Below are 115343 nucleotides of genomic sequence, written 5' to 3'. Positions count from 1 at the left end.
TATGTGAAAAATATTGTGAAAGTATTGACATTCTACGGGTTTATGATATAATAAGCAATGCCTATATGAAAATGATAATCATTTTCATATTGTAGATATCAATACATCTAAAAACCAATATTCTAATTCGGAGGTTTAAAAATATGTTTAAGAAAAAAATGCTGACAGCAATGGTTGGCGTTGCTATGGCAGCTGTGAGCTTTACAGCATGCAGCTCTGAAAATAACAGCTCATCAAATAATGATGCCATCAAGGCTACGGTCGCTTCACCAGAAGCTTCCAAGTCCTACAGCGTAGTATGCACTATCTTTCCCGAGTATGACTGGGCAAAAGAAATAGTGGGCAGTAATTCCGAAAATGCGGAACTGTCATACCTGCTTGACAGCGGTGTTGATCTTCACAACTATCAGCCTACAGCAAGTGATATTATGAAGATATCTACCTGCGATCTGTTCATATACGTTGGCGGAGAGTCCGACGAATGGGTGGAAGATGCTCTTGAAAACGCTCAGAATAAAGATATGAAAGTTATAAACCTCATGGACGTTCTCGGCGATTTCGCAAAGGTCGAGGAGCTCAAAGAGGGCATGCAGGAAAGCGAACATGAGCATGACGATGATGAGCACGAAGAAAGTGAAGAACATGAGCATGAGCATGAACACGAAGAGGACGAAGTTGAATACGACGAGCACGTATGGCTGTCCCTCAAGTACGCAAAGGTGTTCTGCGCCGAGATAGAGCGCAAAGTCGCAGAGATCGATCCTGCCAACGCTGATGCCTACAAGAGCAACTATGACGAATACATCAAGAAGCTGAACGACCTTGATTCCAAATTTGAGACTCTCTTTGCCGTTGCTCCCGAAAAAACTCTTGTATTCGGTGACAGATTCCCGTTCCGCTACTTTGTTGACGATTACGGTCTTGATTATTATGCTGCATTTATCGGCTGCTCCGCCGAGTCTGAGGCAAGCTTCAACACTATCAAGTTCCTTTCGGACAAAGTCAAGGAGCTTGACAGCAAGACCGTCTTTACTCTTGAAAACTCAAAAAAGGATATAGCTGAATCAATTATTACAAATTCAGGCAAAAAGGACGTAAAGATAGCTGAGCTCAATTCCCTCCAGTCTGTATCAAAAGACGATATAAACGACGGCGCAAGCTATATCTCACTCATGCGAAAGAACTACGACGTTCTCAGCAGTGTTCTTATGTGAGGTGCGCCATGTCAGATAAGAAAATACCCGTTATACTCATCACTGGCTATCTCGGCTCGGGAAAGACAACTCTCATGCAGAATCTGCTGAAGCAGGAGCAGCGCAAGATAGCACTTATCGTAAATGATATGGGCAGCGTCAATATAGACGCCGCCCTCCTCAATAAAAATCGTGACCGAATATCCTCAGTTGAAATGGTAGAGCTCCAGAACGGCTGTATCTGCTGTACTCTCAGAGATGAGTTTATCGCCGAGATAGAGCGTATCTCTCAGCTTCCCGATATCGAAGCTGTTTTCGTTGAAGCCTCGGGGATAAGCGAGCCGTCAAATATCGCCGCTTCATTCGTTGTCTACACAGAGGATAATCCCGATACCAATGTGTACCTCAGCTCTGTTGTGTCAGTCGTTGACGCAGACCGTATCTACCGCGAGTTTCTCCGTGAGCTAAGCATGGAAAACGACACCGAAGAGGGCGACATAATCAATCTTATCATCGACCAGATAGAGTTCTGCAGCCTTGTTATCCTCAACAAGACAGACCTGCTCAGTGACGAACAGATCGAAGAGGTCAAAAAGGCTATCAGCGATATACAGTCCGAAGCCGAGATAATCCCCTGCATAAACAGCGAAGTCGATACCGACAAGATAATGCACGGAAAAGAGTTCGATTATCACGCAGTCCTTGCTTCATCATCGGTACAGCGTGCCCTCAATACCAACGAGCCCACAGACAAGGAAGCCTGCATGGACGAGTACGGTATAACCTCATTTGTCTTTGAGGAAGCTCGTCCCTTTGACCGTGACAAATTCATGGACTTAGTCGATGAATACCCCAAGGAGCTTATCCGCACCAAGGGCTATGTGTGGTTCGCAGACGATGATGTACATATACAGCTCTTTGAACAGGCAGGCAGGAACGCCAGCGTTACTGAGCTGAACGAATGGCTTGCGGCTTGCCCACAGGAGGAGCTTGACGCCATGTTCGAGAATTATCCCGATCTGAAAGACGACTGGGACGACAGATACGGCGACCGTATCAATCAGCTGGTATTCATAGGAAAAGGCTATAAAAAGGCTGATATCCTTGCCAAGCTGGAAAGCTGTCTGGCAGTATGAGCAGCAAGGCGATACCTGTATATCTGTTTCTCGGTTTTCTTGAAGCAGGAAAAAACACAGTTCATACAGAAGACTATCTCCGATAAGCGCTTCGGCAAAGACGAAAACATTCTCCTTAGAAAATTTTGTATTCTCCTGAAGCATTGGCCATTTTCCATATCACAGCACAGATACTCAAAAAAGTCAATCCGCATCACAGCGCAATGCACTGGGGAAAATCCACATTTTGCTGCGCCTTTCACAAGAATTATTACAATCATTCCACATCGCTGGACTCGGGTGGTTTTATCGGCTATAATGAAGTCACAATAAAACTTTTGGAGGTACGAAGCTATGTTAAAAACACCCGAAATGGCAATGCCGAGAACACACAAGGTCACAACAGTCTGCAACAGCAGGCGTAAGGCTTGGAATGATCGTGAAGAAGCAAAGGCATATTTCCTTGAACTTATGATGTCAACTGATGATGAGGAACATGAACGTGCAGAGTGCATGTCCCAGTCGGGAGGAAGTGAAAGGATCAGAGCCTGAAGTCCTTTTGCTTTCAGGGAGAGTCTTTTGTCTCTCATCAATTCATTGGATATTACGGTAAAACCACATTTTAGCTCGACTTTACAGTACGCCATCAGCTGCCACCAGCTTCTATTTTTGAAAAATCAAAAGAAATTTTCAAAATACTATTGACAACTGATTCATTTTGTGCTTGGGGGAGACAAAAATATTTTTCAAAAAACCTCTTGACAAACTCCTTGTTTTGTGCATTGTATCCCTCAAAAGAAATTTCAGGAAAAGTATTGACAACTCCTGAATTTTGTGATATGGGAGAACTTCTGCATCTTATTGTGGTGAGCATAACTTGATATCTTCCTTTCGTTTTTTATCATAACAACAAAAAAAGCCCCGTACCAGCAGTGTATTGAACACCGCAGATACGAGGCTTTAATTATTTTTTCAGTGTTTATCCTACTTCAAGACAGAACACCATTTTGATATCTCGCCACTGATTTTTCCGTAAATAGCTTCCATGAGCCTTTTTATAGGCTTTCGCCATTTCAAAGGTTATCGGAAACTCCCATGAAATCGTGACTTTAGAACTACTACTTAGAAGCGATAGCAGCCTGAGCAGCAGCCAGACGAGCGATTGGAACACGGAAAGGTGAGCAAGATACATAGTCGAGACCGATCTTGTGGCAGAACTCAACAGATGTAGGATCACCGCCGTGCTCACCGCAGATACCGCAGTGGAGCTTAGGATTAACAGGCTTACCGAGCTTGATAGCCATTTCCATGAGCTTACCAACGCCAGCCTGATCGAGCTTAGCGAAAGGATCGTTCTCGAAGATCTTCTTGTCGTAGTAAGCGCCGAGGAACTTGCCGGCGTCGTCACGTGAGAAGCCGTATGTCATCTGTGTAAGGTCATTAGTACCGAAGCAGAAGAAGTCAGCGTTAGCAGCGATCTCGTCAGCTGTAAGAGCAGCTCTTGGGATCTCGATCATTGTACCAACTTCGTACTCAAGGTTAGCACCAGCCTCAGCGATAACAGCGTCAGCAGTCTCAACAACGACCTTCTTAACGTACTTGAGCTCCTTAACATCGCCAACGAGTGGGATCATGATCTCAGGCTTAACGTTCCAGTCTGGGTGATTCTTCTTAACATTGATAGCAGCCTTGATAACAGCCTTTGTCTGCATAGCAGCGATCTCAGGATATGTTACAGCAAGACGGCAGCCTCTGTGACCCATCATTGGGTTGAACTCGTGGAGTGAAGCGATGATGTTCTTGATGTCAGCAACTGACTTGCCCTGAGCCTTAGCGAGAGCAGCGATATCATCTTCCTCAGTAGGAACGAATTCGTGGAGAGGTGGATCCAGGAAACGGATAGTAACAGGGTTGCCCTCGAGAGCCTCATAGAGAGCCTCGAAGTCGCTCTGCTGCATTGGCTCGATCTTAGCGAGAGCAGCTTCTCTACCCTCAACTGTATCTGAGCAGATCATCTCACGGAAAGCAGCGATTCTGTCTGCCTCGAAGAACATGTGCTCTGTACGGCAGAGACCGATACCCTCAGCGCCGAGCTCTCTTGCCTTCTTAGCGTCAGCAGGAGTATCAGCGTTTGTACGAACCTTGAGAGTTCTGTACTTATCAGCCCAAGCCATGATTCTACCGAACTCACCAGCGATCTGAGCATCAACTGTAGCGATGATACCGTCGTAGATGTTACCTGTTGTACCGTCGATAGAGATGTAGTCGCCTTCCTTGAAAGTCTTGCCGCCGAGCTCGAACTTCTTGTTAGCTTCGTCCATCTTGATGTCGCCGCAGCCTGAAACGCAGCACTCACCCATACCACGAGCAACAACAGCAGCGTGTGATGTCATACCACCACGAACTGTAAGGATACCCTGTGCAGCCTTCATACCTGTGATGTCCTCAGGTGATGTCTCAAGACGTACAAGAACGACCTTCTCGCCCTTAGCAGCCCACTCTACAGCGTCGTCAGCTGTGAATACGATCTTACCGCAAGCAGCTCCGGGTGAAGCACCGAGACCCTTGCCGATAGGAGTAGCAGCCTTGAGAGCCTTTGTATCGAACTGTGGGTGGAGAAGTGTATCGAGGTTTCTTGGGTCGATCATTGCAACAGCTTCCTGCTCTGTCTTCATGCCCTCATCAACGAGGTCGCAAGCGATCTTGAGAGCAGCCTGTGCAGTTCTCTTACCGTTTCTTGTCTGGAGCATATAGAGCTTCTTGTTCTCAACAGTGAACTCCATATCCTGCATATCGTGATAGTGATTTTCGAGAGTCTGGCAAACTTCCTTGAACTGAGCGAAAGCCTCAGGGAATGTCTCAGCCATCTGCTGGATAGGCATAGGAGTACGAACGCCTGCAACAACGTCCTCGCCCTGTGCGTTTGTGAGGAACTCACCCATGAGCTTCTTCTCACCTGTAGCAGGGTCACGAGTAAATGCAACACCTGTACCGCAGTCGTCGCCCATGTTACCGAATGCCATTGACTGTACGTTTACAGCAGTACCCCAAGAGAATGGGATATCGTTATCTCTTCTGTATACGTTAGCTCTTGGGTTGTCCCATGAACGGAATACAGCCTTGATAGCGCCGATGAGCTGCTCCTTGGGATCGTCAGGGAAGTCTGTGCCGATCTTAGCCTTGTACTCAGCCTTGAACTGGCCAGCGAGCTCCTTGAGGTCGTCAGCGTTGAGCTCTACGTCCTGTGTAACGCCCTTCTTAGCCTTCATCTCGTCGATAAGCTCTTCAAAGTACTTCTTACCAACTTCCATAACTACGTCAGAATACATCTGGATGAATCTTCTGTAGCAGTCCCAAGCCCATCTTGGGTTATTTGACTTTTCAGCGATTGTGTTAACAACTGTCTCATTGAGACCGAGGTTAAGGATTGTATCCATCATACCGGGCATTGATGCTCTTGCACCTGAACGAACGGAAACGAGGAGAGGATTCTCCTTATCGCCGAACTTCTTGCCTGTGATTCCTTCCATTTTAACGATATACTCGTTGATCTCAGCCATGATCTCATCAGAGATTCCGCCGTCCTCGTAGTACTGAGTACAAGCCTCTGTTGTGATTGTGAAGCCCTGAGGAACAGGGAGACCGATGTTTGTCATCTCAGCCAGGTTTGCGCCCTTGCCGCCGAGAAGCTCTCTCATGTTGGCATTACCCTCAGAGAAAAGGTAACAATACTTATTTGCCATTGGTGTATACCTCCATTTTTAACATTACCGAATACTTCCCCCAAAGGGTACAATATCCGAGTTATACATATTATAACACATCTTAGAAAAAAATACCATATATGTGATGACAAAAAATAGCCGTTTAAAACGCTGCACTTTGTACAAAAATCAACAAAGAAGTTGGTTTTCTGCAAAAAAGGCTTGCATTTAAAGTTAAAGTATGTAAAATTAATAATATAACGTATATTATAAGGAGAACAAAACATGAAAAAATTTTCAGCACTTATTCTTGGCAGCATGCTTGCCCTTTCACTGGCTTCCTGTACGGACAACAATGATACTCCCCTGTCCTCTGCTGAGGTCACAACAGCAGAGACCACAACAGAAGCCGTGACTGAACCCACAACGGAAAAGGCGACCAAGCCCACAGTTGAATACTATGACGGGCTTATCTGCTCGGACAATATGACCGACAAGGAAAAGGAGCGGTCAAGCTTCCGCGAATTCACCCTCCTTGACCCCGACAAGGCTTTCACTATCGGCAAATGCGGACTTAACTCCTATTACCTCTACGACTCGGACAAATCCAAGCTAAAGAAGACTAAGGACAATTTCCGCGAGCTGACCATATACGACGAACAGCTGGACCAGCAGTTCCTTGTGCATATAACACTTCCGCCCAACTACGACAAAAACAAGGAGTACCCCGTGGTATTCATTACTGACTCGGCATATCACCTCAAAAAAGTTCCCGACCTATGGAAACTCATCGACGAGGGCGAAGCTTCTCCCGTTATATTTGTAACTCTCGGTTACGATTATGATACCCGTGAGGAAGAGGAGCGCTTCAATAAATTTGTTTTGCAGGAGAAAGAATTCCTCGATTTCATAACCGATGATCTTATGAAAACTATCTCCCTCAATTACAAGATAGACGAATCACGCTCCGTATTCTTCGGACATTCATTCGGCGGTCTTTTCTCGCACTACGCTCTCTGCAATTCCGACAAGTACGAATATCAGCCATTTAAGGACTACATAATCGGAAGTCCTTCGTTCTTCATATACTTCTATCCCGACTCAGAGTATTACGATAACAGCAGTATCGAAGACCCCTACGCTTATCAGAGGGAGTTCGACTACTTCGACCGCAACGAAACTATGGATAAAAACGTGTTCATATGCGCAGGCGGCAGAGAAGCCTATAACGACCTTAAAGACGCCGGCGACCTCAAACTTATCCCCGAGGAAGCAAAGGATCTGTACGAAAGACTTATATCTCACAGCGTAAATGCGGAGCTGAAAATATATGAGGACTGCTATCATAACAATTATCTGGCAGATATGCTGAAAGACTACATAAAGCAGAATTTTCCACCCGAAGCATAAATACAAAGGAGAAAACAGTAACATGAAAAAATTTTCAGCACTTATTCTTGGCAGCATGCTTGCCCTTTCACTGTCTTCCTGCACAGAAAGCCAGCCCGATCCTACACCGTCCATTGAGCAGACACCGATCGAAACAACAGCGGAACCGACTACAGAGGATCCCGCAGTATTCGACAAAATCGCTGAGGACACCGCAAAAAGCTACATAAAAACCGTGGTCGACGAGCACAGTGCTCTGTCTGCCGCAAAGCTCATGTTTCCCAAAGACATAGCCTTGAAGTCCTTTACCACGGAAGATATAGCCCGCGAAAAGCTGTTTGACGGCATGGAAATGGACACAGGCGCAAAAACAGGCGATTTCCGCACCGATAAATGCGTCCCCCTCTCCGAATCTCAGCTGAAAGACGCAGAGGCATTCTATGAGAAATACGCCAATGTCATAAGCGGACTTCCGAAAATGGATTACACCGTCGTAAACGGACGCGAGATAACCTTTACCGTTGCCCTTGAAAGCGGTGATGACTCACAGGACTACACGGCCACCTATGTTATCGTGGACATGGGCGACGAGGGGTACAAGGTAATAAATACAACAGCAAGCAAGCTCGAAGGACTTGCAGACTGAGGATCATAAAATACAGGAGGAAAATGATATGAACAAAGCAGTAATTTTAGCAGGCGGACAGGGCAAGCGCATGAAAGCGGATATGCCCAAGCCTCTTTTCAAGGTTCTCGGCGAGCCTATGCTCCGCTGGGTAATATCAGCCTGCGAGGAAGCAGAAGTAAATGACATCTGCGTGGTAAAGGGCTTCAAGGGCGAGATGATAGACGAGTATCTCGGCGGCAAGTACACCACAGTATTACAGGCTGAGCGTCTCGGCACAGGTCATGCTGTACAGCAGGCTATCCCATTCCTTGAAAACGACAAGAGCGGCAATACTCTGGTACTCTGCGGTGACGCTCCTTTCATCGACGCCGAGACTATCCGCAGCTCCCTTGAAATGCACGAGAAGCAGAACAACGCAGTTACCGTTATCACCGCGGAGCTTGACCAGCCCTTCGGCTACGGCAGGATAATCCGCACTGAAAACGGTATCAGCGGCATTGTTGAGCAGAAGGACGCAACCGAGGAGCAGAGAGCTATCAAGGAAGTAAACTCAGGCGCATACTGGTTCAGGACAGCCGACCTTGCAGACCTGCTGGGCAAGCTCAAAAATGACAACGTTCAGGGCGAATACTACCTTACAGATACTATTTCCATTGCTATTTCCGAGGGCAAGAACGCAGGCGCTTACAAGTCCGACAACGCTGACATCATCAAGGGTGCCAACGACCGCAAGGATTTACTGGAGCTCAACACCTACGCACGTATGGCAGTTATCGAGAAGCACCTTGCAAACGGCGTTGAATTCACCTGCACAGACGGCGTAGTCATCGAGCGCGGCGTCACTATCGGCGCAGGCACGGAGATACTCCCCAATACAATAATCCGCAAGAATACAACTATCGGCGCTAACTGCAAGATAGGTCCCAACACAGTAGTTGAGAACTGCAAGCTTGGCGACGACGTAAATCTCCACACCGTACAGGCATATGAAGCTGAAATTGAATCAGGCGTAAAGATAGGACCCTACGTACATATCCGTCCCGACAGCGTTATCCGCTCGGGCGCTAAGATTGGCGACTTCGTTGAGATAAAGAACTCCGTGATCGGTGAAAAGACCGCTATCGCACATCTTGCATACGTAGGCGACAGCGACATCGGAAAGCGTGTAAATATCGGCTGCGGAACAGTTACCGTAAACTACGACGGTATCGAGAAGAGCCGCTGCATTATCGGAGATAACTGTTTCGTAGGCTGCAACACCAACCTGATCGCCCCCGTAAAGCTGGGCAAGGCAGTATACACCGCCGCAGGAACCACCGTAACAAGGGACGTTCCCGACTATGCACTGGCTATCGACAGAGGCGTCATGAAGATAAATGAGGGCTATACTCTCCGCAAGCTCAAGAGCAAGCTTTCTAAGTGAGTAAAAATCCCGAAAGCGATCGCTTTCGGGATTTTTCAGCCATTAGCCATTAGCCTTTAGCTGTTAGCCATGTAGGGGCGCCGTTTCGGCGCCCGTTCTAATATCATCGAAACTCGCGGGCGCCCAAAGGGCGCCCCTACACTACTCTCTACTTTCTACTCACTAATCACTGAAAAAGCGTGATGAACACAGTTCATCACGCTTTTTGTTACAGTGACTTTATCCTCTCGGCAGAGTCGCTTATCTCAGCCCATGAGTAGTCTATCATATACTCGCCGTGGTAGGACTTGAACGCCTCCGTATCGCCCGAGAACAGGTCGTAGAGGTCGCAGTCCACAGCTTCCTTGTTTATCTGTATCTGTCGGTTCTGCTTGATAATGACGTTCTGGAAGCCTGCCGCTTCGATATCCTTTATCAGGTCGGAAACGTACTGTGACACCTTTTTCGAGGTAGGTCTGTCGAAGTCCTCGACTTCAAGCACGTCCGCAGCTATCTCCTTGCTTGTGACGGGATATCCGCACTGGTCGATAAGATAGGCGAATATTTCCTTGGAAATAGTACGGGAAAACTTCAGCGGCACATCGTCCTTGCCGAAAACGCGGAAATTACCGAATGTGCGTATCTTCAGCTTGCCGCTGTCCTTATCCTCTGCGGGTGAGGAGTATCTGAAATTCTCAAACTCGTTGCGTATATCCTCTTCGGTATAGGGCTTCATTATGTATCCGCTGGGACGCATCTGTATGGCGGCAAAGGCGTATTCGGAATAGCTTGTAACGAATACTATATTGCACATGGGCGAATGCTTTTTCAGCTCTATCGCCACCTGTATGCCTGACATCTTTCCTATGCGTATATCGAGAAATGCAGCGTCAAAGGGTTCCTTGTTGTCGTACTCCAGAAACTGGGACGGTCTGCGGAACGAGACTACCTCTGCGTCGGGACGCACCTTATGTATGGTATCAACAAGAAGCTGTAATGCATAACGTTCATCATCAATTGCCAGGATCTTCATCGCTTAACTCCTTTGGAATAATTATAGTGCATTCTGTTCCCTCATCGGGAGCACTTTTTATAATAAGCTCGCCGCCGCACTCATCGGCGAGTCGCTTTCGTACATTGGAAATGCCTATATGACTTTCATCAAGGTCTTTCAGAGACTCTATCTCGAAGCCTGCTCCGTTGTCCTTTATAACTACCTTGTGGCTGTCCTCGGTCTCCTCGGTGGATATCCACACTGTACCGCAGCCGCTTTCCGACCTGTTTATGCCGTGCTTTACGGCGTTTTCCACTATGGGCTGTATAGTCAGCACGGGAAGTGTGAAGTCTGTGTCCTTTATGTCGAACTCCACATCAAGCTCGTCCTCAAATCTGAGCTTTTCCAGTGAAAGATATACCTTTGTATGCTCCAGCTCCTCCTTTATGGTAACAAGTCTCTTCTGTCCCATTGCTTCAAGGTTCTTTCTGAGGAACTTCGAGAAATCTATGAGAGCACCCTTGGTCTTCTGAGTATCCTTGTCGCAGAGGTAAATTATGGACGTAAGGGAATTGTACATGAAATGGGGCTGTATCTGGGAAATAGTCAGCTGACGCTTGCTTCGCTCAAGCTCAAGCTCGTTGGTCTGGAGCTTCAGCTTTATCTCGCTCTGATAAATGGCTACAAGGTAGAAATAGTAGATTATGATATCAAGACCTACTATCTCGTCCATAAGGTCAACGACTATATATGTGGCTTCAAGATAACATTCAAGGAGCGTGAGGAACACTATGAATATGACCGTAAAGCCCTTGCTCATCTGCTTTTCCTTGATAAATCCTATGGAATATCGGATAAGCAGCAGAAGATACATCATACCCACCATATACGGCAGCAGGAACAGTATATCATCACCATAGATCAGATGCTTGTCGTAGTGGAATATTATCTTTGGACCGATAAGATTCACAAGCTCCGCGATAATAAGAATGATCTCGGGTATCAGGATTATATACTTTTTCTTTACGGGAGCCACCAGAAGTATGAGCACATAGGCTATCATGGGAAAGAGTATATGCTCTATAGCCGACCGCAGGTACATCAGCGTCTTTACGCTGTCGCCGTTATAGTTCTCATGAACATCATAAGCTGATTGCATGTACCAGTCCTTCATGGCGGTATTGAACACAATAACGGACAGAAGCACCATTATAACGGCAATATGGTCGGTTCCGTGAGGATTCTCCTTGCGGTTTTCCATTATCATGATAGCTACACCGATTATCATTGCGATAGAAATGAAATTATTGTTAAGTATCTCTCGGATAGTATCCACTCGGAGTACCTCCCTGCTATTGCAAAAAATATATACAAATGCATTATATCACATTCTGCACTGTTTGTAAAGAAATGGCAGACCAATTTTTGTAAACTTTTTTTGTCCGCAAAAAATTTTTCAGCTAAAAAAACGCCGAAAAATCCGCTTTTATCAGATTTCTCAAAAAAAAATTTCCGCAAACCGCCAAAAACAGGCGTTTTTTGTTGAACCATGTGGAACAGGTTATGATACAATAATTACGGGATATGATATGTATATATCGTGATAGCAGAAAGGACACAGGCACTGCGGCTTTAGGAACTGGGGGGAAACAGTGCCGTTCGGTCGCTGACCGTGCGGGATGTGCTGCGGTGTCTCCTTCTCTGCAAGAAGCGGATCCCCGCTCCGTACAGGGGGCAAAGAGAGATTAAAGAGGTTTTATGATCTTCATTGTTATTTCATTATAACGGCGGCGCAGCTTTTTACAGCTGCGCTTTTATTTTTGCCGTAAAATGTTATCATTCTGTTAATTGGATTTAAGCTGACGCAGCTTAAAAGAAAGTTCATTTTTAGGCTCTGCAAAATAATATCATCATTATGTCCGATAGTGTCATAAACGCCTGATTTCCTTGACACTATTGTATATAGATGTTAGAATTAAATCGTAAAATAAACATGAAAAATGTTCGGCTAAAAATAAAAAACCAAACAGAAAGGAAAAAATTACAATGAACAGAATGAAAAAGACTATGGCAGGTCTTTGCGCACTCTGCATCAGCTTCGGTACCTCGTCCGTATTAAGCACATCGGACAAGGTAAGTACCGTTTCCGCAGCGTCCAAGGACATCTCCTCAACTATGGAATGGGACACCCTCAAAATAGGCGGCGCAGGCTTCGTTTCGGGCATAGTTACAGGACAGAAGGAAATGTACCTCCGTACAGACGTTGGCGGCGCGTACAGATACGACTACGATCAGAAGAGATGGGTGCAGCTTTTCGGCTTCATCAACGAGGACGACAGAGGTCTCCTCAGCTGTAAGGGCATCGCTATCGACCCCACAGACGATATGACAGCCTACTTCCTCTGCGGCTGCGCATACTTCTCTGACGCAAAGACAGTCATCTACAAGACCACCGACGGCGGCAAGACCTTTACGGGAGTTGACGTTACCGAGCAGATACAGGTGCACGGAAACGGCGACGGACGTGAGTGTATCGAGCCTATCGCAGTTGACCCCGACAACCCCGACACTATCTACGCAGGCGGCGACGTAACAGGCGGCAAGTCCGCACTTATCAAGTCAACTGACGGCGGTAAGTCATGGAAGCCTGTTGAGGGCTATGATGCTCTGGGACTTTTCACAGGCGAGATCAAATATCCCTCATGGACAGAGCATATCGTAAGAGGCACAGAGCCCAGCAAGCTCTACAACCAGCAGAACGGTATCGGCTGTATCCACATCGAGGGCGGCAAGGTTTACGTGGGCACTTCCGTTACAGGACAGGCTAATGTCCACGTTGCAAGCGTCAAGGACGACAAGTTCGAGCCCATCAAGGCTCTCCCCAACGCAAACTATCCCCTCTCAATAACAAGCGACCGCAACGGAAATCTTTTCTTCACATATATTGCAGGTCTCGCATTCTCAGGTGCAGCAGGCGGCGCATACAAGTACAATATCGCAACAGGAACAGCTGAAAAGCTTTCAGTATCCGACAATTCCATCGGTATGATCGATGTTGACAAAAAGGACCCCAACAAGATGTTCGCACGTACCTGCGGAGTTTTCTCCGATCAGTGGTGCGGCGATGAATGGGTACAGGACGACCCCAGCACTCCCGAAAACGAGGGCACTATCGCATGGGGCGACCACTTCTTCCGCTCTTCTGACGGCGGCAAGACATGGGAGGACATCACTCCCGGTCAGGGACCTACAGACTACTCAACAGGCGTAGGCGTAAAGCAGTTCATCTCACTCCCACTTGCTCTCAACGGCTATGACTGGATCTACGGCAAGGCTTGTCACTGGGGCAGCGGTATCCTCATCGACCCCAGAGACGAGGAAGGTGACCGTATCCTCCTCACATCAGGAAACGGCGTATTTGCCTGCGACAATGCATGGGCTGAAAAGGATATCCAGTTCTACTTCCAGCCCGACGGCGTTGAGGAGTGCGTAAGCCTTGATTTCTACAGCACAGCTGACGGTCTCGACCTCTCGGCTATCGGCGACTACGACGGCTTCGTTCACGAGACCGTTGACGGCATACCTCAGCAGTACAACCCCAATATGGGCTCTACCTCCGCTATTACAGTATGCCCCCAGAATACAGACGTATGGGCAAGAACTGCCAACGGTGACGGAAACAACACAGGCAGCGGCTTCTATACTCTCGACCGCGGCAAAACATGGAAGACTTTCAAGCCTGCCTGCACAGGCGGCAAGCTCTCCATAACCGAGCTTTCCAAGGGCAAGTACAGAGTTATAAACACAAGCGCAAAGGGCGCAGCATCCTACTCCGACGACTGGGGCGCAACATGGAAGACCTGCGAGGGAATAAAGGCTACAAAGGGCGTTTACTCACTGGTTGATCCCGAGGATCCCAAGACAGTTTACGCTGTAGGCGCTCAGTACAACGAGTACTGGTCATCTGATATGTCCAAGAAGGAGCCCACCTACGACGAGGCGCACTACTCCTTCTTCATCAGCGAGGACTACGGCGCAACATTCACAGAGACACGTATCTGCCCATATAACTGGCAGCTCACATGGAAGTTCGAGGAAACAGGCGACCCTGCATACCTTACCAAGGGCACTATCGCTTTCGCAGGTGCAGAGGAGGGCGTGTACATCATCTCCGACAAGGGCAAGACCATTGAGAAGCTGAATAACGTATCCTACGCCAAGTGTATCGGCTACGGCGCTCCCGAAAAGGCAGGCGGCGTGAATACCCTTTACATCTACGGAAAGCCCGAAAAGGACGACAAGGAGGGCATTTACCGCTCCACAGACGCAGGAAAGACATGGGTATGCATCAATACCGACCACCTCTACGGCGGTACAGGAAACGGCAACTACCTTGTTGGCGACATGGACGAATTCGGCAAGGTATATATGTCCACAGTAGGCTGCGGAATCGTTTACGGTCAGATCGCAGGGAGTAGTCCCTCAACACCCAAAACGACCACAACTACAACAAAGCCAGTCACAACAACCACAACAAAGCCCACAGTCACAACTACTGCTGCTACAACTCCCGCTGCAGCTGACAAGGATTATAAAGCAGGCGACGCAAACTGCGACGGAACAGTTGACCTCTCAGACGTGGTAATGATAATGCAGGCTCTTGCAAATCCCAATAAGTTCGGCACAACAGGTACAGACGCTCACCACATCACAGCTCAGGGCGTTAAGAACGCCGATGTTACAGGCGGCAGCAACGGCATGACCACCGAGGACGCAGGTGCGATACAGCGTTATCTCTTAAAGCTTATATCTGCACTTCCCGAGACTAAATAAAACACCAAAGCCCGTGAACAGAAGTTCACGGGCTTTTTCATAGCTAACGGCTAATGGCTAAAGGCTAATGGCTCAATGCGGAAACTTATCCCTGTACACGCTTACCTCGGTAAAAATTCCCCTGCTGCTGCCGTTTATGGACACAGCGCCGATGCGCTCCGCAGTAATACTGCCGAAGCTGACAATGTCGCCGATATCCTCTCCCTGATAGCCGCTGTAGTAGCAGTACACTCTCTCCTCGCCGCGGAAATCATACTTATCACGGTAGATAAGAGCCTGCGGCGGCGAATAGAGGAACCGCATATCAAGGTCGAAGTACTTGTGCCGAACTATTTTCAGCGCAGTAACGTCGCTGTCCGTAAGGTCGAAGGTGCCGTAATCGCCGTTGATGTCAGCCATATGATAGTCGCTGGCAAGACGGCTGTACATCAGCTCCGAGCCCGAAGCAATGAGCTTTTCGCCGCTCAGGTCGAAGCTCTCGGGGGTGGGATACTGACTTATCATAACCATATTCGCTCCCCTTACATAGGGATAAGTGCCGAGGAGCTTGTATGCCAGATTCGCAGCCGCGTCCCACATGGAGGTATTTGGCTTCACGTAGATATAGCTGCTGTCATCGGCATTGTTCTCATGAGTTACATAGGGCAGGGTGTAGAAGTTGTCCATAAGAGCATTGAAGGACATATTCAGTTTAAGTCCGGGCTCTATCTGGTTCTGAGTCAGAAGCGAGGTGAAGCCCCTCGACTTTATCACAAGGAAGTCCGCACCGCCCCTTTTCTCCCATTTAAGGCTGTCCACCAGTCCGTGGTGAACTATATCCCCGTTGATTATAAGGGAGACCTCCGCCCCATCGGTGTAGGAGCTTCTTTTCGCCCTTATCCTTGCACTGAGGGAGGTATATGGAGTATAAATGTCCTTATGGAAGCTGAAGCTCATCACATTCTCCTCGGCGTACTGAACGCCGTTTTTTGTGGTAACTGTTATTCTCACACTCATACCGCACTTCTCCTTGTGACGGGCTCTGCTGTCATAAGCACCACCGTTGCGTCTGCCCAGTCGTCGCCCTTATCGTCAAAAGTATAGGACAGCATTCGGCAGTCCGCAAAGACAAGTCCCATGTGCTCCACATTGAAAGGAGCCGATGAGTTTACCAGCCCATTGAAGCTGTATACTGCGTCTTCGGAAGCTCCCTCAGTGCTTACTCTCCCCGAAAATGTCAGCCTTGTGCTTCGTGAAGCGTTATTTGTGACCACAGTACCGCCGTCCGTAGTGGATTCCTCGGTGATACTGCGTACTGCGGAAGCCTTGAAGCTCTCACAGAAGAATGTTACTCCGCCTATAACTACAGCCGCCGGCTTTCGCTCATTGATAGCAGTTACGGTACTCATGGGCTGCTCCTTTCAAACTTGGTGACGCCGCTTATGCGAAGCTTCACCGACAGCACAAGGCGCTGTATATTGCTGTCGAATTTAAGGCTCATCTTGCCGAGACTGCATGTAAGTCCCGACATATCAAATATAACGGGAGCAATATTGCTGTCATAGTATCCGTAGAGCTCCTCCGCGGAGCTTGTATCGGGAGCTGTAACTGTCAGCTCTATCTCCGACTTAAAGGGCAGATACACGATGTACTGGGAATAAATAGGAGTCGATGACTCAAAGGCGCTTATGCCCACCACCGTGAAAAAGCTCCTACCCTTGCGGTCGATAGCTCTTGCGTCAAAGGCGCTGTAAACTGGCGAAACATTATGAGCCGCCAGTCTTTCGATAATATCGTCGATAATGTCTCTCAGCATGATATCAGCTCCTCTCCGCCTGCAAAGCTGCTGAATGTGAAGTTCTGTGCTTTCAGCAGGTCGCTGCATATCTGTACGTAGTCCCTGAGAAGCTCCTTTGCGAAGCTGTAGGCAGTATTCTGTGACTCTTTCAGCACCTTGCCTGCATAGGTGACTGCTGCTCTTTCTCTTGCGGCGAGGATCTGCTGCAATCTGTAAAATGCCAGCGCACCACAGAGAAAGCTGACTCTCAGCTCGGTCTTGTCCGCATCGGGAAGCATAAGGCGCTCCACCTCATCTGCCGCAAGGAGTATGAGCTGATAGTATTCGTCGCCGTTCTCCTCTCCCGTAAAGAGCTCAAAGGCGCTTACGATAGTCTGTATATCCATTGTGTCCCTCCTATCTCATGGAGAAATCAGAAGTTGACTCCTCACTTTTGTCTGTACTTTCCAGCTGCACCTCTGCCCTGCCCTTTCCGCATTTAGCCTCAAAGGACTTGCGCATGGCAATGAGCTGCTGAGTATTCAGATTCGCAGCCGATAATGAAGCTATGTCCGCAGCCTCCCTGCCGCCTGCAAAATAAGCGAGCCTGCGTATATCGCGGCGGAGCTCCTCATCGGCAGCCTTAACGTCTGCGGCAGCCTGAGCCCTTACGGTATCGGCTTCGCTGTACTTCTTGGTGACGCCTGCGTTTACCTGTGCAGGCACTGCAACGAAGCTCCACTCATAGGCGTCGGTGATGTCGTCGAGAACGGTGTGGCAGAGCTTTCCGCCGTAGGTCTTGCCCTTGACATGGTCACATGAGGTCACAGCCTTGTCGTTTCCGCATACTGAGCAGATACGCTTAGCTGCCGAGCAGGAAATGCTGACCTCTTTCTTTATGCCGCCGTCTATCTCCGCAATGAGATCCTTGTTGTTTTCGGTGCGGACCATGTAGGCACTTGCTTTCAGGTACTTGTACGGCTCGCCGTTTTTTGTGCTGCGGGAGCTGTCTGTGATAAGCTCCGCGTCAAAGATACGGGCGTTCTGATTTGCAGCTGCGGCGTCGTGGTCGAAGATACCAGTCTTGCCGATAAAGCTATCTTTCAGCGTTTCCAGAGCCCCGTCGGAGAAGCGCTCGCAGTCGCGGTCGATGTCGTTGTCGCAGAGCACGATGTCAAAGACGTAGACCTCGTCCTCACCGAGCTTTCTGCGTGTGAATCTGTTTATTTTATCAAGAATAGACTTGTCCATGTTTTCTCCTTTCGGAATAATTAAATTGAACCCATGAACGGGATTCCAAAGGGACTGTGTTCCTTTGGTCAGGTCAAGGGCTGACAGCCCTTGTGGGGCGTGGGGCAAAGCCCCACAGTTACAAAGCGCTCCGCAAGGGGTGAATTCCCAAACAGTCCAGTGGACTGTTTGGGAAGAGGGGACGCCCTGAAAGAGAGGGCGTCCCCTGAATCGGGGCGATATTACTCGTTTGAATTGACAGTAAGCACCTTTACTGCATCGGGAGTTATCTTTCTGAAGCCGCAGGTGATGGACACTGTTATCTGGTCCAGCTGACGGTCGATGAGCTTGTCTGTCTCCATCACAAGGTCGGTGCTGGTGATGAACTCCAGCGCGAAATCGCGGTCGATACCGATGATAGTATCATCGTCCGCAGCCGAGGTCTTGATAAGCTCAGAGCCGAATGGGAGCACAAGCTTGCCCTCGGAATTGGCATTGCAGTCCTTGACCTGCTCCATAGCTGCTATCTTTGAAGCAAGCTCGGGCGATGTAATGACCGTTGTCATGTCGAAGCAGTCGAACTCGCCATAGAGAGCCGCAAGGTCGTCATAGGTAAGAGATGCTGTAGTGATAGGTGTCACGCCGTCAACGAGAACGTCAACAGCCTCCTTGACTACTGTCACAGCAAGTCTTACGCCGACGCTTCTCAGCATGACGCCGAAAACGTCAAGTCTCTGCTGGCGGATAGCCTCATATGAAGCGCTGATAAGTCTGCCGAACTTGGAGAGCACGGTAGCTGTGGAGCCCTCTCTTACTGTAGCCTCGGGGAGCTGTTCAGCATGATCCGTTGTTCCGTATGCAACTGTATCATCGTCGATGACGCAGCCCAGATACTGACTGCTTGCGCATACTGTCTTAGCCGCACACACAGAGCGGAGCACTGTCTCGTCAAACCCCTTTCTGATACATCTTGTAACGAACTCGGGGAAGAGGATAGCTGTTTCCGTTGTGGAGAAGAACTTCTCAACACGGTCGCAGTCCTGACCGCTTATCCTGATGTTGAAGCGCTTGAGCTGTCTCTCGAAAGCGTCCAGCTTTTCAAGAGCTGTGCCTGCGTATGACGAGGATGGGTCAAGCTCCTCGAGAGCAGCTGTGAAAGACTTGCCGCTGAGATTGTAAAGACCCTTTTCAAGCTTGATATCGTTATACATATTCATATCCTCCGTTATCATTCATTGTTTTCAAGGCGCATTTCTATCTCACGCGCCTGTGCGTTTTTCAGCCTTGCCTCTGCAAGGGCTGTTTCGTCCTGTAGATTGATGTTGTCCCACTCAACAGAGCAGGTCGCCTCCGCTCCTATAGAAGCCAGATATGCGTCGCCCACGTCCCGTATCACAGGAGTGAGCAGCCTGCGGTAGTACTCCAGCTCAGAGGTGAGTATATCAGCCTGCTGAGAGGACATTCGCTCCGTTGAGCTCCATGAGAGCCCAAGCAGAAACGGCGGTATCGAGAGCTTTGCGACGAGCTGTTCAAGGAGCTGCCTTACGGGCACATTGGTATCGAAAAGCTGATTTTCGGCTCCGATGACCTTTATATCAACGTCACCCACCGCAACAAAGTCCTTGACCTGTCCGTATTTTGCCGAGTTCATGCCGTCTGCCCATTCACGGGCTATCTGCTGAGCCCTTTCCCTCGAGTACATCATGTCACCTGCTTCTCCTGCAGGCTTGTAGGTCACTGCATAGCGGACATTTCCAACACGGTCGAAGTTCTGACCGATACATTCGTATATCCTCATAAGGATACCGCTGAGTGACGGGAGCCCTCGCAGCAGGGAGTGTCCCCCTGTGAGCTCGGCATAGAGTATGCGCTCGGGGTGAGCTATTTTTCGGGAGCTGCCGTCCTCGGTGCGGACGGTATAGCTTCTGCTGAACGGGTCTGCTCCCGACGTTATGCGGACACGGGATATATCCCCGTTCCACAGCCCTGCGATGCACTGCTGCTCGCTGTCTGTGACTATCTCTCCCACAGCGCTGCCGTAGGTGAGCAGGCTGTCGAGAAAGTTATCCGCAAAGCAGCCCACAGACCGCCCCGTAAGTCCTACGGGAACACTGCCGAGAAAGCTGTCCAGCTCCTGCTGGTACTCCCCGTCGGAGCAGACTACATGAAAGCCGCCTGTTAGTCTGATTATCTTCATAATGGCGGCGTCTATGATAGGTACTGCACAGCGAAGCCTGTCGTAGAGCTCTTTTTCAAAGGGCTGCACTGACGCAGGGAGCGCAAAGCTCTCGCAGCTGCCCCTCTGGGTACCGATAAGCCCCACAGCAGCCTTTGGCGTTTTCTTCTGAAAAAGCTTCATATTTCCTCCTGTCTTATGATCTGTGAACGGTGGTTTTTATCTGGATACAGACAGGGCAATAAATTCGCTGCCGCTGTGTTGATCGACCATATCCGCCACAAAATAGCGCATATCGTCCATTGCGTGATCGTTTTCCTTTATTGGAGCGTCAGCCCCTGCCTTTTCGTTCCAGCTGTAAAGTGCGAACTCCCGCAGTATATCCCTGCATGATTCGTGGAATCTGAGCTTTCCCTGCTTCAGTGCGGAGCTCACCTGACGGATACCCGATATAACATCGTTTTCCGCCTTTACCACACGGAATCTTCCGTGTCGGCGTATACACTCGATGAAGCTTGCCGCCGATGGGTCTACTATGACCTTTTCGATGTGCCTGCTGCCTGCAAGCTCCTCAAGAGCTTCGTAGTGCTCCTCGTCGGTGCGGCATGCTCCCTCTCGTTTTGAGGAGTAGTAGTACTCCGCCAGTCTGTACCAGACTCCGTCATGAAGTCCCCACAGACCGAATGAGGCGGGATTTACCGTGCCGTAATCGCAGGAGATGACAAATCTCTCGCAGTCCACATCACCGCTGAAAACATGCTGCTTTTCGCTGAACATGGGATATACCACGCCCTGTGAGGCAGTCCATTTTCCCAGCACGAAGCGGTCGTAGAACGTTCCCGAATACATACGCTTGTAGCGCTCCCTCACCTTCTCGGAAAGAGAGGGATTGTCGTCCATGGTGAAGTGGAGATACAGGGCGTTTTTCTCCCGTATCTTCTTTATCCACTCATTGTAGAACCAGTGGGACGGATTGTCGGGATTGCAGTTGAACCACATCTTTGAGCCGCTGACCGAACAGCGTGCCAGTGCCTGCTCGACAAATGAGCGGGGCATGAGTGCAACCTCGTCGAAGAATACTCCCGAAAGAGTCATTCCCTGTATCAGCGCCGCGGAGCTCTCGTCCCTGCCGCCGAAGAGGTACACCCTGTTGGTCCTGCCGAGGAAGGTCATATCGAAATAGTTGCTGCTGACCTTTTCGCGGACGGTAAAGCCGTAGTCTGCCAGCAAAGGAAGCATGGGAGTTATGACATTTCTGCGCAGGGACGTTATGGTCTTGCCGCACATGGCAAAAGCCCCTCCGTCGAAGCACCTGCCTGCCCAGAATATGAATCCCAGCGACATGGAAAGAGTCTTGCCGCTTCGCACAGCTCCGTCACATATAATGGCGTCGCGGTCGCCGTAGCTCCGCATATTCCACCATTTCATGGCAAGGCGCTGCTTAGGTGAGAATTCAATTATCGTCAAGGCTCTCACTCTCCTCCTCCGCAGTAAGGGCTTTTATAAGGCTTTCCGCCCTGCCGCGGTCATTGAAAGCATTTTCCAGCTCGAACAGCTTCTCCAGCGCCTTCATTCTGTCAAAGAGCTTTACCTCAACTCCGCCGCCCTTTACCCGCTTTATCTCGGAAACGTTGAACAGGTCAAGCTTTCCGATGACCTCCGCAGGGGGAAGCTCGTCCGCAAACACCAGATACACCGCGTCGGTGCAGCTGCCGAATGCAAGCCTTTTGAGTCCTGCGGCTACGCTTCCGCTGTCGGTGAGCACCTCCCGAAGCTGCGCTATCAGCTGTCGGCACTCCTCTGTTTTAAGAAGCTCTATCCCCTCCGAGAGAGCAGTCTCACGGGGAAAGCCTGCGCGTACCGCCGCCTCCTCAGCACTGCCGAGGACAACGTAATTGCAGCAGAATGAGTTAAGCTTTGCTTTAGTGTTTCTGTTCAAAAAAATATGACCTCCTTTCGTTCGCTTACGAACCACCGTTCATATAAGCGTCGGAAAGAGGTCTTTTTCAATGCAAAGATATTGAATTTCAGAAAAATAATTTTCAGCTTTGTATGAATAGACAAAACGCAGCTGATATTTTAGTGCATTTTGCACATTCATCATACTGTAGGGGCTGCCTTTGGCAGCCCGTGTTAATATCATCGAAATCTGCGGACGCCCATTGGGCGTCCCTACAATTGGTCATTTGAAATTTTACGGTTATTGGCGGGACGTCGAGTGACTCCCTACAGTGTAGGGAGATGTCAGCGTAGCTGACAGAGGGTACGTGCAGCTGTTAGCTGCGCCGTCCCCTACATTCTCAATTTTCAATTCTCCATTCTCAATTCACGGGCGCGCGGAACGCGCCCCTACAAAATATATCATGTTAATTTCAATGTTAGTGCCAGCGAGCGAAAGCAGAATAACGTTATACAACATAGTAAGCGAGTTTACGAGCGACACCGTGGCAAGGGTGCAGCGTCACGCTGCAAAAAGGACGGCATAAGCCGTCCTTTACATGAATAATCCTACTATAAACGCCGCTGCCGAAGCCGCAAGGGCTACCACTATCAGCGGCATCTCCAAAAATGCAAGCAGCAATGCTACTGCCGTGCCTGCAACTGCCGTCCATATATTATGTGTTGTATAAAATATAGCGGGTATGGTCATGGCGCTCAGTACCGCATAGGGTATGTAGTACAGGAAGCTCCTGAAAAACCGCGACTTTATCTTCTTTCTGAAAAAGGCAAAGGGCAGCATGCGTATCAGGTAGGTGACTACTGCCATTACCGCTATGTATATCAATATGCTCATGCAGCCGCCTCCTCTTCTTCCTTAATTGGAAAGATAAGCGCTGCCATCAGTGCGGATACAACTGCCGCGATGATCATGGCAAAGCCCTCGCTGAGTGCGGGGACTGCAAACTTGAACATAACGCTGAGAGCTGCCGCTATGACTGCCGCAAAAAGTACGCCGTGCTGCTTCTTCGCAGGGGGTATGACTATGGCTATGAACATTCCGTAGAGCACTATCTCCATTGCCGTGCTCACCGCCGCAGGAAGAAGCTCTCCTGCCGCTGCTCCGAGAGCTGTACCAACTATCCAGCCCAGACCCGCAATGAATATCATTCCGTACATATAAGCGGGAGTTATAGGCTCTTTCTGTGCCGAGCACACCGCGAATATCTCGTCGGTTATACCGTATGAAGCCAAAAACCTGTGTGGTGTGGTGAAGCTCTTGTCCAGCTTCTGTGAAAGTGAAAGCGCCATGAGGGAGTACCTGATATTGACAGTGAGCTGTAAAAGCACCATCTCTATGAGGGCTCCGCCTGCCGCTATTACGTCAAGTCCTGCCTTTTGTCCTGCCGATGTAAGGTTGGTGGCAGAGATAAGTGACGCCTGAAACACGGAAAGTCCCGCTTTGACCGCTAATATGCCAAAACCAAAGGATACCGATAAGTACCCGAGACATATCGGTATCCCATGTGACATTCCGCGCAAAAATCTGCTTTTCAATTCATATTCTCCGATTACTTAACAAATTTTGCCTTTACAATAGTATAATCATAGGGCAGAACGGTTATTGCGTCATCCATAAATTCACCGTAGAATGGCTGTATATCGGTGAAGCGGCTGAGTATTCCGCTCATATTCTCCAGCTTTACCACGTCGCCGCTCCTGTTGACGAAGATGATGTAATCCTGCTTCTGACCCTGTCTTGTAAAGCCGATAAGTCGGCTGTCGTGAGTTTCCTTTTCGTTGATGACGAAGTATATCCTTCCGTCCTTCATGTTTGGTATGGACTTTCTCACGCGGCTGAGCTCCGAAACATACTCGATGAGCTCGGTATCCTCTTCTCCCCACGGGAAGCAGCGGCGGTTGAATGGGTCCTTGTAGCCCTGTAGTCCTGCTTCGTCGCCGTAGTATATGCTTGGTATGCCGGGCAGGAAGTACATCAGCGCCATTGCCGCCTTGAGAAGCTCCTTACCGTGAGCATACTGCTCGGGAGTCAGGTATCTCTCCGCCATCCATTCCTTGCTCTTGCCCTCGCAGTCGTCGCCGCCCAGACGGTTTATGGCTCTTTCGATATCATGGGTGGATACAAAGTTCATAAGCACGTCTATGGTGGGCTTGGGGTAGTTTTCAACAATGTTCATGACAGAGTTGATAAAGTCTATGGGCTTGCCGCCTTTCAGGAAGTTCATTATGGCTTCGCGGAAAGGATAGTTCATTACTGAGTCAAGCTCGTCGCCCAGAAGATAGCGGCGCTTCACGCCGTAGCTGAGCTTGTTGGTAGCGTCCTCCCAGACCTCGCCTATGACTACCTTTTCCTTGTCATATCCCTTTACGCATTTTCTCAGGTTTACAAGGAACTGCTCGGGGAGCTCGTCGGCTACGTCAAGTCTGTAGCCTGCCGCGCCCTTGTCAAGCCAGTAGCGGAGCACGCCCTCCTCGCCGCAGATGAACTCGGTATAGTCCTCGTTGTTCTCGTTAACGTTGGGGAGAGTATCGATCCCCCACCATGCCTCGTACACATTGGGGTACTCGATGAAGCTGTACCAGTCGTAGTACTTGCTGTCCTTGGACTGGTATGCGCCAAGCTCGTCCTTATAGCGTCCGAACTTGTTGAAGTAAACGCTGTCGGCGCCTGTATGTGAGAATACGCCGTCAAGTATTACCGATATATCGTACTTTTCGGCTTCGCGACAGAGCTCCTCAAACTCGTCATTGGTTCCGAGAAGCGGGTCTGCTCTCATGTAATTGGCTGTATTGTAGCGGTGATTTTCGTGAGACTCGAATATGGGATTTAAGTAGATACAGGTAACGCCAAGGCTTTTCAGATAGGGAAGCTTGGACTGTATGCCTGCAAAGTCTCCGCCGAAATAGTCGTTGTTCCATACGTGACCGTGCTCGTCGGGCTTATAAAGCGGAGTTCCGCCCCAGTCATCACGGAGTATGCGTCCCTCGGGGATATTCTCCTTGGACTTGCCGCTTTTGCAGAAGCGGTCGGGAAATATCTGATACATAATTCCGCCCTTGAGATGATCGGGAGTCTCATAGTCGCTCCCGTAGACAGTGAGCTGGAACATCTCGCCGTGGTCAAGTCCGCCCTCATGGAGATTCACTTTCTTGACATAGTGACGTGTGCCGCCCTCTGTATATGAGAAGTAATAGTAGTGTACGTCGGTATACCTTGCGTCGTATGAAGCCGTATACGCAAAGCAGTCCTCCTCCTCGACTACCTCGTTCATGCTGATGAAACGCTCCTTGAAGCCCGTTCTGAAAAGCACCAGTACAGGCGAAAAATCAGGATTTACGTCCTTGGGGAGCCTTATGGTGAAACGACAGGTCTCGAACTGCCTTACTGCTCCGAATATTGATTTATAGCCTAAATTCCATGTATCATAGATAGGTCTCATGTCAAAAACACTCCGTTAATCATCATTCAAAAAGGGGACGAAGAAGCCAACGTCCCCTTATAAATTGTCATCAAAGATGCCAGATATTGTGTGCGTACTCGGTCACTGCGCGGTCTGCGGAGAAGATTCCTGCGCCTGCGATATTGTTCAGGGACATCTTTGCCCATTTCATCTTGTCGTTATAGCATTCTGTGATGTACTGCTGTGCCCTGCGGTAGCTGTCAAAGTCTGCAAGCACCATGTAAGGATCTCTGTCCTTCAGTGAGTTTGCAACATCGTTGAAGGTACAGCCGTTTATGCCGTGGTACATGCGGTCGATAGCTTCCTTGATGCGCTGGTCGCCGTTGTAGTAATCACAGGGATTGTAGCCTCTGCAGCGGAGGTCGTTTACCTCAGGAGTTGTCATGCCGAAGATAACGATGTTGTCGTCGCCGCAGGCTTCCTTTATCTCAATGTTAGCTCCGTCAAGAGTACCCAGTGTAACTGCGCCGTTGAGCATGAGCTTCATATTACCCGTACCCGAAGCCTCTGTACCTGCAAGTGATATCTGCTCGGAAACGTCCGAAGCAGGCATGAGATGCTCGGAAAGAGTTACGCAGTAGTTCTCAAGGAATACTACCGAGAGCTTCCGGCTTATCTTGGGGTTCTTTCTTATCTCCTCGGAGATAGCCCATATCATCTTGATTATCTGCTTTGCAAGATAGTAGCCCGGAGCTGCCTTTGCCGCAAAGATGTAGGTCTTTGGTGTGAAGGGTGCGTCGGGGTCATTGAGAAGATATGCGTAATCCGCAAGGATATTCATTACGTTGAGGTGCTGTCTCTTGTACTCATGGAGACGCTTTACCTGTACGTCGAAGATACTGTCGGTATTGAGCTCAATGCCGGATTCGTTCCTTACATACTTTGCAAAAGCTTCCTTGTTCTCCTTCTTTACTGCCATGAGCTTCTGAAGGACTTCCTTGTCATTCTCGAACTTCCTGAAGTTTTCAAGCTCAGCGCCGTCCTTGATGAACTTGGGACCGATAGTCTCGGTGAGGAGCTCTGTAAGGGCGGGATTTGACTGATACAGCCATCTTCTGTATGCGATGCCGTTTGTGACGTTCTTGAACTTCTCGGGAGTGTTCTCGTACTCGTCATGGAAAACGGACTGCTTGATTATCTCCGAGTGGAGCTTTGATACGCCGTTTACGCTGTGTGAAGCCGCAACGCAGAGTGAAGCCATGTGTATCTGATTGTCCTTGATTATGGACATGCGAGTGGTCTTTGCGCTGTCGCCGCCGTTTCTCTCCATGAGAGACTGGCAGTAGCGGTTGTTTATCTCAACTATAAGGGAGAATATTCTCGGGATAACGGTCTTTACAAGGTTTACGTCCCATTTCTCCAGAGCCTCTGCCATTACAGTGTGGTTTGTGTAGGCAAATGTGCGTGTTACGATGTCCCATGACTTTTCCCAGCTGTAGCCGCAGTCATCAAGAAGTATCCTCATGAGCTCGGGGATAGCGAGAGTCGGGTGGGTATCGTTGATGTGGATAGCCACCTTGTCGGCAAGATTTTCAAGTGTGCCGTAAACGTTCATATGTGAGTTTACGATGTCACCGATAGAAGCTGCGCAGAGGAAGTACTGCTGACGCAGACGGAGGCTCTTGCCCTCGAGGTGGTTATCGTTAGGATAGAGCACCTTTGAGATAGCGTTTGCGATAGAGTTCTGTGCAAGGGCTTCATCGTATCTGCCCTTGTTGAACATTTCCATATTGAAGTTAGGAGCCTTTGCAGACCACAGACGAAGCACTGATACTCCGTCGCTGCCGTAGCCCGAAACATAGAGGTCGTAAGGTGTTGCAACTACGGTATTGTAGTTGACATGTGAGATGTAGTGGTACTGATTGTCCCAGTACTCGTTGAGGTCGCCCTCAAAGTGAACATCAATGGAGAGCTCGGGCTTTGGCACCAGCCATACCGAACCGCCGGGGAGCCAGTTATCGGGAAGCTCTGTCTGCCAGCCGTCCTCCAGCTTCTGCTGGAAAATGCCGTACTCATAGCATATTGAATGACCCATTGCAGGGAAGCCTGTTGTAGCAAGGCCGTCAAGATAGCAGGCTGCAAGTCTGCCCAGACCACCGTTGCCCAGACCTGCGTCGGGCTCGTTTTCGTATATCTTATCAAGGTTTATGTCGTACTGCTTGAGCATATCCCTTACGCCGTCTGCCAGCTCAAGGTTGTAGATGCTGGTCTTCAGTGAACGTCCCATAAGGAACTCCATTGAAAGGTAGTATATCTGCTTGCCGCCAACAGAGTTGGTATGATTTATGAAGCTCTGCCTCTTCGCACCGAGTATCTCTACGATTATCGACGAGAGAACATGGTAAACCTGCTTGTCAGAAGCTTCCTCTGGAGAAACGCTGTATAAAAGCTGGAGCTTCCTCGGGAATTCTTCTCTTATCCTGTCCATAAGAGGGTTTGCTTTTTTTGTAGCCATATCTTATCTCCATTCTGCCGCTAAGCGACGTTTTTACTGCTTGTATAATATCGGCGTGATATACCGCCATTTATAGTGATTTAAGCCTGTATCCATACAAACAATATACATTAAAATTATACTATGATTTATCTGATTTTTCAAGTGGTTATTTCAACAAATATTTATCCACTGATTTTATATATTGCAGTTTTTCACCAAACCGAGCCTGATATGCTCCCGAACAGATAGGGTCTATATTGTGCATTTTGACTACAGAACAGGATTTCAGCAGTCTGATTTGTGCATATTTCATATTAAATTTCAGTTCTGAAATATTTACTATATTTTTAAAAGATAAAACTTAGAAAATGTTTGAAATTTGTATTATTATGTGATATAATAAGTTTATCCGTGAAATCTGCCGTAAGGCAGTAAGCGCCCCGAACTTTTTTCGGGACGGACTGCGGCACAAAAAAATAAAGAAAAAGACAACAAAAGAATTAAAAAAAGGTGATGTATTATGGAAAAGAAAAAACGCTTCTCGGTACTTAAATTCGTTCTTATCGTACTTTGTATACTCCTGATCGTTGTTTCGATCATTGTAAATATCGGTTTTTCGGGCGGCAAGACTCCCAAGCTCTTCGGCAGATACTTTTACATCGTTAAGGAAGCCGACAACATGGGCGACAACGTCACAAAGGGCGCTTGTCTTATCTCTCCCGACGCAAAGGACGCTGCCATCGCAAAGGGCGATATAGTCCTCTGCTATCCCGCAAACGACCCCAACACACTTAAAGTCCTCAGCATCTACGATGTTGTGACCGCCGAGGACGGCTCAACCAAATATATCACTGCCGACGCTACAAATGTGGGCAGCGAGGATTCTATCTCAAAGGAAAATATCGCGGCTATCTGCACAGGTCACACCGAAAGTGCAGAGCTTGGCGCTCTCATAAGATTCGCTTCAAGCATCAAGGGCATCATCTGTCTCTTAGTGCTCCCGTGTGTGCTCCTCGTTATCTTCCTCATCGCTAAGCTTGCTTCAAGCAAGGGCGACGACGACTTCGACGACGAGTTCGACTTCTACGAGTACGACGAAAAGGAGAAGCAGAGAGCTATCTCCGAGAGCAAGAAGAATCTCCACGACAAGTCCGCAAATCCTCTCTTTGAGCCATCTCAGGAGATACAGCCAAGCAATGAGTTTGAGCGCAAGAAGATGTCTATCGCAGAGAACTTCAGCCAGAAGAAGGTAAATCCCGATTCTCCTTACCAGAAGGAAAGAGAGCGCACTATGCAGTTCAAGGCTCAGAGAAGCGCCGAAAGCACCTTCGCAGCAAGAAACGTTGGCGGCTCTTCTTCTACAGCTCCCACAGCAGACGCCCTCAGAGAGGAAATGCTCCGCAAGACTGCCGAGGCTGAGCGCACAGGCACCTTTAATATCAAGAACGCAAATACAAATACTTCTCAGCAGCCTGCTGCTCCCGCAGAGCCTATCACCGATAATACAGGTATCCTCTCCAAGAGCCAGCTTGCCGAGATGTCAAGGAACGACGTTCCAAAGACAACTCCTCTGAGAAGCCAGTCTGCTCCTTCCACAGCAGCTCCGAAGCCTGCAAAGAAGAGCAGCACTCCTGATATCTCCGATATAATCAGCAAGAGCGAGCAGGAAGAAAAAAAGAAGTCTCCGTCAAATATGTCGGTAGACGACCTCATCAAGATGATAGAGGCTGAAAAGAAAAAGCTCTGATAAAAATATGGCAGACCCAATAAACGGGTACCCCTTTACCGAAACGTGTCTTACCGAGTCTGAAATTACAGGCTCGGTAATTTTTTGCCACGATCTCGGCGGAGGGGGCTCCCCTCGGTCTGCCTTTAGTTTTGCGCATAATCATGCACTGTATTCACTTTTTCAAAAATATCCCTTTACGGATTTATGAGCAGGAAATAAGCTGCCAGCCCCGACAAAGCTAATGGCAGGGCTATCAGGAATATGGCTGTAGCGACCATGCCTCCCACACCGGCATCCACTGAGGTCGGGTCGTATATCTCCTTTGGCTTGTCGGGATTTACCAGTATTTCGTAGTCGTCCCCGATAATACGGTCTTCGGGAGTCTTGAACGCCGTAGATGTGTATTCCTTGTCACCGTACTCATATTCATAGGTGGGAGCGAATTTATATGTAGTCCGTCCGTTTATGGTGGTGGAAAAAACGGCTTTGTCCACGCATTTCGCGGTTATAAGCTCAGTACAGACTTTCTTTGTATGAAGTCTTGCTTTCAATGAGCTGTAAAGGCTGAAAACGCCTATGGCTGCAAAAATCAGAGGAAACAGAACCGCAAGCAGCTTCAATATAAACTCACGTCTTTCGCCCTCGCTGTAGTGTATCAGAAGTGTGACGATACAGCCGCCTGCTCCTATTGCCACAGGCAGAAGAAGCGCTCTCTGAAATCTTTGATTTTTTATGAGTTCCGACACTATACCGCCTACTCCGAATACCACAAAAAGCTGAAAAAACAGTATCAATATCAGCCAACTTTTGCTATTACTGGTTTTTGACAGAATTAACATAAGTATTACTGTGACAGCAAACCATATCAGCAGCATAATGCCGATTATCTTGTTAAATGTTTCCGCAAGCCCATTTTCTGCACTGTTGTCGGACTCGCCGCTGTAGTAGCCGTTTTCGTCGTAGTTCATGGTGTCCTTGTCGTGTTTTTTCATGATATAAGCCCCCCTTTGCGGAAATTATAACACAAAGGGGGGCTTTTGTCAATTATTTCTCTTTATTTGGGAAGAGTATAAGCACCACAGGTGTGAGTATGCCTGCTATGGGCCATATGAGCCATGTTATGTCCCACCTGTTGGTGAGGAAGCTCAGAGCTAAATACAGGGCTGTTACTGAACACCAGTATACTGTCATCGCAGGAGAAGGTCTGTGACTGTGGGACTTCTTCTCACGGGTGAAGCTGTCCTCCTCAAGGAGCTTGTTATAGCCGCCCATGATTATTGAGGAGCGGACTATCAGAGCTACGCCAATGGCTATCATAGTGAAGAATACTGCTGCACCAATCACGTCGGAAAAGTCACCGTCTTTCAGAACAGTCTCAAATACTATGAACGGAATAACGGACAGTATGAACAGGACTACGCCGATAACTATGCTGAGAGTGTGCTTGGGCGCGAACTTTGATTTCTTGTCGCTGACCATGCCCGATATGCCGTACTCTGTGTCTATGCCCTCTTTTTCAAGATACTCGTAGGGCTTCATACCTTGTCCAGATATGATGAACAGTGCCACTCCTGCGGATATGAGCATAAACATCAGTGCCACGCCTATCACGTCCCCTGTATCGCCCAGTGTTTCCAGCAGTATCATAGGCAGTACGCAGAGTATGCAAAGGACTACGCCGATAGCTGTGCGTATGGAATGTTTTTCGTTCTTTTCAAGGAAGCTGTTTGCCTCCTCCATTGATACCTTGCGGAGAGGCGGCTCTGTCTCAACCGTCTCCTGTACTGAAGCTGATTCCGCTGAGAGCTCCTCGGTGTCCTTCAATAATGTATCTGTGCTTACGCCGAATATCTCCGACAGCTGTAATATACGGTTAAGGTCGGGGGTGGACTGTGCGCCCTCCCATTTTGAAATGGACTGTCTGCTCACACCAAGCTTTTCGGCAAGCTCCTCCTGTGACATTCCTGATTTTTTTCTGAGTTCGATTATCTTGTCTGCAAGTATCATATATGTTACCTCCATATGTTTTTTCCTCGGGCAATATCCCGTGGTCTATGGTCTTATTTTATCATTTCGGGCAGTTACACACAAGCAACTGCGCTTTACAATTTGTCAATCGGTGGTTGCAATCGCCGATTTTTCGCGCACTTTTCAGAAATACAGCAAAAAAGCACCGTGAAGTATTGCAATTGCGAAAAAAGTGTGCTACAATGTAATTACAATATTTTACGAAAGAAGGTATCCCCCTATGGAGATCAAAAAAGCAGTAGAAGCAGTAGAGAAAAAAACAGGCATCGACCTCCCCGATGAAAAGATCGAGAAGCTCGCTTCCAAAGAAAACATCGATAAGGCTAAGGACATGATCAGCAAAGTCGCTACCAAGGAAAACATTGCAAAGGTCAAGGACAAGGTAGAGGATATCGTTGACAAGATCAAGAAGTGATCGCAAAGGGGCGTTTCCGTCAGGGAAATGCCCCCTTTTTCAAATCCTATACAGATAAGGAGCAAATATGAAAAAACTACTCCATATGCTAAAGAATATCGGAGCCTTCAAGCTCCTCATGCTGACAATGGCTGGCATTATAAACGCTTTCGGCATAACTGTTTTTCTTACGCCTGTAAAGCTCTATGACAGCGGTATTTCGGGAACGTCAATGCTGCTCTCACAGATAACTCCCGACGCACTGTCCCTGTCCGTATTCCTCATAGCGCTGAATATCCCCCTTTTCCTATACGGACTTAAAGCTTCACATTCTGCGCTATATTCACAGTTGCGGTATACTCTGTTACGGCGTGGCTCATAACGGACGTACTGCCCATAGATGTGAGCATAGCCTCTCCCCTTGCAGGCACTGACCTGCTTCTCTGCGCCCTTTTCGGCGGCGTTATATCGGGAATAGGCAGCGGTCTCGCCATACGCTTCGGCGGCGCTATGGACGGCATAGAGGTCATGGCGGTAATATTCGCAAAGCGGCTCGGGCTGTCCGTGGGCTCTTTCGTTATGGTCTACAATATCGTTCTGTACATCATATGCGGAGCTGTCATTCACAGCTGGATACTGCCCCTGTACTCCATAGTGACCTATGCAGCGGCACTGAAGACCGTGGACTACATCGTGGACGGCTTGCAGCGTGAAAAAGCCGCTATGATAATAACCGCAAAGCCCGACGATATCAAAGAGCAGCTCATGGCGGAGTTTGGCTGCGGCATGACCCTCATCAGCGCTGTTGGCGGCTACTCGGGAACCGAGCGCACTGTGCTGTATTTTGTGGTGAACCGCTTTCAGGTCATGAAAATGAAGGACATAGTCCAGAAGCTCGACCCTCTCGCCTATATCACCCTGACCGAGGTGGCGGATATTTTCTCCGTAAATCAAGACAAAACCTGAATGTAGTTGAGAGTGTAGAGTTGAGAGTTAATGTGTTCGCTTCGCTCACGTTATTTAAATAATGTCGCCGCAGGCGACACCATAACTTTCAACTCTCAACTCTCAACTTAACCTTGCGCCTGTGCGCAAGGTTTTAAAGCGGCTTACGCTCGAACATCAGCACGGGATAGCCCTCGTAGTAGGGCTTCACTATCTCGGGATGCTCGTCTGCATAGGCAAATATCACGTCCGCAAGACCCTCTTTCAGAAGTCCCACCAGCTGGGACAGCGGTCGGTGGTAGAGCTCCTCGCATATGGAAGCAAAGGTTATGGCACGTCTGCCGCCAACTTCCATTATACGATAGGGCCAGATACGGCAGTCAAAGGGCTTCTCGTCGCCTAACATGCAGCCTGTCTCCGTAAGTGCGGGACACGAAAAGAGCTCGTCACCCCTGAGCTCCCCTACTCTGAATATGTAGCCCCCGTCCTTGGTGACAAACTGCACATCGGGACGGGCGGCTTTTATTTTTTCGCAGAGCTCCGCCGTAAATACGGGAGTCTCCCACACGTCGTAGCGGTCGAATATACAGCAGAGCTGACATTTCGCACAGGCTTCGCCGCTGAGTATCTTTTTCAGCATGGTTTTCACCCTCTCGTTATTGTTAAGCTATTATACCATATTATGTATTAAAATTCAAGTATGTAGGGGCTGGCGTCCCCTACAGCCCGTTTAATTTTAATTCAATTTCGGGACGTCGAGGACGCCGTCCCCTACATATAAAAAAGGACGGCTTTGCCGTCCTTTTACGCTTATATCCGCTTTTTAAGTCCAGATTTGTCCAGAGCCGCTCCTGCCGCAATGAACAGTACCGCGCTTGCTGCTACCTGTATGGAATAGAACGGAGTCTGTCCGAATGCTGCTATAATAGCTGCCTTGTTGAAGCCGCCTGCCATGAATACTCCCTCATAAAGACTGTAGCCCACTATGCAGACTGCAAGGGACGGGAGAATTCCAAGTATATTGCGGAGATTGATTATCTTCTCCTTTTTGCTTGTGAAAAACAGCGCTGTTATTGCTTTTATAACTATTGTAGCAGGAATCCATACAGGGAAGCCTGTAAGTCCGTCAGCAAGAGCTCCGCCTATCATGCCTGCCGCAACCGCATAAGGTGTAGGCAGTATACAAGCTGCAAGATAGATAAATCCGTCACCTGCGTGTGTGTAGCCTGCTCCCGTAGGTACGTGAATATAGGCTGTGAAAACGAAGATGAGCGCCGAAAAAAGCCCCGTCAGCACTAATCTTCTTACCTTTGTGTCCTGAGCGGTTCGCGTCATGGTGATCTGCTCCTTTATATACTAAATTCCTATGTTTTAGGTTGTTTTTATTATATCACCTGATATGGCGTTTTTCAAGTGGTATCCTGCACAAACATAGCAAAGGTCAACTACGGTTTTGTAGTGCGGTTGACGTATAGTTCAGAGCTATTGTAAGTTATAGTTTTTTCTGCGAAATCCGCGGCTTTTCCGCTGTTATTGACATTTAAACGAATATATGCTACAATTACATCAATATATTCATCGGAAAGGAGACCTGCTATGTATTGTAAAAACTGTGGCAGCAAAATGGACGATCTCGCCGTTATATGCGTCAAATGCGGTGTTCCAAAGGGACAGGGAGTAAAGTACTGCCGTGAATGCGGAAGCGAGATATCCCCGCTTAAAGATGCGTGTGACAACTGCGGATGTTCCATAGTATATAACACATTGAACCGTGCATCTTCAAATGACAACGCCCTTTCTATCATTGGTCTGGTACTTGGAATAGCTTCGCTTGTATTATTATTTGTTATTCCGTTTTTGGGACTTGCCTGCGGCATTGCTGCTATAATTGTCGGAAAGATCGCCTCCGAGCAGAGCTACGACGATAAAATGGCAAAGGCAGCTGTAATACTCGGTATCGCTTCTATCGTGGTATTTATCCTGCGCTTGATCGCAGCTTATGCGCTCTTATCTCTTCTCGCCGATATTTTCTGACGACAACGCGCTGAGCGTATTTTTCGGGCGGATAATATCCGCCCCTACACGGATTTACGGTCATTTAAGGTAAATACGGTACTTGCGGGACGTCGAGAACGCCGTCCCCTACACATTTACGGCAATATAACAGGATTTGCGGACGCCCAAAGGGCGCCCCTACAGGTCGTACATTACAAAAGGGCGGATAATATCCGCCCTTAAATGCGCCGTAAGCGATGTACAAGTTGCAGTTTTTATAAAAGTGAGCGCGTGAAACAAGCGACAACGTGGCAAGGGTGCAGCGTCACGCTGCAAAAAGGGCAGGCGTGAAGCCTGCCCTTTTTATTAACCCATTACGATCTCAACTTCGTGTGTGCCGCCATTGCATACAGGAATTACGCATCCCTCTACTGCCTTGCCGTCAACTGTCATAGTCTTTACGCCCTTGCATACGTGTGCAGGGTTCTTAACTGTGATGTTGAAGGTCGCTCCGCGGAACTGACGAACTGCTGTGAAGCCGTCCCACTCATGAGGAATTGAAGGATCTACCTTGAGTCCATCAAATACAGGCTGTACGCCCAGAATGTACTGGGAAATAGCTACCATGTTCCATGCAGCTGTACCTGTAAGCCATGAGTTCTTGCCCTGACCGAAGTTCTTAGCGTCCTTACCGCCGATCATCTGACCGTATACGTAAGGCTCTGTCTTGTGGATATCAGATGTCTCCTCAGTGAAAGCAGGAGCTATCTTGCTGTAGTACTCAAATGCCTTGTCACCGCGTCCTACGTAAGCCTCGGCACAGATTATCCATGCATTGTTGTGTGTGAAGATACCTGCGTTCTCCTTGTATCCGCCCGGATATGTGGAGATCTCACCGTACTGGATATAGTACTTTGTGAATGCAGGGTTGTTGAGAACAAGACCGAACTCGCAGTTGAGGTACTTGTCAATGGAGTTGAGTGTCTTGATGTCTGCGCCCTGATCCTTACCGATCTCTGACATAACTGCGAAGCCCTGTGGCTCGATGAAGATCTTGCCCTCTTCGCACTCCTTGGAGCCCATCTTCTCGCCGTTAGCGTCGTAAGCTCTGATGAACCAGTCGCCGTCGAAAGCGGATTCCATAACGTTCTTCTTCATCTTGTCGATCTCAGCCTGAGCCTTTGCAGCCTCGTCCTTCTTGCCGAGATGCTCGAGGATACCTACATAAGCAGGACCTGTGTATGTGAAGAGTGCTGCAACGAATGCAGACTCAGCTATCTTGGAGTAACCGCCCTCTGCCTTGAACTTGGGGTTGGTGTAGGTCTGGAAGGACTCACCGGGAGTATCGGAGAAGCATGAGAGGTTGATACAGTCATTCCAGTCAGCTCTCATTGCAAGTGGCAGACCGTGAGGTCCGAGGTTGTTTACAATGTGGTAGAATGAAACGTTGAGGTGCTCAAGCATTGTGTGCTTGCCGTTGGGATCGTCATCGAAAGGAACGTTAGCGTCGAGAATGCCCCAGTCGCCTGTCTCCTTGATATAAGCAGCAACAGAAAGTATCATCCAGAGCGGATCGTCTGAGAAGTCGCCGCCGATATCAGCGTTGCCCTTCTTTGTAAGAGGCTGGTACTGGTGGTAGCAGCCGCCGTCTGAAAGCTGTGTTGAAGCGATGTCGATAAGTCTCTCTCTTGCACGCTCGGGTATCTGGTGAACGAATCCGAGGATATCCTGGTTGGAGTCACGGAAGCCCATACCACGGCCGATACCGCTCTCGAAGTAAGAAGCGGAACGTGAAAGGTTGAATGTTACCATACACTGATACTGGTTCCAGATATTTACCATTCTGTTTACCTTGTCATCAGGTGTGTTTACCTTGAAGATAGAAAGGAGACTGTTCCATGTATTGCGGAGCTCTTCAAGACCTGCTGCTACCTTCTCGGGAGTATTGTACTTCTCGATCATTGCATAAGCCTTTTCCTTGTTGAGGACCCATGTCTCTCTTGTAAGGAGGTTAGCAGGCTTTTCAGCAGCGAACTTCTTGTCCTGTGGGTTCTCAGCATAGCCGAGGATATAGATAAGGGTCTTGGACTCGCCGGGAGCAAGAGTTACCTTCTTGTAGTGTGAAGCAACAGGTGACCAGCCGTCTGCAAAGGAGTTTGAGGGCTTGTCAGCCTTTACTGTTGCAGGGTTGTCCCAGCCGTTGTAGATGCTTCCGAGGAATGAATCACGGTCTGTATCGTAGCCGTCGATATCATCGTTTACAGTATAGAAAGCGTAGTGGTTACGTCTGTCTCTGTACTCTGTTACGTGGTAGATAGTGGAGCCCTCGATCTCAACACGACCTGTGGAGAAGTTTCTCTGGAAGTTTGTGCAGTCGTCCTGAGCGTCCCAGAGACACCATTCAGCGATAGAGAAGATAGAGAAGCTCTTTGCTTCCTTGCCCTCGTTTGTGAGGACTACCTGCTGAACTTCGCCGTCGTAGTTCTGAGGAACGAAGAATGTCACCTCAGCCTTGAGGTCGTTCTTCTTGCCTGTGATAACGGTATAGCCCATACCGTGGCGGCACTCGTATGAATCAAGCTCTGTTTTTACAGGAGACCAGCCGGGGTTCCATACAGTTCCGTTGTCGTTGATATAGAAATAACGTCCGCCCATATCGATAGGCACGTTGTTGTAGCGATAACGAGTAATGCGTCTGAGGCGTGCGTCCTTATAGAAACAGTAGCCGCCTGCTGTATTGGAAATAAGTGAGAAAAATCCCTGATTGCCGAGGTAGTTTATCCACGGATAGGGAGTCTTTGGGGAATTGATAACATATTCCTTTTTAGCGTCGTCAAAAAATCCGAACTTCATAATTATACTCCTTTATTTTTGGTGACAAAAGCGGTTCAACGAACCGCATTTGTATTATTATACCATACATTTGCATATAATACAATAGGATATGCAAAAATTGCGTTGTATTTTTTTCAAGTCCTTTTTTGTGCACATTGTCCTACATTTCACCATCAAAGGAGAAAAGTTCCTCAACCGTCGTGTGGAACACCTTGGCAATATCCATTGCAAGCTTTAGGGACGGGTTGTAAAGTCCCTTTTCAAGGCGGATTATGGTCTCGCGGCGGACTCCCACAAGGTCGGCGAGCTCTCCCTGCTTCATGTCGTACTTTGCACGGTATTCTTTAAGTTTTGTTTTGAGCTCGGGCATTATTCGTCCTCCTCAGCCTTGGGAGTTCTGTCAAGCCATAGGAAAGTAATGTTCTTGGCTGCTAAGAATACTCCGCACAAAAAGACAGCGAATATACACACGTCACTGCCCTCGATGCTGTAATATTCAAAATGCCTGTGGTTTCCGTGCAGGTGCATGAAAATACCAACGAGCAATGCTGCGCAAAGCTCAACTCTTACTGCGATATCTGTGGCTTTCAGCATGAGTTCACGGGAAAGCTCGTCACTTGGCTGCTTTTTGTACTTTGTTGACATAGCACAAAAAAATACGATCCCAATGAGGATAAGCGGAGACAGCACATTGATAATATAATGAAATACTCTGGTGTGGTATATCTTTTCAAGCATTCCACAGATAAACAGTATTATCATCACCATAGATGATACGAATTCCGATAAAGCCTGTGCTTTCTGGCTCAATACTCTTTTTTTCATAATGATTACCCCTTTCATGTGATGTATTCATCACTTTCTGTGACAATTATATCACCTAAATATGAGCTTGTCAACAGAAAAAGTGACAAATCTATCACTTTTGGCGCATTTCACAATCAGCAAGTATGATTTTTGTGTTATGTGATATATTTATCACAAATCAGAGTATGAAAACGGGCGGATAATATCCGCCCTTACATATTATTCGGGTTTTGTATAAGTGCCTGTCAGATGACCGTAGGATATGATATTATCCTCGTTTTCACCGTCCATTTCCTTTGCAAATTCAAGCAGCTTGGGGTTTGAATTGTCAAAGGAGCCCTTTATCCTCTCGGGCTGCTCCCTGAGAGCCATTACAAATATCTCATAGTCATGGGTATAGCCCTTTGGCGGATAGGGTCCTACGTACTCACTTTCGGGAGCCCAGCCTGCGGGGAGATCTGTCTCGCTCTCGGTGACGGACTTCCAGTGTATCCAGTTGGAAGCGGTGGTATCCACCATGAATATGGCATAACAGCCTGCTCCGTCAACAGGCTCCCACGAAAGCTGAGGTGAACGGTTGGAGCCGTTAAGGGTATTGGTGATATCCTCGTCCCATACTCCGTCGTGAAGATCCTCGGAGCTCAGCTCAAAGGTGCTCAGCTTGCTCAGATCAAGCTCCTTGGACTCTGCGGCTGTAGCAGCCTCTGTTGCAGCGTCGGCGGAGGCTTCTGTTTCGGGAGCTGCAGTAGTTACTGCCGCCTTAGTACTATCCTCGGCAGATGAGGACGGCGACTCCTGAGTACAGCCGATATTAAAGAGAAAAGCAAGTAATGCGAGTAAAATTGCAATTATTCTTGAATAACTCATAGTATGTTCCTTTCCGTATCTGATAAAATCATGAGGGCGGACAATATCCGCCCTACAGGTATTATAATTTTGTGAAGAATCTTTCGTGAGCCTCGAATACGTCTCCGGGCTTTACCTCGCGGTAGCCTGTAACGTCAGCAGGCAGGCTCAGGTTTGGTGCGTCTATCATTGCTGTCATTGGCTCGGGACAGAAGTAGTGATTGAAGCCGCGGTCGTTCCAGATTATCCAGAAGCCGTACTCCTCGGATACCTCATAACAGAGCTTCTTGCCGCTGGCAGTATCCTCTGCGATGACGCCGTGGAACTTCTCACCGTCCATATCCAAGTACTCACCGAAATACATCTCGTTGTCAACTACCTGCAATACAGGCTTCTTTCCGCCGTTTCTGTATTCAAGGTCGTGCATGGTGGGCACCTTCAGCTGCTCTGTGGGCAGGCAGCGTTCGTTGAGCTCACAGCGCTTTCCTATGGGCACTAAAAGGCGGATATCCTCCTCCTTTGCGCCGTCCACGAAAGGCGAATTGATAGTTGTATGTGAAGCCAGCGACATAGGCAGCACCTTTTCGCCGTCTGTGTTGATAAAGCGGATATTCTGCTCAAGTCCCTGCTCCGAAAGAGTAAAGGTGTACTCTGCTGTGAAGCGTACAGGGAGATACTTGAAGAACTCGTCCTTTTCGTCGTAAATATAGCGGGTCTTTACCCATGCGCAGTTGTCGTCAGCCTTGCACTCCACCACCTCATGGGCTCTCTTGTGGAGGAAGCCGTGGATATGATTGTTATAGGGAGCAGGCTCGTTCACGGGAAGCTGATATACTGCGTCGGAGGTCTTCAATACTCCGTCTGCGAAACGGTTTGGCAGATAAAGTGTGGGAAGTCCCCATACCTCTGCGGACTGCTTTATGGTATCAGGCACGTTGTTCTCATTGAAGCGGAAGAACTCCAGACCGTTAACGTTGTCGCGAAGTCGGATAACATTCGAGCCTATCTCGTTTGCCACCCATGCTTCATAGCCGCCTGCGCTGAGTTTTACGCAGGTCATGCCTTTCCAGTCAAATAATTCTGCTTTGTTGTTCATTTATAAAACATTCCTTTCGGTTTTAATAATCCATTTTAAACCAGTTTATCACTGCTCTGATGCCTCTGTATATCAATAGCCATATTATCCCGAGACACATCAGGAAAAACGTGAATAAGCGGGTCGCTCCCACGGCTCTCACCTCAGACGGATTGGTCATGGACGAAGTATCTATACGCATAAAGCCTATCCATAACAGATAAATAAATACTCCTGCGGCACAGCCTGAAAAGGCGAGCCAGAAAAACAATGCTCCCCTGCCCTTTTCCCCCTGTGCGAAGGCTTTCTCCGCAGGATACAGAAAAAACGGCAGTGCAAAATATGCTCCCATCTGGAGCAAAACTATGCTGCTCGAGTCAAATAAACGATTGATCAGCGAGATATAGTCTGTCAGTACGGCTGTACATGCATACAGCAGACAGCATACGATACTGCATATTATCAGCGGAAGCGCTGTCTTTTTCATACAGCTCACGTTCATTTCTGTCTCAGGACAAGTGAATGTGTTCGATATCAGCTCTTTTTCTTCTCCTGCGCACTGCTTATGCATTTTACGATGAGGGCTCCTATGCGGAACAGCAATGCCCAGACAAAGCCGCCTGCCAGTATAATATACATAATAACAAGTCCGATACCGCCGAGAATCTTATGAGCAAATAACTTATCCATATCCAGCGAATCGGTAATATATATCATAACAAGGGTTATGACCGCATAACCGAATAAATAAACAGGCGCTGTCAGCTTCGTGGGAAACTGCTGCTCCAGTTCCTTTTCACGTATGAGAAAAAATACAGGCAATATAAACAGAAGCACTCCCTCTATAAACATTACGACCAGAGAAGCATTGCTTTCCTGTGTTATAACATCAAAGACTGCTGCGGCAATATATATGATCGCAGGACATATCATGCCCATAAGCAGCGACTTTACAAGGACCTTACCTTTCATAGCCTGCCTCAGTCCATTCTGTTTTCCATGTCGGTGTACTCGCGCATAGGCGATATTGCCTTATACGCAGGACGTATTATCTTGTTGGAGTTGATAAGCTCCTCAATTCTGTGAGCAGACCAGCCTGCTATTCTTGCTGTTGCAAAAAGAGGCGTGAAGAGCTCGTCGGGTATGCCCAGCATACGGTATACAAAGCCGCTGTAGAAGTCAACGTTTGCACAGACGCCCTTGTATATGCGGCGCTCCTCGGCTATGACCTCGGGAGCAAGACGCTCCACCAGCGAATACAGTGCAAATTCCTCATGTCTGCCCTTTTCGGAGCTGAGAGACTCCACAAAGCCCTTGAACACCTTGGCTCTGGGGTCTGACTGTGAGTACACAGCGTGTCCCATGCCGTAGATAAGGCCTGCCTTATCGAAGGTCTCCTTGTGGAGAAGCTTTCTGAGGTAGTTCTTGACCTCCTCCTCGTCTGTCCAGTCCTTTACGTTCTGCTTCATATCGTCGAACATCATGGCTACCTTGATATTTGCGCCGCCGTGTTTGGGTCCTTTCAGTGAGCCCAGTGCCGCCGCTATGGCAGAATAGGTATCGGTGCCCGATGAGGAGACTACATGGACAGTGAATGTGGAGTTGTTTCCGCCGCCGTGCTCTGCGTGGAGTACCAGTGCAAGGTCAAGTATGCGTGCTTCAAGCTCGGTGTACTTCCCGTCCTCGCGGAGCATATAAAGTATATTCTCGGCTATGGACAGCTCTGGCTTGGGACTGTGTATGAACAGGTCTCCCCCAAGTCTTGCGTACCTGTAGGCGTGGTATGCGTATACCGCAAGTACAGGGAACAGGGTTATGAGCTCTATGCTCTGTCTCAGCACGTTTGGCACTGATATATTGTTTGCTTTATCATCATATGAATACAGCGCAAGAACGCTCTTTGCGAGAGTATTCATCATATTGTCCGTGGGAGCCTTCATTATCACGTCACGCATAAAGTTTGAGGGAAGCTCGCGGAAATCCGCAAGTATCTTCTTGAACTCCGCCAGCTCGTGCTCCGAGGGCATCTTTCCGAAAAGAAGAAGGTAAACAGTCTCCTCAAAGCCGAAGCGCTTTTCCTTTATGAAGCCCGCGACGATATCTTCTACGTCAATTCCTCTGTAGTACAGCTTGCCGTCGCCGTGATTTGGCATTCCGTCGCCGCTGTCTATCACTTTTATGGTACTGATATTGGTAAGTCCTGCTACAACGCCGTTTCCGTTGATATCACGGAGTCCGCGCTTTACATCGTACTGTGTGTAGAGCTCGGGGTCTATTTTGTAGCCCTCAAGAGACATATCAGCAAGTTTTGTGATCTCTGGTGTGATGTCTGAAAATTTGTATCTCATGTATCGTCATCCCTTTCTTTTTACGATTAGTACTAATGATTATGCATATTACAATTATATTTGATTTCCGTAATTTTGTCAAGGCTAAACAAAAAGTTATTTTCCTTGTCAAAGAAAAGTTGTAAATTTTTAGCATTTCTATTGAAAAAATCTGTGCTTTATGATAAAATATATCTGTCGGCTTTTGCCGTTCTTTGTCAAAGGGAGATGATCTGAATTGGAATCAGTTGAATATAAATGCCCCAATTGCATGGCGGATCTGAAGTTCAATCCGACCTCACAGAAGCTGGAATGTGAATACTGCCTCAGCGCATTTACTGTGGAGGAAATAAAGGAGCTCTGTGCAGGCACCGAAAACAGTATCCCTCAGGAGGCTGTACAGGTGCAGGAGGACTTCGCAAACCACACGCACCTTTACCGCTGCAAGAGCTGCGGCGCCGAGATAATGGCTGACGATCAGCAGACGGCTACATTCTGCTATTACTGCCATAACCCTGTTATACTGGCAGGCAAAATGGGCGGCGAATTCAAGCCCGATAAGGTCATAGGCTTCAAGCTCACAAGAGATGATGCTATAAGCTGCTTCAAAAAATGGATAGGCAAGCGCTGGTTCACGCCAAAGGACTTCAAGTCACAGCAGCAGCTTGAAAAGCTGACGGGACTCTATGTTCCGTTCTGGGTGGCTGACTGCAACATAAATGTTGACTATCAGGGCACAGGCAAAAAGGTAAGGAGCTGGACCTCGGGCAGCTACATGATAACCGAAACTCAGGAGTACAGGGTAGTGCGCTGCGGCACACTTACCACAAAAGGTATCCCTGCCGACGGCGAGACTAAAATAGACGACCTGCTCATGGAAGCTATAGAGCCCTACGACTACCGCGAGCTGAAGGACTTCTCCATGTCCTACCTCAGCGGCTTCTATGCGGATAAGTACGACGTGGACAAAGCGTCGGTATTTCCCCGTATCCGCGTCCGCGCAACTCAGGCGTGCGCTTCGCTTATCAAGAGCTCCATTCAGGGCTACAGCAGCGTCAGCGCAAATGTAGAAGACTACAGCATCAAGCAGACTCAGTGGAGCTATATGCTGCTCCCTGTGTGGTTCATGTCATACAAATACAAGGATAAGGTCTACGAGTTCGCTATAAACGGACAGACGGGCAAGCTTGCAGGAACTCCTCCCCTTTCAAAGGGCAGGCTCTGGCTGGCTTGTCTCGGTGTGGGCGCAGCTGTCTCGGCTGTCTGCGCTCTGATAGGAGGTGCTATCTGCTGATGAAACGCCTTTTATCACTTATTCTGACAGCCGTTACCTGTATGTGTATGCTCACGATGCTGACAGGCTGCTCAGAGCCTGAAAACGACTACGCAGGCTGGAACGGGAACTGGCAAGTATCAACTATTTACGATGGCGAATACAACGAAAAAGGATTGTTCTCAGAACAGCAAATAAGAGAACTTGAAGCACAAATACAGCAAAAAGCTCAAGAACTCGAAATGAATATCCTCATCTATATCGGCGGCTCATACCGCACCAACGAGGATACAAAGCCTTTCTGCGACAGTACTTATGACTCATGGTTCGGGAACGATACAGACGGATTGATATATTATCTCGACTTATCGGGAAAGAAACCCGCTTACGATTATATCTCCACATCAGGAAAGGCTATCCTGATGTATGAGGATTGCAGGGAAGCTATCTTCGACCACTTGGACAATTACCTCCCTGCTTCCGGACAAGAGATAATACCTGACGAGATATATGACGCTGTTGTGGAATTCCTCGATCAGCTCACGGTATACTCAAAAAGCGGCTCACACCGCTCATATTACCACGACAAGAGAAAGGGCACATATATCTACTACAAGGGCGACAAGCTCTTCATAACCCACAAAAAGCCCCTTATCCTCTGGGTGCGCATATGGATAGTTTCAGCTATCATAGGTCTGCTGACGGCTCTTATCTCTTTCCTTGCATCAAAGGGAAACTACAAATTCAAGGCAAAGACCAATCCCAGCGTTTACCTGTCAAAGGACAACGTGAACTATACTCAGAAGTCTGATACTCATATCCGCACATATCAGACCAGACGAAAGATCGAATCCAGCAGCGGCGGCGGAGGTTCCCGCGGCGGCGGCGGTGGAGGCGGCGGCGGAAGCCACGGCGGCGGAGGTCACAGCAGATAACACCTCTTTAAACATCGGCAAAAAGCCCGAGAGCAAGCGCTCTCGGGTTTTTCTGATATAAACAAGTTTATCGGGCGGATAATATCCGCCCCTACTATTTGCTGCACCGTCCACTACAGCGCGGACTGCCAAAGGCAACCCCTACATATTGTCATTCATAATTCGTTGTTTACCGGCGGGCGGCGGAACGCCGCCCCTACAATTCTACTCTCTACTTTCTACTCACTACTCACTCGCGGACGCGCAATGCGCGTCCCTACAAGCTAATAGCTAAAAAAGCTCCTGACCGAAGTCAGGAGCTTTTGCTGTCTTATGCGTTCATTCCGAGGTCGATAGCCTTGAAGTTGTTAGGGATAAGTGCTGCCTTCTTAGGTGGTACGACCTTCTCGATAGCCTTCTGCATTGTCTCAAGTGAGCAGATGTTTGTCTCCTTGAGGAGCTTGCCGAGAAGTATGATGTTTGAGCCGCCCTTGAGGTCGTTGTCGTCAGCCATCTGCTGTGAGGGGATACCAAACAGGTCGATGTCTGTTCTGTCTGTAGCAGGCTCGATCATTGAGCTGTCGAAGAATACCTTGCCGCCGGGGCGGACACAGCTTACGAACTTGTCAAATGAGGGCTGGTTCATAGCGATAAGGAGGTGTGGTGTTACAACGAGAGGTGAACCGATAGGATCATCGGAGATAGTAACTGAACAGTTACATGTACCGCCTCTCATCTCGGGACCGTATGAAGGGAGCCATGAGAGCTCCTTGTTGTCCATAAGTCCGCAGTATGCAAGTATCTTTCCGGCGAAGAGGATACCCTGTCCGCCGAAGCCTGCGAGAAGGATCTCTGTAGTAGCCATTACTCGTTACCTCCTTCTGTCTTAGGGAATACTCCCTCTTCAACGTCCTTGTATACGCCGAGAGGATAGTATGGGATCATTTCGTCCTGAAGTCTCTTGATAGCGTCAAGAGGAGCAAGTCCCCAGTTTGTAGGACAAGTTGAAAGAACCTCTACGATAGAGAAGCCCTTGCCTGCCTTCTGGTTCTCAAATGCCTTGCGGATAGCCTTCTTAGCAGCCTTGATGTGAGGAACGCTGTCAACTGCAACACGCTCAGCATAAGCTGTACCTGTAAGTGTTGAGAGCATCTCGCATACCTTTACAGGATAGCCTGCAAGCTCGGGGCTTCTTCCGAAAGGTGTTGTCTGTGTAACCTGTCCGGGGAGTGTTGTAGGAGCCATCTGACCGCCTGTCATTCCGTAGATAGTGTTGTTGATGAAGATAACGACGATATTCTCGCCTCTTGTAGCAACGTGAACTGTCTCGGCAGTACCGATAGCAGCAAGGTCGCCGTCGCCCTGATATGTAAATACGAACTTATCTGGGTTTGTACGCTTAACGCCTGTTGCAACAGCAGGTGCACGTCCGTGAGCAGCCTCTATCATATCGCAGTTGAAGTAATCATATGCCATAACAGAGCAGCCAACAGGACATACTCCGATAGTATCGCCCTCGATACCCATTTCGTCGATGACCTCACAGAGTATTCTGTGAACTATACCGTGTGTGCAGCCCGGGCAGTAATGTGTAGGAACGTCAATAAGTGACTTTGGTCTTTCAAATACTACAGCCATCAGAGAGCACCTCCTATTTTCTTGATCTGATCCAGTACCTCAGCAGGTGTCGGGATAACGCCGCCTGTTCTTCCGTAGAACTCTACAGGCTTTGAGCAGTTGATAGCAAGCTTGATGTCCTCTATCATCTGTCCCATTGACATCTCAACGCTGAGAAGCTTCTTAGCGCTCTTAGCAGCCTCGTTGATCTCCTTTACAGGGAATGGCCACAGTGTCTTGGGACGGAAGAGACCTGCCTTGATGCCCTGTGCTCTTGCATCGTTTACAGCAGACTTTGCAACTCTTGCTGTTGCGCCGAATGCGCATACAAGTACGTCGCAGTCCTCGGTGAGATAAAGCTCAGCCTCGGTCTCAGTCTCCTTGATTATCTCGTATCTCTTGTAACGGTCGAGGATAGAGTTCTCAAGCTCATCGGGCTTGAGGTAGAGAGAGTTGATGATGTGGTGCTCTCTCTGCATCTTGTGACCGTTTGCAGCCCAGCCGCTCTTATCGTAAGCGTTGGGATTGATCTCAGGGAATGTAACAGGCTCCATCATCTGTCCGAGAAGTCCGTCTGCGAGGATCATTGCAGGCATACGGTACTTGTCAGCGCGGTCGAAAGCCTTTACAACGTAGTCTACCATTTCCTGTACTGATGCAGGTGCGTATACCAGAAGCTGGAAGTCGCCGTGACCGAGAGCCTTTGTAGCCTGCCAGTAGTCAGCCTGTGATGGCTGGATACCGCCGAGACCGGGGCCGCCTCTTTCAACGTTGATGATTACAGCGGGAAGGTCTGAACCTGCTATGTATGAAACGCCCTCGCTCTTCAGTGAGATTCCGGGTGAGGACGATGATGTCATTGCACGGACGCCTGTTGAAGCAGCGCCGAGTACCATGTTGATAGCAGCGATCTCGGACTCTGCCTGTAAGAATACGCCGCCTGCCTTATGCATACGCTTTGCCATATAAGCGGCAAGCTCTGTCTGAGGAGTTATAGGATAACCGAAGAAGCATTTACAGCCTGCTCTGATAGCAGCCTCTGCCAGCGCTTCGTTGCCCTTCATAAGATTTCTTTCCAAAGCTAAACAGCTCCTTTCGATAAATAATTATTTTTGAATAACGATAGCGCAGTCAGGACACATTGTTGCACACATTGCGCAGCTGATACATGCCGACTGGTCGGTACACTCTGCGTAGAAATATCCCTTCTTGTTGCGCTTCTCCTTCTGGAGAACGACTATCTTCTTGGGACAGGCAGCTGTACAGAGTCCGCAGCCCTTGCAGCGCTCAGTAATAACTGTCATCTTTTCCATACACCTTTCGCTCCTTTCAGATTGATTAATTCTATGGTCTAATCAGGAATTCGGGGTTCGGAATCCGAGATCAAGCTTTCACACTCAATTCCGCATTCCGAATTCCGCATTCCGAATTATCAGCATCAGCCCCAGACGGGCTTAACATATATCTTCGCCGAAAATACATCGGGCTTATCAGCAAGCTCCGCGATGTCCTCGGGATATACCGTATACTTTATTGGGAGCCCTGTTATGCGTGAGGTCTCCTCGGCAAATGGTCGGGACTGCTCGATGATATCGAGAGTAGTCTCGCAGCCCAAGTTGGTATTGTTGACGATAGCCGTATGCTTCATACGTGCTGCCGCCTCTATCTCATACATCAGCTTTGTGACTTCCTCGGCAGTATTTGTGAGGTAGCGGCGCTGATTTATGACGCAGTACATCTCGATACTGTCCTTGAACTGCTCCAGATCGTCGGCATAGCGTCCCAGCGCAACAGCGCCTGCGTCGTCGCCGCCCACGTCGATTATGAGGCAGTCCTCGTCCATAGCCAGCTCCACAACGTCGAACTGTATAGACGGGATATCGAGGTTGCTCCTTGCAAAATCGGGAGCTATAAGTCTTATGCCCTTTTCCTCGAACAGGTCACGGAAATCGGCTGTTCGGAAGTAGGGGTTTACTATATCAAGGTCTACGATAGCTGCGGACTTGCCCTCCTCAGCGGCTTTCACTGCAAGATTGACGGCAAAATTGGTCTTGCCGCTGCCATAGTGTCCTGTGATTATCTTAATATTCTTCATAAATATCCTCTTTAAACACTTGTGAAAAATCCTACAAATTATATTATACCACTTTAAAACATTAATTGCAAGGGGTATTTTTTGCCGCAGGCAAAGTTGTACACGTGTTAAGCTTATCCGCTCGATAAGCCGTTAGCCGTTAGCTTGTAGGGGCGGATATTATCCGCCCGAAATGTAGGGGACGGCGTCCTCGACGTCCCGCAAATAATCCGCGAAAAATTTAAATAGCCATGTGTAGGGGCGCCGTTTCGGCGCCCGCGGGCTTTGATGAAATTAACACGGACGGATAATATCCGCCCCTACTCTCAACTCTACACTCTCAACTCTCAACTAAAAAAATCCCCCGACTTTTGGTCGGGGGGGTATATACGCTTATTACTCAGCGTCTGTGTTCTTTTCGATGTAGTTTACGATGTCTCCAACTGTTTTGATCTCTTCTACAGCCTCATCGGGGATAGAGATGTCGAACTCGTCCTCGATAGTTGTGATGAGGTCAACAACGTCAAGTGAATCAGCACCAAGATCGTCCTGGATATTTGAATCCATGTTTACTTCGTCTGCCTCCACACTGAGCTGTTCTGCAATAATATCTTTGAGTTTTTCAAAAATCATTATTTGGTCCTCCATTTTTTCTTTATTTTTTTGTCAAAATCGGTTCATTCAATGAACGCTCCGATTTTTCTAAATTTAGTATAGCGTTCTTTAAGCAAAACGTCAATATCTTTTTTACATTTTTCGGGAATTTTTTGTGACAAATATTCGTGTATATTTTCTGAAATTTTGTCTAAATCGTTATGTGCACCGCCGAGGGGCTCCTCGATTATGGCTTCTGCAACGCCGAGACGCACCATATCCTCTGCGGTTATCTTCATTATCTCACTGGCTTCCTGCTCTCTTGAAGCGTCCTTCCAGAGTATGCTTGCAAAGCCTCTTGGCGATAATACGGAGTACTCAGCGTTCTCAAGCATTGCAAGCTCGTCGCATACGCCCAGAGCAAGAGCTCCGCCGCTTCCGCCCTCACCGAGGACGATAGATATTATAGGTGTGCGGAGAGTCATGAACTCCGCGATATTCTTTGCGATAGCCTCACCCTGTCCGCGCTCCTCGGCAGCAACTCCGCAGAATGCTCCCGGAGTGTCGATAAAGCATATGATAGGACGGTGGAACTTCTCCGCCTGCCTTGCCAGTCTGAGAGCCTTTCTGTAGCCCTCGGGGTGAGGCATTGCGAAGTTGCAGTTCTTGTTCTCGTTGATATCCCTGCCCTTTACCTCTGCGATAATGGTAACAGGCTCGCCGTCCAGTCTTGCAAGACCGCAGATGATAGCCCTGTCGTCGCCGAAGAGTCTGTCGCCGTGCATCTCGTACCAGTCGGTGAATATCTGAGGTATATAATCTTTAATAGTAGGTCTGCCCTTAGTGTGTATGAGCTGAAGGCGTTCCCACGCTGTTCTCTTGTCGTCCATGCTCACGCCTCCTTAGGGTAAAATCCGTGGAGCTTCAGAAGATGAGAGAGCACGCTTCTCAGCTTTCTGCGCTCGACTATCATATCCACAAAGCCCTTGGTGTACATAAACTCGGCAAGCTGGAAATCATCGGGGAGCTTCTGCTTGATAGTTCCCTCGATAACACGTCTGCCTGCAAAGCCAATGAGCACCTTTGGCTCGGCTATGATTATATCGCCCAGTGACGCAAAGCTGGCTGTTACGCCGCCTGTGGTGGGGTCGGTCATTACGGATATATAGAGTCCGCCTGCCTCGCTGTGGAGCTTTACTGCGCCCGATGTCTTAGCCATCTGCATAAGAGACACTATGCCCTCCTGCATACGAGCTCCGCCCGAAGCGGTAAACATTACCACGGGGAGCTTTTTCTCGGTGGCATACTCAAATGCACGGGTTATCTTTTCGCCTACGACGCTTCCCATAGAGCCCATCATAAAGCGCGAGTCCATGATGCCGATAACTACAGGCGAGCCCTTGATAGTAGCCGTACCTGTGATAACAGCCTCATTAAGTCCAGTAGCGGCGCGGAGCTCCGCCTGCTTTTCGCTGTAATCGGGAAAATCCAGCGGATTGGCGCTCTTCATTCTGCCGTTGAGCTCTCTGAAGCTTCCCTTGTCCACAGTTATAGCGATACGCTCGGTGGAGGAAAGTCTGCCGTGATAGTTGCACTTGGGGCAGACTCTGTGGAGCTCTTCATATTTATAAAGAGGGCTCGTTCCCTGACAGCGGGGGCATTTGAACATGGGGGGCTTATATTCCTCCTCACCGTCATTGAAGCGCTTTTTTACAACGTTGAAAAAATCTTCAAACAATTCTTTTCTCCCCTATCGGTTATTTCTTCTTTTCTTCCATGTATCTTCCAAGGAAGCCTATATCATATTTACCTGCCTTGAAATCGGCATTTTTGATTATCTCCAGCTGGAAGTCGATATTTGTATCAACGCCCTCCACGATGAACTCCGAAAGCGCCCATTTCATCTTGTTTATGGCGTCATCTCGGTCTGAGCCGTGAGCAATGAGCTTGCTTATCATAGAGTCATAGTAAGGTGTGATGGTGTAGCCCTGATATACGGCGCCGTCAATTCTTATTCCGGGACCTCCGGGCATATAGAGCGCGGTGATAGTACCGGGCGAGGGACGGAAGCCCTTGTCGGGGTTCTCCGCATTTATTCTGCACTCGATAGCGTGACCGCGTATGGTGATGTCCTCCTGCTTTAATTCAAGAGGCTTGCCGTCTGCTATCTCTATCTGAGCCTTTACAAGGTCGAAGCCCGTTACCTCCTCGGTAATAGGGTGCTCGACCTGTATTCTGGTATTCATCTCCATGAAGTAGAAGTCGCGGTTCTCGTCAACGAGGAACTCGATAGTACCTGCGTTGTAGTAGCCGCACTCCTTGGCAGCGGTAACTGCCGCAGCTCCCATTTTTGCGCGAAGCTCGGGGCTTACGATAGGGCTGGGACACTCCTCCAGCATCTTCTGGTTGCGGCGCTGCATTGAGCAGTCACGCTCGCAGAGGTGGAGGTAGTTGCCGTGCTTGTCTGCAATTATCTGTATCTCAACATGGTGCGGATTTATGAGGAACTTCTCGATATATACGGCGTCGTCACCGAAGAAGTTCTTTGCCTCCTGCTGAGCGGCTGTCATCTGAGCTTCAAGCTCGTCTGCACTGTCAACACGGCGTATGCCGCGTCCGCCGCCGCCTGCGGAAGCCTTTACCAGTACGGGGTAGCCTGCCTTTTCGGCTATCTCGCGGGCTTCCTCAAGGGACTTGACTGCGCCCTTTGAGCCCGGGATAACAGGTACTCCCGCTGCTGCCATAGTTTCCTTTGCAGCTGCCTTGTCGCCAAGCATCTCTATTGACTTATATGACGGACCGATGAAAACTATTCCGTTAGCCTCGCAGAGCTTTGCGAACTCGGCGTTCTCGGAAAGGAAGCCGAAGCCTGGATGTATGGCTTCTGCGCCTGTATTCAGTGCCGCCTGTATGATAGCGTTCATGTTAAGGTAGCTGTCCTTTGTTGCCGCAGGTCCGATGCATACAGCCTCGTCGGCTATCTGTGCATGGAGCGAATTGCGGTCGGCAGTTGAATATACTGCAACACAGCGTATATTCAGCTCTCGGCACGCTCTGATGATTCGTACAGCTATCTCGCCTCTGTTGGCGATAAGTACTTTTCTGAACATTTATCTTATCTCCTGTATGAGTTATTTATTATCTGTCACAACGAAGGTTATCTCGCAGGATACAGCCTTTTCGCCGCCTACTGAGGCAAGCGCCTGACCTGTTCCCACAGGTCCTCTCTGACGGATTATCTCCACTTCAAGGTCGAGTACGTCCCCCGGGACTACCTGTCTGCGGAACTTAGCCTTGTCGATGCCGCCGAAAAGTCCTATCTTGCCCTTGAATTCAGGCTTTGATAGCATGCAGACAGCTCCTGCCTGAGCCAGCATCTCAACCATAAGAACGCCCGGAGTCACGGGATATCCCGGGAAGTGACCCTTGAACCAGAAGTCCTCTTCCTTGATGTACTTTCTTGCGTGTACCTTTACGCCGATTTCCATATCAACTATCTCGTCAATGAGAAGAAAGGGGTCGCGGTGGGGGATTATTTCCATTATCTGTTCTTTATTCATAAGTATATCAGCCATGATCGTTACTCCTTATTGTTATTAATATCGTTGTCGGCAAGCATACCCATATCGTCCTCGGGGCGTATCCTGTACTTTGCAAAGGGATCCTCGGGGACTACATAGTCTGCCTTTATATCCGTGCCGTATACGCTCTCGCCCTCTATGCCGAAGACCTCGCCGTCCTTGACGAAGCTCTTATAGGAGCCTCTCAGCTGCACGAAATGGGGATAGCCTGTCTCGTCCCTGATGCTGTCGTCTATCCTGCCCATGACATAAATTATCACGGCATTTGCCACGGCAAGCATTACATAGCACAGATTCGCGGGCAGCATAAGCAAAGTCACAAGAAATCCAATGATCCAGCTGTACATCTTCCTTATGCCCACAAGGTATACCAGAAGCGCCTCGCTTATGAGCACCACTGCAAGACACAGCCCTGTACTGCCGCCGTACCATATAATAGGTGAGAGCACTCTGAAATACGTTAAGATGAATATAAAGGGGACGATTATGGCGTTCATTATCCACATTCCCCAGAAATCACGGAGAAATCTCCAGCGTATCTTGCTCATGTCAAGCATTTTCTGGTTGTATTTCTTGAATTCCCCATACATCTCCGCAGAGGTGATGTTTATATGGGAATCATCTATATTTTCCTGTGTAATGTATTTCAGTTCCATTATCAAAGAAATGTCCCGTCGTGGGGGTGGTCTCTGTTTATCTTTTCACGTATGCTGTCGTAGGTCATATTTGCAATGTTGTCTGCGCTGCTGTTTATGGTGGTGACATTCAGTCTCGGGAACGATGGGTAGCCAAGCTCCTTTGAGAGCTCTTCCTCCACAACATTATAGTATATGCAGGCAAGAAAATTTCCTACGGGAAAGATAACGAACACAAGTGATATCAGCACCGCAGGCATTGAAACGAGCGCCAGCGTGAACTTATCGCGGCTGTGCTTTACAAAGGCGAACCATGTCACAAGTATCAGATATGCAAAATATCCGACAGCACCTATGGCAAAGCGCCAGTTGAACGCCTTTGTGCTCACGTCGGGCATATGGACGCCCTCCAGACTTGCCAGATACAGGAACACCATGAAGAACAGTATGACGTACTGAGCTATTATCCATACATTGAATATGGCATGGGTACGGTGACGCCTGCTGTAGTTCTTTACCGCTTCCATGTTATAGGTGCGGGCTTCCGCAAAGGCTTCGGGAGAGGTTATGTTCTTACCGCCCGAATCTATAGTACTCTGATCGATGTACCTGTAGGTCATCACTTTATGACCATTATGGGCTGGTCGAATTCCACTGCCTGTCCGTCGGATACAAGTATCTGCTCAACAACGCCGTCGAACTCGGACTGTATCTCGTTCATGAGCTTCATGGACTCGATTATCATTATAACGTCGCCCTTCTTGACCTCGTCGCCTGTCTTTACGAAAGGCGGCTTGTCAGGTGAGGGGGCAGAGTAGAATGTACCTACGATAGGCGACTTTACTATCTTGCCGCTTACCTCCTCAGCCATTGAAGCCTCGCTTGCCGAGAGTGCGCTCTCTGCCGGGAGCTGAGCCTGCTGGGGAGCTGCCGCAGCTACAGGTACAGGCATGGGCATAGGCATAGCCTTCTTGCCCTTTAATGTGATAGTATTCTCGCCGCTTGCAATAGTAAGCTCGGAGAGCTCCTTCTTATTGATTATGTCTGCAAGCTTCTCTATTGTCTCAAGGTCTATCTGACCGTAAATTTTCTCCATTTAATGTCCTCCTCAGTCTTTTACCCTTTTGAAGCAAAGTGTCGCATTATGTCCGCCGAAGCCAAGTGAATTGGACAGAGCGGCATTGACCTCCTGCTCTATATTACCGCTTCCGCAGTAATCGAGGTCACATTCCTCATCGGGCACCTTATATCCCACTGTTGCGTGAATGAAGCCCTCCTGTATGGACTTTGCACATACTACCGCTTCAACAGCGCCTGCTGCGCCGAGAAGATGTCCTGTCATGGACTTGGTAGAGCTTATCTTTACTGTTTTCGCACAGTCGCCCAGAGCCAGCTTTATAGCGGCTGTCTCATACTTGTCGTTGAGACCTGTCGATGTGCCGTGTGCGTTGATATAATCTATATCAGCAGGCTTTAATCCTGCTTCCTCCATTGCAAGCTCCATGCCCTTTGCAGCAGCCTCGCCGCCGGGCATAGGTGAAGTCATATGGTAGCCGTCGCAGGTAGCGCCGTAGCCTGCCACCTCTGCGTATATCTTAGCGCCTCTTGCCTTTGCGTGCTCGTATTCCTCAAGCACGAGGACTGCGCTTCCCTCGCCAAGTACAAAGCCGCTTCTCTCCTTGTCGAAGGGAATGGAGGCTCTTGTGAGGTCGCCCGACTTTGTAAGGGCTTTCATATTTGAGAATCCGCCGAATGTGAACTCTTCTGCCGTTGACTCTGTACCGCCTGCAAGACAAGCGTCAAGGTAGCCGTCCTTTATCTTGCGGAAGGCTTCGCCTATGCAGTGAGTACCTGTTGCGCATGCTGTGGTGATATCGAAATTAGCACCTCTGAAGCCTGTTTTCATGGATATGGTCCCTGCTGCCATATTGCTTATCATCATAGGAATGTAGAACGCCGACATTCTTCCGGGGCCCTTTTCAAGGTACTTTGTGTACTCGGAAAGAGTAAGGTCGATGCCGCCGATGCCCGAGCCCACAAGTACGCCCACTTTGTACGGGTCCATGTCCTTGAAGCTTGTACCTGCGTCTGTAAGGGCTTCATGTGCGGCTACTACCGCATACTTGGTGAATCTGTCCATGTGGCGTGCCTCTTTCTTTTCAAAGCAGCCCTCCACACCGTAATAATCCTCTTCATTGAAGTCCCTGACGATACCTGCTATCTTAACGCCTGTACGCTCGGTATCGAACATATCTATAAAGGATATTCCAAGTCTGTTTTCCCTTATGCCCTTCCAGAACTTCTCAACACCTGTTCCAAGCGGGGTTATTGCACCCATTCCTGTGATAACGACTCTTCTGCTCATATATTTTCCTCTCTTACCAATTATATAAAACCTTTAGTGTATATGGAGCTTTCGCTCCGTGCTGCATTTATTGTTACATTTCGAGACCGCCTGAGATCTCGATGACCTGTCCCGTAACGTAGGACGCATTTTCGGAAACGAGGAAGGATACTACAGACGCGATCTCCTCGGGTTCGCCGTAGCGTCTGAGAGCTACTGCATTTATCATTCTCTCCTTCAGCTCTTCGGAAAGCCCGTCTGTCATAGGAGTGTGTATAAATCCCGGAGCTACAGCATTGCATGTGATGTTTCGTGAACCGAACTCCTTGGCTGTTGTCTTTGTCATTCCGATTATGGCAGCCTTTGAAGCTGAATAATTCATCTGACCCGGGTTTCCGTAAAGTCCTGCAACAGAGGATACATTTACTATCCTGCCGTGTCTCTGCTTCATCATTACAGCAGTAACGTGCTTGGTCATATTGAACACGCTCTTCTGGTTTACTGCGATAACAGCGTCGTACTCGTCCTCGCTCATTCTCGCAAGGAGCTTATCCTTTGTGATGCCTGCATTGTTTACAAGAGCGTCGATAGTGCCGAAGTCAGCCTTGACCTGCTTCACCATAGCCTCGCACTGGTCGAATTTTGAAACGTCTGCCGCATAGCACTCAGCCTTTACGCCGAATGCGCGGCATTCCTCTGCTACTGCGAGAGCCTTTTCCTTATCTCCGTCACTGGGATAATGATTTATAACTACATCAAAGCCGTCCTTTGCCAGTCTCTTTGCGATACAGGCGCCTATGCCCTGTGAAGCGCCTGTGATTATTGCTGTTGCCATTTTTGTTACCTCCGTTACAAGTATAATCTGTATTCTTATTTTAACACATATTCACACACATTTTAAAGTGAGAAATGTCACTTTTTCGGTTACAAATGTCACTGTTTGCCGCATTCCTCAAATATCATGTCGTACTCTTCCAGTGCGCCGTTGTCACCGATATAAACGGGAACGTGACCTACGTACCTGTAGCCCTGCCCTGCCATTTTGTCTATTACCTCGCGGGGTCTGAGCTCTCCGTCGCGGCTTTTTATATAAAAGCTGCCGCTGAGCTTTCTTCTGGCTTTAACATAAATGTACTTCATATCTTTAAAAGCTTCTCCGCGCCGTCGTTTATTTCCTTGACTATGTCTGCACAGGTCTTTATGTCGTTGACCATGCCTGAGATAGCTCCGCAGAGGAATGAACCGCTGTCCACGTCGCCGTCAACTACAGCTCTGCGGAGAGCGCCCACTGTGAGCTGCTCGAACTCCTCGGGAGAGAGTGTTCCCTCCTTTTCGCCTGCAGCAAGCTTCTTGGCGAACTTGGTCTTGATATTTCTGCACGGATGACCTGTATAGCGTCCCGTTACGATATTGTCAGTATCCTTAGCCTTGATGACAAGGTCCTTGAATGTGGGGTGTATCTGACACTCCTCGGAAGCGAGGAAGCGTGTGCCTATCTGAACGCCCTCGGCGCCCAGCATGAATGCAGCTGCCATACCTCTGCCATCAGCGATGCCGCCTGCGGCGATAACGGGTATCTCAACAGCGTCAACTACCTGAGGCACGAGACACATTGTTGTGTTTTCACCGATATGTCCGCCCGACTCTGTACCCTCAGCGATAACAGCGTCAGCACCTGACTTCTCCATTCTCTTTGCAAGAGCTACCGACGGAACTACAGGCATCACCTTTATGCCTGCTTCCTTCCATGCAGCCATGTACTTGCCGGGGTTGCCCGCACCTGTGGTGATGACCTTAACGCCCTCATCGATACAGAGCTGTGCCAGATCGTCGGCATTGGGGCTCATAAGCATTATGTTTACGCCGAAAGGCTTGTTTGTCTTTTCCTTGCACAGACGAATCTGCTCACGAAGATAGTCTATGGGAGCACTGCCGCCTGCGATAAGTCCTATTCCGCCTGCGTTGGATACTGCGGAAGCAAGTGTATGCTCGGCTACCCATGCCATACCGCCCTGAATTATGGGGTATTCGCAGCCGAGAAGCTCAGTGATGCGTGTTTTCATAGTAGTTCTCCTTTTTCTCATATCCTTGTAGGGGACGGCGTCCCGACGTCCCGCGATACGTTCAAAACTCACGGGCTGTCGGGGACGCCAGCCCCTACATCTTAGTTATTAGCTCTTAATACTCACAAATAATTCCGCCGTAGGTAAGACCTGCTCCGAAGCCTATGAGGGCTATCTTCTGTCCGCGCTTGATAAGTCCCTTTTCTATGCCCTCGCAGAGAGCAAGAGGAATTGAAGCGCTGGAGGTATTTCCGTAGTGATCGAGAGTCACGATGAACTTCTCCATAGGTGCGCCCAGCTTCTTGGCAGCTGTCTCGATAATTCTTATATTAGCCTGATGAGGTACGAACCAGTCGATATCGTCCTTGGTGATGCCCACCTTTGCGGCTGCAAGCTCGAAGGACTTTGGCAGGGCCGCTACTGCGAACTTGTATACCTCTTTTCCGTTCTGCTGAAGCTTGTGTATGGGAACATCGGGGAACGGATCCTCAAAATCGCTTTTCTCAACTGCAACCTCGGGAGCTACGTTCAGAGATCTTGCACAGAGCAGTCCCGCGCCGCTGCCGTCAGAGCACAGCGCCGATGAATAAAGCTTGTCGCTCTTTTCCAGTATGACTGCGGCAGCACCGTCGCCGAAAAGTATGCATGACGATCTGTCGGTGAAGTCAAGGAAGCGTGAAAGCGCCTCATTGGCAACAACAAGAACGTATTTCAGTGAATCATCTGTCTCAAGGAAGCGCCTTGCCACGTCTGTGGCGTATACGAAGCCCGAACAGGCTGCGTTCATATCAAAGGCAGCAGCATTGACAGCGCCCACTTCATGCTGGATAACGCTCGCCATGCTGGGGGTGAGGAAGTCCGATGTAGCAGTACAGGATATGATAAGCCCGATGTCCGCAGGGTCGATGCCCGACGCCTTTACAGCTTTCAGAGAAGCCTGTGCGCCCATATACCATGTGGGCTCCCAGCCTGCCATACGGCGCTGCGATATGCCCGTTCTTGTGCGTATCCACTCGTCGTCAGTCTCAACAAATCGGGTAAAATCGTCGTTTGTCATTATCTGGTCAGGCACATAGCTGCCCGTTCCCAAAATGCTTATACCCATTAATTAGCTCCTTAGAATCAACAAAATTATAAAACATGGTTGTAAAAACCAAAAAATTATGTTATAGTAGTAATGTCGGTATCCCGTTTGCAGGGGAATATTTATGAGCAGACAGAATACCACACATAATATATTGTAAATCATTTTGAGTTTTTTTGCAACGATATTTCAGCACTTTGACAAGCTAAAGACAAAATATCGGCATTTCTCACAAATTTACAATAATACATAAGTGAATTTTCACCATTACTTTGTATATAACATACAGAAAGGAAGTTTAATATTATGACAATTTCACTATTTTCGGGACAGGGCTCTCAGTATGAGGGAATGGGCAAGGACATCGCAGAAGCAATGCCCGAGCTTCTCTCCGTTTACGAGACAGGCTCCGAAATACTGGGCACAGACCTGAAAGAGATATGCTTCAATGCTCCCCTTGATGAATTATCGAGGACTATCAACTCTCAGCCCGCTATCATGGCAACTTCCATCGTGTGCCTGAAAGCTGCTCAGTCAAAGGGCTTCACATTCGACGGAGTTGCAGGTCACTCCCTCGGAGAGTACGCTGCAATGTACGCTTCGGGAATGATATCCCTTGAGGACGCATTCCGCCTTATAAAGGCAAGAGCTGCCGCTATGGAGGAGGCTACAGCTTCTTCAAAGGGCGCTATGGCAGCTATCATGAAGATAGCTCCCGAGGAAGTTGAGAGAGTGTGCGGCGAGGCTAAGGAATATGTCACAGCCGTAAACTACAACTCACCTGTTCAGACCGTTATCGCAGGCACTCCCGAGGGTATCGCCGAGGTAAGCGAGATATTCGCAGAAATGAAGGCAAGAGTTATCCCGCTCAACGTTGCAGGCGCTTTCCATTCAAAGCTCATGCAGCCTGCTGCGGACAAGTTCTACGAAACAGCAAAGACTATCGAGTTCAAGGCTCCCCAAGTGAAGTACTACTCAAATCTCACAGGCGGCGAGCTGACAGACTTCTCGGATATGGCTTCCATGCTTGCAAAGCACATCGTATCACCTGTGCGCTTCACATCTGAGCTTGCAGCTATGCAGGAGGCAGGCGCTGACAAGTTCGTTGAGTTCGGTCCCGGAAGAACTCTCACCGGTCTGGTAAAGAAGACACTCAAGGACGTGACAGCAGTAAACGTTGAAAATATGGAAACACTTGAAGGAGCATTATCATGAATAAATTTGCACTTATAGGACACCCCCTGGGACACTCAATGTCCCCTCTTATCCACGAAAAGCTGTTCGCTCTCAGCGGACTTGCAGATACATCATACGAGCTCATCGACATAGCTCCCGAGGATATGGCAGGCAGCCGCAGCACTCTTGAAGCGCTCCGCGGTCTCAATGTCACTATCCCCCACAAGCAGGCTGTTATCTCACTGGTGGACGAGCTTGCTGAAAGCGCTCAGCGCTACAACTCCGTGAACTGCATCAACAACGACAACGGTCATCTTGTTGGCTACAACACCGACTGCGACGGCTTCCTGCGCTCAGCAGAGCAGCTCCCTATCGGCGGCAATGTGGCTATACTTGGCTGCGGCGGCGTCGGCAGAATGATAGCTATCGAGGTAGCCCGTCACGGCGGAAACATCACCCTTGCAGTTATCCCGCAGGACGTAAAGAATGCCCAGATACTCATGGCTGAGATACTGGCAAAGTGCAGCGGTGCTTCCGTGAGGATCGCCGATATATCCACACTTGACGGCAGCTACGACCTGCTCATAAACGCTACTCCCGTAGGTATGTACCCAAAGGTGGATGCCTGCGCAGTAAGCGATACCATAATCGAAAACAGCGGCAGCGTATTCGACGTTATCTACAATCCCAAGGAGACCCTCCTCATGAAGAAAGCCCGTGCCCTCGGCAAAATAGCCGTAGGCGGCGCTTCGATGCTGGTATATCAGGCTGTAAAGGCTCATGAGATATGGTACGGCGGAAGCTTCAGAACTGAGGATATCGCAAGGATAATCTCCGACGTGGAGAACGCTGTTGACAGCATGAACAAGTGATATGATACGCCCCGCAAAGGCAGGCGACGCTTCACGCATCGCCGAGATGATCATAACCAACTACCGCGTGAACTTCTACCCCTTTTTCCGCAACGATGAGTTCTATTTCTCTGAGCTGAACGTTGTGGATATGGCGGCGGAGTACACCGAGGGCTCGGAGGAGCTGACAAACACCTATGTCTACGACGACGGCGGCGTTATCAAGGGCATTATCCGCGTAAACGGCACGGAGGTGGTCAAGCTCTACGTTGAGCCTCAGTTCCAGAACAGCGGCATAGGCGCAGAGCTTCTCGGCTTTGCCGTTGAGAAATTCGGTGCGGACAACCTCTGGGCGCTGGAATACAATGAACGCGGCATCGCCTTTTACAAGCGTCACGGCTTCGAGCTCACAGGCGAGAAGATGATGGAGGACGAATGGGTGCCGCTGGTTAAGCTTGTTCGCATCAAGCAGAAATAAGGAGAATTATATGACTGTATTTTTATGCGGCTTTATGGGCTGCGGAAAATCAACTATAGGAAAGCTTGCGGCAAAGAAACTGGGCTGCGGCTTCTGCGACACGGACGACCTCATCGTCCGCACTCTTGAAATGACTATCCCCGAGATATTTGAGAAAAAGGGCGAGCCCTTCTTCCGTCAGACCGAGGCCGAGATAGTCAAGTCCCTCTGCGGCAAGACCACTGTTGCTGCCTGCGGCGGCGGTGCCATGCTCAATCCCGATACCGCAAAGGCTGCAAAGGACGCAGGTGCGGCTGTGGTATTCCTCGATGTTCCCTTTGAGGTATGCTACGAGCGCATAAAGGACGACACAAACCGTCCTATCGTTGTAAAATCCACAAAGGAGGAGCTGGAGACTCTCTACAACTCACGCAGAGACGTTTATCTTGCACACTCCACCATAAGACTGGAATGTAACGGCAGCCCCGTTGAAAATGCGGAAAAGATAGCTGCTATCCTGAGAAAGTGAGCCTGTATGCTTATTTATAACGCTGAGATCCATACCATGGGTCCCTTAGGAGTAATAAAAGACGGCTGGATAGATATCCAAAACGGCAAAATAAAAAACGTGGGCAGCGGTTTTCTGCCCCGTGACGATAAGGACAGCATAGACGCAAAGGGCGGTATGCTCCTCCCCGGATTCATCGACGCCCACAATCACCTTGGCATAATCGAGGACGGTCTGGACTTTGAGGGCGATGACTGCAACGAGTCCACAGACCCCTTCACTCCGCAGATGAGAGCCGTTGACGGTATCAATCCCTTTGACCGCTGCTTTGAGGAAGCCCGTATGCGCGGGATCACCGCGGCGGCTTCAAGTCCCGGAAGCGCCAATGCCTGCGGCGGTGAGATAGCCGCTGTAAAAACATATGGCAGACGCGTGGACGATATGCTCATAAGAAGCTGCGGCATCAAATTCGCTCTGGGCGAGAACCCCAAGAACGTCTACAACGGACGCGAGGAGACTCCCATAACCCGTATGGCGATAACCGCTCTCATACGCGAGGGACTTTACAAAGCCCGCCGCTATGTTCACGATATGGACAGCTATTACTCCGACAGCGAGAACTACGACCCGCCTGAGTATGATATCAAGTGCGAAGCCCTCATGCCCCTGCTTGAGCGCAAGGAAAAGGCTTTCTTCCACTGCCACCGTGCCGACGATATCTGCACGGCTATGCGCATTGCCAAGGAGTTCAGCCTTGACGCCGTAATTATCCACGGAACAGAGGGTCACAAGATAGCCGACATCATCGCCGAGGAGAATATCCCCGTCATATGCGGTCCCGTTATCTGCGACCGCTGCAAGCCCGAAATGCGCGGACTTGAACTGAAAAACGCCTCAGTCCTCCACGACAGCGGCGTAAAGATAGCTATCTGCACAGACCATACCGTTATCCCAATACAGTACCTCCCCCTCTCCGCACAGGCTGCGGTAAAGGGCGGACTTGACTTTGACGAGGCGCTGAAAACTCTCACTGTTTATCCTGCCGAGATACTCGGCATAGACGATACCACAGGCTCTCTCACAGAGGGAAAGGACGCGGATTTACAGCTCTACAGAAAGGGCGACAATCCACTCGACCTCATGTCCGAGCCCGTACTCGTTATGGTAAACGGCAATATCTGCCGCAGGGAGGTTTAAATGAAAAGGCTGATATCCTTTGCCGCAGCTGCCCTGCTTTTCTTTGCAGCAGCTCCCGCAGTTACTTCATATGCCGAAAAAAAGGATGAAAGCAAGGATTTCTATTACCAAAAAACCGATAATAATGAGATATGCGTAACAGACTGCGTAAACACTGACATCAAGGAACTGATGATCCCCGAGACCATAGACGGACTGCCTGTTACCTCTATCGGCAAAAATGCATTTTTTCACCTTGAGGAGATGACCTCATGTGTTATTCCCGACAGTGTTACGTCAATAAACAAGCAGACATTCGTAGGCTGTCCCAAGCTGACCACCGTAAGCATTGGCAGCGGTGTCTCTTCCATAGGAGAGTACTCATTTGCCGATTCTCTTAATCTCACATCATTCACCGTCAGCAAGGATAATCCCACATATTCTTCCGTTGACGGCTGCCTTTTCAATAAGAGCGGTGATACTCTTATTCTCTATGCAGGCAGCAGCAAGGCGGTGGTGCCCGACAAAACAAAAACCATCGCCGATTTCGCTTTCTTTGAAAGAGCGGATATCACTTCGGTAACTATCCCCGACTCGGTGAAGACTATTGGTGAAAATGCCTTTTCGGGCTGCCTTGAACTGAGATCAGTGGATATCCCCGACTCGGTAACTACACTCAGCGCAAGGTGTTTCATGAGCTGCACATCACTTTCAAAGGTGCGCATAGGAAGCGGAGTGACTGCCATTCCCGACAAATGCTTCCTCTCCTGTACAGCTCTCAACAACATCATTATCCCCGACAATATCACAAGCATCGGCTATGAAGCCTTTTACAGCTGCGCAGGTCTCAGCGGTATAAAGCTACCCAAAAGCGTGACTTCCATCGGCGAAAACGCATTGGGAAGAAGATACAATACCTACACGGGTTCCACACAGAATATCCCGAATTTCGTAATAAAGGGCGAAAAGGGCTCTGCTGCCGAAAAGTACGCATCGGACTGCGGTATCATCTTCGGCACGAGGATATGTCAGAAGGGCGACGTCACAGGCGACGGCATTATCGACGCGGTGGACGCTTCTGCTGTACTCACCGAGTACGCTCTTATCTCCACGGGCAGTCCCCTGTCGTTCAATGCTGAGCAGAACATTGCCGCCGACTATGACGACAACGGCACGGCAAACGCAGTTGACGCTTCGCTGATACTTGAAAAATACGCGGAAAACGCCGTAAAGCACTGATATTACTGCTTTAACACTGAATTACTTTAATATAACAAACTGCTTTTTCGCCAAAAACCGACCTTTTTTGAAAACAAAATTCTATGCTCCCCATGCTCCTCAAACTATTGACAGAAGCCGCAAAAAATAGTATTATTAAAGTTAATATTAATAAATGCAAGGAGGAATTTTTTATGCTGACCGACATGAACAGCAAATTTCAGAAGGAAGGTCTTACCTTCGACGATGTGCTGCTTATACCCGCTGAATCAAACGTTACGCCCAACATGATCCAGATCGGTACTCAGCTCACAAAAACCGTTCACCTCAACACCCCCATTATGACAGCCGCTATGGACACAGTTACCGATTCCCGTATGGCTATTGCCATTGCCCGTGAAGGCGGTATCGGTATTATCCACAAGAATATGTCCATTGAGCAGCAGGCTGAAGAGGTGGACAAGGTAAAGAGAAGTGAGAACGGCGTTATCGTGAATCCTTTCTCCCTCACCGAAGACCACATCGTTGCCGATGCGGACGAGCTTATGGGCAAGTACAAGATATCAGGCGTTCCGATAGTTGACGGAAACGGCAAGCTCATGGGTATCATCACCAACAGAGATATGCGCTTCCTCACAGACTTCAATGCCAAGATCTCAGAGGTAATGACTAAGGACAACCTTATCACTGCTCCCGTTGGTACTACTCTCGCTCAGGCTCAGGAGATCCTCCGTGCACACAAGATCGAAAAGCTCCCTCTCGTTGATGAGAACGGCATTCTCAAGGGACTTATCACAATAAAGGATATCGAAAAATCCGTTCAGTATCCTAACTCCGCCCGTGACAGCAAGGGCAGACTCCTCTGCGGTGCTGCTATCGGCGTTACAGCCAACGTTCTCGACAGAGCAAAGGCTCTTATCGACGCTCAGGCTGACGTACTTGTACTTGACTCAGCTCACGGTCACAGCGCAAACATCATCAAGTGCCTGAAAATGGTCAAGGAAGCATTCCCCGAGATACCTGTTATCGCAGGAAATATCGCTACAGCAGAGGCTGCCGAGGCTCTTATCGCAGCAGGTGCTGACTGCCTCAAGGTAGGTATCGGACCCGGTTCTATCTGTACTACCCGTGTAGTTGCAGGTATCGGTGTACCTCAGATCACTGCTGTTTATGACGTTGCATGTGTTGCTCAGAAGTACGGTATCCCCGTTATCGCTGACGGCGGTATCAAGTACTCGGGCGATATCGTAAAGGCTCTTGCAGCAGGCGCAAATGTAGTTATGCTCGGCTCGCTCCTTGCAGGCTGTGCAGAAGCTCCAGGTGAAACTGAGATATATCAGGGTCGTCAGTTCAAGGTATACAGAGGCATGGGCAGTCTCGGTGCTATGGCTAACGGCTCCAAGGACAGATATTTCCAGGAGGGCGCCAAGAAGCTGGTTCCCGAGGGCGTTGAGGGACGTGTTCCTTTCAAGGGTCCTGTTGCGGACACTATCTTCCAGCTTGTGGGCGGTATCCGTTCGGGTATGGGATACTGCGGCTGCGTAGACATTCCTACGCTCCACGAGAAGGCTAAGTTCATACGCATCACAGGTGCAGGACTTAAAGAGAGCCACCCGCATGATATCTATATCACCAAGGAAGCTCCTAACTATTCAACACAGATATGAGCGCGGAGCCCGCGCCGGCTGACCACGTTGTCACTCGTAAACTCGTTTACTATCATCAAAACCGTTGATCGTACATCGCTTACGGCACAATATGTAAAGGCGGACATAAAGTCCGCCTTTTATATTTATCAGAATATGATATACGGCTTGCCGTCTATGGTATAGACTGCCACCTGCAGCTCGTCCATATTGTTCTCCTGAAGTCTGTTTGCCAGTGAAAGCTGTCCCGATTCGCCTTTTTTATTATACAGGCAATTTACCTTGAACACCTTTTTGCTTGTGGGCTTTACGTCAGGCGCAGCCTTTGCAAGCAGCGAGTCATACTGATAGATAGTATCGTCGTTGGTGTTGTCATCATCAATAGCTGCTGCCGAGAACTCAAAATCTGCTCCTATGAGGGTATCCTTTATAAAATCATATTCGCTGTTGAGATAATCCTGAGCCGATGAACCGTCAAGCATATATTTGAGCACATCTGGCTGAACGCTTTTTTCAAGGTACTCAGCGTTCTTCTCGGATATAGCATAATAGAATTCGGATATCTTCTTTGCCTCTTCGTCTGTGGCAAATGTGGCGCGGAAAGTTATCATCAGCGGTACATCCGAGGTATCGGGCTTCAGCTCTCTCTCGGCATAATCAGAGTAGTCTCCGTCGGGAGCGTCTATTTTCGCAAGATTATTATCCTGATGTATACCTGCGTTTTCGCTGTTCTTCTTTTCGCCGCAGGCTGCCGCAGAAGCAGCTATTAGCATTGCAGCAAGCAGAGCTGCCGCTTTTCTGATATGACCATTCATCTTATAGGTTCACCTCATCCAAATGTATAGTATTTGCCGTCCTTGGCAACAAAGACTATCTCACAGTCGCTGACAAGGAGCTGCTCCTGACCGTATGGGTCTTCCGCCATGATGTAGAAATTCGCGTCGATGACCTCGTCATTCTCTTCCTTTACAAGGCTGTAGTAGTCCTTTCCGAACAGCTCGTCAAGTGAGGAGAAAAAGGTCTCCAGATTATCCTTGCCCTCTGTATACACAGGAGCGGGTTCAAGCTTTATGCGTGTTATCCTGTAGTCGCCCTTCATCTGCTGTGCCAATGTGGAGCACTGATTCGCAAATGAAGTTTTAAGGTCGTAGCCGTATTTCTCGTCAAGGAATTTCTCCATTTCTTCGATATAGCTTGGACACACGCAGCGTATATAGGTGGCATAATCCGCCGACGACAATGCAATGAAGTACTTTTCGAGAGTGAGCAGCAGTTCTTCGGAGAACTCTGTCTCATCATAGTACAGCTTTATACCGCAGCTGCTCACGCGGTACGAGCCCAGTCCCACGTCCACAGCGTCGTCCTCGGGGACTATGACGTCCTTTCCGATACTGCCCAGCACAAGGGGCTCGTCAGTGACCTCCGCAGCGTTTACGTGCTCGGTGATCTTAGCCATATAAGCCTCGCTGTCGAAATTGTCTCCCGAGATATCAGCTCCGCCGACAGGAGGCTCTGTGGTGGTCTCAACGGGAGTTTCAGCATAGCTGGGCATGCTGTCATTTTTCTTTTTGCCGCAGCCTGCAAGACACTGAAGCGATACAGCTGCAAGCGCCAGTGCCGTAAGCCTTTTTTTATCCATCATCCTTTTTCCTCTCACTTTGTCGTTTACAGGCTTTTTCTGTATTATTGCCTGCTCATGACCATAAATACAGATCAGGGAGCACAGATAGAGATTTTTATCTATCATAGCTCCCAAATCTGCAAACTGTATGTTTTGTATGTGTTTATTTGATGAAAATCAAGCCTTTTTGCTTCTGTCCTTAGCTCTCTGAGTATTGCTGAGGACTCTCTTTCTGATACGGAGAGACTCGGGAGTTACCTCAAGGAGCTCGTCATCTGCAAGGAATTCAAGGCAGTCCTCAAGGCTGAGTATTCTCGGAGGAACAAGACGGAGAGCGTCGTCGCTTCCGCTGGCACGGGTATTTGTAAGGTGCTTCTTCTTGCAGACATTAACAACAAGGTCCTCTGTCTTTGGTGAAGCTCCTACGATCATGCCCTCATATACGGGAGTACCAGATGTGATGAAGAGCTGTCCGCGCTCCTGAGCGTTGTAAAGACCGTATGTTACAGCCTCGCCTGTCTCGAATGAAACGAGAGAGCCTGTGTTTCTGCGCTCAATATCGCCCTTGTAAGGCTGATAGCCGTCGAATACGTGGCTCATGATGCCCTCGCCCTTTGTATCTGTAAGGAACTCGCTCTTATAGCCGAAAAGTCCTCTTGCAGGGATAAGGAACTCGATACGCATGCGGCTTCCCTGTGGGTGCATATCCACCATATCGCCCTTGCGTGCGCCTATCTTTTCCATTACGGAGCCTACGCAGTCCTCGGGAACGTCGATAACAAGGCGCTCGATAGGCTCGAGCTTTCTGCCGTTCTCATCCTGCTTGAAGAGAACGCGGGGAGTTGATACGCCCAGCTCATAGCCCTCACGGCGCATATTTTCAATGAGGATAGAAAGGTGCATCTCACCTCTGCCTGCTACACGGAATGAGTCTGTGGAGTCTGTCTCCTCAACGCGGAGAGAAACGTCCTTTAAGAGCTCCCTGAAAAGTCTCTCGCGGAGCTGACGTGATGTTACGAACTTACCCTCGCGTCCTGCGAATGGGCTGTCGTTTACGGAGAATGTCATCTCAACGGTAGGCTCGCTTATCTTTACGAACGGGAGCGGGTCGGGAGCGTCAGTTGCGCAGATAGTATCGCCGATAGTGATGTTCTCGATACCCGATATCCACACGATATCGCCCATCTGAGCCTCCTGAACGGGAACACGGTTGAGTCCCTGTATCTGGAGAAGTGAAACTATCTTGGCGTTGTAGTTCTTCTTTGAGCCTGTGTAATCACAGACTGTTACCTGCTGGTTTACGGCTATCTTGCCTCTTACGATACGGCCGATACCGATACGTCCAACGTACTCGTTGTAATCGATAGAGGAAATGAGCATCTGGAGCGGGTCGTTCTCCTCGCCCTTAGGAGGCTCGATGTAGTTGATGATAGTGTCGAAAAGGGGCTTCAGGTCTGTGCCTGCCTCATACTGGCTGAGAGAAGCTGTACCGCTTCTGCCCGAGCAGAAAAGCAGGGGGCTCTCAAGCTGCTCCTCGTTTGCGTCAAGGTCAAGGAGAAGCTCGAGAACTTCGTCGCCGATCTCGTCAAGACGGGCGTCGGGACGGTCTATCTTGTTAACTACTACGATTATCTTGTGTCCCATTTCCAGAGCCTTTGAGAGCACGAAACGTGTCTGCGGCATAGGACCCTCAGCTGCGTCAACAAGGAGGAGAACGCCGTCAACCATTTCCAGTACACGCTCTACCTCGCCGCCGAAGTCAGCATGGCCGGGGGTGTCGATGATATTTATCTTTGTGCCGTTGTACATTACCGAGGTATTCTTTGCAAGGATAGTGATACCTCTTTCCCTCTCGATGTCGTTTGAGTCCATTACACGCTCTGCAACAGCCTGATTCTCACGGAACACGCCGCCCTGCTTGAGCATCTCGTCAACGAGAGTGGTCTTGCCGTGGTCAACGTGAGCGATAATGGCGATGTTTCTTAAATCTTCTCTTATCATATTTTCTTTCCTCCAGATAGTCTTTGACTTTCTTGTGTTTATATATGTAAGCGGCTTCCGCCGATCTTTCCCTGCATTATATATACATTTCTGAACATATGGACTATGTTTCCGTGCAAATCCTCTTTTTTTCCGGGCATAAAAAAGCCCTTGCAGGGAATTTGCAAGGTTTACGGCGAATGAAACAAAAACAGCCCCGAAAGTTTTTCGGGGCGTTTCTGGTGGGAGAGGATGGATTCGGACCATCGAAGCTGAAAAGCAACAGATTTACAGTCTGCCCCCTTTGGCCACTCGGGAACTCTCCCAATAAGAGTTGTTGTATTTTGTCTCAGGACAAAATAATGGAGCTGGTGGACGGACTCGAACCCCCGACCTGCTGATTACAAATCAGCTGCTCTACCAACTGAGCTACACCAGCGTTTAACGCTTAATTATTATATCATAGTTTGCTGCGATTGTCAAGTACTTTTTTGAAGTTTTTTCAAAAAAAATCTGGTCGAGGCGACAGGACTTGAACCTGCGGCATCTTGCTCCCAAAGCAAGCACTCTACCAAACTGAGTTACGCCTCGGTGATCATGGTAACTGACACGTCTGTGACAGACAGCTTTTATATTATATCAGAACAAATCCTGCTTGTCAAGCACTGATATCGCATTTTGTAAGATTTCACAATATCATCTTATGTTTTCGGTGTTTTTTGCCGAAAGCAGATAAAATAAAAAGGGAGCCGCAGCTCCCTTATAAAAAACATTAGTCCTTGATATCCTCTGCGATATCCTCAGCAGCGTCCTTGATATCCTCAGCAACGTCCTCTGCCTTGTCCTTTATCTCATCAGCAGCGTCCTCGCTGATCTCAAAATCGATGCTTTCGTCTGTATCGAAATTATCGAAATCATCGTAATCGTCGTCATCATAGTCTGAATCCGAACCCTTGTCCTTGAGAGCCTGTGCTGCGACATATCCAACGGCAGCTGCTGCACCAGCAGCTAAAATAGCTACTAAAAACTTATTCATTTTATTTTCCTCTTTTCTCCGCAAGAATTAGTACTTACCGAACCGCTTGCGAACGGATTACGATAATCTATAAATATTATATCATACTATTTCTGAAATTTCAACTCTTTACATATTATTTGTTAAAAACATCAAAATTGAAAGGGCAGTTATTGGTGCAGTTTCACAACGCAGTATCCTCTTGCCCAGCCAGACCTGTTTTGCGCCTGAATTCACCGCCATTTCCGCTTCTTCCCTGTCGAATCCGCCCTCGCTGCCGATAAAGAGCCCAACTGTCCTGACTCCCGAAAGCTCCACGTCTCCGAAGGAGCAGCCTCCCTCCTCCTCATAGAGGAGCACGGTGCGGTCAAGCTGCTTCATCATCTCAATTGCTTCCCTGAGATCCACCATAGGAGTCACTTCGGGGATCAGTCCCCTGCCCGACTGCTTTGCGGCTTCCTCGGCTATCTTGTTAAGTCGGGGCAGCTTCTTTTTGGCGAAGTCCTTCTCATCGGGACGTGAAATACAGCGCCTTGTAAGTACGGGAACTATCCGCGACACACCAAGCTCTACGCTTTTCTGTATGATGTACTCCAGCTTGTCAAGCTTGGGGACAGCCTGAAACAGTGTCACTTCCACATTGGGCTCTGCCGCGCATCTGTGCTTCTCCACAAGGTCGAGATATACGGAATCTGCGGTTATGCTGCCGATAGTACAGCAGTAGTCCACGCCGCTGCAGCACACCGTCACAGCCTCTCCCACTCTCATGCGGAGGGAGCGCCCTATGTGATTGGCGTCGCTTCCCGTGAGAACTATATTATTCTCGTCTATCTCATTAGTAAAGAATCTTGGCATAGCCTTCAGCCCTTCCTGTTCATATGTAAAAATCCGTTTACTATTGCCGTAAGCGAAAGCAAAGTTAACCTTCTGCAAAAAGTGAGCGAGCCCGTGAACGTCAACGTGGTCGGGAGCGCAGGCTCTGCGCTCATGAAGATTTATATTCGGATTTGATGTTCAGATATTCCTCAAGGCACTGTCCGCTCTTGTGGAGCTTTGTTGCCAGCTTTGAGCCCACATATCTGATATGCCACGGCTCGTACTTGTAGCCTGTATACTCCTCCTTGCCCTGCGGGTAGCGGATTATGAAGCCGTACTCGTGGGCATGCTCCGCAAGCCATGCAGCTTCGGGAGTATAGCCGAAAGCGTCGTCAATGGTATTGCAGTCTATGACAAGTCCTGTCTGGTGCTCGGAGTACCCGGGACGTGCGGAATAGGTATCAGCCGCATCCTTGCCGTCCTCTTTTACGTAGTTGTCGTAGATTATCTCCTGATCGTGATAGGAGCGGTAGCCCGAGCCTATCCAAATGCTAAGCCCTTCCTTGGCTGCCGCACCGGAAAGGGCTTGAAACTGGGTATAACAGAGAGGTTCAAGCCCCGGAGCAAAGCTCGCAGGCAGACTGTAGGACTTGTTCGCTATCAATACCCCTTCTATATAAGTAAGCCCCTCTGTATCGTACACAGGGGGCTCTGGAGCCTCAGCCTTGTTGGACTGAGGCGTTGATGTATCGTCAGTATCGTCGCCGCGGACAGTTACCTTTATCATAACTTCCTGCTTCGGGTCAGCCGCTGATCTGAGAGTTACGTAGCATACTCCCTTGGAGATACCCTTGATATGTCCGTAGCTGTCAACTGTAGCAATGCTCGGATCGCCTGATGACCAGCGCTCGTCGGATTCGTAGGTTCCCTCGGGATAAGCCTGTACCATAGGTGTATCCTGCTCGCCCACCGCAATGTAAACGCTTGTCTTGTCAAGCTTGAAGTCGCTCTTGTTTACAGGATCTGCCAGCGTTGTGGTAGTCGGAGCTGTTGTGGTGATAGCGGGATCCGTAGTGGTCGATGTAGTTGTAATGGTAGTATTTGAAGTTACCTTGCTTGATTTGCTTTTCTTGTCGCTCTTGGAGCAGCCTTTCGCAATAAGTATCACGAAAATAAGTACGATCAGTGCTATGATGAAAAGAGCTGCAAGACGTCTGTTTCTCAGTGTCTTGCGGGATACTCTCTTGCGGGGACGGTGGGATTCATATCTATCATATCTGTTGTTGTCCATGGTGATAAAGCCCTTTCTATGATTTTCGGCAGGACATGATTACTGCCTGTTAAATACCTTATTAATATTATATCACAGGTAAAATGAAATGTCACGCAATTTTATGTCAATTCCGCATTTTTTGAACACTTTGACATATAACACGCACCTTTTTTGGCGTTTTTCAACAAAGGCTCGCTGTTTTGGTTACAATGCGGTTAAAATCACAGCGTCCTTGACACGCCTATCCGAAACGAGTATAATAATATATGCTCATACTGTGCATGTACTGTACAGTGTCCGAAAGGAGTAGTTCTATGTCAGATATGAAAAGGATATTTGCTGCCGTTCTCGCAGTGGGAACCGTCTTCTCCGCAGCTTCGTGCAGCAAAAAGAAAAATGATACATCTTCCGACAGTTCTCCCGAATCTGTTGTTTCTACAGGCAAAAAGGAGAGCAGCTCCCATACTGTCACCGAAAGCGGCAGCATGGATATAGTATGGCTGTCGGATTTCGACCTCAATCCCGAGGAGGGCGCAAAGTCCACGGCTCTGTCCATATTTGAGGACGTCTACGGCGGCAGCATTACCTTTGTGCCCGTTTCCCCCGAGGAGAAGTTCACAAAGCTCGACCAGATGATACAGGCAGGCGAAGAAGTGGACATGTTCCCCTACGATATGAGCGTGTTCCCCGAGGGCGTTATCAAGGACAGGTTCCAGCCCCTTGACTCCTATTTCAAGGATATGGGCGTGGACGACGGAATGTGGGAGGATATGTCTCCTGTCATAGATATGTTCGCATACAAGGGCAAGCACTATGTGGTCCCGTTTTCTGTTTCGGAGCCCCAGATACTGACCTACAGCAGAAAGCTTATGAAGGACTCGGGCATCGACGACCCGTATACTCTCTACAAGGACGGCAAATGGGACTGGAACGTCTTCCATAATATGATAAATACATTCGCATTAAAGGAGTCCTCGCTCCACCACTTCGGCATAAGCGGCTTCTACGGCAGAGCTATGCTGGCTTCAAGCGGCACCTCCGTTGTAAGCCTTGAGGGTGACAGCTTCAAGAACAACATCGCAGACCCCAAGATAGCCAGAGCAGAGGTGATAATGCAGGATATCCAGTCGCGCTGGCTGTACAACAAGAGTCTCAAAGGCTCATTCCAGACAGATTACAGCACTCTGTTCTACGCTTCGAGCGACAGCACTCTGGCTACATCAAACAGGATATTCTCCGAGGCAGACCTTATGATAGTTCCTTTCCCGAGGTGTCCCGAGACCGACAAGTACCACGTTGCCTGCGACTACGACGCAAGAATGCTGGTGAAGAATTCCTCAAAGGGCAGAGCTGTTGCAACATATCTCAAATGCGAGCGCATTGCGGCTTCCGACGAGAAGTTCACAGCCAAGGCAAAGGAACAGGCTCTCAAGACCATGACCGAGGAGCAGTACAACGCACTTCAGGAGTATAAAAACATCGCAAAGTCCCAGCCTGTCTTTGATTTCGGCTACGGCATGGGTGAGACTATGCTGAAGGACGGCGACTGCAATTTCGACACAAGAGGCGCTATGGACAATATATCCACAGCCTTTTTGGAGGGCAGCTCTCCCGTAGGCTCATGGGAGGAGCTCCGCGACAGAATGTCTCCCATTATCGACGAGGAGATAAAGAAGTATAACTAAGAACTAAGTAGGGGGGCGATGCCCACATCGCCCCGTCAATAGCATTGGCGGATTTTATCCGCCCCTATAGCTAAAGGCTAACGGCTAATGGCTAAAGGCTGACAAAGGACGGCGCAAGCCGTCCTTTTTGTTCTCTGATAGTAAAATGCAACAAATTGCTGTAAAGGTTTTTGATACATTCTCCAAAGTTTAGTTGTATTGTGCAAATATACATAAAACGTTCACAAAAACCGCCCTCAATATGTTATAATGTTAGTATAGAAGCTATGCTTCTGTGACAAAACATGAGAGGGGTTTTTACAATGAAGAATTTAGCAAAGCTTTCGAGAAAGCTTACTGCTGCCGCCGCATCAGCCGTTATGGCGCTGACTTCAACGGCGTCGTTACAGCCTGTAACAACGGTCGCTGCGGACGCAGACAACAACTACTATGAAGCACTTGCAATGTCGCTCTATATGTACGACGCAAATGCCTGCGGAAGCGGTATCACCGACGGTCCGCTCACATGGCGCGGAGACTGCCACACCTACGACGCACAGGCGTCTGTGGGAAGTCTTGACGGCTCGGCAAAGTCCGCAGTCGATCCCGACGGCGACGGGAAAGTCGATGTTTCGGGGGGCTTCCACGACGCAGGCGACCACATCAAATTCAACCTCACTATCGGCTTCGGCATAAACAGTCTGGCACTCTCCGAGTACCTCAACGAGGGCATCTACGAGAAGGCAGGCTGCAAGGATCACCTTATATACGAGCTGAAATGGGGCGCTGACTACCTTATGAAGACTACCTTCCTCGACAGCTCGGGCAATGTGGCTGCTGTAGCTCACGTTGTTGCAAACGGCGGCGAGGATCACGCTATATGGTCATCTCCAGAGACTCAGACCTATGCAAGACCTATATACTGGCTCACAGCAGGCAAGAACAATTCCGCGGTATGCTGCGAAATGGCAGCAGGTCTGGCAGGTACGGCTTATATAGTGAAGGACTCAGATCCCGAATACTCCGCAAAGTGTATCAAATACGCCAAGGCGCTCCTTGAATTCGGTCAGAAGCACACAGGCAACGAGGGCGGCGGTCTTGCCGACTTCTACGGCACTGAGGCTCAGTATCAGGACGAGGAAGCTATGGCTCAGGCTTGGCTCTGGCTCTGCGGCGAGGGCAGCAAGCCCACACCCGTCCCAAAGAACGGTGACTACGGCAATCAGCAGTATGACGGCTGGGTATACTGCTGGAACAAGGTTTGGCAGGGCTATGCAGCTCTGATGTACAAGGCTACAGAGGATCAGGTCTTTGCTGATGAGCTCAAGGCTGAGCTCCAGAAGCAGGGCGACCTTGTAGTAGGCACATACAACGCTGACGGCTGGGGCGCTTCACGCTACAACTGCGCTAAGCAGATGGACGCTATCGCTCTTGCAAAGGGCGACAAGGACGCTGCCTACGCAAAGGCTGCAAAGTATCAGATGGATCATATCCTTGGAAACAACAGTCTCGGCTACAGCTTCCTGCTGGGCTACGGCGACAAGTGGCCCGTACATATCCACCACCGCGCAGCAAACCCGGGCAACGACGCAAACGGTGCTTCGTCCAATCCTTCCGCTAAGTACACAGCTTACGGTCTCCTCGTAGGCGGCGACGACAAGAGCGGCTATCAGGATCAGACAGACAAATACCAGTACACCGAGGGTGCGCTGGACTACAACGGCTGCTTCGCAATTGCCTGCGCAGGTATCGCCAACCTCTACGGCGGCGACGCGGCTGCAATGCCCGCACTTGCAAAGAAAGCAGACGAAATAAATGCAGATTTCAAGTTCGGCGACAGCTCGTCTATCGTTACAACTGAGACTACGACCACAACTACCGTTTCAAATACTGAGCCAACAACTACAACTACTACGACCACATCACCGGCACCTAAAGAAACAATTACTTTCAGACCTGAATACTATGTGGAGGAGGTAGTCTCATATCCCACAAAAACAGTTTATACTGTAGGTGAAGATCTCGATTTTACAGGCGTTTCCTTAAAGATACACTCTGAGACACGCTGGGTAGAAGCAAACGGAAACAGGTCAGGTATATTCTACGGCACACCTCGCACAGTAGACAATATCGCTATCTCTGCAAGAGACGTATCTATAGGCGGCGAAAACGGCGCTATATGGAAAGGCGAAATGGCAAATACTCTGCCCGCAGGCGAATATTTTGTCACAGCCAATACAACGATATATCCCGACAATTACCCCGAAGGCGTTCATTTGCTGAACTACAAACAGAAGATCACATACAAGGACGCTTCGGAACCTACTACAAACCTTGACGGCTCAGACTTTGAGATAAGCATCAGCCGCGAAAGGATAGCTGTAGGCGACAAGGCGATACTGAAATTTGAAAAGGGCGCAAACCTCATTCCATTCGGTACTCTGAACTACGATGAAGACCTTATCTCCTTGACAAAGAGCGGTGAGAATACCTATGAGATCATCGGACTGAAAGAGGGCTCGGCACGCATAAGCTTCACAGGTCCCGCAGGTCAGACAAAGTCTGTTACTATCTCAGTAGGCACAGGCGTTGACTTCGGCGACGCAAACTGCGACGGCGGCGTTGACCTTGCAGACGTTGTGCTTATCATGCAGTCCCTTGCAAATCCAAACAAGTATGGTCTCAACGGCACGGAGAAGTCACATATCACAGAATTCGGACTTTCAAACGCTGATGTAAACATGCAGAGCGGTGTTACCACAGAGGACGCTCTCTGCATACAGCAGTACCTGCTGAAGATCATCAAAACATTACCAGTAAGATCATAACTCATCACCTCCAAAATGTCCGTGCAGAATATTTTATCTGCGCGGACATTTTTTGTCCACCTGTTGCCTAATAATTTCATCGTGATTATGCACAATGTGTAAGGCTTCTGATTGCACACTATGCCGAAAATATAAGCAAAAAGCCTTATTTAACCGTATTGTAATATTTTAGTTACCGATTTGTAACCAAATTTCAATGCAAAACCTGTATAATAGATTTTGAGACATATTATAGGCGAAAAAATTTAGAAAGTAGTGTGATAACATGAACAAATTAAACAGGCTGAAATCAGCCATCATCAGCGGCGCTGTCGCTGTTTCCGCTCTTGCAGCACCTCTCTCAGCGGTGTCTCCCTCTCTCACAGCAACTGCGGCTGACGGCGATAACTATGCAAAGCTCCTTCAGTACTCCCTCTATTTCTATGACGCAAATATGTGCGGCAACAACTCCGACTGTGCTCTCACATGGAGAGGCAACTGCCACATGAACGATGTAGTTCCGGGCGGTTTCCACGACGCAGGCGACCACGTAATGTTCGGTCAGCCACAGGGCTATGCAGCTTCTACACTTGGCTGGTCCTACTACGAGTTCAAGGACGCTTACGAGGCTACAGGTCAGGGCGCACATCTCAAGGTAATAACTGACAAATTCTGTAAATTCTTCCGTGACGCTACAAAGCTCAACGGCAATACAGTTTCTGAGGTACTTATCGAAAAGGGCGAAGGAAACACAGACCACGCTTACTGGGGCGCTCCCGAAACACAGGGCGACAGAGGCCGTATGCTCTGGTCCTCAGGCGGTGCAGCAAACGTTACAGCCGAGTACGCAGCAGCTCTCGCAGCTAACTACGTAAACTTCGGCAACGCTGACGACCTCAAGTACGCTAAGGCTCTTTACGAATTCTCAAAGAAGGATAAAGGCTTCTATTCAGCAGGCACCTTCTACGATGCACACTGGACAGGCTCTGAGGACGAAATAGCTTGGGCAGCAGGCTGGCTGTACCTTGCTACCAAGGAAGATACATACCTCAATGACCTGAAGAACTGTCCTATCGCTTACTCAGTTCACTCATGGGAGAGCGTACAGCTCGGTGCTGCTATCCTCAAGGGTGAGATCACAGGCGACTGGGGCAACGCAAGCGAGCTCGGCAAGTTCAACGGCGACGGCTACTACTTCGCTAACGAATGGGGCTCTGCAAGACATAACGCTACTGCTCAGCTCTGCTCACTGGTCGCAGCTAAGTACAACAAGGCTAATTCCTCATGGGCTAAGGGTCAGATGCAGTACCTCACAGGTGACAAGGCATTCGCAAACGGACAGTCACACTGTCTCGTTGTAGGCTTCAAGTCCAATTCATCTAAGAATCCTCACCACAGAGCAGCTTCTCCCGATGTTGACGCAAGCAAGGGCAACGACGGACAGAACAACAAGTACCTCCTTGTAGGTGCTCTCTGCGGCGGTCCTCTTGATGCTAACGGAACATATCAGGACGTTCGTTCAGACTATCAGGGCAACGAGGTCGCTGTTGACTATAACGCAGGCTTCGTTGGTGCAGCAGCAGGTCTTTACCACTTCTACAAGACAGGCTCTACTGTATCAACTATCGAGGGCGTTAAGAAGATCTACAGCGGTTCTTCTTCAAGCACTCCCGACCCTGTAACAACTCCTACAACCACAACAACCAAGCCCGACAACGGCAACAACAATAATAATACAACAACCACAACAAAGCCAAACACTTCATCAGGCAGCGGCAAGACTCTTCTCCCTGCTGACATGAAGGTAGGCGTTGAAGAGGGTGACGACGGCGAGATGAACAACTACGCTGAGTTCAGCCCCGACGGTGCTAAGAAGGCTACACTTTACCTCAAGGTAAACACAAACGACACTGAGGTATCAGGCGGCTTCGGTACATGGACAGGTACATGGGATCAGGTAGAGTTCTCAGGCGTTAAGGTTAACTCTGACAAGACAGTTGCTATCGACTACGATATCCCATCAAAGGTCGGTTCAACTATCAAGGCTATGGTTTGGTGGCCTCACGGCAACGGCGTTACTATCGAGAAGATAGTTCTCGACGGCGACGGCAGCAACAACAGCGCAAGCGCAAAGACAACAACAAAGCCAAACAACGGCAACAATACCACAACAACTACAAAGCCAGACAACAGCTCTTCATCAAGCAGCGGAAACGACAAGGTCCTCACTGCTTCTGACATGAAGGTCGATACAGAGGAAGGCGACGACGGCAAGATCAACAACTATGCTGAGTTCGCACCGGACGGAGCTAAGTCATGCACACTTTACCTCAAGGTAAACTCCAGCGACACAGAGGTTTCAGGTGCTTTCGGCACATGGACAGGCGAGTGGGAGCAGGAAGACTTCAAGGGCGTAAAGGTAGGCTCTGACAAGACTGTAGCTATCGACTACACATTCCCGTCAAAGGTTGGCTCAACTATAAAGGCTATGGTATTCTGGCCTCACGGTGACGATGTTACTATCGAAAAGGTAGTTCTCCACACAAGCGGCTCTTCAAGCAACGTAACAACAACAAGAGTTACAACAACTACTACAAGAACAACTACAAAGGAAACAACCACAACCACAAGAACTACAACTACTACAGCTCCTAACAAGGAACTCGACGCTAAGCTCCTCGGTGACGCAAACTGCGATAATCAGGTAGACCTTTCAGACGTAGTTCTTATCATGCAGTCACTTGCTAACCCCAACAAGTACGGTCTCAACGGTTCTGACAGAACACACTTGACTGAGCAGGGTCAGGCTAACGCAGACGTTCACAGAAGAGGTAACGGTGTTACTTCAAACGACGCTCTCGCTATCCAGATGAAGCTCCTCAACCTTATAAGCTCACTTCCTGTAGATCAGGTTTGATGACACAAAGCAGCTCCCCATTAGTCATCTTACATTAACAGAAAAATTAGATTACCGAGCCTGAAATTATGGGCTCGGTAATTTTTTGCCACAATTTTGCCAGAGGGGGCTCCCCTCGGAGCTGCTTTTTTATGCTTTCACGCAAACTTGTACGATTTCCACAATTTTGCTGCATTTTTTTGTCTTGCTTTTTCGCCGAAAGCCCTTGCAAATCCGCCGCTTCTGTGATATAATAGTAAAGCTAATTGAAATGTTTCGGCTTTTGCCGTAAATCATAACTGTATATTTCGGAGGTAGTTTTTATGTCAACTTTAGAGATCGCCGGCGGTATCGCTATACTCGTCATCAGCCTTATCACCATTATCCTCTGCCTTTCACAGGAGCAGAAATCACAGGACAGCATGACTGCTGCTCTTACAGGTGCAAGCGCTGATTCTTTCTACGGCAAGAACGAGGGCAGAACTAAGGAAGCTATTCTTGCTAAGATCACAAGATTCCTTTCAATCCTTCTTTTCATTGTTGTACTTGCGGTAAATATCATACCGATCTTCACAAAGTAAAAAAGCTGCCCTGTGACTTTAGGTCATGGGGCTTATATTTTTTGATACCTCAGCAAGGAGAGTTTATGTCAGAAAAACCAAAAAAGAAACAATCAGCCAAAAAAGTCAGCTCTCCCCTTTCCGTGGAAAGCTATAAAAATAAAATAGTCACATTCCTGAAAGCATACGGCAAGAAGTCCATGCCCCTCAGCGAGCTGGAGTCCAAGTGCAGGACGAAAAAATCAGGCAGGGAGAACTTCACCGCAGCCTTTGCGGAACTCCGCACCGAGGGCGTTGTCATGATGAAAAAGGGCATGAAAGCAGCTCTGTGCTCACGTATGAACGTGTACCCCGGTACTGTCACAAGGCTCAGCAGAACATTCGGCTTTGCTGTTACCGACGAGGGCATTGAGTACTTTATCCCGGGAAAATGTATGCTTGGCGCTATGCCCAACGACAGGGTGCTCATCTCCGCTATCCCCTCACGCTCAGGTGAGCCCGAGGGCGAGGTGCTGGATATACTGGAGTTCGGCAGCTCACAGCTGACGGGACGTATCGAATTCGAGGACGGCAAGCCTTATCTCGTCCCCGATACTGCTTCCCGAAACCACGTCATCATAGTAAAAGAGGAGAGCGTCCCTTTTGAAAACGGCGACAAGGTGCTGGCGGAGATAGTCTACCGCGGCAGACGCCACGCCGAGCATAAGGTAAAGATAACTCTCGTTTTCGGCAGCTCGGAGTACGCGGCTTCATCGGCGGCTTCAATACTTGTGATTCACGGCGCTCCCACAGCCTTCCCCGAGGAGGTGCTGAGAGAAGCCCGCAAGATAGCCGAGGGCGGCGTGCAGGAGTACTCCTTCAACAACCGTGAGGATCTCCGCGATATGGATATATTCACCATTGACAGCGCCGAGTCCAAGGACCTGGACGACGCGGTATCCGTTACAAAGACGAGAAAGGGCTACTGCCTCGGCGTTCACATCGCCGATGTCTCCCACTATGTCAAGGGCAACAGCGCTCTTGACAAGGAAGCCCTCATGCGCGGTACAAGTATATACTACGCCGACAAGGTCATTCCCATGCTCCCCAAAGAGCTGTCAAACGGTATCTGCTCCCTCAATCCCGACGAGGACAGGCTTACGCTGTCGGCTTTCATGGAGCTTGACAAAGAGGGAAATATGCTCTCCTACCGCTTCTGCAAGAGCGTTATCCGCTCCCGCGTAAAGGGCGTATATTCGGAGATAAACCGCATACTTGACGGCACAGCAACAGATGAGATAAACGCAAAATACGCCATGGTCCGCAAGAGCATAGACCTTATGAACGAGCTGGCTGACAAGCTCATAGAGAAGAAAAAGCTGCGCCGTGCTCCAGAAATAGAGACCACCGAAAGCAAGCTCATAATCAATGAGGACGGCATATGCTGCGACGTACAGCCCCGCGAGCGAGGCAAGTCCGAGCGCATCATCGAGGAGTTCATGCTCACAGCCAACGAAGCGGCAGCAAAGCTTGCCAAGGATAAGAAAGTCCCCTTCGTGTACCGTATACATGAAGCTCCCCCCGAAGCAAAGACAGAGGCGCTCCACGAGATACTGCCGAAATACGGCTTTGAGTGTCCCCATTTCAGCGAGTTCAAGCCCGTTCACGCGGCTAAGATACTTGAAGAAGCCAAGGGCACGGACAAGTTCGAGGCAGTCAATATGCTGGTGCTCCGCTCAATGGCAAAGGCAAAGTACTCCCACGAACCGCTGGGACATTTCGGACTGGTGCTGGAGGACTACGCACACTTCACCTCGCCTATACGCCGCTATCCCGACCTTGCTATACACCGCATAATCACCGATATACTGGCTGGCTACAACAACGACTGGCTCAGCAAGCGCTACGAGGGCTTTGCAGTCAATGCTGCGGAGCGTTCATCGGCGGCGGAGATACGCGCCGTAACTATCGAGCGCGAGTGCGAGGACTGCTACAAGGCGGAATACATGAAGGCTCACCTTGGTGAGAGCTTCACAGCTAAGATATCGGGCGTTACGGAGTTCGGCTTCTATGCTGAGCTCCCCAACACCGTGGAGGGACTTGTCCATATAAGGACGCTCCCCGAGGGCGAATACGATTACTCCGAGCCTGTCTCTCTTACAGAGAGGTTCAGCGGAGTGTCATATACACTGGGTCAGACCGTTCAGGTGGTCTGCGCCGCAGTAAACGTCAGCGACGGAACGATAGATTTCGTCCTTGACGACGATGAACAGGAGGAAGAACAATGAAAAAGATATTAGCATTAATGGCAGCAGCTGCTCTCACAGCAGCAGCAGTATCCTGCGGCAAAAAGGCGGGCACAGCTTCTCAGCCGACAAAGCCCGAGACTACTGAGGCTGCAACGACGACAAGTGCAGACAGCGCAGAGACCACAACTGTCTCCACAACTACCGCAAATGTCACAACGACTACAGCTGTAACTACTCAGACAACTACCGCACAGCCCGACCCTCTCGGCGGCGGAGCCTTTGAATACAATGCTGACGGAGCTGTTGTTTTCAGCGAGGACAGCTCAAAGGCTGACGATAAGACTCTTCTGGCAGCTGCACAGGCGCTTTACGAGTCTGCCTGCCGCACAGAAATGCAGTTCACAGTGGGCTGTCCCTTTGATGTGGACTACAACGACTACGTTGAAAACAGCTTATCATGGCGTTTTTACCGCATAACCGACAGCAGCATCAAGTCATTCAGCGACGTTGAGAACGCCTACCACAAGGTATTCAGCGACCGCTACCCACATCAGCTCGACTCCCTCTATATGGAGAGCAGCGGCTCGGTCTACGCGCTCTGCGGCAACCGCGGTTCTGATATCTACTATTCGTCCTCTAAGGTAACGGAGATAAAGTCCAAGACTGATGACGAGATATTCTTCACAGTTGAGGATTACTACGACGGCAGCGACTTCGGCGAGGAAGCTTACACCGAAAAGCGTGATTTCTCCGCAGTTATCGATGCCGACGGCGTATGGAAAGCAGGACAGTTCACGCTGCCTTATTAAAGCCGTTATTGTAGGGGCGGATATTATCCGCCCGTCAATACCCCACGAATTATAAATGACCCTGTGTAGGGGGCGATGCCTACATCGCCCCGTGCCTTTTCTAAAATTTGACAGGCTGTCGGGGACGCCAGCCCCTACAGCGTATTCATGTTAATCTCATTGCAAGGCACGGGCGGCGAAACGCCGCCCCTACAGGATAACAAAAGCGGCTGAGTTTATCAGCCGCTTACTTTTATTATGACGCCTTTACGCTGTCACCGCTGAGCCTGCGGAAGTACTCCTCTGCATACTCGCGGTATTCATTTCTGAATGTCTCGTCGTTCTCCTTGACGTCATGGAGATACGCATGGAGAGTTTTCTTCTCGTCTGTCTCGATAAGACAGCCTGCTATATTTGAGCAGTGGTCGGATACACGCTCCAGATTGGTGAGCACGTCCTGGAAGATATATCCCAGCTCAACTGTACATTCGTCGTTCTGAAGTCTGCGGATATGGCGGTTTTTGAGCTCTGTGCTCAGGTTGTCCACCACTTCTTCAAGAGGCTCTACCTTATGTGCTGTAGCAAGGTCGCTGTTCACATATGAGTCGAAAGCCTTGTTTATATTCTCCGCAATAGCGTCGGTGATGACTGTTATCTCGTTGATACATTCATCAGAGAACATTATGCCCTTTTCGTGCATTTCCTGAACCGATTCCACAAGATTTACCGCATGGTCGGATATTCTCTCGAAGTTTCCTACGCAGTGCATCATCTTGGAAACGCTTCGGCTGTCTGCACCTGTGATACTGGACTTTGAAAGCTTTATAAGATAGCTGTTTATCTTGTCCTCATAGCCGTCGATTATGTCCTCGTTTTCGATTATCAGGTCACAGGCTTCCTCGTCGTAGCCCTTTAATAGCTCCAGCGCCTTGAGGATAGTCTCTCTTGTGAGTTCAGCCATCTGATTTGTAGCTGAGATACAGGTGTGTACAGCTACAGCAGGAGTTTTGAGGAGTATAGTGTCCAGACCTGTAATTGTCTTTTTCGAGCTTTCCTCCTCGGCAGCATCGTCCTTGATTATTATCTTTGAAAGGTTTACGATATGCTTTGAGAACGGCAAGAGAATGATTGTCGTTGCTATATTGAATATAGAGTGCATGACCGCAATTCCGACATAGCCAACAGTCTGATCGAATATACTAAGATGGATCACGCTTTCAAGTATCATTGATATAGGAAGCAGTATAAGCGTTCCGAGTATCTTTATCAGTATGTGTATACAAGCCACGCGCTTGGCGTTTTTGTTTACTCCGATACTAGAAATGAGAGCTGTTACGCAAGTACCGATATTAAGTCCCATGATTATAGGAAGCGCCATACCATATGTCAGCGCACCTGTCTGTGAAAACGCCTGTAATATTCCGACAGAGGCAGCGGAGCTCTGGATTATGCCTGTAAAGCCTGCTCCTACAAGAACGCCGAGGATAGGATTCTGGAATGCGGTAAGTACATTCTGGAACTTAGGCGAATCAGCAAGAGGTGATACCGCATCTGACATAAGAGTCATACCTGTCATTATAATGGCAAAGCCTACAAGGATACGTCCTATGTCCTTTTTCTTGTTTTTCTTTGCTGCCATTATCATTATAACACCTATAAGTGCAACTAACGGTGCAAATGATGAAGGCTTGAGCATCTTTATAAACGGATTCTTTCCGTCAACACCTGCAAGGCTGAGTATCCACGCAGTAAGTGTTGTTCCGATGTCAGAGCCAAAGCACACGCCGATAGTCTGCTCAAGTGACATAATGCCCGAGTTTACAAAACCTACCAGCATAACAGTCATTGCTGACGACGACTGTATCGCAATAGTTATGCCCATTCCGAGCAGCAGTGCTTTGATTTGGTTAGAGGTCATTTTTTTAAGTGCCAGCTCCAGCTTGCCGCCTGTGAGCTTTTCAAGTCCCGTGGACATTACCTTCATACCGTATAAGAAAAAGGCAAGTCCGCCGAGGAGAGTAAAGATGTTAAAAATAGAAAATTCTTCCATGATTTTCTCCTGATAAAAAATATTTTCCCACTTCTAATTATTATTATATCAGGATAAAAATCCAAGTCAAGGATTTGCGCCATTCTTTAACGTGGATTTAACATAACAAAAGGGACTATCACAAGATAGTCCCTTAATTGCTTTTTACTTTTTCTTGTTCTTTTTATTGTTTACAGCCTTTTTGGCTTTTTCTGCCTTTTCCTTAACTGCGTCAACGATCTCTTCAAAGTCATCATCATCGTCGTCGTCAGCGCCTGCCTTTGCAGCCTTTCTGCCGCAGGCTGCCTTAACAGCACCGATAAATGCAGCAGCAAGGTAAACAGCAAGGATAAAGAACTCAACTATAACGATAGTCTTTATGGAATCGTTTACAGCCTGCTTAATGCCTGCGCCTACTGAATTTGCTGCGGGAACAAGTATATTGTAAGCGTTTGCGAACTGTACATTCTCATAGTAGTCGCTTGCTGTCTTTTTTGTGAGATCAACAAGATCATTTACCTTATTGCTGAGGGCTGCGATGTCAGCCTCTACCTTGTCAACGTTAGCCTTTGAGCTGTTCTTGTTGTTCTGGAGAGCATCGCGTCTCGAGATATAGTAGTCTATATCCTGCTTTGTCTGTGCAAGGCTTGCTTCAACGCTTGTCTTCTGCTTGAACAACGAGTCGTACTGCTCGGAATGAAGTGTGGATTCGGTATTTGTATTGTCTGTACCGTTGCCGAATACCTGAATAACGTCCTTCTGATACTGAGCGATAGATGTGTCAAGAGCAGCAAGGCGCTCTGTGTATTCGTCCTTATCGCGGTTGAGGTTCTCTATTCTGTAATTGTAGTAAGCAAGAGCGGAATCCTTATCCTTTGTTACGTTGTTTACAGAAACATAAGATGAGATCCTGTCAAGGTCGATGCTTGTGATAGTCTTTGCATAATCCGAAAGATCATTGAATGTATAGCCTGTAACGCTTGAACGGAATGTTGTATTGTCGTCCTTTGCAAGGCTGTCGAGGTAATTCTTGACTGTTTTCAGTGAGTTTCTGAAAAGGTCAACCTGCTGAGCATAGTCATAGTCCTTGTATTCAAGACTTGTGACAGCTGTACCGAGGGGCTCGTTGTAGCCGTACTCCTCATAGAAGTGCTCGCCGTACTTTTTGAGCAGAGCATTAAGGAAGTCAGCGCCCTCCTGTCTGCTGAGCCCTGCCTTGCCCAGGTCAAGCTTTACAGTGAACTGTGTGGGATAGTACTTTGTATCAAGCATAGCCTGTGCAGCCGAGAGACTTCCGTTGGAGGCCTGATCCATTACACTGCTGTGAGCTGTGAGCTGATCGTAAGCCGACTGGGGTATCTTGTAATCAAAGCTGATGCCTGTTCTTATATCCTCGATCTTATCAGTTCCGAGTCCGACTTCTTTAAGAGCATTTTCAACTACCTTGGTATTCTTCATGCTTTCGATCTCGAACTTGCGTCCCTTGGGGTCAAGACCCTTTTCAATGCCCGTATATGTAAAGCTTACAAGAGCGCTTACGGGAGTTCTTGCGGAAAAAGTCTTGTATGCCGAATAGCAGAATGTGAGAAGACCCGCGATGATAGCGATCACCAGCCATGCTGCAAGATGCCTTTTGAGCTGCTTGATTATTGCGGGACCCGAAATGACAGCTTCATCTTTTTTATCCTGATTTCTGAGCGCAGCGCCGAGACCGCGCCTGTTGTTCTTAGCCATTTTACCCTCCGTTTTATTGTTCGTTCCTTATATAACGGCATAACACGCCGTACTGTTCATTATATCACTAAAAAGGCACATCGTCAATAGCTTGACAGAAATTTCCGATATTTCGCTGAAATTGTCCCATAAGCCCTCTGTATTATTCTACATATCGTACCAATAATACAGAATGGCTCCCCGCAGCCTTTGCCGCGGAGAGCTGATTTGCTTTATATATAATTATTATAATGTATGCCCCTTCTGCTTGATAACATTTACCACTCTGTCAACGCAGCTGCGGCATACAGACTCGTCCCGAGCCTCTACCATAACTCTTACAAGAGGCTCTGTACCGCTCTCACGGACGAGTATTCTTCCTGCGTCGCCAAGCTCTGCTGCTACCTTGTCGACCTCTGCGCGTACATCGGGATCAGCCTGTGCGGCAGCCTTGTCCTTGACCTTTACGTTCTCAAGGACCTGAGGATATACTACGAATGGAGCTGCAAGCTCGCTGAGCTTCTTCTGACGGGACATGATGACCTGCATTATCTTCAGGCTGGTGAGGATACCGTCGCCTGTTGAAGCGTACTTGGAGAAGATAATGTGTCCCGACTGTTCGCCGCCGATGCAGCAGCCGTGCTCCTTCATGTATTCGTAAACGTACTTGTCGCCTACTGCTGTCTTTGCGTATTCGATGCCTATCTCGTCAAAGGCTCTGTAAAGACCGAAGTTGGACATTACTGTGGTAACAACTGTATTGTTGAGGAGTCTGCCGCCCTCTTTCATGTATCTGCCGTAGATATAAAGGATATGGTCGCCTGTAATGACATTTCCCTTTTCGTCAACACACAGGCAGCGGTCAGCGTCACCATCGTAGGCAAAGCCCACGTCAAGACCGTTCTCAACTACGAACTTCTGAAGTCCCTCGATATGTGTGGAGCCTGCATTGTTGTTGATGTTTATGCCTGTAGGAGCTGCATTTATAACGTGAGTCTCTGCGCCGAGAGCCTCAAATACAGACTTTGCAATGTTCCATGCGGAGCCGTTTGCGCAGTCAAGACCTATCTTCATGCCTCTGAATGAATACATGCCAAGAGAGATGAGATAGCCGAGATAGCGGTTTCTGCCCGAAACATAGTCCACGCTCTTGCCTATCTTCTCGCCGTGTGCAAAGGGTACCTCGTCCCACTTCTGTCCGAAAGCTTCAAGGTTCCCGTCAAGGTATGCCTCAACAAGGTCAATCACCTCGTCCTCCATTTTCTCGCCCTGTCCGTTTATGAGCTTGATGCCGTTATCGTGGTAAGGGTTGTGGCTTGCGGATATCATTATACCGCAGTCAAAGCTGTCAACTCTTGATATGTATGCCACAGAGGGGGTCGTTGTAACATGGAGCAGATATGCGTCTGCGCCCGATGCGGTAAGTCCGCCTACCAGTGAGTACTCGAACATATAGCTTGAACGGCGTGTGTCCTTGCCTATTACTATGCGTGCAGCACTGTCGTCGCCCTTTCTTCTTTTGAGCTCGCCGTAATACCAGCCCAGAAAGCGTCCTACTTTATATGCATGATCGGCTGTAAGATTTTCATTAGCCGTACCTCTGAATCCATCAGTTCCAAAATATTTTCCCACTTAAATTATCTCCTTTATCAATGATTCTGTTTCCGTACAGGCTCAAAAAAGCCCGAACACTTTAATTATAGCACCTTGCCGCAGAGTAGTCAACGGATTTAATAAATAATTCACAAAATTAATCGAATAATCTGCTGCGCTGTATTTTGGGATAAAAGGTGAGAGATTCGGGGAGCTCATACGTCTAATATATGCAGGGGCTGTTTTAAGGTGAGCGGCGCAGATAGTTTTTTGGTATATTATGATAATTTTACTATTGCAAAAGCTCGCGTTTTGTAGTATAATAAGAAATAGTATTATAATCGGGTATTATGGCTTCTGCCACCCGAAATAAAGGAGGAACAAAATTGGCTAAGTCAAAAGCTACGGGCACAAAGGCAGGCACAGCCGCTGCCCGCAACAAGATCGGCAGCACAAAACCCGCCGTTACTGCCGCAGACATCATAGCCGAGAAGCGCGGACACAAGTTCAGACCTGTATTCTATATACTGTCTTTTCTCGTTCCGTTCTTGCTGACATTCGTGTCATACATCTGCTTTGATGTCTACCCATTCGGAGAGCGCTCAGTGCTCACACTTGACCTCAACGGTCAGTACATCTACTATTTCGAGTACCTCAGAAAAGCATTCTGGGGCGACGGAAGCTTTTTCTACAGCTGGAGCAGAAACCTGTCCGGCGGCTTCATGGGTATCATCGGATACTATCTCGCAAGTCCTTTCACGCTGATCGTAATGCTGCTGCCGAGGAAGATGATCCTCGAAAGCGTAATGATCATGCAGATGACAAAGGTGGGCGCAGCAGGTCTTACCTTCTGTGTATACGCTCAGAAGTCAAAGAACCTCAAGCCTCTTCAGTCTGTCATGTTCTCAACGATGTACGCAATGATGGCATATGTCGTTATCCAGCTCATCGACCCCATGTGGATCGACGGTCCCATATTCCTGCCGCTGATAATCCTCGGCGTTGAATATCTGGTGGACGACGGACGCAAGCTGAACTTCATTATCCCCACAGCGATAATGTTCATCGCAAACTTCTATATCGGCTTTATGATAGCCATTTTCATCGCTTTGTACTTCCTTTATTATGTATTCTTCGGAACACAGCGGAAATTCAAGGGACTCAGCGAATACTTCACTGTATTCGTAAGAATGGGCATTGCTGCTTTTGTAACGGTGCTGTGCAGTGCAATAATGATACTCCCCGTTTACAATGCACTTGCTCTCGGTAAGTTCGATTTCTCTGTTCCCGATTACAGTCTCAGGGCAATGTTCAACCCCATTGAGCTGGTACCCTGTCTCATGCCTAACCAGTATTACTCGGTAAACGTTGACGAGGGCACACGTATGTACGGACGTCCCGAGATATACTGCGGCGTGCTCACATTCGTTCTCATACCGCTGTTCTTCGCAAACAAGAAGATAAAGAGAAACAACAAGATCGGCTACGGCTTCATGGTATTCGTACTGCTGTTCAGTATGTTCATCAAGCCCATAAATATGATGTGGCACGGCGGACAGGATCCTAACTGGCTCCCATACAGATATTCATTCCTGCTCTCATTCATTCTTGTATCAATGGCTGCGGAGGTATTCTCTCACCTCGACGGCTACAAGCTGACGCTGCCCAGCGTTCTCGTATCGGGCGGTATCATAAGCGGTCTTACTGCAATATTCTGCACTATGATGAAGAGCTTCAACTACAACGAGGACAGGTACAAGTACGTTGCTATACTGCCGTACAAGGAATACCTTGACTCCTCCGACGCAAAGCAGCAGATATGGCTTGGTACTATCGCATTCGGTCTTACACTTGCAGGCATATACCTTGTAGGCGTATATATGTACAGCCATTCAAGGACAAAGAAGGGCAGAAACGCCATAACAGTGGCTATGGCTCTCCTTATATTCTTTGAAACAGGCTTCAACTGCTTCGACTCATTCAGAAAGATCTACAAAGAGGTCGGCAACTCGGGCAAGAACACTTATACCGATATCATGAGCGCTCCCGACGTTGTAAAGGAGCTTGAAGAATACGACGGCGGCTTCTACCGCGCCGAAAAGACCTACAGCCGTATGGTAAACGACGACCTTGCATACGGTCTCAAGGGTATCTCACACTCCAGCTCGGTAATGAACTCAAGAGCTATCACATTTATCGAGACTATGGGTTATTTCACCCAGAGCTTCGAGTCCAAGTATGAGGGCTGCAATCCTCTTGCAGACTCGATACTCGGCATCAAGTACGTTCTTGACGATCCCGACAGAAGAATATCAAGCTCGGAAATGCTTGATTCATCTTACATCAAGCGTTTAACAACAACATATAAAAAGGACAATAATGTAACAGGGACCATCGATATCTGGGAGAACCCCAACGCTCTCGGCATCGGTTATATGGCTGACGACGATATCCTTATCCTTTCGGGTCTCGGCAACGATAACCCATTCAACAGCCTTAACAACTTCCTCAGCTCTATGACGGGCAATACTGCTGACTATTCAACTGTACCAATAGAGCCAAAGCAGTACTATGTTCCTTTTGACTGTGATATACACTACGACGATTCAAAGGTATATCTCCACGATTACAACAACAACGGCACTATGCACGACTGCTACGAAGCATACGCAGGTGTTGACGATGCTGTTATCAACGTTGACGTAACTGTTCCTCACAAGGGAAACATCTATATGCACCTGGGCTCCGAAATGAGAAGAGCTACCAACGTATGGGTAGCCGTAAAGGGCGAGGACGGCGTATACAGAGGTCAGAAGTCAGGTACAGAGGCTTATGACGGCTACGGCACATACTTCAATACAAACTCTTCACCTATCGTAAGAATGGGTCCCTTTGAGGCCGGAGACGAGGTAGAAATAAGACTTACTATCCCGCCCTCAGGCGAGAACGGTCAGTACGACGGAACCGACGAGTATATAATGATAAGAAAGGAAGCAGGCTTCAACTTCTACTACCTTGACGAAGAGGCTTTCACAGAGGATATCCAGAAGCTGAAGGCTAATCCGTGGAACCTTGACATGAGCAAGACCAACGACCGTTACCTTGTAGGCGACATTGACGCTCAGGACGGTCAGATACTCATGACATCGATCCCTTACGAGCCGGGCTGGGAGGTACAGATCGACGGCAAGACCGTTGACAGCCTTATCTCGGAAGAAACTCTTGAATCGGGTCAGAAGATACTCAGAAACAATGAGGGCACAGAGGGTCCCGTTATCGTTCTGGGAGCTCTCATGGGCATACGCGTTCCGTCAGGACACCACACCGTATCCATGAAGTACACTCCTCCCGGCTTCAATATGGGTCTTATAGCACTTATACTGGGTCTTGCTTGTCTGGTATACTTCTATGTATATGACAAGAAGCACAACAAGGTGCTCATTGCAAAAAAGAATGCAAAGAAGATACTCAAGGGCGAAAAGGTAGAGGAAGAGCCCGAGGAAGAACCCGAGGACACCAAGAAAGCCAAGGACGACAAGGATACCAAGGAGTCCAAAAAGCCCAAGGAGAACAAGAAGCCAAGCGACCCCAACAAGAAAAAGGTCGAGATAATCAAATCCAAGGGTGCGGTAACTGCCGAGCCCATAAAGAAAGCCGAAGAAACAGCTGAAGAGGTCGTGAACGACGCCGAAAGATTCATCGCAAATGCCGATGAAGAGTTCAAAAAGGCTGCCGACAAGACCGAAGCTGCTGTGGAAAAGGCAGAGGAAGCCGCTGAGGATATCATCGAAGAAGCGGAAGAAGCTGCCGAGGAGATCAAGGAAACAGCTGAAGAAGCAGCAGAGACCGTTAAGGAAGCTGCTGAAAAGACCGCTCCTAAGAAAAACAACAACGGCAATAAGAAAAAGAAGAAGTGATCTTACGCCCCCGCATTTGCGGGGGCTTTTTGCAGCGTGACGCTGCCCCCTTGCCGCGTTGTCGCTCGGCGCGGAGCCCGCGCTGCCTTGCCGCGTTGTCGCTCATAAACTCGCTCACTCTTATAAAAAGTGTTGATCGTACATCGCTTACAGCACTATAAGTATGCCGAGCATATGGTCAAGCACAATATACGAGGCTTTTCCTTAATGGTAATTTTTATCAAAAAATAGTAAAATGAAAACTCACTTGTTAACAAATTATTTCTATGTAAATTCTATTGTCATAATTTGAAATAGTATAAACAATACCTTAAAAAATATCTGCCTAAATAATATTATTGCAACAAATTCAGCGTATTTTCGGGCTTCTCACTGGCATTTGCACTAAATAATCCACCATAATTTCTATGCAAATATTGTTGCATTTTGCACAAACAGGCTTGACAATATTTTGTAATTATGCTAAAATTTAGTTATAAGATAGTTAGGGTTTACTGCACTGGACCTTAACAAAAAAACTACTGATACTTTTTCAGGGAGGAAAGATACTTATGTTCAAGAATTCTATGAATGTGAAGCGTTTCGTAAGCATTTCTGCTGCTGCAGCATGCATTCTGTCTTCGCTTCGCATCGCTCCGCTCAGCGTTTCCGACGCCGCGGACAAGACAATGACAGCATTTGAGATCACAGAAAACATGAAGGTGGGTTGGAACCTCGGCAACACCCTCGACGCTTATGCTCAGGAGCCCGATCCCAACGATCCCAAAACCTATATCCCCGTTGCAAGCGCAGGACTTGAGACAGAGACCTGCTGGGGCTGCGCAAAGGCAAACGAGACTCTCTTCAAGTCTCTCAAGGCAAAGGGCTTCAATACAGTCCGTATCCCCACAACATGGTTCCAGCACCTTGACGAAAACGACAACATCGACCCCGCATGGCTCGCAAGAGTTCATCAGGTAGTTGACTACGCTTACAAGAACGACATGTACGTTATCCTTAACGTTCACCATGAAGAGGGCTGGATCAACAGACCTGATCTCGCTACAGCTTATGACGATATCAAGCCCAGACTCATGAAGCTCTGGGAGCAGATCGCTACAGAATTCAAGGATTACGATCAGCACCTCATTTTTGAGTGCATGAACGAGCCCCGTGCTAAGGGCACAGACCATGAATGGTGGTATGCAAAGCCTGTTGCTGAGGCTGACGTTATCAACAAGCTGGAGGCTGACTTCGTTAAGCTCATCAGAGGCATGGACGGTCCTTACGCTAAGACCCGTCTCCTTATGCTCCCCGGCTATGTTGCAAGCTCGGACAAGACCTTCCTCAATCAGATCGTTCTTCCCGAGAATGACGACTTCCTTGCAGTTTCTATCCACGCTTATACTCCTTACAACTTCACAATGAACACAAACGAGGCAGAAGGCGCTTACCACGACACCTTCACAAAGGAGTTCAGCAACGATCTGGCTTACAACCTCCAGAACTTCCGCGATATGTTCATCAATAAGGACATTCCTGTAGTAATCGGCGAAATGGGTACTTCCGACTTCGGAAACACACAGGCTCGTGTTGAGTGGACAACTCAGTACTTCGAGACTACAAAGAAATACGGTATCCCCTGCGTTCTCTGGGATAACGGACAGAAAAAGGATGCCAGCGATCCCACTCAGAACCCGGGTGAGGTACACGGCTATATCGACCGTGAGACAGGCGAATGGTTTGAAAACAACCTTCCTATCATCAACAAGATGATGGAGATCATGAACGATAAGTCTATCGTTTGGGGCAGCGATGGCAAGATGCCTACTTACGACCACCAGGATCTCTCAACAGGTAAGGTATTCCTCGAGAATGCTGAGATCGATGTAGCAAAGGAAAAGGAATACGGCAACTCAACTCCCGGTAAGGAGATCTCTTGGGATGACCTCAAGGGCAAGGAAGTTGCTATCAAGTACACAGGCGATCAGCCTATCCTTGCAGTTTCCGATAAGGACTACAAGGGCTGGTCTGAAATGGCTGCTTACACAGTTGACGAAGCTAACGGTATCGCTTACTATCTCGTAGATCAGCAGGTTCCAAAGGCTTACTCAGGTGACCTTTCAACTATCAACCATATGCAGGCAAGAACACCAGGCAAGACAAACATCGAAAAGATCGTTATCCTCGATGCTCCCGATGTTAAGATCGACGTTCCTGTTGACAAGACAAAGAAGAAAACAATCGACTTATCAAATGCTAAGTCAGATGATACTCTCGTTATCACAATCAAGGGCGAACCCAACACCGATACAAACGGCGCTATCGGCTACAACGGCGACGGCTGGGAGCAGATAGAGTGGGAAGGCAAGACTGACGATAAAGGTATTCTCTTTGTTAGTTTTCCAATGAGCAAATTCCCTGCAGGTCTTACTTCCGCTGAAGCTCAGATCTGGTATCAGGCAGAACTTGTTGACTTTGAGGGAATCAGCTTCGTCAACACAGCTCAAACAACTACAACAACTACATCAACTACAACTTCTGTTCCTACAACAACTACAACAACCACAACTATCACTTCCTCTGATACAACTACATCAGAGACAACAACAGCTACAACTACTGCTCCCGAGCCTAAGAAGGGCGGCAACGGTGACGCTAACCAGGACGGTCAGGTAGATATGTCTGACGTAGTTCTTATCATGCAGTCTCTTGCAAACCCCAACAAGTACAAGCTTGATGAAAAGGCTTCAGCAGCTGCTGACGTTTATGAGAACAACGGTGTTACAACTCAGGACGCACTTGCTATCCAGATGTATCTCCTCAAGCTCGTTACAGAGCTCCCTGTTCCCGCAGGCACAGTTGTTGGCTAATAAAAAGATTTTACGTTTTTCATATACCTCTGAATACAGCTGCCAATGGCAGCTGTATTTTTTTATTACTAATTTAGGTAAAATACTTGCCAAGTTTACATATTATTTAATATTAACTTTTGTTACCTATTGACAAACGGCTATAAACTGTTATATAATTATATCGGCGCCGCTTTTAAGCTATTTTTAAGGAAAAAGTATTATGCGGCAGTCAGTAAAAAAATAAAACGGCAGCAGAGAAAAAAATATGCTGCATTGCCCCGATAGATTTGTTTTGCTTTGGATTTGACTACGGGGAAATGATATGTAGTTCAAAACAGTACAAAAGGAAGACAACTGAATATGCTTACAGATTACCATTGCCATATTCTGCCTGAATTTGACGACGGTGCTAAGGACGCAGAGACCTCTCTGGAGATGTTGAACATCATGAAAGAGCAGGGCGTAGAGCGTATTATTGCTACGCCCCATTTCTATGCCCACGAGGAACGGTCCCTGACAGAGTACCTGCTGAGACGTGAGGACGCCTATGAGAGTATGGAGTCCCTTGCTGCTGCGCAGAATATAGCTTTACCGAATATGGTGCTCGGAGCAGAGGTCGCCATCGAGCACGGCATCTCTAAGATACACGGAATCGACAAGCTCGCCATTGAGGATTCGGATCTTATCCTGCTGGAGCTGCCTTTCCGCGACTATGAGGACTGGATGTCCGAGGAGATAAACGCGATCAGGTCCGAATACGGACTGACTATCGTTCTCGCTCATATACATCGCTATCTTGCGTATTATACGCCCGAGAACTTTGAAAGGATACTGCAGACTGACGCTGTTTTTCAGTTCAATAATGAGGTTTTCCTGCTGGAGAGAGAGGCAAAGCTCATTAAACAGCTCACCGACGACAAGCGCAGTATCATTTTCGGCAGCGATGCCCATAACACGGACACGCGCCGACCTAATTGGGATATTATTTTGGAGAGATGTGATCCCGATATTTTAAAGGCTTCAAATGAGTTTCTGAAGCCTGCAGCAAACGAAGTAATTGGAGAGGGATAAATAAAACATACTCAGCTTTTACGCTGATATGGGGGGAAGAAAATTGAAAAAAACACTTGAGAAATTCAGCATACGCAGGATAATTCTCGCGTTTGCCGATGTATTCATCGTAATTTCAGCAGCACTTATTGCCAATTTTGTGCTTTCGTTCTTTAAAGCGGATATAAGCCGATCCGACGTGCTTATGAGCTTTGCCCTGTGCTCGCTGACCTGCTGCGGCTCACTGTTCATCTTCGGAGCCTACAGCAAGCTGTGGAGATTCTTCCACAAGAGAGACTACCTGTCCTGTATTCACGGAGTCGTTTTCGGCTTCCTTACAGCAGGGATCATAGTCTATATCATACGCAAGGACGTTCCTGCACTGTTCCTGACCGTACAGGCAGCCATTACAATGGTCGGGGTATGCCTGTTCAGACTGCTGTTCAAGGAGACTTTCGTTACGTTCTCCAAGTCCAAGACAGACGGCAGCCGCAAGCGCACTATGATAGTGGGCGGCGGTCAGACCTGCCGCATGATACTCACAGAGATCGAGAACGCCAAGAATTCGCCCTATGAGGACGACAAGGTGTCCGCAGTATACGACCCTGTATGTATCATCGACGACGACAGGAACAAGATAGGTACCGAGATAAACGGCGTTACCGTTGTTGGTACTACCAATGAGATACACAAATTCGTGGATCAGCAGCACATCGAGCAGATAATCTTCGCCATTCCCTCATGCCTTGAGGACGAGCGCAAGCGTATCCTCGATATATGCTCGGGAACCAATGTCAAGGTCAAGATAGTGCCCTTCATCGGAAGCCTTATCTTCGACGGCGGCAATACTCCCCTCCTCACTCAGATGCGCGATATCAAGGTGGAGGATCTTCTGGGACGTGCTCCCGTTAAGTTCGACAACGCAGAGATACGCAGCTTCATCAGCGGCAAGGTCTGCATGGTCACAGGAGGCGGCGGTTCCATCGGCTCGGAGCTTGCCCGTCAGATAGCCAAGTACGATCCCGCACAGATAATCATAGTAGATATTTACGAAAACAACGCCTACGAGGTTCAGCAGGAGCTTATCATGGAGTACGGCGACTCCCTTAACCTGACGGTGCTTATCGCCTCCGTAAGGGACTACTACCGTATGAACTGCATATTCTCACGCTACAAGCCCGATATCGTGTTCCATGCGGCTGCTCACAAGCATGTTCCCCTTATGGAGAACTCGCCCATGGAGGCTATCAAGAACAATGTCATCGGTACGTTCAATACCGCTACCCTTGCACAGTTCCACGGCGTAAAGAAGTTCGTTATGATATCAACAGACAAGGCGGTAAATCCCACCAACGTCATGGGCGCTTCAAAGCGCTGCTGCGAGATGATAATACAGTATCTGTCACAGCAGCATGACGGCTGCACCGAGTTCGTGACCACACGTTTCGGCAATGTTCTCGGCTCACACGGCTCTGTTATACCGCTTTTCAGACGTCAGATAGAGACAGGAAAGCCTGTTACGGTAACTCACCCCGACGTTATAAGATACTTTATGACTATCCCCGAGGCTGTAAGCCTTGTTATGGAGGCTGCCGCTATCGCTAACGGCGGTGAGATATTCGTACTTGATATGGGCAAGCCCGTACACATCGTAAGACTTGCGGAAAACCTTATCCGCATGTACGGAAAAGTACCCTATAAAGATGTGGAGATAAAGTTCACGGGACTCCGCCCCGGTGAGAAGCTCCGCGAAGAGCTCCTTATGGACGAGGAGGGACTGCAGAAGACCTCCAACGAGCTCATATTCATCGGCAAGCAGATAGAGCTTGACAGCGAGAAGTTCATCAAGCAGCTGAGAAAGCTACGCAACGCAGCCAAGGAAAACATCAACGATGTGGCTGTTGAGGCTCTCCACGAGATAGTTCCCACGTTCACAACTCCCGAGGAGTTCAACCGTGCAGAGCTTATCAAGGAAAAGAAAAACCCGAAGCTTCAGGAAGAGGAATACGATATCCGCTATCCTAAGAAAAACTGATATTCCAAAGGGACTGGCTTACAGTCCCTTTATTTTTGAGGTGGACAATATGATATACAGAACTCCCCAATACTGCCGAGACTTCCGATGTATCGCAGGGGACTGCCGAGACAGCTGCTGCAGGGGCTGGGAAATAGACATCGACAGCGATACCTATGGATACTACATGAGCGTGGGCGGAGAATTCGGCGAAAGGCTCAGAAACAGCATACAGGACGGCTGCTTTACCCTGACCGAAGACGAGCGCTGCCCATTTCTCAATGAGCAGGGGCTCTGCGATATATACACCGAGCTTGGCGGGGATAAGCTCTGCCAGATATGCTCTGACCACCCCCGTTATTTCGAGTGGTTCGGCGCCTTCAAGGAGGGCGGTGTGGGACTTTGCTGCGAAGCCGCAGCAAGGCTCATACTCTCACGTCCCTTTGCCCTGTGTGAGGAGGAAGTCCCATTTGAATCGGCATCGGGAGAATACGACGAGGAGCTCCTCAGCCTGCTCCTTGATGTGCGCGAGGAGATGTTCGCAGTACTTGGCGACGAGACTATCCCGCTTAATGAATCCCTCTGCCGCGTTCTGGACATAGCCGAAGAGGCTCAGCAGTACATAGACATGCCTGCCGCAGAAGCGGCAGAAACAGTGCCTGAGGACGCTCTGAGAGCTATATTCGGCTGCCTTGAGGAGCTTGAGCCCATTGACGAGAACTGGCTGCCCTATATACAGGACTGTAAGGCGAAGCTGCCGGCGGCTCCTGCCGCAGACAGCGATCACCTGCCCTATCTGCGCAGGATAGTCCAGTACCTCATATTCCGCTATCTGCTGAAAAGCGTTTACGACGGCGAGGTACTTGCTTACGCAAAATTCGGGTTGGTCAGCGTTATCGTCATAAGCAGCCTTTACCGCTGCAAAGCTGCCGAGGGAACCTGCGGCTTTGAGGAGTGTGCGGAGATAGCCAAGAACTACTCAAAAGAGGTGGAGTACTCCGACGAGAATATGGAGCAGCTCATTGAGCTCTTCCGCACCGAGGACTATTTCAGCTGCACCTCGCTGAAAAAGCTTCTGACGGCTCTGACAGGCGATAATGTGGGCAGAATCTGAAAAAAGCCGCCGAATTACGAAAACTGCGTGAAATTCATTGCAATATCAAGCCTACTATGATATAATGTATAAGAATTAACGGCTCTTTACGAGTAAAAAATATGAGAGGGTAATACTTATGTTTGACCGCAAAAAAACAGCTGCTTTCATTGCAGGACTGCTTATCTGCGCTTATTCGGCTGTTCCTGCCGTAAACGCATTCGCCGAGGAATACCTTGTTGAGGGAGCGACAGAGGCGACAACAAGCGCTGATACCTACACTATCAGCGGCGATTTCATGTACTCGCTGACTACCGACGGAAATATCTGCATCGAGGACTGCACAAGCACTGCCGAGGACCTTGTTATCCCCGACACTATCGACGGCATCACTGTTACAGAGCTGGGCAAGACAGCTCTCGGAAAAGACCACGAGAACAGCCCGTTCAAGACAGTCACTCTTCCTGCTTCCATAAATTATATCTCAGCTGAGAACCCCTTTGTGTACTGCACTCAGCTCAATACCATAAAGGTTGCAGAGGACAATAAGGATTACTGCGCAGTTGACGGCGTATTATATAATAAGGACAAAACGGAGCTGATATGCTTCCCAAGCTGCAAAAAGGAGGAAGGCATCGATATCCCCGATACAGTCAAGAAAATAGGCGCTTCCGCCTTTTACAACACAGTGCTCCTTGACATCAAGATGCCTGATTCTCTTGAACAGGTCGAGCACTTCGCATTTGCGTCCACTAATCTGACATCTGCGGATTTCAGCAATACAAAGCTTGAATATCTCGACGACTACGCTTTCACCAACTGCACTCATCTCCATGAGGTACTGCTCCCCGATACTGTGGAGCACATAGGCGGCGGTACCTTTGCAAGCTGTACGGGACTTGACGAGATAACTCTTCCCAAAAATCTCCAGACTATCGGTCAGTACGCTTTCTTTGACACGGGACTTACCGAGGTGATAATCCCCGATTCCGTACAGTCTATCGGCTACTGTGCCTTTGGCTACTATATCAGTGCCAGCGGTCAGACTGCTTCAAAGGACGAGGCTTTCATCATTGTGGGAAAGCAGGGCTCTGCTGCGTCGCTCTACGCTCACGACACTGATTCCGATTACGATTACAAGAATAACTTCTCGTTCCTCACTCCCGAGCAATACGAGGAAAAGCAGCTTGAAATGCAGGCTCTCAACAGCACAAGATCGGGTGACTATGATTATGCTGTAGTTGACGGTCAGGTAGCCCTTATCACCTGCTATTCCACCGAGGACGTTATAACAGTCCCCGATACCATTGACGGCAAAAAGGTAGACGCTATATATACCTCATGCTTCAATATAAGCTGTCCTGCTTCGGAGATAATCATTCCCGAGGGCATCAAGGAGATCAAGAGAAGAGCCTTCTATGAATGCGGCAGCCTCAAAAAGATCACTACTCCTGCCAGCTTAAAGACTATCGGCGACAATGCCTTTGACAGCTGCAAGGCTCTTGAACACGTTGAATTTCTCGGCGTTGAAAATATCGGCAGCCAGATATTCCGCGAGTGTACAGCCTTAAAGACCGTAAAAGCCGACGGCTGCCTGCAGAAATGGGACGACGACGAACCTTTCTTATACTGCATCGCTCTTGAAGATATCACCATTACCGAGGGCAGCGGCAATTACAGCTCGGAAAACGGAGTGCTCTACAACAAGGACAAGTCCCTGCTCATCGCTTATCCGCCTGCAAAGCCCGAAACGGAATTCATAGCTCCAAAGGGCGTAAAGGAAATAGCTCAGTCAGCTTTCATACGCGCTCAGAACCTCAAAAAGGTAGAGATACCCGAGGCTGACGTTATCAACGACTATGCCTTTGAGGAGTGTACGAACCTCACCGAGGTAAAGCTGTCGGATAATCTGACTACCCTCGGCATTGACGCTTTCTACAACTGCACCTCCCTGAAGGCCCTGCATCTCCCCGAGTCTCTGGTAAATATCGGTATCTGTGCTTTCGGCTTCTATCACGATGATGATGCCGACACGGAAAACGACGAAGATGCCGACAAGCTGATAGAGGGCTTCAAGCTCTATACTGTCAAGGACAGCACAGCTTATCAGTACGCAAAATCTGCGGGCATAGAGGTCATAACGGGAACTACCGAGGTCCTCGGCAAGAATGTCTCCACAGGCTTCCTTTATACCATAGGCGGCATCATAGCTGCATTTATCCTTGGTATCATCGGCGTTCTGACAGGCAAGAAGCTCAAAAAGAACAAGGCTGAAAAGGAAAAGGCAGAAAAACAGGAAAAGGCTGCCGAGCGCCGCAAACAGCGTCAGGAGGAAAAGGACGAGGATACTGACGCAGAGGATACCGACGAGGAGGAAGATACCCTTGAAGATGAGGATTAAGAATATTGCCGCAGCTGTTGCTGCTCTGTGTTCGGCTGCCTGCTTTATACTGCCGATGGGCGCTGCTGCCGACGATCTACAGGGTGTGAGCGACGCGCTCTACGACGGCTCCTACTACTATGAGCTCAACGACGACGACACCTATACCATAACAAAATGCAGCGCTATAATCGTTGAAAAGGTGCCGTCCATCAGAAACGGCAAGGCTGTAACTGCCATCGGCGACGAGGCTTTTGCCTACTGCACAGGTATAACCACACTGGAGATACCCGATTCTATCACTTCTATCGGCAAAAATGCTTTTTACGGCTGCGAGTCTCTCAGCGAAGTCACTCTGCCGAGAAAGCTTTCATATATGGGCGACCATGCTTTTTTCGGCTGCAAGTCCCTTACAAGCATTGAGATACCCGAAACTCTCACAGAGATACCCGATTATTCCTTTGCACTGTGCGATACTCTTTCGGAGATAACTCTCCCCGATACAGTGACCTCACTGGGCGAGTATGCTTTCTATCAGTGCAGCGGAGTTACTTCATTCAGGCTGCCTGCTTCGCTGAAAACCATAGGCGACAATGCTATGGGAAGCTGGTTCAGCATAAGCGATATGGACGCTTCCGCAAACAGCTCATTTATCTATGTGAACGATATGCTCATGGATAAGAACAAGACCGAGATCATACGCGCATCATCTCAGATAAGCGGCGAGATAATCATTCCCGACTGCGTGGAAAAAATACGCTCGGGAGCATTCTCCACCTGTGCAAAGCTGAACGCCGTACATTTCCCCGGTTCACTTACACAGATACAGGACGAGGCTTTCAGCTACTGCTCGGAGATAAAGAGCGTGGACTTCGCAGAGGGACTTGACACTATCGGCTTCGGAGCTTTCATGTTCGACCAGAAGATAGAATCCCTCTCACTGCCTACGACCCTGAAAAAGATAGACGACAACGCCTTTGCTTACTGCATGGCGCTGAACAAGGTCATTCTCCCCGAGGGCATAGAGTCCATAGGCACAGAAGCATTTTTCGTATGCGACGCTCTCAAACAGGTCAGCATACCCAAGAGTGTCAAGACCATAGGCACAAATGCTTTCGGATACACGGTCGAGAACTCCGAGAGACAGCTCATTAATGGCTTCAATCTCAGCGTATTCTCGGGCTCGGAAGGCGAAAGGTACGCCAAGTCCGAAAATATATCCCGTACAGTTACAGACGTGAACCTGAAAAAGGTGGCATTCATAGCTGCTATGGCTGGACTTGCAATACTCATTGTGGTATTTGCAATAGTGCTCATGCGCAGGAGCTCCAAGGCTGCTTCGGCAGGCGCCAAAAAAGCCATAAAGGCTAAAAAGGAAGCCGAGGAGGAGAAAAGCTACAAGAAGATAATGTCCGACGACGAGGACAAGGCTGACGAGAAGTCCGAAGTTGATGAAGCTGAGGACGACGCTCCCGACGACGAGGAAGAATAATAACATAAAAAAGACGGCTTTATGCCGTCTTTTTTTGCAAAAATGTGTAGGGGCGCACAGTGTGCACCCGTTTGCGGGCGCCGAAACGGCGCCCCTACTACTTTCTACTCACTACTCACTTGCAGGCGCCCTTTGGGCGCCATGCTGTTACTTCTTCTTGATGATATCGTTGCGTGATACCTGTTTCCTGTCAACATCTTTGAGGATAAATCCTGCATTCGCGCCCTCGGATACGCTGTCGCATATCTTGCGGAACTGCTCTATGCCGACTATAGTCGTGGGTATGCCGTCGTTATTGCCGTGAACCAAAAGCACCTCGTCGCCCACGCGAAAAACTCCGCCTGTGACCGTACCTGTGACCACAGTTCCCCTGCCTGTGATAGAAAACACATCGCTCACTACGAACTCGGAGTAAGTTCCCTCGGCAACTCCCGATTGTGGGGTATAGTACTGCTCGTACTCGCGGAGCTCCTTTTCGTCATCGGTCATAAAGCTGTCGTCCTTGGGCTCGCGGTTAAAGATCATATTCTTGATGTTGTCTAAAATTCCCATGATATCACTCCCCGTTAAGTAAGTCTTGTTCCGTTATTTTGCGTGTATGTCCCTCTGCTCGACTGCAAGGCGGTCGCAGCGCTCGTTTTCGGGGTGTCCTGCGTGACCCTTTACCCAGTTGAAGGTAACGTCGTGCTTTTCAAGCAAGGGCAGCAGCTGCTCCCACAGGTCAACGTTGAGGGCAGGCTTCTTGTCGGACTTTATCCAGCCCTTTTTCTTCCAGCCGTAGACCCAGCCCTTTGTTACGCTGTCCACCACGTACTTGCTGTCGGTGGTGAGTATTACCTTGCAGGGCTCTTTCAGCGCGGAAAGTCCCGTTATTACGCCGAGAAGCTCCATTCTGTTGTTGGTGGTGGCGCTGTCGCCGCCCGAAAGCTCCTTTTCAACGCTGCCGAAGCGAAGCACTACGCCGTATCCCCCAGGCCCCGGATTGCCGCTGCAGGCACCGTCTGTGAATATTTCAACTGTTTTTATGTTACTCACCTTCTTAGCTCATTGTAGGGGACGGCGTCCTCGACGTCCCACAAAATACAGTATGTAGGGGCGGATAATATCCGCCCGAGATATAACAATAAAACCAACGGGGCGATATAGGCATCGCCCCGTTATTTGCAATCATTTGTGATTTATTGCTGCGGACGCCCAATGGGCGTCCCCACAAATGTCATAGTGTGTTTTAACGGGCGGCGGAACTCCCAACAGGAGCCGCGACCCTCTGTCAGCTTCGCTGACATCTCCTTACACTGTAGGGAGTAACCCTGTACTACAGGGAGTCACCGCCCCTACAATTCCGAATTACGAATTAAACCAGCCGTCCCTGCAAGCTAATGGCTAAAGGCTGATAGCTAATGGCTGATCAATAAGCCTTGCCCCAGTATACCATGCACTTTGCAGGCTTGCCGCAGCATACGCACTTGTCGCTTATCTGCTCCTGATCGAATGGGATACATCTTGAGCCTACGCCTGTCTTTTCCTTGACCTCGTCCTCGCAGGCTTCCTCGCCGCACCACATAGCCTTTACGAAGCCGTCGCCCTTTTCGAGAGACTTGTTTATCTCGTCGATAGTTGTGCAGGCATATGTTCTGTTTGCGCGGTTCTCAGCAGCCTTGTTGAACATACCCTCGGGTATCTCCTTTTCGAGAAGAGCCTTTACGTATACTGCAAGGTCGCCCAGTGCGACTGTCTTCTTCTCGCCGCTGTAACGAACAGCTACGATGCACTGATTTTCCTCGATATCACGGGGACCTATCTCGATACGAACAGGTACGCCCTTCATCTCGTACTCTGCAAACTTCCAGCCGGGTGAGTTCTCACTGTCGTCAAGCTTAACTCTGATACCTGCGGCTTTGAGTTCGTTAAGAAGCTCTCCTGCCTTGTCGAGAACGCCCTCCTTGTGCTGTGCGATAGGCACGATAACTGCCTGTATCGGAGCTACAGCAGGCGGGAGCACAAGACCGCTGTTGTCGCCGTGTGTCATGATAACTGCGCCGATAAGACGTGTTGTAACGCCCCAGCTTGTCTGGTGAGGATTAACTCTCTTGTTTTCCTTGTCTGTATACTCGATGCCGAAAGCCTTTGCAAAGCCGTCGCCGAAATAGTGTGAGGTACCAGCCTGTAAAGCCTTGCCGTCATGCATAAGAGCTTCGATAGCGTAGGTGGAGACAGCTCCTGCGAACTTGTCGCTCTCTGTCTTTTTACCCTTTACAACAGGCATAGCAAGGGACTTCTCGCAGAAATCAGCGTATACGTTGAGCATGCGCTCTGTTTCCTCGATAGCCTCCTCAGCTGTTGCGTGGATAGTATGACCCTCCTGCCACAGGAACTCTCTTGAACGGAGGAAAGGACGTGTGGTCTTTTCCCAGCGCACAACGCTTACCCACTGATTGTAGAGCTTTGGCAGGTCGCGGTAGGAATGAACGATATTAGCATAGTGCTCGCAGAAAAGTGTCTCAGAGGTAGGGCGAACACAGAGTCTGTCCTCAAGCTTCTCGTTGCCGCCGTGAGTTACCCATGCAACCTCGGGTGCGAAGCCCTCAACGTGATCCTTTTCCTTCTGGAGAAGGCTCTCGGGGATAAACATAGGCATGCAAACGTTCTCGTGACCCAGTTCCTTGAATGTGGTATCGAGGATATGCTGCATATTCTCCCAGATAGCGTAGCCGTAGGGACGTATTACCATACAGCCCTTAACGCTTGTATATTCGATAAGCTCTGCCTTTTTGCAAATGTCGGTATACCACTGAGCGAAATCCTCGTCCATAGAGGTTATCTCGGATACCAGCTTTTTATCTTTTGCCATAAATATGACCTCTTTCCGTTATATTTCAATAGATACAATTATTATATCATTTATTATGGAGAATGTCAAACGTATTTTTAGTTGAGAGTTGAGAATTGAGAGTTGAGAGTGTAGGGGCGGTGACTCCCTGTAGTACAGGGTTACTCCCTACAGTGTAGGGAGATGTCAGCGAAGCTGACAGAGGGTCGCGGCTCCTGTTGGGAGTTTCGCCGCCCGTCAATACCCATAAAACCACAAATGACCGACTGTAGGGGACGGCGTCCTCGACGTCCCATTTGTTACGTAACGTGTTTCGCGGGCGGATATTATCCGCCCCTACAAAAAGCATCGCCCCTACACATGGTTTCGGCATAATCGTATGGTGACCTGCGGACGCCCAAAGGGCGCCCCTACAAAAAGGGCTGCACGGTTTGTCCGTGCAGCCCTATAAGCTATATCATGTTGGTTCAGCGGAATTCTGCGCCTTTTTCTCAAGCCTCAGGTGGCGGAGGTGTAAGAGATGTGCGCTTTTTAAGGAGATACTCCTGAATTGCAAGCGCATCGTCTGTTGTAACGCCTGAGCTTGTACCGATGATATCAGCGTTTACCCAGCCCTGCTTTGTGATATGGTGGTCGTCTGTACCCTCCATACCGTACTTGTTGGGGTTTGCAAGAGCCTGCATAACGATAACAACGTCGCCCATATCGATTCCGTCGTCGTCGTTTGCGTCACCGTACTGCTTTACGTCAGGCATATCCTTTGGCAGTGTTGTAGTCACTGTTGTATTGTCTGCTGTAGTTACAGATGTAGTTGCTGTAGTTACATCGGAAGTTGTAGTAGTTGTAACAGAAGTTGTTGTTGTGGTAGTTACCTTGCTGCCGCCTGCGATAGTAGTTCTTACAGGGTCGGAAGCTGTCTTGCCCTCAACGATGGACTTGAATGCGGGCTTAGCCATGAACGCCTTGTCGAAGATAAGCGGATTCTGTGAAGCTCTCCAGCTCTTGGGGTCTGTGATTCCCCAGAAGATAACTGCTGAGATCTTGTCGCTGTACTTCTCGTAGAGGTCGAAGAGGCTCTTGTAGTACTTAGCCTGTATGTCGAAATATTTGTCGCCTGAGTTCTCCTGAACTGTAGCGTCAAGCTCTGTGATCTGAACGTCGAGGCCCAGTGAAGTATAGGTCTTTAATGCGTTCTCGTACATGCTGATAGACGGGAATGCAGCGTCAAGGCTCTGCCTTACGTCAAGGTGAGACTGCATACCGATACCGTCGATATTGCCTGCCTTCTTGAGTCTCTCTGCCATTTCGCATACAGCTGTCATCTTGCCTGTCATGTACTCGTTAAAGTCGTTGTAGTAGAGCTTGCAGCCCTCGGGAGCATACTTTCTTGCATACTCGAAAGCGTAGTCGATGAATGAGTTGTCGCCGAATACAGCAACCCAGTCGGAAGCGCCGTAGTTGTTGGACTGTGAACAGTGACCTGCCTCACGGGGCTTTCCGTCGTCTGTCCATGCCTCGTTTACAACGTCGCAGGCATAGAAGTCAACGTCGGGATAGAGCTCTGTAAGTGTTGTGAAGAAGCTCTTGATGTAGTTCTCCATACGCTTCTTCATCTTTTCGGGAGAAACGTAATCCTTCTTCTCGTCGAAGTCCTCCTTGAAGAACCACTCGGGAGTCTGGCTGTGCCATACAAGAGTGTGGACTCTTACGGGGATACCGTACTTTCTTGCGTAGTTGAGAACAGGCTTAGCCTGTGCAAAGCTTATCTGAGGAGTCTCGTCGTCGCCTGTCTCCTCTAAGTATTTGAGTGTAGCAGTCTTGTTGAGAACGTAGTCGGGCTTCATCTGGTTGCCGACTGTGATGCTCTCGCCGAAGTGCTTCTGGAGAAGATCCATGAAGGGCTGTGAGGACATATCCTCGGGAGAAAGTGCTGTACCGATCTTGAACTTGTCCTTGTATATCTCGCTGAGTGACGGGAGATCGCTTTCGATATCCACCTTAGCTGCCTCAGTGATCTTTACATCGTCGATGAATATGGACTCCTGACCGCCCTCGAAGTAAACATATACGCCTTCCATACCCTCTGAGTAGCTGATAGGTATGTTCTTTATCTCTGCCCAGCTGTTTCCGCCGCCGCTTGTAGCCTGAATATTCTGCTTGAGGTTAGAGTACGAAGTCTCGCCGTCAACGCTGAACTGGAAGCTGAGGGTAGTATTTGTGTACCACTCGCCTCTTACTGAGCATGAGAAATAGTACTGAGTGTCGGGCTCAAGGAAGCCGTCCATTCTGAATGCGGGACCGTGCCATGTGTCGCCTCTGTCTGTAGCTGCAAGACCGCTGTCGCCGCTCTTTGCTGCATCGGCTGATATGGTAAGCTTTGTTGTGTCGTCGCCGCCTCTGTTTGACCAGTGCTCGAGATCTGCCTCGCTCTCGAATCCGCACTCGTAAACTACCTTACCCTCTTTGGAGTCTGCGAATTTGTTGCCTGTGAGCTGTACATCTGCGGGTACTGCCGCATGTACAGACGAAACTGCAGCTGTAAGCGCCATTGCTGCACCCATAACGCCTGCTAACAGTCTCTTAGTGTTTTTTCCTCTCATTTTTAATTCCTCCAAAAATAAATTTTTGTGTATTTATTGTATCATATTTGTGCAAATAAGTCAATGAGGACTAATGACAGTCAGCAATAAATGGTGAGATTGCCTTTATAACATGCTCAAAAATGGTCAGTCCAAATCAGCTGTCAGCTTGTAGGGGCGGATAATATCCGCCCGTGTATGCCGCTTTATAAAATCATGGTATATCAATGCAGCCATGTAGGGGCGCCCTTTGGGCGTCCGCAGGTCACCATACGATTATGCCGAAACCATGTGTAGGAGGCTATGCCAACATCGCCCCGTTTTCGCGGGCGGATAATATCCGCCCCTACAATCTAATGGCTAATGGCTCGGGAGCCCGTGGGCGGGCTCCCCCTACATCAAAATGCACACAATTCCGTGAAATACTGTCCCTTTTTTCTACTCTCCAAAATTGAAACGAAACATGAGAAAGAGAGAGAAAGAGAGCATAAGTGAGAGATTTTAAGAGAAAATAGGGTATATATTAAAAAAATCCGCAAAACCCCCTTGACATCTCCTTTGGTATAGTGTATAATAATTCTTGCACTGCGAAGGAACAGGCGTTTTTTCGGGAAGCAAGAGGCAGGTCCTCATGGCTTCTTCGGGAGGCTCTGCCTCTTGTTTCTGAATGCGCTTTCCTTCCAAAATATAATTACAGGAGGAAATATTTATGTCAACTACACTGGCAAAACCCGCTGAAGTAAGCCGTACTTGGTATATCCTCGACGCTGAGGGTCAGTCCCTCGGTCGTGTAGCTGCTAAGGCTGCTCACATTCTCAGAGGTAAGCACAAGCCCACTTATACTCCCAACGTTGATTGCGGAGATCACGTTATCGTTATCAACTGCGCTAAGGCTGTTCTCACAGGCAGAAAGCTCGAGCAGAAGAAGTACTACTGGCACACAGGCTGGATCGGCGGCCTCAAGTCCATCTCTTACAAGGACATGATGGCTCAGCAGGCTGACAGAGCTATGATGATCGCTGTTAACGGTATGCTCCCTAACAACAGCCTCGGCAGAGCTCAGCTCAAGAGACTCAGAACCTACAAGGACGCTAATCACAAGCAGGAGGCTCAGAAGCCTGTTGCTTACGAGCTTTAATCAGGAGGTGCTTTTAAATGTACGAATCAAAGGTTAAATACTACTACGGAACAGGTAGAAGAAAGCACTCCGTAGCAAGAGTTAGAATCTACCCCGGTTCAGGTAATGTTACTATCAACGGCAGAGGCATCGACGATTACTTCGGTCTTGAGACTCTCAAGCTCATCGTTCGTCAGCCCCTCGCTCTCACAGACAATATCGAGAAGTTCGATATCATCTGCACTGTTGCAGGCGGCGGCGTTACAGGTCAGGCCGGCGCTATCAGACACGGCGTTTCAAGAGCTCTCCTCGAGTTCGATCCCGAGCTCCGTCCTACCCTCAAGAAGGCCGGACTCCTCACTCGTGACCCAAGAATGAAGGAGAGAAAGAAGTACGGTCTCAAGGCTGCTCGTCGCGCTCCTCAGTTCTCAAAGAGATAATTTTATCCCTACTGGGATTACACAAAAGATTACAAGTACCTTTGCTATGCAAAGGTACTTTTCTTTTTTATGCACCGTAAGCGATACACGAGTAACATTTCTATCAATTGTAAGCGAGCTTGCGAGCGTCAACGTGGCAAGGCAGCGCGGACTCCGCGCAGAGGTACTTTTCTTTTTATGCACCTGTTTTACAGTTCAAGAGCGTTTCCCTTTATATATCGGCGGACAGGCATCCATTTTTCATTTAACCATATTTTACTGCTCATACACAAAAACAGGCATTGATTTTTATATAGTTTGAATACTAATATACTAAGTGTAAAATCATTAACTCTTATTCCTTGCAGAATATGAACTATAAGTATATTTTTAATATATTCTTATAAAATAAGGCAAAAGCCTATAGTTAGCCTTTTATATTGCATTATTACTGCTCGATTCATAAAATATAACAATTTTAAATACAATACGTACGATAATTATCCACCTTTTCTGTATTTTTTCGGTTGTATTTCACATGCAAAAAGGTGTATAATTTTAGTATAACAAAGATGCAGTTTAAGTGTTTCGGTAAAATAAGATATATGGATTATGGGGTCTCTCACTGCACAGTTTCTCGGAACACTTTTCGGCAAGCTGCTTCAATGAATAGAGGTGAAACAAAACATGAATTCAGAAGCTATCTTCAACGCTGCTCATTCAACAGCAATACGATTACTTGAATCAGGTGCGTTCATATCTCCTGCTGATACCGTATGCAGTATCCAGACTGCATCGGGCAGGATATTCACAGGCATAAGCCGCACTGATATGAACAGCACTATCCACGCGGAGATCGACGCAGTTCAGAACATGCTGGCAGCAGGGGAAAATATCATCGAGGGACTGCTCCTTATAAATACACAGAGCAGAACACCTATGCTCCCCTGCAATAACTGTATCGGTTATATCATGTCTCTTGCACCTGCAAATGCAGGCTGCATGATAATGATGCCTGACAGAATGATAAGCTTATCGGAAGTAGGTATGTTTGCAGCTCCTATGGGAAATACCCCCGAACCAAACAGATACGGCGGTCATGCTCCCGGTGCTCCTCAGCCTCAGTATACCGCACACGCCAAGGCATCTCCCATTGCAGTGGCAGCAAGACCTGCAACTAACACAGCAGCATCTCCTCTGGCAGCAGCTCCCGTGCCACGATCCTCAGGAGAATCTGTATCAATGGACACAAATACGGTCAACGCCAAGGGCGACATGCTCAAGAACAGGGTAAACAGCCTGCTTAAAGTTGCAGAAGAACCCGAAACAGATGAGTTTCTGGATAGTTTGCCGTCGCCGAAAAAGCGCTTTGGCTTTTTCAAAAAGTAATTCAGGGAGGTATTAAAAGATGAATGGTTCAAACAAAAAAATATCTACTGTCGGGTTGATCCTCATAATCCAGCTTGTCATTCTGATCATTCTTTCACTTGGAATTACTAAAACAATAAGCTCTAATACGCGAAAAGACTCTATAGACCACATGCAGACGATCACAAATGAACGTGCTCATATTATCCAGACCTATGTTGAGAACGCTGAAAAAACTCTTATTTACTTCAGCCGCGCTGAGGATGTAAGCAATATCCTGCGTTTCCCCGACAACTCAACATATGTATCAAAGGCACAGGCTTATACAGAGAAGTATTCAGCCGATATAGGCAATGTAGAGGGCTTGTGGATAGGTACATGGGATACCCACTGTATCGCACATACAAATGCGGGAACTGTAGGTATACAGACCCGTCAGGATCCCGATAAGCAGAAGGAGCTCCAGGACGCACTGCTCAAGGCAGGCGACGACGGAGTTTACAACACCGGTATCATCATATCACCTGCATCGGGAAAGCAGATCGTTTCAATGTATAAGGCTGTCTATGACGAAAGCGGTGAGCCCATAGGCTTTGTAGGCCTTGGTATATTCACAAACGAGCTCGTCCAGAATCTGGACAACCTTGATATCAAGGGCATAAAGGAATCGTCCTATGCTATGATAAATGTTAATGATAACAAGTATATCTTTAACAACGATGCCAAGAAGATCGGTACAGCCGCAACAAACAAAAACATCCTCAACATATGCAAGGAGCTCAGCTCCGGCAGCGGCAGTTCCGAGGGAAGCTTCCAGTATAAAAATGACGGCAAAAAGTACATCTCGATCTACTCATATATGCCTAAATACAACTGGATCCTCATGATCGATGATACAAAGGACGAGGTATACTCGCTTACAAGAGTAATGCGCTCATACATGGCAATATTCGCTGTTGCTATACTGGCACTGACTCTCCTGTTTGCATACCTCAACAACAAGCAGGAAAAGGCAAATCAGAAGCTCGCTTCCACTATCATCAAGAGCAACAAGACCAAGGAATCCCTTTATACGGCTATGTTCAAGGACGTTCTCACAGACGTCAGCAACCGTATCGCATTCCCAATGGACTTTGAAGAGGTCAATTCTCCGCCGTCTCGCCCGTACTACTTTATAATGTATAACATTGCAAACTTCAGTGATATCAACTCACGGTACGGAAATGATATCGGTGACTGGCTCCTTGTAAGAACTGTAGATGTTATCAAGCAGGTATTCAAGAACTGCAAGATCTACCGCTCAGGCTCTGACGAATTCGTTATCGCTATGCAGGTCAACGAAACCGACAGAAAGAATACCGATATACTTGAAGACGCTGCTGATGTATACAAGAGACTTACATCCGCCCAGACTACCCCTGCGGGCAAGATAAACTTCGGCTTTAAGGCATCTGTTGCAAGAAAGTCAGGTCAGGTAAATTCATCAGTTATCACGGTTCTGAAGGATATGATAAACAAGGATCCTCAGGCTAACTTCGGTCACATCACATATTCTGATATGGACGCAAATGAAAACGCATAAACATAAAGGCTGCCGATATTTCGGCAGCCTTAACCTTTATACCATAAATAAAACAGGGACTACCTTTGGTAGTCCCTGTTTTGTGTCGGCACTGATTTAGTTTCCCGGGCCGTCACCAGCCAAGTATCGTCAACGTGAATGAGCTTAACTTCCGTGTTCGGAATGGGAACGGGTGTGACCTCATTGCCATAAGCACCGACTAATATGAAGTTTTGAAACGAATAAAGCGTAATGCGAGGCGATCACTCTGAATGAAGTAAAAAGGAAAAGCCCTCGACCGATTAGTACTCGCAAGCTGAACGTGTCACCACGCTTACACTTTGAGCCTATCAAACTCATAGTCTTTGAGAGGTCTTACTCTTACGAAGGGATATCTTATCTTAAGGTCGGCTTCACGCTTAGATGCCTTCAGCGTTTATCCGTTCCGCACTTAGCTGCCCAGCTGTGCCATTGGCATGACAACTGGTGCACCAGCGGTGCGTCCATCCCGGTCCTCTCGTACTAGGGACAGCTCCTTTCAAATATCCTACGCCCACGACAGATAGGGACCGAACTGTCTCACGACGTTCTGAACCCAGCTCGCGTACCGCTTTAATTGGCGAACAGCCAAACCCTTGGGACCGAATTCAGCCCCAGGATGCGATGAGCCGACATCGAGGTGCCAAACCTCCCCGTCGATGTGGACTCTTGGGGGAGATCAGCCTGTTATCCCCAGGGTAGCTTTTATCCGTTGAGCGACGGCATTTCCACTCACATACCGCCGGATCACTAACTCCAACTTTCGTTACTGCTCGACCCGTCAGTCTCGCAGTTAGGCTCGCTTTTGCGTTTGCACTCAAAAGCATGGTTTCCATCCATGCTGAGCGAACCTTTGAGCGCCTCCGTTACCTTTTAGGAGGCGACCGCCCCAGTCAAACTGCCCACCTAACAATGTCCCCTGACTCGATTCAGAGCCACAGGTTAGAATTCCAGCACCTCAAGAGTGGTATCCCAAGGTTGACTCCATAAAGGCTGACGCCCTTACTTCCCAGTCTCCCACCTATCCTGTACATGAAATACCGAAATTCAATATTAAGCTACAGTGAAGCTCCATGGGGTCTTTCCGTCTAGTCGCGGGTAACCGGCATCTTCACCGGTACTACAATTTCGCCGGGCGGGTTGTTGAGACAGTGCCCAAATCGTTACACCATTCGTGCGGGTCAGAACTTACCTGACA

Annotated in this window: 97 protein-coding genes, 3 tRNA genes, 2 rRNA genes and 1 pseudogene (1 of these 103 only partly in view); 38 read left to right on the top strand and 65 right to left on the bottom strand. The window is 48.7% G+C overall.

Annotated elements, in window-relative coordinates:
- Positions 1-143 precede the first annotated feature (143 nt).
- The 3 genes from N774_RS0111800 to N774_RS0111790 all read left to right on the top strand — a co-directional run bounded on the left by N774_RS0111800 (position 144) and on the right by N774_RS0111790 (position 2860).
- Positions 144-1214 (top strand): metal ABC transporter substrate-binding protein, encoded by a 1071-nt coding sequence (locus tag N774_RS0111800; protein ID WP_024861440.1) that lies wholly within the window; start codon positions 144-146, stop codon positions 1212-1214.
- Positions 1215-1222: 8 nt separating this feature from the next.
- A complete protein-coding gene (locus N774_RS0111795) occupies positions 1223-2329 on the top strand; it encodes a CobW family GTP-binding protein (RefSeq protein ID WP_037280266.1) in 1107 nt (368 codons plus the stop codon).
- A gap of 333 nt (positions 2330-2662) precedes the next feature.
- Positions 2663-2860 (top strand): hypothetical protein, encoded by a 198-nt coding sequence (locus N774_RS0111790; protein WP_024861438.1) that lies wholly within the window; start codon positions 2663-2665, stop codon positions 2858-2860.
- A 94-nt stretch (positions 2861-2954) separates the two neighbouring features.
- Here the strand turns inward: N774_RS0111790 and N774_RS0111785 are convergent, their stop codons facing one another.
- Together N774_RS0111785 and ppdK are read right to left on the bottom strand one after the other, a co-directional pair.
- Positions 2955-3182 carry a hypothetical protein gene (locus N774_RS0111785; RefSeq protein ID WP_024861437.1) on the bottom strand — a complete coding sequence of 76 codons (228 nt, stop codon included), beginning with the start codon at positions 3180-3182 and terminating at the stop codon, positions 2955-2957.
- 244 nt (positions 3183-3426) lie between these two features.
- Positions 3427-6051, bottom strand: coding sequence for a pyruvate, phosphate dikinase (gene ppdK / locus N774_RS0111780; protein WP_024861436.1), 2625 nt, complete (start codon positions 6049-6051; stop codon positions 3427-3429).
- Between the two features lie 246 nt (positions 6052-6297).
- Here ppdK and N774_RS17430 point away from each other — a divergent pair, with 246 nt between their 5' ends.
- The 3 genes from N774_RS17430 to glmU are packed head-to-tail and all read left to right on the top strand — an operon-like array spanning position 6298 to position 9452.
- Positions 6298-7422, top strand: coding sequence for an alpha/beta hydrolase (locus N774_RS17430; RefSeq protein ID WP_024861435.1), 1125 nt, complete (start codon positions 6298-6300; stop codon positions 7420-7422).
- 22 nt (positions 7423-7444) lie between these two features.
- Positions 7445-8047 (top strand): hypothetical protein, encoded by a 603-nt coding sequence (locus N774_RS0111770; RefSeq protein WP_024861434.1) that lies wholly within the window; start codon positions 7445-7447, stop codon positions 8045-8047.
- A gap of 28 nt (positions 8048-8075) precedes the next feature.
- Positions 8076-9452, top strand: a complete 1377-nt coding sequence (gene glmU, locus N774_RS0111765; RefSeq protein ID WP_024861433.1) for a bifunctional UDP-N-acetylglucosamine diphosphorylase/glucosamine-1-phosphate N-acetyltransferase GlmU — start codon at positions 8076-8078, stop codon at positions 9450-9452.
- Between the two features lie 208 nt (positions 9453-9660).
- Here glmU and N774_RS0111760 read toward each other — a convergent pair whose 3' ends face one another.
- Both N774_RS0111760 and N774_RS18350 read right to left on the bottom strand, forming a co-directional pair.
- Entirely contained in the window at positions 9661-10464 is an 804-nt protein-coding gene (locus N774_RS0111760; RefSeq protein ID WP_024861432.1) for a LytR/AlgR family response regulator transcription factor, read from the bottom strand.
- On the bottom strand, positions 10445-11761 hold the full coding sequence (locus N774_RS18350; protein WP_024861431.1) for a sensor histidine kinase: 1317 nt from the start codon (positions 11759-11761) through the stop codon (positions 10445-10447). The genes N774_RS0111760 and N774_RS18350 overlap by 20 nt, the downstream gene beginning before the upstream one ends.
- Before the next feature lie 710 nt (positions 11762-12471).
- Here N774_RS18350 and N774_RS0111750 point away from each other — a divergent pair.
- On the top strand, positions 12472-15258 hold the full coding sequence (locus tag N774_RS0111750) for a dockerin type I repeat-containing protein (RefSeq protein ID WP_024861430.1): 2787 nt from the start codon (positions 12472-12474) through the stop codon (positions 15256-15258).
- 72 nt (positions 15259-15330) lie between these two features.
- On the opposite strand, the gene N774_RS0111745 is transcribed toward N774_RS0111750, so the two are convergent.
- From N774_RS0111745 to N774_RS0111685, 13 genes are all read right to left on the bottom strand, one after another.
- Positions 15331-16254, bottom strand: coding sequence for a hypothetical protein (locus N774_RS0111745; RefSeq protein WP_024861429.1), 924 nt, complete (start codon positions 16252-16254; stop codon positions 15331-15333).
- The gene (locus tag N774_RS0111740; RefSeq protein ID WP_024861428.1) at positions 16251-16646 is read right to left on the bottom strand and encodes a hypothetical protein; all 396 of its coding nucleotides are present in this window, start codon (positions 16644-16646) and stop codon (positions 16251-16253) included. Before N774_RS0111740 ends, N774_RS0111745 begins: the two co-directional genes overlap by 4 nt.
- Positions 16643-17053: a hypothetical protein gene (locus tag N774_RS0111735; protein WP_024861427.1), complete on the bottom strand. Its 411-nt coding sequence runs from the start codon at positions 17051-17053 to the stop codon at positions 16643-16645. The genes N774_RS0111740 and N774_RS0111735 overlap by 4 nt, the downstream gene beginning before the upstream one ends.
- Positions 17047-17421 (bottom strand): hypothetical protein, encoded by a 375-nt coding sequence (locus N774_RS0111730; RefSeq protein ID WP_024861426.1) that lies wholly within the window; start codon positions 17419-17421, stop codon positions 17047-17049. The genes N774_RS0111735 and N774_RS0111730 overlap by 7 nt, the downstream gene beginning before the upstream one ends.
- A 10-nt stretch (positions 17422-17431) precedes the next feature.
- Positions 17432-18265, bottom strand: a complete 834-nt coding sequence (locus N774_RS0111725; protein ID WP_024861425.1) for a hypothetical protein — start codon at positions 18263-18265, stop codon at positions 17432-17434.
- Between the two features lie 221 nt (positions 18266-18486).
- On the bottom strand, positions 18487-19455 hold the full coding sequence (locus N774_RS0111720; RefSeq protein ID WP_024861424.1) for a hypothetical protein: 969 nt from the start codon (positions 19453-19455) through the stop codon (positions 18487-18489).
- A gap of 17 nt (positions 19456-19472) precedes the next feature.
- On the bottom strand, positions 19473-20603 hold the full coding sequence (locus N774_RS0111715; RefSeq protein WP_024861423.1) for a hypothetical protein: 1131 nt from the start codon (positions 20601-20603) through the stop codon (positions 19473-19475).
- A gap of 36 nt (positions 20604-20639) precedes the next feature.
- A complete protein-coding gene (locus tag N774_RS0111710) occupies positions 20640-21848 on the bottom strand; it encodes a PBSX family phage terminase large subunit (RefSeq protein ID WP_051463438.1) in 1209 nt (402 codons plus the stop codon).
- A 25-nt stretch (positions 21849-21873) separates the two neighbouring features.
- Positions 21874-22359 carry a terminase small subunit gene (locus N774_RS0111705; protein WP_024861421.1) on the bottom strand — a complete coding sequence of 162 codons (486 nt, stop codon included), beginning with the start codon at positions 22357-22359 and terminating at the stop codon, positions 21874-21876.
- A gap of 555 nt (positions 22360-22914) precedes the next feature.
- Complete coding sequence (locus N774_RS0111700) at positions 22915-23214, bottom strand: AzlD domain-containing protein (protein WP_024861420.1); 300 nt, start codon at positions 23212-23214, stop codon at positions 22915-22917.
- Positions 23211-23915 (bottom strand): AzlC family ABC transporter permease, encoded by a 705-nt coding sequence (locus N774_RS0111695; RefSeq protein ID WP_024861419.1) that lies wholly within the window; start codon positions 23913-23915, stop codon positions 23211-23213. The genes N774_RS0111700 and N774_RS0111695 overlap by 4 nt, the downstream gene beginning before the upstream one ends.
- Positions 23916-23929: 14 nt before the next feature.
- Positions 23930-25819, bottom strand: a complete 1890-nt coding sequence (locus N774_RS0111690; RefSeq protein ID WP_024861418.1) for a glycoside hydrolase family 13 protein — start codon at positions 25817-25819, stop codon at positions 23930-23932.
- Positions 25820-25889: 70 nt separating this feature from the next.
- The gene (locus N774_RS0111685) at positions 25890-28295 is read right to left on the bottom strand and encodes a glycogen/starch/alpha-glucan phosphorylase (RefSeq protein ID WP_024861417.1); all 2406 of its coding nucleotides are present in this window, start codon (positions 28293-28295) and stop codon (positions 25890-25892) included.
- Between the two features lie 502 nt (positions 28296-28797).
- Between N774_RS0111685 and N774_RS0111680 the strand changes: the two genes are divergently transcribed.
- A complete protein-coding gene (locus tag N774_RS0111680; protein ID WP_024861416.1) occupies positions 28798-30024 on the top strand; it encodes a hypothetical protein in 1227 nt (408 codons plus the stop codon).
- A gap of 176 nt (positions 30025-30200) precedes the next feature.
- On the opposite strand, the gene N774_RS0111675 is transcribed toward N774_RS0111680, so the two are convergent.
- Entirely contained in the window at positions 30201-30998 is a 798-nt protein-coding gene (locus N774_RS0111675) for a GPR1/FUN34/YaaH family transporter (RefSeq protein ID WP_024861415.1), read from the bottom strand.
- Positions 30999-31050: 52 nt separating this feature from the next.
- Positions 31051-32028, bottom strand: coding sequence for a helix-turn-helix domain-containing protein (locus N774_RS0111670; RefSeq protein ID WP_051463398.1), 978 nt, complete (start codon positions 32026-32028; stop codon positions 31051-31053).
- A 226-nt stretch (positions 32029-32254) separates the two neighbouring features.
- On the opposite strand from N774_RS0111670, the gene N774_RS0111665 reads away from it, so the two are divergent.
- The 3 genes and pseudogenes from N774_RS0111665 (at position 32255) to N774_RS19835 (ending at position 33394) form a co-directional block, all read left to right on the top strand.
- Positions 32255-32449, top strand: a complete 195-nt coding sequence (locus tag N774_RS0111665; protein WP_024861413.1) for a hypothetical protein — start codon at positions 32255-32257, stop codon at positions 32447-32449.
- 67 nt (positions 32450-32516) lie between these two features.
- Positions 32517-33136, top strand: a pseudogene (locus N774_RS17420) (YitT family protein); the annotation flags it as partial.
- A gap of 15 nt (positions 33137-33151) precedes the next feature.
- Positions 33152-33394, top strand: a complete 243-nt coding sequence (locus N774_RS19835; RefSeq protein WP_347496232.1) for a YitT family protein — start codon at positions 33152-33154, stop codon at positions 33392-33394.
- Between the two features lie 133 nt (positions 33395-33527).
- Here N774_RS19835 and N774_RS0111655 read toward each other — a convergent pair whose 3' ends face one another.
- On the bottom strand, positions 33528-34013 hold the full coding sequence (locus N774_RS0111655; RefSeq protein ID WP_024861412.1) for a hypothetical protein: 486 nt from the start codon (positions 34011-34013) through the stop codon (positions 33528-33530).
- A 170-nt stretch (positions 34014-34183) separates the two neighbouring features.
- The gene (locus N774_RS0111650) at positions 34184-34708 is read right to left on the bottom strand and encodes a TIGR04002 family protein (protein WP_024861411.1); all 525 of its coding nucleotides are present in this window, start codon (positions 34706-34708) and stop codon (positions 34184-34186) included.
- Positions 34709-34969: 261 nt separating this feature from the next.
- Here N774_RS0111650 and N774_RS18345 point away from each other — a divergent pair, with 261 nt between their 5' ends.
- A complete protein-coding gene (locus N774_RS18345) occupies positions 34970-35407 on the top strand; it encodes a DUF4190 domain-containing protein (protein ID WP_024861410.1) in 438 nt (145 codons plus the stop codon).
- Positions 35408-35734: 327 nt separating this feature from the next.
- Here the strand turns inward: N774_RS18345 and N774_RS0111640 are convergent, their stop codons facing one another.
- The 8 genes from N774_RS0111640 to N774_RS0111605 all read right to left on the bottom strand — a co-directional run bounded on the left by N774_RS0111640 (position 35735) and on the right by N774_RS0111605 (position 43279).
- Positions 35735-38221, bottom strand: a complete 2487-nt coding sequence (locus tag N774_RS0111640; protein WP_024861409.1) for a GH36-type glycosyl hydrolase domain-containing protein — start codon at positions 38219-38221, stop codon at positions 35735-35737.
- A gap of 142 nt (positions 38222-38363) precedes the next feature.
- Positions 38364-38573: a helix-turn-helix transcriptional regulator gene (locus tag N774_RS0111635; RefSeq protein WP_024861408.1), complete on the bottom strand. Its 210-nt coding sequence runs from the start codon at positions 38571-38573 to the stop codon at positions 38364-38366.
- Positions 38573-39028 (bottom strand): hypothetical protein, encoded by a 456-nt coding sequence (locus N774_RS0111630; protein WP_024861407.1) that lies wholly within the window; start codon positions 39026-39028, stop codon positions 38573-38575. Before N774_RS0111630 ends, N774_RS0111635 begins: the two co-directional genes overlap by 1 nt.
- Before the next feature lie 201 nt (positions 39029-39229).
- Positions 39230-39877, bottom strand: coding sequence for a YbhB/YbcL family Raf kinase inhibitor-like protein (locus N774_RS17410; protein ID WP_024861406.1), 648 nt, complete (start codon positions 39875-39877; stop codon positions 39230-39232).
- Positions 39878-39938: 61 nt separating this feature from the next.
- On the bottom strand, positions 39939-40952 hold the full coding sequence (locus tag N774_RS0111620) for an aldose 1-epimerase (protein ID WP_024861405.1): 1014 nt from the start codon (positions 40950-40952) through the stop codon (positions 39939-39941).
- Positions 40953-40974: 22 nt separating this feature from the next.
- Positions 40975-41418 carry a hypothetical protein gene (locus N774_RS0111615; protein WP_155250390.1) on the bottom strand — a complete coding sequence of 148 codons (444 nt, stop codon included), beginning with the start codon at positions 41416-41418 and terminating at the stop codon, positions 40975-40977.
- Between the two features lie 47 nt (positions 41419-41465).
- On the bottom strand, positions 41466-41903 hold the full coding sequence (locus tag N774_RS0111610) for a hypothetical protein (protein WP_024861403.1): 438 nt from the start codon (positions 41901-41903) through the stop codon (positions 41466-41468).
- An 8-nt stretch (positions 41904-41911) separates the two neighbouring features.
- Positions 41912-43279 (bottom strand): citrate/2-methylcitrate synthase, encoded by a 1368-nt coding sequence (locus N774_RS0111605; protein ID WP_024861402.1) that lies wholly within the window; start codon positions 43277-43279, stop codon positions 41912-41914.
- A gap of 217 nt (positions 43280-43496) precedes the next feature.
- On the opposite strand from N774_RS0111605, the gene N774_RS0111600 reads away from it, so the two are divergent.
- Both N774_RS0111600 and N774_RS0111595 read left to right on the top strand, forming a co-directional pair.
- The gene (locus N774_RS0111600) at positions 43497-44552 is read left to right on the top strand and encodes a hypothetical protein (protein ID WP_024861401.1); all 1056 of its coding nucleotides are present in this window, start codon (positions 43497-43499) and stop codon (positions 44550-44552) included.
- The gene (locus N774_RS0111595) at positions 44552-45466 is read left to right on the top strand and encodes a hypothetical protein (protein ID WP_024861400.1); all 915 of its coding nucleotides are present in this window, start codon (positions 44552-44554) and stop codon (positions 45464-45466) included. Before N774_RS0111600 ends, N774_RS0111595 begins: the two co-directional genes overlap by 1 nt.
- 310 nt (positions 45467-45776) lie before the next feature.
- On the opposite strand, the gene N774_RS0111590 is transcribed toward N774_RS0111595, so the two are convergent.
- From N774_RS0111590 to N774_RS0111505, 18 genes are all read right to left on the bottom strand, one after another.
- Complete coding sequence (locus N774_RS0111590) at positions 45777-46310, bottom strand: 2-oxoacid:acceptor oxidoreductase family protein (protein WP_024861399.1); 534 nt, start codon at positions 46308-46310, stop codon at positions 45777-45779.
- On the bottom strand, positions 46310-47083 hold the full coding sequence (locus tag N774_RS0111585) for a thiamine pyrophosphate-dependent enzyme (protein WP_019680243.1): 774 nt from the start codon (positions 47081-47083) through the stop codon (positions 46310-46312). Before N774_RS0111585 ends, N774_RS0111590 begins: the two co-directional genes overlap by 1 nt.
- Positions 47083-48126, bottom strand: a complete 1044-nt coding sequence (locus tag N774_RS0111580) for a 3-methyl-2-oxobutanoate dehydrogenase subunit VorB (RefSeq protein WP_037280954.1) — start codon at positions 48124-48126, stop codon at positions 47083-47085. Before N774_RS0111580 ends, N774_RS0111585 begins: the two co-directional genes overlap by 1 nt.
- A gap of 42 nt (positions 48127-48168) precedes the next feature.
- Positions 48169-48375: a 4Fe-4S dicluster domain-containing protein gene (locus tag N774_RS0111575; protein WP_024861397.1), complete on the bottom strand. Its 207-nt coding sequence runs from the start codon at positions 48373-48375 to the stop codon at positions 48169-48171.
- A 125-nt stretch (positions 48376-48500) separates the two neighbouring features.
- The gene (locus N774_RS0111570; protein ID WP_051463397.1) at positions 48501-49157 is read right to left on the bottom strand and encodes a cobalamin biosynthesis protein CobQ; all 657 of its coding nucleotides are present in this window, start codon (positions 49155-49157) and stop codon (positions 48501-48503) included.
- Positions 49158-49532: 375 nt separating this feature from the next.
- Complete coding sequence (gene acpP / locus N774_RS0111565; protein WP_431767934.1) at positions 49533-49784, bottom strand: acyl carrier protein; 252 nt, start codon at positions 49782-49784, stop codon at positions 49533-49535.
- Between the two features lie 29 nt (positions 49785-49813).
- Positions 49814-50620, bottom strand: a complete 807-nt coding sequence (locus tag N774_RS0111560; protein WP_024861395.1) for an acetyl-CoA carboxylase carboxyltransferase subunit alpha — start codon at positions 50618-50620, stop codon at positions 49814-49816.
- Positions 50621-50622: 2 nt separating this feature from the next.
- Positions 50623-51468: an acetyl-CoA carboxylase, carboxyltransferase subunit beta gene (gene accD, locus N774_RS0111555; protein WP_024861394.1), complete on the bottom strand. Its 846-nt coding sequence runs from the start codon at positions 51466-51468 to the stop codon at positions 50623-50625.
- Positions 51469-51487: 19 nt separating this feature from the next.
- Positions 51488-52840, bottom strand: a complete 1353-nt coding sequence (accC, locus tag N774_RS0111550) for an acetyl-CoA carboxylase biotin carboxylase subunit (RefSeq protein WP_024861393.1) — start codon at positions 52838-52840, stop codon at positions 51488-51490.
- Positions 52841-52861: 21 nt separating this feature from the next.
- On the bottom strand, positions 52862-53305 hold the full coding sequence (gene fabZ, locus N774_RS0111545) for a 3-hydroxyacyl-ACP dehydratase FabZ (RefSeq protein ID WP_024861392.1): 444 nt from the start codon (positions 53303-53305) through the stop codon (positions 52862-52864).
- A 5-nt stretch (positions 53306-53310) separates the two neighbouring features.
- The gene (locus N774_RS0111540; protein WP_037280261.1) at positions 53311-53967 is read right to left on the bottom strand and encodes a hypothetical protein; all 657 of its coding nucleotides are present in this window, start codon (positions 53965-53967) and stop codon (positions 53311-53313) included.
- Between the two features lie 2 nt (positions 53968-53969).
- Complete coding sequence (locus tag N774_RS0111535; RefSeq protein WP_024861390.1) at positions 53970-54566, bottom strand: hypothetical protein; 597 nt, start codon at positions 54564-54566, stop codon at positions 53970-53972.
- On the bottom strand, positions 54566-55042 hold the full coding sequence (accB, locus tag N774_RS0111530) for an acetyl-CoA carboxylase biotin carboxyl carrier protein (protein ID WP_024861389.1): 477 nt from the start codon (positions 55040-55042) through the stop codon (positions 54566-54568). Before accB ends, N774_RS0111535 begins: the two co-directional genes overlap by 1 nt.
- Positions 55043-55054: 12 nt before the next feature.
- Positions 55055-56311 carry a beta-ketoacyl-ACP synthase II gene (gene fabF, locus N774_RS0111525; RefSeq protein ID WP_024861388.1) on the bottom strand — a complete coding sequence of 419 codons (1257 nt, stop codon included), beginning with the start codon at positions 56309-56311 and terminating at the stop codon, positions 55055-55057.
- A gap of 73 nt (positions 56312-56384) precedes the next feature.
- On the bottom strand, positions 56385-57125 hold the full coding sequence (fabG, locus tag N774_RS0111520) for a 3-oxoacyl-[acyl-carrier-protein] reductase (protein ID WP_024861387.1): 741 nt from the start codon (positions 57123-57125) through the stop codon (positions 56385-56387).
- A 98-nt stretch (positions 57126-57223) separates the two neighbouring features.
- Positions 57224-57430, bottom strand: a complete 207-nt coding sequence (locus N774_RS0111515) for a DUF4177 domain-containing protein (RefSeq protein ID WP_024861386.1) — start codon at positions 57428-57430, stop codon at positions 57224-57226.
- A complete protein-coding gene (fabK, locus tag N774_RS0111510) occupies positions 57427-58374 on the bottom strand; it encodes an enoyl-[acyl-carrier-protein] reductase FabK (protein WP_080770487.1) in 948 nt (315 codons plus the stop codon). Before fabK ends, N774_RS0111515 begins: the two co-directional genes overlap by 4 nt.
- Before the next feature lie 94 nt (positions 58375-58468).
- On the bottom strand, positions 58469-59458 hold the full coding sequence (locus N774_RS0111505) for a beta-ketoacyl-ACP synthase III (RefSeq protein ID WP_024861384.1): 990 nt from the start codon (positions 59456-59458) through the stop codon (positions 58469-58471).
- Between the two features lie 285 nt (positions 59459-59743).
- On the opposite strand from N774_RS0111505, the gene fabD reads away from it, so the two are divergent.
- From fabD to guaB, 7 genes are all read left to right on the top strand, one after another.
- On the top strand, positions 59744-60652 hold the full coding sequence (gene fabD / locus N774_RS0111500; RefSeq protein WP_024861383.1) for an ACP S-malonyltransferase: 909 nt from the start codon (positions 59744-59746) through the stop codon (positions 60650-60652).
- Positions 60649-61485, top strand: a complete 837-nt coding sequence (locus N774_RS0111495; protein ID WP_024861382.1) for a shikimate dehydrogenase family protein — start codon at positions 60649-60651, stop codon at positions 61483-61485. The genes fabD and N774_RS0111495 overlap by 4 nt, the downstream gene beginning before the upstream one ends.
- A gap of 1 nt (position 61486) precedes the next feature.
- The gene (locus tag N774_RS0111490) at positions 61487-61942 is read left to right on the top strand and encodes a GNAT family N-acetyltransferase (RefSeq protein ID WP_024861381.1); all 456 of its coding nucleotides are present in this window, start codon (positions 61487-61489) and stop codon (positions 61940-61942) included.
- Between the two features lie 10 nt (positions 61943-61952).
- Positions 61953-62450, top strand: coding sequence for a shikimate kinase (locus tag N774_RS0111485; RefSeq protein WP_024861380.1), 498 nt, complete (start codon positions 61953-61955; stop codon positions 62448-62450).
- 6 nt (positions 62451-62456) lie between these two features.
- Positions 62457-63626, top strand: a complete 1170-nt coding sequence (locus tag N774_RS0111480; protein WP_024861379.1) for an amidohydrolase — start codon at positions 62457-62459, stop codon at positions 63624-63626.
- A complete protein-coding gene (locus tag N774_RS0111475; protein WP_024861378.1) occupies positions 63627-64844 on the top strand; it encodes a leucine-rich repeat protein in 1218 nt (405 codons plus the stop codon).
- A gap of 173 nt (positions 64845-65017) precedes the next feature.
- Entirely contained in the window at positions 65018-66490 is a 1473-nt protein-coding gene (gene guaB, locus N774_RS0111470; protein ID WP_024861377.1) for an IMP dehydrogenase, read from the top strand.
- Between the two features lie 128 nt (positions 66491-66618).
- Here guaB and N774_RS0111465 read toward each other — a convergent pair whose 3' ends face one another.
- From N774_RS0111465 to N774_RS0111420, 9 genes are all read right to left on the bottom strand, one after another.
- A complete protein-coding gene (locus tag N774_RS0111465) occupies positions 66619-67284 on the bottom strand; it encodes a hypothetical protein (RefSeq protein ID WP_024861376.1) in 666 nt (221 codons plus the stop codon).
- 14 nt (positions 67285-67298) lie between these two features.
- Positions 67299-68108, bottom strand: coding sequence for a hypothetical protein (locus tag N774_RS0111460; protein ID WP_196231552.1), 810 nt, complete (start codon positions 68106-68108; stop codon positions 67299-67301).
- 159 nt (positions 68109-68267) lie between these two features.
- Positions 68268-70091: a translational GTPase TypA gene (gene typA / locus N774_RS0111455; RefSeq protein WP_024861374.1), complete on the bottom strand. Its 1824-nt coding sequence runs from the start codon at positions 70089-70091 to the stop codon at positions 68268-68270.
- Between the two features lie 219 nt (positions 70092-70310).
- Positions 70311-70396: transfer RNA gene (locus N774_RS0111445), tRNA-Tyr, on the bottom strand.
- 37 nt (positions 70397-70433) lie between these two features.
- Positions 70434-70509, bottom strand: a tRNA-Thr gene (locus N774_RS0111440).
- 75 nt (positions 70510-70584) lie between these two features.
- Positions 70585-70661, bottom strand: a tRNA-Pro gene (locus N774_RS0111435).
- Positions 70662-70842: 181 nt separating this feature from the next.
- Positions 70843-71106 (bottom strand): hypothetical protein, encoded by a 264-nt coding sequence (locus N774_RS0111430; protein WP_024861373.1) that lies wholly within the window; start codon positions 71104-71106, stop codon positions 70843-70845.
- Between the two features lie 108 nt (positions 71107-71214).
- Positions 71215-71940 (bottom strand): RsmE family RNA methyltransferase, encoded by a 726-nt coding sequence (locus tag N774_RS0111425; RefSeq protein ID WP_024861372.1) that lies wholly within the window; start codon positions 71938-71940, stop codon positions 71215-71217.
- 130 nt (positions 71941-72070) lie between these two features.
- Positions 72071-73192 (bottom strand): D-alanyl-D-alanine carboxypeptidase family protein, encoded by a 1122-nt coding sequence (locus N774_RS0111420; protein ID WP_024861371.1) that lies wholly within the window; start codon positions 73190-73192, stop codon positions 72071-72073.
- Between the two features lie 296 nt (positions 73193-73488).
- On the opposite strand from N774_RS0111420, the gene N774_RS0111415 reads away from it, so the two are divergent.
- The 6 genes from N774_RS0111415 (at position 73489) to N774_RS0111390 (ending at position 84138) form a co-directional block, all read left to right on the top strand.
- A complete protein-coding gene (locus N774_RS0111415; RefSeq protein ID WP_024861370.1) occupies positions 73489-74859 on the top strand; it encodes an ABC transporter substrate-binding protein in 1371 nt (456 codons plus the stop codon).
- Between the two features lie 302 nt (positions 74860-75161).
- Positions 75162-77666, top strand: a complete 2505-nt coding sequence (locus N774_RS18340) for a glycoside hydrolase family 9 protein (RefSeq protein ID WP_024861369.1) — start codon at positions 75162-75164, stop codon at positions 77664-77666.
- A 265-nt stretch (positions 77667-77931) separates the two neighbouring features.
- Positions 77932-80562, top strand: coding sequence for a glycoside hydrolase family 9 protein (locus N774_RS0111405; protein ID WP_024861368.1), 2631 nt, complete (start codon positions 77932-77934; stop codon positions 80560-80562).
- A gap of 302 nt (positions 80563-80864) precedes the next feature.
- Positions 80865-81122, top strand: coding sequence for a preprotein translocase subunit SecG (gene secG / locus N774_RS0111400; RefSeq protein ID WP_024861367.1), 258 nt, complete (start codon positions 80865-80867; stop codon positions 81120-81122).
- A 65-nt stretch (positions 81123-81187) separates the two neighbouring features.
- Positions 81188-83368 (top strand): ribonuclease R, encoded by a 2181-nt coding sequence (rnr, locus tag N774_RS0111395; RefSeq protein ID WP_037280257.1) that lies wholly within the window; start codon positions 81188-81190, stop codon positions 83366-83368.
- Positions 83365-84138, top strand: a complete 774-nt coding sequence (locus N774_RS0111390; protein WP_024861365.1) for a hypothetical protein — start codon at positions 83365-83367, stop codon at positions 84136-84138. Before rnr ends, N774_RS0111390 begins: the two co-directional genes overlap by 4 nt.
- A gap of 235 nt (positions 84139-84373) precedes the next feature.
- Here N774_RS0111390 and N774_RS0111385 read toward each other — a convergent pair whose 3' ends face one another.
- The 3 genes from N774_RS0111385 to glmM all read right to left on the bottom strand — a co-directional run bounded on the left by N774_RS0111385 (position 84374) and on the right by glmM (position 89491).
- Complete coding sequence (locus N774_RS0111385) at positions 84374-86167, bottom strand: Na/Pi cotransporter family protein (RefSeq protein ID WP_037280254.1); 1794 nt, start codon at positions 86165-86167, stop codon at positions 84374-84376.
- A gap of 144 nt (positions 86168-86311) precedes the next feature.
- Positions 86312-87880: a hypothetical protein gene (locus N774_RS0111380; RefSeq protein ID WP_024861363.1), complete on the bottom strand. Its 1569-nt coding sequence runs from the start codon at positions 87878-87880 to the stop codon at positions 86312-86314.
- A 225-nt stretch (positions 87881-88105) separates the two neighbouring features.
- Positions 88106-89491, bottom strand: a complete 1386-nt coding sequence (gene glmM, locus N774_RS0111375) for a phosphoglucosamine mutase (protein WP_024861362.1) — start codon at positions 89489-89491, stop codon at positions 88106-88108.
- Positions 89492-89838: 347 nt separating this feature from the next.
- Between glmM and N774_RS0111370 the strand changes: the two genes are divergently transcribed.
- From N774_RS0111370 to N774_RS0111340, 7 genes are all read left to right on the top strand, one after another.
- On the top strand, positions 89839-93369 hold the full coding sequence (locus N774_RS0111370) for a YfhO family protein (protein WP_024861361.1): 3531 nt from the start codon (positions 89839-89841) through the stop codon (positions 93367-93369).
- 551 nt (positions 93370-93920) lie between these two features.
- A complete protein-coding gene (locus N774_RS0111365; protein ID WP_024861360.1) occupies positions 93921-96221 on the top strand; it encodes a cellulase family glycosylhydrolase in 2301 nt (766 codons plus the stop codon).
- 342 nt (positions 96222-96563) lie between these two features.
- On the top strand, positions 96564-97274 hold the full coding sequence (locus N774_RS0111360) for a CpsB/CapC family capsule biosynthesis tyrosine phosphatase (protein WP_024861359.1): 711 nt from the start codon (positions 96564-96566) through the stop codon (positions 97272-97274).
- Positions 97275-97317: 43 nt separating this feature from the next.
- On the top strand, positions 97318-99288 hold the full coding sequence (locus N774_RS0111355) for a polysaccharide biosynthesis protein (RefSeq protein WP_024861358.1): 1971 nt from the start codon (positions 97318-97320) through the stop codon (positions 99286-99288).
- A 49-nt stretch (positions 99289-99337) separates the two neighbouring features.
- Entirely contained in the window at positions 99338-100381 is a 1044-nt protein-coding gene (gene fliB, locus N774_RS0111350) for a flagellin lysine-N-methylase (protein ID WP_024861357.1), read from the top strand.
- Between the two features lie 118 nt (positions 100382-100499).
- Positions 100500-102761, top strand: coding sequence for a leucine-rich repeat domain-containing protein (locus N774_RS0111345; protein WP_024861356.1), 2262 nt, complete (start codon positions 100500-100502; stop codon positions 102759-102761).
- Positions 102751-104232: a leucine-rich repeat domain-containing protein gene (locus tag N774_RS0111340; protein ID WP_242836674.1), complete on the top strand. Its 1482-nt coding sequence runs from the start codon at positions 102751-102753 to the stop codon at positions 104230-104232. The genes N774_RS0111345 and N774_RS0111340 overlap by 11 nt, the downstream gene beginning before the upstream one ends.
- Positions 104233-104379: 147 nt before the next feature.
- Here N774_RS0111340 and N774_RS0111335 read toward each other — a convergent pair whose 3' ends face one another.
- From N774_RS0111335 to N774_RS0111320, 4 genes are all read right to left on the bottom strand, one after another.
- Positions 104380-104784, bottom strand: a complete 405-nt coding sequence (locus tag N774_RS0111335) for an EF-Tu/IF-2/RF-3 family GTPase (RefSeq protein WP_024861354.1) — start codon at positions 104782-104784, stop codon at positions 104380-104382.
- A gap of 33 nt (positions 104785-104817) precedes the next feature.
- A complete protein-coding gene (gene rnhA, locus N774_RS0111330) occupies positions 104818-105258 on the bottom strand; it encodes a ribonuclease HI (protein WP_024861353.1) in 441 nt (146 codons plus the stop codon).
- 382 nt (positions 105259-105640) lie between these two features.
- On the bottom strand, positions 105641-107083 hold the full coding sequence (proS, locus tag N774_RS0111325; RefSeq protein WP_024861352.1) for a proline--tRNA ligase: 1443 nt from the start codon (positions 107081-107083) through the stop codon (positions 105641-105643).
- A gap of 470 nt (positions 107084-107553) precedes the next feature.
- Positions 107554-109662 (bottom strand): endo-1,4-beta-xylanase, encoded by a 2109-nt coding sequence (locus tag N774_RS0111320; RefSeq protein WP_024861351.1) that lies wholly within the window; start codon positions 109660-109662, stop codon positions 107554-107556.
- A 688-nt stretch (positions 109663-110350) separates the two neighbouring features.
- On the opposite strand from N774_RS0111320, the gene rplM reads away from it, so the two are divergent.
- The 4 genes from rplM to N774_RS0111300 all read left to right on the top strand — a co-directional run bounded on the left by rplM (position 110351) and on the right by N774_RS0111300 (position 114127).
- Positions 110351-110779 (top strand): 50S ribosomal protein L13, encoded by a 429-nt coding sequence (gene rplM, locus N774_RS0111315; RefSeq protein WP_024861350.1) that lies wholly within the window; start codon positions 110351-110353, stop codon positions 110777-110779.
- Between the two features lie 17 nt (positions 110780-110796).
- On the top strand, positions 110797-111198 hold the full coding sequence (gene rpsI / locus N774_RS0111310) for a 30S ribosomal protein S9 (RefSeq protein ID WP_024861349.1): 402 nt from the start codon (positions 110797-110799) through the stop codon (positions 111196-111198).
- 666 nt (positions 111199-111864) lie between these two features.
- A complete protein-coding gene (locus N774_RS0111305) occupies positions 111865-112566 on the top strand; it encodes a cytidine deaminase (RefSeq protein WP_024861348.1) in 702 nt (233 codons plus the stop codon).
- A gap of 19 nt (positions 112567-112585) precedes the next feature.
- Positions 112586-114127, top strand: coding sequence for a diguanylate cyclase domain-containing protein (locus N774_RS0111300; RefSeq protein ID WP_024861347.1), 1542 nt, complete (start codon positions 112586-112588; stop codon positions 114125-114127).
- A gap of 83 nt (positions 114128-114210) precedes the next feature.
- Here the strand turns inward: N774_RS0111300 and rrf are convergent.
- Together rrf and N774_RS0111290 are read right to left on the bottom strand one after the other, a co-directional pair.
- Positions 114211-114327 (bottom strand): 5S ribosomal RNA (rrf, locus tag N774_RS0111295).
- A gap of 61 nt (positions 114328-114388) precedes the next feature.
- A 23S ribosomal RNA gene (locus tag N774_RS0111290) occupies positions 114389-115343 on the bottom strand; it runs 1875 nt beyond the window's last position.

Origin of the sequence: Ruminococcus flavefaciens AE3010 (assembly GCF_000526795.1) — a bacterium.
In the GTDB taxonomy this organism is placed as follows: Bacteria; Bacillota; Clostridia; order Oscillospirales; family Ruminococcaceae; genus Ruminococcus; species Ruminococcus flavefaciens_D.
The sequence above is the reverse complement of the archived record's forward strand: the minus strand, read 5'-3'. Positions and strand labels throughout refer to the sequence as shown.

Coding starts and splice junctions, on each gene's coding strand:
- N774_RS0111800 (WP_024861440.1), top strand. CDS start 144: ATGTTTAAGAAAAAAATGCTGACAGCAATGGTTGGCGTTGCTATGGCA.
- N774_RS0111795 (WP_037280266.1), top strand. CDS start 1,223: ATGTCAGATAAGAAAATACCCGTTATACTCATCACTGGCTATCTCGGC.
- N774_RS0111790 (WP_024861438.1), top strand. CDS start 2,663: ATGTTAAAAACACCCGAAATGGCAATGCCGAGAACACACAAGGTCACA.
- N774_RS0111785 (WP_024861437.1), bottom strand. CDS start 3,182: ATGCTCACCACAATAAGATGCAGAAGTTCTCCCATATCACAAAATTCA.
- ppdK (WP_024861436.1), bottom strand. CDS start 6,051: ATGGCAAATAAGTATTGTTACCTTTTCTCTGAGGGTAATGCCAACATG.
- N774_RS17430 (WP_024861435.1), top strand. CDS start 6,298: ATGAAAAAATTTTCAGCACTTATTCTTGGCAGCATGCTTGCCCTTTCA.
- N774_RS0111770 (WP_024861434.1), top strand. CDS start 7,445: ATGAAAAAATTTTCAGCACTTATTCTTGGCAGCATGCTTGCCCTTTCA.
- glmU (WP_024861433.1), top strand. CDS start 8,076: ATGAACAAAGCAGTAATTTTAGCAGGCGGACAGGGCAAGCGCATGAAA.
- N774_RS0111760 (WP_024861432.1), bottom strand. CDS start 10,464: ATGAAGATCCTGGCAATTGATGATGAACGTTATGCATTACAGCTTCTT.
- N774_RS0111750 (WP_024861430.1), top strand. CDS start 12,472: ATGAACAGAATGAAAAAGACTATGGCAGGTCTTTGCGCACTCTGCATC.
- N774_RS0111745 (WP_024861429.1), bottom strand. CDS start 16,254: ATGAGTGTGAGAATAACAGTTACCACAAAAAACGGCGTTCAGTACGCC.
- N774_RS0111740 (WP_024861428.1), bottom strand. CDS start 16,646: ATGAGTACCGTAACTGCTATCAATGAGCGAAAGCCGGCGGCTGTAGTT.
- N774_RS0111735 (WP_024861427.1), bottom strand. CDS start 17,053: ATGCTGAGAGACATTATCGACGATATTATCGAAAGACTGGCGGCTCAT.
- N774_RS0111730 (WP_024861426.1), bottom strand. CDS start 17,421: ATGGATATACAGACTATCGTAAGCGCCTTTGAGCTCTTTACGGGAGAG.
- N774_RS0111725 (WP_024861425.1), bottom strand. CDS start 18,265: ATGGACAAGTCTATTCTTGATAAAATAAACAGATTCACACGCAGAAAG.
- N774_RS0111720 (WP_024861424.1), bottom strand. CDS start 19,455: ATGTATAACGATATCAAGCTTGAAAAGGGTCTTTACAATCTCAGCGGC.
- N774_RS0111715 (WP_024861423.1), bottom strand. CDS start 20,603: ATGAAGCTTTTTCAGAAGAAAACGCCAAAGGCTGCTGTGGGGCTTATC.
- N774_RS0111710 (WP_051463438.1), bottom strand. CDS start 21,848: ATGAAATGGTGGAATATGCGGAGCTACGGCGACCGCGACGCCATTATA.
- N774_RS0111700 (WP_024861420.1), bottom strand. CDS start 23,214: ATGAGCATATTGATATACATAGCGGTAATGGCAGTAGTCACCTACCTG.
- N774_RS0111690 (WP_024861418.1), bottom strand. CDS start 25,819: ATGAGACCTATCTATGATACATGGAATTTAGGCTATAAATCAATATTC.
- N774_RS0111685 (WP_024861417.1), bottom strand. CDS start 28,295: ATGGCTACAAAAAAAGCAAACCCTCTTATGGACAGGATAAGAGAAGAA.
- N774_RS0111680 (WP_024861416.1), top strand. CDS start 28,798: ATGGAAAAGAAAAAACGCTTCTCGGTACTTAAATTCGTTCTTATCGTA.
- N774_RS0111675 (WP_024861415.1), bottom strand. CDS start 30,998: ATGAAAAAACACGACAAGGACACCATGAACTACGACGAAAACGGCTAC.
- N774_RS0111670 (WP_051463398.1), bottom strand. CDS start 32,028: ATGGAGGTAACATATATGATACTTGCAGACAAGATAATCGAACTCAGA.
- N774_RS0111665 (WP_024861413.1), top strand. CDS start 32,255: ATGGAGATCAAAAAAGCAGTAGAAGCAGTAGAGAAAAAAACAGGCATC.
- N774_RS19835 (WP_347496232.1), top strand. CDS start 33,152: ATGATAATAACCGCAAAGCCCGACGATATCAAAGAGCAGCTCATGGCG.
- N774_RS0111655 (WP_024861412.1), bottom strand. CDS start 34,013: ATGCTGAAAAAGATACTCAGCGGCGAAGCCTGTGCGAAATGTCAGCTC.
- N774_RS0111650 (WP_024861411.1), bottom strand. CDS start 34,708: ATGACGCGAACCGCTCAGGACACAAAGGTAAGAAGATTAGTGCTGACG.
- N774_RS18345 (WP_024861410.1), top strand. CDS start 34,970: ATGTATTGTAAAAACTGTGGCAGCAAAATGGACGATCTCGCCGTTATA.
- N774_RS0111640 (WP_024861409.1), bottom strand. CDS start 38,221: ATGAAGTTCGGATTTTTTGACGACGCTAAAAAGGAATATGTTATCAAT.
- N774_RS0111635 (WP_024861408.1), bottom strand. CDS start 38,573: ATGCCCGAGCTCAAAACAAAACTTAAAGAATACCGTGCAAAGTACGAC.
- N774_RS0111630 (WP_024861407.1), bottom strand. CDS start 39,028: ATGAAAAAAAGAGTATTGAGCCAGAAAGCACAGGCTTTATCGGAATTC.
- N774_RS17410 (WP_024861406.1), bottom strand. CDS start 39,877: ATGAGTTATTCAAGAATAATTGCAATTTTACTCGCATTACTTGCTTTT.
- N774_RS0111620 (WP_024861405.1), bottom strand. CDS start 40,952: ATGAACAACAAAGCAGAATTATTTGACTGGAAAGGCATGACCTGCGTA.
- N774_RS0111615 (WP_155250390.1), bottom strand. CDS start 41,418: ATGAAAAAGACAGCGCTTCCGCTGATAATATGCAGTATCGTATGCTGT.
- N774_RS0111610 (WP_024861403.1), bottom strand. CDS start 41,903: ATGAAAGGTAAGGTCCTTGTAAAGTCGCTGCTTATGGGCATGATATGT.
- N774_RS0111605 (WP_024861402.1), bottom strand. CDS start 43,279: ATGAGATACAAATTTTCAGACATCACACCAGAGATCACAAAACTTGCT.
- N774_RS0111595 (WP_024861400.1), top strand. CDS start 44,552: ATGAAACGCCTTTTATCACTTATTCTGACAGCCGTTACCTGTATGTGT.
- N774_RS0111590 (WP_024861399.1), bottom strand. CDS start 46,310: ATGGCTACTACAGAGATCCTTCTCGCAGGCTTCGGCGGACAGGGTATC.
- N774_RS0111585 (WP_019680243.1), bottom strand. CDS start 47,083: ATGGCTGTAGTATTTGAAAGACCAAAGTCACTTATTGACGTTCCTACA.
- N774_RS0111580 (WP_037280954.1), bottom strand. CDS start 48,126: ATGAAGGGCAACGAAGCGCTGGCAGAGGCTGCTATCAGAGCAGGCTGT.
- N774_RS0111575 (WP_024861397.1), bottom strand. CDS start 48,375: ATGGAAAAGATGACAGTTATTACTGAGCGCTGCAAGGGCTGCGGACTC.
- N774_RS0111570 (WP_051463397.1), bottom strand. CDS start 49,157: ATGAAGAATATTAAGATAATCACAGGACACTATGGCAGCGGCAAGACC.
- acpP (WP_431767934.1), bottom strand. CDS start 49,784: ATGGAGGACCAAATAATGATTTTTGAAAAACTCAAAGATATTATTGCA.
- N774_RS0111560 (WP_024861395.1), bottom strand. CDS start 50,620: ATGGACGACAAGAGAACAGCGTGGGAACGCCTTCAGCTCATACACACT.
- accC (WP_024861393.1), bottom strand. CDS start 52,840: ATGTTCAGAAAAGTACTTATCGCCAACAGAGGCGAGATAGCTGTACGA.
- fabZ (WP_024861392.1), bottom strand. CDS start 53,305: ATGGCTGATATACTTATGAATAAAGAACAGATAATGGAAATAATCCCC.
- N774_RS0111540 (WP_037280261.1), bottom strand. CDS start 53,967: ATGGAACTGAAATACATTACACAGGAAAATATAGATGATTCCCATATA.
- N774_RS0111535 (WP_024861390.1), bottom strand. CDS start 54,566: ATGACCTACAGGTACATCGATCAGAGTACTATAGATTCGGGCGGTAAG.
- accB (WP_024861389.1), bottom strand. CDS start 55,042: ATGGAGAAAATTTACGGTCAGATAGACCTTGAGACAATAGAGAAGCTT.
- fabF (WP_024861388.1), bottom strand. CDS start 56,311: ATGAGCAGAAGAGTCGTTATCACAGGAATGGGTGCAATAACCCCGCTT.
- fabG (WP_024861387.1), bottom strand. CDS start 57,125: ATGGCAACAGCAATAATCACAGGCGCTTCACAGGGCATAGGCGCCTGT.
- N774_RS0111515 (WP_024861386.1), bottom strand. CDS start 57,430: ATGAAGTACATTTATGTTAAAGCCAGAAGAAAGCTCAGCGGCAGCTTT.
- fabK (WP_080770487.1), bottom strand. CDS start 58,374: ATGAGAAAAAGGAGAACTACTATGAAAACACGCATCACTGAGCTTCTC.
- N774_RS0111505 (WP_024861384.1), bottom strand. CDS start 59,458: ATGGGTATAAGCATTTTGGGAACGGGCAGCTATGTGCCTGACCAGATA.
- fabD (WP_024861383.1), top strand. CDS start 59,744: ATGACAATTTCACTATTTTCGGGACAGGGCTCTCAGTATGAGGGAATG.
- N774_RS0111495 (WP_024861382.1), top strand. CDS start 60,649: ATGAATAAATTTGCACTTATAGGACACCCCCTGGGACACTCAATGTCC.
- N774_RS0111490 (WP_024861381.1), top strand. CDS start 61,487: ATGATACGCCCCGCAAAGGCAGGCGACGCTTCACGCATCGCCGAGATG.
- N774_RS0111485 (WP_024861380.1), top strand. CDS start 61,953: ATGACTGTATTTTTATGCGGCTTTATGGGCTGCGGAAAATCAACTATA.
- N774_RS0111480 (WP_024861379.1), top strand. CDS start 62,457: ATGCTTATTTATAACGCTGAGATCCATACCATGGGTCCCTTAGGAGTA.
- N774_RS0111475 (WP_024861378.1), top strand. CDS start 63,627: ATGAAAAGGCTGATATCCTTTGCCGCAGCTGCCCTGCTTTTCTTTGCA.
- guaB (WP_024861377.1), top strand. CDS start 65,018: ATGCTGACCGACATGAACAGCAAATTTCAGAAGGAAGGTCTTACCTTC.
- N774_RS0111465 (WP_024861376.1), bottom strand. CDS start 67,284: ATGAATGGTCATATCAGAAAAGCGGCAGCTCTGCTTGCTGCAATGCTA.
- N774_RS0111460 (WP_196231552.1), bottom strand. CDS start 68,108: ATGGATAAAAAAAGGCTTACGGCACTGGCGCTTGCAGCTGTATCGCTT.
- typA (WP_024861374.1), bottom strand. CDS start 70,091: ATGATAAGAGAAGATTTAAGAAACATCGCCATTATCGCTCACGTTGAC.
- N774_RS0111430 (WP_024861373.1), bottom strand. CDS start 71,106: ATGAATAAGTTTTTAGTAGCTATTTTAGCTGCTGGTGCAGCAGCTGCC.
- N774_RS0111425 (WP_024861372.1), bottom strand. CDS start 71,940: ATGCCAAGATTCTTTACTAATGAGATAGACGAGAATAATATAGTTCTC.
- N774_RS0111420 (WP_024861371.1), bottom strand. CDS start 73,192: ATGGACAACAACAGATATGATAGATATGAATCCCACCGTCCCCGCAAG.
- N774_RS0111415 (WP_024861370.1), top strand. CDS start 73,489: ATGTCAGATATGAAAAGGATATTTGCTGCCGTTCTCGCAGTGGGAACC.
- N774_RS18340 (WP_024861369.1), top strand. CDS start 75,162: ATGAAGAATTTAGCAAAGCTTTCGAGAAAGCTTACTGCTGCCGCCGCA.
- N774_RS0111405 (WP_024861368.1), top strand. CDS start 77,932: ATGAACAAATTAAACAGGCTGAAATCAGCCATCATCAGCGGCGCTGTC.
- secG (WP_024861367.1), top strand. CDS start 80,865: ATGTCAACTTTAGAGATCGCCGGCGGTATCGCTATACTCGTCATCAGC.
- rnr (WP_037280257.1), top strand. CDS start 81,188: ATGTCAGAAAAACCAAAAAAGAAACAATCAGCCAAAAAAGTCAGCTCT.
- N774_RS0111390 (WP_024861365.1), top strand. CDS start 83,365: ATGAAAAAGATATTAGCATTAATGGCAGCAGCTGCTCTCACAGCAGCA.
- N774_RS0111385 (WP_037280254.1), bottom strand. CDS start 86,167: ATGGAAGAATTTTCTATTTTTAACATCTTTACTCTCCTCGGCGGACTT.
- N774_RS0111380 (WP_024861363.1), bottom strand. CDS start 87,880: ATGGCTAAGAACAACAGGCGCGGTCTCGGCGCTGCGCTCAGAAATCAG.
- N774_RS0111365 (WP_024861360.1), top strand. CDS start 93,921: ATGTTCAAGAATTCTATGAATGTGAAGCGTTTCGTAAGCATTTCTGCT.
- N774_RS0111360 (WP_024861359.1), top strand. CDS start 96,564: ATGCTTACAGATTACCATTGCCATATTCTGCCTGAATTTGACGACGGT.
- fliB (WP_024861357.1), top strand. CDS start 99,338: ATGATATACAGAACTCCCCAATACTGCCGAGACTTCCGATGTATCGCA.
- N774_RS0111345 (WP_024861356.1), top strand. CDS start 100,500: ATGTTTGACCGCAAAAAAACAGCTGCTTTCATTGCAGGACTGCTTATC.
- N774_RS0111340 (WP_242836674.1), top strand. CDS start 102,751: ATGAGGATTAAGAATATTGCCGCAGCTGTTGCTGCTCTGTGTTCGGCT.
- N774_RS0111335 (WP_024861354.1), bottom strand. CDS start 104,784: ATGGGAATTTTAGACAACATCAAGAATATGATCTTTAACCGCGAGCCC.
- proS (WP_024861352.1), bottom strand. CDS start 107,083: ATGGCAAAAGATAAAAAGCTGGTATCCGAGATAACCTCTATGGACGAG.
- N774_RS0111320 (WP_024861351.1), bottom strand. CDS start 109,662: ATGAGAGGAAAAAACACTAAGAGACTGTTAGCAGGCGTTATGGGTGCA.
- rplM (WP_024861350.1), top strand. CDS start 110,351: ATGTCAACTACACTGGCAAAACCCGCTGAAGTAAGCCGTACTTGGTAT.
- rpsI (WP_024861349.1), top strand. CDS start 110,797: ATGTACGAATCAAAGGTTAAATACTACTACGGAACAGGTAGAAGAAAG.
- N774_RS0111305 (WP_024861348.1), top strand. CDS start 111,865: ATGAATTCAGAAGCTATCTTCAACGCTGCTCATTCAACAGCAATACGA.
- N774_RS0111300 (WP_024861347.1), top strand. CDS start 112,586: ATGAATGGTTCAAACAAAAAAATATCTACTGTCGGGTTGATCCTCATA.